The sequence below is a fragment of the Mesorhizobium sp. RSR380A genome (assembly GCF_054719385.1).
The window spans coordinates 4,632,660-4,742,266 of record NZ_JBTTIB010000001.1; the positions used below are offsets into that span (position 1 = coordinate 4,632,660).

General features: G+C 63.5%; 116 protein-coding genes and 4 pseudogenes (2 of these 120 cut by a window edge). 72 read left to right on the forward strand and 48 right to left on the reverse strand.

Features of this window, described 5'->3' with window-relative positions:
• Window positions 1-38: the 3' portion of an Lrp/AsnC family transcriptional regulator gene (locus ACYG9Z_RS22205; protein ID WP_023753080.1), read on the forward strand. The gene continues 451 nt to the left of window position 1, outside the view; only the last 38 of its 489 coding nucleotides appear in the window; its start codon lies off the left edge, out of view; it ends in the stop codon at window positions 36-38.
• Window positions 39-75: 37 nt separating this feature from the next.
• On the opposite strand, the pseudogene ACYG9Z_RS22210 reads toward ACYG9Z_RS22205, so the two are convergent.
• Window positions 76-231: pseudogene (locus ACYG9Z_RS22210) on the reverse strand (winged helix-turn-helix transcriptional regulator); the annotation flags it as partial.
• Between the two features lie 8 nt (window positions 232-239).
• On the opposite strand from ACYG9Z_RS22210, the pseudogene ACYG9Z_RS22215 reads away from it, so the two are divergent.
• Window positions 240-703: pseudogene (locus ACYG9Z_RS22215) on the forward strand (zinc-binding dehydrogenase); the annotation flags it as partial.
• Window positions 704-713: 10 nt separating this feature from the next.
• Here ACYG9Z_RS22215 and ACYG9Z_RS22220 read toward each other — a convergent pair.
• Together ACYG9Z_RS22220 and ACYG9Z_RS22225 are read right to left on the reverse strand one after the other, a co-directional pair.
• Window positions 714-1,379, reverse strand: coding sequence for a uracil-DNA glycosylase (locus tag ACYG9Z_RS22220; RefSeq protein WP_023705399.1), 666 nt, complete (start codon window positions 1,377-1,379; stop codon window positions 714-716).
• Window positions 1,376-1,957, reverse strand: a complete 582-nt coding sequence (locus ACYG9Z_RS22225; protein WP_023670234.1) for a LabA-like NYN domain-containing protein — start codon at window positions 1,955-1,957, stop codon at window positions 1,376-1,378. Before ACYG9Z_RS22225 ends, ACYG9Z_RS22220 begins: the two co-directional genes overlap by 4 nt.
• 330 nt (window positions 1,958-2,287) lie before the next feature.
• On the opposite strand from ACYG9Z_RS22225, the gene rpoZ reads away from it, so the two are divergent.
• The 11 genes from rpoZ (at window position 2,288) to recO (ending at window position 11,712) form a co-directional block, all read left to right on the forward strand.
• Window positions 2,288-2,689 carry a DNA-directed RNA polymerase subunit omega gene (rpoZ, locus tag ACYG9Z_RS22230; RefSeq protein ID WP_023670235.1) on the forward strand — a complete coding sequence of 134 codons (402 nt, stop codon included), beginning with the start codon at window positions 2,288-2,290 and terminating at the stop codon, window positions 2,687-2,689.
• A 127-nt stretch (window positions 2,690-2,816) separates the two neighbouring features.
• A complete protein-coding gene (locus ACYG9Z_RS22235) occupies window positions 2,817-5,048 on the forward strand; it encodes a RelA/SpoT family protein (protein ID WP_023670236.1) in 2,232 nt (743 codons plus the stop codon).
• 124 nt (window positions 5,049-5,172) lie between these two features.
• Window positions 5,173-5,751, forward strand: a complete 579-nt coding sequence (pyrE, locus tag ACYG9Z_RS22240; RefSeq protein WP_023753082.1) for an orotate phosphoribosyltransferase — start codon at window positions 5,173-5,175, stop codon at window positions 5,749-5,751.
• A gap of 11 nt (window positions 5,752-5,762) precedes the next feature.
• On the forward strand, window positions 5,763-6,143 hold the full coding sequence (locus ACYG9Z_RS22245; protein WP_023753083.1) for a VOC family protein: 381 nt from the start codon (window positions 5,763-5,765) through the stop codon (window positions 6,141-6,143).
• A gap of 262 nt (window positions 6,144-6,405) precedes the next feature.
• The gene (locus ACYG9Z_RS22250) at window positions 6,406-6,990 is read left to right on the forward strand and encodes a DUF2062 domain-containing protein (RefSeq protein ID WP_023670239.1); all 585 of its coding nucleotides are present in this window, start codon (window positions 6,406-6,408) and stop codon (window positions 6,988-6,990) included.
• Window positions 6,987-7,400 (forward strand): holo-ACP synthase, encoded by a 414-nt coding sequence (gene acpS, locus ACYG9Z_RS22255; protein WP_023670240.1) that lies wholly within the window; start codon window positions 6,987-6,989, stop codon window positions 7,398-7,400. The genes ACYG9Z_RS22250 and acpS overlap by 4 nt, the downstream gene beginning before the upstream one ends.
• 90 nt (window positions 7,401-7,490) lie before the next feature.
• Window positions 7,491-8,240, forward strand: coding sequence for a signal peptidase I (gene lepB / locus ACYG9Z_RS22260; protein ID WP_023670241.1), 750 nt, complete (start codon window positions 7,491-7,493; stop codon window positions 8,238-8,240).
• Complete coding sequence (gene rnc, locus ACYG9Z_RS22265) at window positions 8,240-8,956, forward strand: ribonuclease III (protein WP_023692856.1); 717 nt, start codon at window positions 8,240-8,242, stop codon at window positions 8,954-8,956. The genes lepB and rnc overlap by 1 nt, the downstream gene beginning before the upstream one ends.
• Window positions 8,953-9,879 carry a GTPase Era gene (era, locus tag ACYG9Z_RS22270; protein WP_023670243.1) on the forward strand — a complete coding sequence of 309 codons (927 nt, stop codon included), beginning with the start codon at window positions 8,953-8,955 and terminating at the stop codon, window positions 9,877-9,879. Before rnc ends, era begins: the two co-directional genes overlap by 4 nt.
• 45 nt (window positions 9,880-9,924) lie before the next feature.
• Window positions 9,925-10,818, forward strand: coding sequence for an aminoglycoside phosphotransferase family protein (locus ACYG9Z_RS22275; protein ID WP_023753085.1), 894 nt, complete (start codon window positions 9,925-9,927; stop codon window positions 10,816-10,818).
• Window positions 10,819-10,920: 102 nt separating this feature from the next.
• The gene (gene recO, locus ACYG9Z_RS22280) at window positions 10,921-11,712 is read left to right on the forward strand and encodes a DNA repair protein RecO (RefSeq protein WP_023670245.1); all 792 of its coding nucleotides are present in this window, start codon (window positions 10,921-10,923) and stop codon (window positions 11,710-11,712) included.
• A 101-nt stretch (window positions 11,713-11,813) separates the two neighbouring features.
• On the opposite strand, the gene ACYG9Z_RS22285 is transcribed toward recO, so the two are convergent.
• Window positions 11,814-12,278, reverse strand: a complete 465-nt coding sequence (locus tag ACYG9Z_RS22285) for an NUDIX domain-containing protein (RefSeq protein WP_023670246.1) — start codon at window positions 12,276-12,278, stop codon at window positions 11,814-11,816.
• Between the two features lie 247 nt (window positions 12,279-12,525).
• Between ACYG9Z_RS22285 and ACYG9Z_RS22290 the strand changes: the two genes are divergently transcribed.
• The 8 genes from ACYG9Z_RS22290 to ACYG9Z_RS22325 all read left to right on the forward strand — a co-directional run bounded on the left by ACYG9Z_RS22290 (window position 12,526) and on the right by ACYG9Z_RS22325 (window position 20,559).
• Window positions 12,526-15,300: a DUF2339 domain-containing protein gene (locus ACYG9Z_RS22290; RefSeq protein WP_023753086.1), complete on the forward strand. Its 2,775-nt coding sequence runs from the start codon at window positions 12,526-12,528 to the stop codon at window positions 15,298-15,300.
• A 47-nt stretch (window positions 15,301-15,347) separates the two neighbouring features.
• A complete protein-coding gene (locus ACYG9Z_RS22295; protein ID WP_023735512.1) occupies window positions 15,348-15,590 on the forward strand; it encodes a type II toxin-antitoxin system VapB family antitoxin in 243 nt (80 codons plus the stop codon).
• Window positions 15,590-16,006: a type II toxin-antitoxin system VapC family toxin gene (locus ACYG9Z_RS22300; protein ID WP_023692861.1), complete on the forward strand. Its 417-nt coding sequence runs from the start codon at window positions 15,590-15,592 to the stop codon at window positions 16,004-16,006. Before ACYG9Z_RS22295 ends, ACYG9Z_RS22300 begins: the two co-directional genes overlap by 1 nt.
• Before the next feature lie 162 nt (window positions 16,007-16,168).
• Complete coding sequence (locus ACYG9Z_RS22305) at window positions 16,169-16,687, forward strand: RNA polymerase sigma factor (protein ID WP_023702686.1); 519 nt, start codon at window positions 16,169-16,171, stop codon at window positions 16,685-16,687.
• Window positions 16,684-17,475: an anti-sigma factor family protein gene (locus tag ACYG9Z_RS22310; RefSeq protein WP_023702687.1), complete on the forward strand. Its 792-nt coding sequence runs from the start codon at window positions 16,684-16,686 to the stop codon at window positions 17,473-17,475. The genes ACYG9Z_RS22305 and ACYG9Z_RS22310 overlap by 4 nt, the downstream gene beginning before the upstream one ends.
• A gap of 206 nt (window positions 17,476-17,681) precedes the next feature.
• Complete coding sequence (locus ACYG9Z_RS22315; RefSeq protein WP_023753087.1) at window positions 17,682-18,779, forward strand: peptidase C39 family protein; 1,098 nt, start codon at window positions 17,682-17,684, stop codon at window positions 18,777-18,779.
• 5 nt (window positions 18,780-18,784) lie between these two features.
• Window positions 18,785-20,248, forward strand: coding sequence for a RimK family protein (locus ACYG9Z_RS22320; protein ID WP_023753088.1), 1,464 nt, complete (start codon window positions 18,785-18,787; stop codon window positions 20,246-20,248).
• Between the two features lie 38 nt (window positions 20,249-20,286).
• Window positions 20,287-20,559: a DUF3303 domain-containing protein gene (locus tag ACYG9Z_RS22325; protein WP_023687293.1), complete on the forward strand. Its 273-nt coding sequence runs from the start codon at window positions 20,287-20,289 to the stop codon at window positions 20,557-20,559.
• Window positions 20,560-20,571: 12 nt separating this feature from the next.
• Here ACYG9Z_RS22325 and ACYG9Z_RS22330 read toward each other — a convergent pair whose 3' ends face one another.
• Window positions 20,572-21,471 carry a LysR substrate-binding domain-containing protein gene (locus ACYG9Z_RS22330; RefSeq protein ID WP_023753089.1) on the reverse strand — a complete coding sequence of 300 codons (900 nt, stop codon included), beginning with the start codon at window positions 21,469-21,471 and terminating at the stop codon, window positions 20,572-20,574.
• Between the two features lie 87 nt (window positions 21,472-21,558).
• Here ACYG9Z_RS22330 and ACYG9Z_RS22335 point away from each other — a divergent pair, with 87 nt between their 5' ends.
• Window positions 21,559-22,476 carry a fatty acid desaturase family protein gene (locus tag ACYG9Z_RS22335; protein ID WP_023753090.1) on the forward strand — a complete coding sequence of 306 codons (918 nt, stop codon included), beginning with the start codon at window positions 21,559-21,561 and terminating at the stop codon, window positions 22,474-22,476.
• Window positions 22,477-22,488: 12 nt separating this feature from the next.
• On the opposite strand, the gene ACYG9Z_RS22340 is transcribed toward ACYG9Z_RS22335, so the two are convergent.
• The gene (locus ACYG9Z_RS22340; RefSeq protein ID WP_023753091.1) at window positions 22,489-23,655 is read right to left on the reverse strand and encodes an amidohydrolase; all 1,167 of its coding nucleotides are present in this window, start codon (window positions 23,653-23,655) and stop codon (window positions 22,489-22,491) included.
• 91 nt (window positions 23,656-23,746) lie between these two features.
• On the opposite strand from ACYG9Z_RS22340, the gene ACYG9Z_RS22345 reads away from it, so the two are divergent.
• Complete coding sequence (locus ACYG9Z_RS22345; RefSeq protein ID WP_027049985.1) at window positions 23,747-24,595, forward strand: AraC family transcriptional regulator; 849 nt, start codon at window positions 23,747-23,749, stop codon at window positions 24,593-24,595.
• Here the strand turns inward: ACYG9Z_RS22345 and ACYG9Z_RS22350 are convergent.
• The 3 genes from ACYG9Z_RS22350 to ygfZ all read right to left on the reverse strand — a co-directional run bounded on the left by ACYG9Z_RS22350 (window position 24,564) and on the right by ygfZ (window position 28,262).
• Window positions 24,564-26,696, reverse strand: coding sequence for a putative bifunctional diguanylate cyclase/phosphodiesterase (locus ACYG9Z_RS22350; protein WP_023753093.1), 2,133 nt, complete (start codon window positions 26,694-26,696; stop codon window positions 24,564-24,566). The genes ACYG9Z_RS22345 and ACYG9Z_RS22350 overlap by 32 nt on opposite strands.
• 67 nt (window positions 26,697-26,763) lie before the next feature.
• Window positions 26,764-27,402 carry an HD domain-containing protein gene (locus tag ACYG9Z_RS22355; protein ID WP_023670260.1) on the reverse strand — a complete coding sequence of 213 codons (639 nt, stop codon included), beginning with the start codon at window positions 27,400-27,402 and terminating at the stop codon, window positions 26,764-26,766.
• Entirely contained in the window at window positions 27,402-28,262 is an 861-nt protein-coding gene (gene ygfZ / locus ACYG9Z_RS22360) for a CAF17-like 4Fe-4S cluster assembly/insertion protein YgfZ (RefSeq protein ID WP_023753094.1), read from the reverse strand. The genes ACYG9Z_RS22355 and ygfZ overlap by 1 nt, the downstream gene beginning before the upstream one ends.
• Window positions 28,263-28,344: 82 nt before the next feature.
• On the opposite strand from ygfZ, the gene ACYG9Z_RS22365 reads away from it, so the two are divergent.
• The 3 genes from ACYG9Z_RS22365 to ACYG9Z_RS22375 all read left to right on the forward strand — a co-directional run bounded on the left by ACYG9Z_RS22365 (window position 28,345) and on the right by ACYG9Z_RS22375 (window position 30,749).
• Complete coding sequence (locus ACYG9Z_RS22365; RefSeq protein WP_023753095.1) at window positions 28,345-29,676, forward strand: dihydroorotase; 1,332 nt, start codon at window positions 28,345-28,347, stop codon at window positions 29,674-29,676.
• Between the two features lie 54 nt (window positions 29,677-29,730).
• Window positions 29,731-29,958, forward strand: coding sequence for a hypothetical protein (locus ACYG9Z_RS22370; protein ID WP_027049982.1), 228 nt, complete (start codon window positions 29,731-29,733; stop codon window positions 29,956-29,958).
• 62 nt (window positions 29,959-30,020) lie between these two features.
• Window positions 30,021-30,749, forward strand: a complete 729-nt coding sequence (locus ACYG9Z_RS22375; RefSeq protein WP_023684480.1) for a nucleotidyl transferase AbiEii/AbiGii toxin family protein — start codon at window positions 30,021-30,023, stop codon at window positions 30,747-30,749.
• Window positions 30,750-30,770: 21 nt separating this feature from the next.
• Here ACYG9Z_RS22375 and ACYG9Z_RS22380 read toward each other — a convergent pair whose 3' ends face one another.
• From ACYG9Z_RS22380 to ACYG9Z_RS22395, 4 genes are all read right to left on the reverse strand, one after another.
• The gene (locus ACYG9Z_RS22380; RefSeq protein WP_031244270.1) at window positions 30,771-31,574 is read right to left on the reverse strand and encodes a hypothetical protein; all 804 of its coding nucleotides are present in this window, start codon (window positions 31,572-31,574) and stop codon (window positions 30,771-30,773) included.
• Window positions 31,575-31,680: 106 nt separating this feature from the next.
• Window positions 31,681-31,938, reverse strand: coding sequence for a hypothetical protein (locus ACYG9Z_RS22385; protein ID WP_023673564.1), 258 nt, complete (start codon window positions 31,936-31,938; stop codon window positions 31,681-31,683).
• Window positions 31,939-32,266: 328 nt separating this feature from the next.
• A complete protein-coding gene (locus ACYG9Z_RS22390) occupies window positions 32,267-32,644 on the reverse strand; it encodes a TIGR02301 family protein (RefSeq protein ID WP_023705383.1) in 378 nt (125 codons plus the stop codon).
• Window positions 32,645-32,711: 67 nt separating this feature from the next.
• Complete coding sequence (locus ACYG9Z_RS22395; RefSeq protein WP_023753097.1) at window positions 32,712-33,119, reverse strand: NUDIX hydrolase; 408 nt, start codon at window positions 33,117-33,119, stop codon at window positions 32,712-32,714.
• Window positions 33,120-33,245: 126 nt separating this feature from the next.
• Here ACYG9Z_RS22395 and ACYG9Z_RS22400 point away from each other — a divergent pair, with 126 nt between their 5' ends.
• Window positions 33,246-34,004: an SOS response-associated peptidase gene (locus ACYG9Z_RS22400; protein WP_023716210.1), complete on the forward strand. Its 759-nt coding sequence runs from the start codon at window positions 33,246-33,248 to the stop codon at window positions 34,002-34,004.
• A gap of 134 nt (window positions 34,005-34,138) precedes the next feature.
• Here the strand turns inward: ACYG9Z_RS22400 and ACYG9Z_RS22405 are convergent, their stop codons facing one another.
• Window positions 34,139-34,294, reverse strand: a complete 156-nt coding sequence (locus tag ACYG9Z_RS22405) for a hypothetical protein (protein ID WP_023673568.1) — start codon at window positions 34,292-34,294, stop codon at window positions 34,139-34,141.
• A 390-nt stretch (window positions 34,295-34,684) separates the two neighbouring features.
• Here ACYG9Z_RS22405 and cysS point away from each other — a divergent pair, with 390 nt between their 5' ends.
• From cysS to ACYG9Z_RS22450, 9 genes and pseudogenes are all read left to right on the forward strand, one after another.
• Complete coding sequence (cysS, locus tag ACYG9Z_RS22410; RefSeq protein ID WP_023753098.1) at window positions 34,685-36,118, forward strand: cysteine--tRNA ligase; 1,434 nt, start codon at window positions 34,685-34,687, stop codon at window positions 36,116-36,118.
• A gap of 283 nt (window positions 36,119-36,401) precedes the next feature.
• Window positions 36,402-36,806, forward strand: a complete 405-nt coding sequence (locus ACYG9Z_RS22415; RefSeq protein ID WP_023684473.1) for an endonuclease domain-containing protein — start codon at window positions 36,402-36,404, stop codon at window positions 36,804-36,806.
• Window positions 36,803-37,189 (forward strand): VOC family protein, encoded by a 387-nt coding sequence (locus tag ACYG9Z_RS22420; protein ID WP_023684472.1) that lies wholly within the window; start codon window positions 36,803-36,805, stop codon window positions 37,187-37,189. The genes ACYG9Z_RS22415 and ACYG9Z_RS22420 overlap by 4 nt, the downstream gene beginning before the upstream one ends.
• Window positions 37,190-37,211: 22 nt before the next feature.
• On the forward strand, window positions 37,212-37,703 hold the full coding sequence (locus ACYG9Z_RS22425; RefSeq protein ID WP_023684471.1) for a GFA family protein: 492 nt from the start codon (window positions 37,212-37,214) through the stop codon (window positions 37,701-37,703).
• A pseudogene (locus ACYG9Z_RS22430) lies at window positions 37,700-38,011 on the forward strand (GFA family protein); the annotation flags it as partial. The gene ACYG9Z_RS22425 and the pseudogene ACYG9Z_RS22430, both read left to right, overlap by 4 nt.
• A 174-nt stretch (window positions 38,012-38,185) precedes the next feature.
• On the forward strand, window positions 38,186-39,142 hold the full coding sequence (pip, locus tag ACYG9Z_RS22435) for a prolyl aminopeptidase (protein ID WP_031244271.1): 957 nt from the start codon (window positions 38,186-38,188) through the stop codon (window positions 39,140-39,142).
• A 187-nt stretch (window positions 39,143-39,329) separates the two neighbouring features.
• Window positions 39,330-40,946, forward strand: coding sequence for a citramalate synthase (gene cimA, locus ACYG9Z_RS22440; protein ID WP_023753100.1), 1,617 nt, complete (start codon window positions 39,330-39,332; stop codon window positions 40,944-40,946).
• A gap of 139 nt (window positions 40,947-41,085) precedes the next feature.
• Entirely contained in the window at window positions 41,086-42,015 is a 930-nt protein-coding gene (rarD, locus tag ACYG9Z_RS22445; RefSeq protein ID WP_023673577.1) for an EamA family transporter RarD, read from the forward strand.
• Between the two features lie 11 nt (window positions 42,016-42,026).
• On the forward strand, window positions 42,027-42,713 hold the full coding sequence (locus ACYG9Z_RS22450) for a glutathione S-transferase family protein (RefSeq protein ID WP_023673578.1): 687 nt from the start codon (window positions 42,027-42,029) through the stop codon (window positions 42,711-42,713).
• Between the two features lie 66 nt (window positions 42,714-42,779).
• Here the strand turns inward: ACYG9Z_RS22450 and ACYG9Z_RS22455 are convergent, their stop codons facing one another.
• The 4 genes from ACYG9Z_RS22455 to ACYG9Z_RS22470 all read right to left on the reverse strand — a co-directional run bounded on the left by ACYG9Z_RS22455 (window position 42,780) and on the right by ACYG9Z_RS22470 (window position 46,167).
• Complete coding sequence (locus ACYG9Z_RS22455; protein ID WP_023684466.1) at window positions 42,780-43,772, reverse strand: transporter; 993 nt, start codon at window positions 43,770-43,772, stop codon at window positions 42,780-42,782.
• Between the two features lie 158 nt (window positions 43,773-43,930).
• Window positions 43,931-45,172, reverse strand: a complete 1,242-nt coding sequence (locus ACYG9Z_RS22460) for a sulfotransferase family protein (protein WP_023753101.1) — start codon at window positions 45,170-45,172, stop codon at window positions 43,931-43,933.
• A gap of 121 nt (window positions 45,173-45,293) precedes the next feature.
• Complete coding sequence (locus ACYG9Z_RS22465; RefSeq protein WP_156033733.1) at window positions 45,294-45,569, reverse strand: hypothetical protein; 276 nt, start codon at window positions 45,567-45,569, stop codon at window positions 45,294-45,296.
• Window positions 45,556-46,167: an LOG family protein gene (locus ACYG9Z_RS22470; RefSeq protein WP_023673582.1), complete on the reverse strand. Its 612-nt coding sequence runs from the start codon at window positions 46,165-46,167 to the stop codon at window positions 45,556-45,558. Before ACYG9Z_RS22470 ends, ACYG9Z_RS22465 begins: the two co-directional genes overlap by 14 nt.
• A gap of 125 nt (window positions 46,168-46,292) precedes the next feature.
• On the opposite strand from ACYG9Z_RS22470, the gene ACYG9Z_RS22475 reads away from it, so the two are divergent.
• The 4 genes from ACYG9Z_RS22475 to ACYG9Z_RS22490 all read left to right on the forward strand — a co-directional run bounded on the left by ACYG9Z_RS22475 (window position 46,293) and on the right by ACYG9Z_RS22490 (window position 51,079).
• Window positions 46,293-47,999: a LysM peptidoglycan-binding domain-containing protein gene (locus ACYG9Z_RS22475; RefSeq protein WP_460222849.1), complete on the forward strand. Its 1,707-nt coding sequence runs from the start codon at window positions 46,293-46,295 to the stop codon at window positions 47,997-47,999.
• 229 nt (window positions 48,000-48,228) lie between these two features.
• Window positions 48,229-48,564: an ArsR/SmtB family transcription factor gene (locus ACYG9Z_RS22480; RefSeq protein ID WP_023685665.1), complete on the forward strand. Its 336-nt coding sequence runs from the start codon at window positions 48,229-48,231 to the stop codon at window positions 48,562-48,564.
• A gap of 24 nt (window positions 48,565-48,588) precedes the next feature.
• Window positions 48,589-50,469, forward strand: a complete 1,881-nt coding sequence (locus tag ACYG9Z_RS22485; protein ID WP_023752514.1) for an ABCB family ABC transporter ATP-binding protein/permease — start codon at window positions 48,589-48,591, stop codon at window positions 50,467-50,469.
• Between the two features lie 262 nt (window positions 50,470-50,731).
• The gene (locus ACYG9Z_RS22490; protein WP_023752515.1) at window positions 50,732-51,079 is read left to right on the forward strand and encodes an antibiotic biosynthesis monooxygenase family protein; all 348 of its coding nucleotides are present in this window, start codon (window positions 50,732-50,734) and stop codon (window positions 51,077-51,079) included.
• Here ACYG9Z_RS22490 and ACYG9Z_RS22495 read toward each other — a convergent pair.
• Window positions 51,058-51,929: pseudogene (locus ACYG9Z_RS22495) on the reverse strand (SMP-30/gluconolactonase/LRE family protein). The gene ACYG9Z_RS22490 and the pseudogene ACYG9Z_RS22495 overlap by 22 nt on opposite strands.
• Before the next feature lie 97 nt (window positions 51,930-52,026).
• Window positions 52,027-52,704, reverse strand: a complete 678-nt coding sequence (locus ACYG9Z_RS22500) for a lysozyme inhibitor LprI family protein (protein WP_352518928.1) — start codon at window positions 52,702-52,704, stop codon at window positions 52,027-52,029.
• A gap of 181 nt (window positions 52,705-52,885) precedes the next feature.
• Between ACYG9Z_RS22500 and ACYG9Z_RS22505 the strand changes: the two genes are divergently transcribed.
• Window positions 52,886-53,668, forward strand: a complete 783-nt coding sequence (locus ACYG9Z_RS22505) for a phosphatidylserine decarboxylase (protein WP_280790543.1) — start codon at window positions 52,886-52,888, stop codon at window positions 53,666-53,668.
• Between the two features lie 3 nt (window positions 53,669-53,671).
• Window positions 53,672-54,487, forward strand: coding sequence for a CDP-diacylglycerol--serine O-phosphatidyltransferase (gene pssA, locus ACYG9Z_RS22510; protein ID WP_023672701.1), 816 nt, complete (start codon window positions 53,672-53,674; stop codon window positions 54,485-54,487).
• Between the two features lie 160 nt (window positions 54,488-54,647).
• Here the strand turns inward: pssA and ACYG9Z_RS22515 are convergent, their stop codons facing one another.
• Window positions 54,648-56,870 carry an AMP-binding protein gene (locus tag ACYG9Z_RS22515; protein ID WP_023752517.1) on the reverse strand — a complete coding sequence of 741 codons (2,223 nt, stop codon included), beginning with the start codon at window positions 56,868-56,870 and terminating at the stop codon, window positions 54,648-54,650.
• A gap of 199 nt (window positions 56,871-57,069) precedes the next feature.
• Here ACYG9Z_RS22515 and parS point away from each other — a divergent pair, with 199 nt between their 5' ends.
• Complete coding sequence (parS, locus tag ACYG9Z_RS22520; RefSeq protein ID WP_023752518.1) at window positions 57,070-57,558, forward strand: type II RES/Xre toxin-antitoxin system antitoxin; 489 nt, start codon at window positions 57,070-57,072, stop codon at window positions 57,556-57,558.
• On the forward strand, window positions 57,555-58,061 hold the full coding sequence (locus ACYG9Z_RS22525) for an RES family NAD+ phosphorylase (RefSeq protein WP_023685674.1): 507 nt from the start codon (window positions 57,555-57,557) through the stop codon (window positions 58,059-58,061). Before parS ends, ACYG9Z_RS22525 begins: the two co-directional genes overlap by 4 nt.
• Before the next feature lie 3 nt (window positions 58,062-58,064).
• On the opposite strand, the gene ACYG9Z_RS22530 is transcribed toward ACYG9Z_RS22525, so the two are convergent.
• Complete coding sequence (locus tag ACYG9Z_RS22530) at window positions 58,065-58,475, reverse strand: tautomerase family protein (RefSeq protein WP_023693979.1); 411 nt, start codon at window positions 58,473-58,475, stop codon at window positions 58,065-58,067.
• Between the two features lie 112 nt (window positions 58,476-58,587).
• On the opposite strand from ACYG9Z_RS22530, the gene ACYG9Z_RS22535 reads away from it, so the two are divergent.
• On the forward strand, window positions 58,588-59,451 hold the full coding sequence (locus ACYG9Z_RS22535) for a LysR substrate-binding domain-containing protein (protein ID WP_023727359.1): 864 nt from the start codon (window positions 58,588-58,590) through the stop codon (window positions 59,449-59,451).
• Between the two features lie 135 nt (window positions 59,452-59,586).
• On the opposite strand, the gene ACYG9Z_RS22540 is transcribed toward ACYG9Z_RS22535, so the two are convergent.
• From ACYG9Z_RS22540 to ACYG9Z_RS22550, 3 genes are all read right to left on the reverse strand, one after another.
• Window positions 59,587-60,495 (reverse strand): DMT family transporter, encoded by a 909-nt coding sequence (locus ACYG9Z_RS22540; RefSeq protein ID WP_023727358.1) that lies wholly within the window; start codon window positions 60,493-60,495, stop codon window positions 59,587-59,589.
• Between the two features lie 51 nt (window positions 60,496-60,546).
• Window positions 60,547-61,434 (reverse strand): DMT family transporter, encoded by an 888-nt coding sequence (locus ACYG9Z_RS22545; protein ID WP_023689123.1) that lies wholly within the window; start codon window positions 61,432-61,434, stop codon window positions 60,547-60,549.
• 149 nt (window positions 61,435-61,583) lie between these two features.
• Entirely contained in the window at window positions 61,584-63,089 is a 1,506-nt protein-coding gene (locus ACYG9Z_RS22550) for a S10 family peptidase (protein WP_023752519.1), read from the reverse strand.
• A 289-nt stretch (window positions 63,090-63,378) separates the two neighbouring features.
• Between ACYG9Z_RS22550 and ACYG9Z_RS22555 the strand changes: the two genes are divergently transcribed.
• Window positions 63,379-63,885, forward strand: coding sequence for an OsmC family protein (locus ACYG9Z_RS22555; protein WP_023672710.1), 507 nt, complete (start codon window positions 63,379-63,381; stop codon window positions 63,883-63,885).
• A 153-nt stretch (window positions 63,886-64,038) separates the two neighbouring features.
• Here the strand turns inward: ACYG9Z_RS22555 and ACYG9Z_RS22560 are convergent, their stop codons facing one another.
• From ACYG9Z_RS22560 to ACYG9Z_RS22620, 13 genes are all read right to left on the reverse strand, one after another.
• Window positions 64,039-64,260: a hypothetical protein gene (locus ACYG9Z_RS22560; protein WP_023689120.1), complete on the reverse strand. Its 222-nt coding sequence runs from the start codon at window positions 64,258-64,260 to the stop codon at window positions 64,039-64,041.
• 135 nt (window positions 64,261-64,395) lie between these two features.
• A complete protein-coding gene (locus ACYG9Z_RS22565) occupies window positions 64,396-65,025 on the reverse strand; it encodes a hypothetical protein (RefSeq protein ID WP_023752520.1) in 630 nt (209 codons plus the stop codon).
• Window positions 65,026-65,102: 77 nt separating this feature from the next.
• On the reverse strand, window positions 65,103-65,858 hold the full coding sequence (locus ACYG9Z_RS22570; RefSeq protein WP_023672713.1) for an SDR family NAD(P)-dependent oxidoreductase: 756 nt from the start codon (window positions 65,856-65,858) through the stop codon (window positions 65,103-65,105).
• A gap of 30 nt (window positions 65,859-65,888) precedes the next feature.
• Window positions 65,889-67,370: an amidophosphoribosyltransferase gene (purF, locus tag ACYG9Z_RS22575; RefSeq protein ID WP_023672714.1), complete on the reverse strand. Its 1,482-nt coding sequence runs from the start codon at window positions 67,368-67,370 to the stop codon at window positions 65,889-65,891.
• Window positions 67,371-67,478: 108 nt separating this feature from the next.
• A complete protein-coding gene (locus tag ACYG9Z_RS22580) occupies window positions 67,479-68,144 on the reverse strand; it encodes a CvpA family protein (protein ID WP_023672715.1) in 666 nt (221 codons plus the stop codon).
• Window positions 68,145-68,192: 48 nt separating this feature from the next.
• On the reverse strand, window positions 68,193-69,596 hold the full coding sequence (gene radA, locus ACYG9Z_RS22585) for a DNA repair protein RadA (RefSeq protein WP_023672716.1): 1,404 nt from the start codon (window positions 69,594-69,596) through the stop codon (window positions 68,193-68,195).
• A gap of 230 nt (window positions 69,597-69,826) precedes the next feature.
• On the reverse strand, window positions 69,827-71,320 hold the full coding sequence (locus tag ACYG9Z_RS22590) for a replicative DNA helicase (RefSeq protein WP_023672717.1): 1,494 nt from the start codon (window positions 71,318-71,320) through the stop codon (window positions 69,827-69,829).
• A gap of 220 nt (window positions 71,321-71,540) precedes the next feature.
• Window positions 71,541-72,518 (reverse strand): small ribosomal subunit Rsm22 family protein, encoded by a 978-nt coding sequence (locus tag ACYG9Z_RS22595; protein ID WP_023733856.1) that lies wholly within the window; start codon window positions 72,516-72,518, stop codon window positions 71,541-71,543.
• Window positions 72,519-72,675: 157 nt separating this feature from the next.
• Entirely contained in the window at window positions 72,676-74,025 is a 1,350-nt protein-coding gene (locus ACYG9Z_RS22600) for an SAM-dependent methyltransferase (protein WP_023672720.1), read from the reverse strand.
• Window positions 74,026-74,210: 185 nt separating this feature from the next.
• On the reverse strand, window positions 74,211-74,798 hold the full coding sequence (gene rplI, locus ACYG9Z_RS22605; protein WP_023672721.1) for a 50S ribosomal protein L9: 588 nt from the start codon (window positions 74,796-74,798) through the stop codon (window positions 74,211-74,213).
• Between the two features lie 266 nt (window positions 74,799-75,064).
• Window positions 75,065-75,313, reverse strand: a complete 249-nt coding sequence (gene rpsR, locus ACYG9Z_RS22610; protein WP_006203718.1) for a 30S ribosomal protein S18 — start codon at window positions 75,311-75,313, stop codon at window positions 75,065-75,067.
• The gene (gene rpsF, locus ACYG9Z_RS22615) at window positions 75,313-75,813 is read right to left on the reverse strand and encodes a 30S ribosomal protein S6 (RefSeq protein WP_023672722.1); all 501 of its coding nucleotides are present in this window, start codon (window positions 75,811-75,813) and stop codon (window positions 75,313-75,315) included. The genes rpsR and rpsF overlap by 1 nt, the downstream gene beginning before the upstream one ends.
• A 310-nt stretch (window positions 75,814-76,123) precedes the next feature.
• A complete protein-coding gene (locus ACYG9Z_RS22620) occupies window positions 76,124-78,052 on the reverse strand; it encodes an LTA synthase family protein (protein WP_023752521.1) in 1,929 nt (642 codons plus the stop codon).
• A gap of 277 nt (window positions 78,053-78,329) precedes the next feature.
• On the opposite strand from ACYG9Z_RS22620, the gene fabD reads away from it, so the two are divergent.
• The 7 genes from fabD to gmk all read left to right on the forward strand — a co-directional run bounded on the left by fabD (window position 78,330) and on the right by gmk (window position 85,123).
• On the forward strand, window positions 78,330-79,277 hold the full coding sequence (gene fabD / locus ACYG9Z_RS22625; protein ID WP_023752522.1) for an ACP S-malonyltransferase: 948 nt from the start codon (window positions 78,330-78,332) through the stop codon (window positions 79,275-79,277).
• 60 nt (window positions 79,278-79,337) lie between these two features.
• Entirely contained in the window at window positions 79,338-80,075 is a 738-nt protein-coding gene (gene fabG, locus ACYG9Z_RS22630) for a 3-oxoacyl-[acyl-carrier-protein] reductase (RefSeq protein ID WP_023752523.1), read from the forward strand.
• A 221-nt stretch (window positions 80,076-80,296) separates the two neighbouring features.
• Window positions 80,297-80,533 (forward strand): acyl carrier protein, encoded by a 237-nt coding sequence (locus ACYG9Z_RS22635; RefSeq protein ID WP_006203723.1) that lies wholly within the window; start codon window positions 80,297-80,299, stop codon window positions 80,531-80,533.
• 34 nt (window positions 80,534-80,567) lie between these two features.
• Window positions 80,568-81,830 carry a beta-ketoacyl-ACP synthase II gene (gene fabF / locus ACYG9Z_RS22640; protein WP_023685687.1) on the forward strand — a complete coding sequence of 421 codons (1,263 nt, stop codon included), beginning with the start codon at window positions 80,568-80,570 and terminating at the stop codon, window positions 81,828-81,830.
• A gap of 202 nt (window positions 81,831-82,032) precedes the next feature.
• Entirely contained in the window at window positions 82,033-83,289 is a 1,257-nt protein-coding gene (gene mltG, locus ACYG9Z_RS22645; RefSeq protein ID WP_023752524.1) for an endolytic transglycosylase MltG, read from the forward strand.
• A gap of 262 nt (window positions 83,290-83,551) precedes the next feature.
• Window positions 83,552-84,442: a YicC/YloC family endoribonuclease gene (locus tag ACYG9Z_RS22650; protein ID WP_023695597.1), complete on the forward strand. Its 891-nt coding sequence runs from the start codon at window positions 83,552-83,554 to the stop codon at window positions 84,440-84,442.
• A gap of 6 nt (window positions 84,443-84,448) precedes the next feature.
• The gene (gmk, locus tag ACYG9Z_RS22655) at window positions 84,449-85,123 is read left to right on the forward strand and encodes a guanylate kinase (protein ID WP_023672729.1); all 675 of its coding nucleotides are present in this window, start codon (window positions 84,449-84,451) and stop codon (window positions 85,121-85,123) included.
• Between the two features lie 33 nt (window positions 85,124-85,156).
• Here gmk and ACYG9Z_RS22660 read toward each other — a convergent pair whose 3' ends face one another.
• The 8 genes from ACYG9Z_RS22660 to lptF all read right to left on the reverse strand — a co-directional run bounded on the left by ACYG9Z_RS22660 (window position 85,157) and on the right by lptF (window position 93,494).
• Window positions 85,157-85,450: a type II toxin-antitoxin system RelE/ParE family toxin gene (locus ACYG9Z_RS22660; RefSeq protein WP_023672730.1), complete on the reverse strand. Its 294-nt coding sequence runs from the start codon at window positions 85,448-85,450 to the stop codon at window positions 85,157-85,159.
• Complete coding sequence (locus tag ACYG9Z_RS22665) at window positions 85,447-85,752, reverse strand: type II toxin-antitoxin system RelB/DinJ family antitoxin (RefSeq protein ID WP_023672731.1); 306 nt, start codon at window positions 85,750-85,752, stop codon at window positions 85,447-85,449. The genes ACYG9Z_RS22660 and ACYG9Z_RS22665 overlap by 4 nt, the downstream gene beginning before the upstream one ends.
• A 68-nt stretch (window positions 85,753-85,820) precedes the next feature.
• Window positions 85,821-86,660, reverse strand: a complete 840-nt coding sequence (gene rsmA, locus ACYG9Z_RS22670) for a 16S rRNA (adenine(1518)-N(6)/adenine(1519)-N(6))-dimethyltransferase RsmA (RefSeq protein ID WP_023752525.1) — start codon at window positions 86,658-86,660, stop codon at window positions 85,821-85,823.
• 38 nt (window positions 86,661-86,698) lie between these two features.
• On the reverse strand, window positions 86,699-87,727 hold the full coding sequence (pdxA, locus tag ACYG9Z_RS22675; protein WP_031244167.1) for a 4-hydroxythreonine-4-phosphate dehydrogenase PdxA: 1,029 nt from the start codon (window positions 87,725-87,727) through the stop codon (window positions 86,699-86,701).
• A gap of 12 nt (window positions 87,728-87,739) precedes the next feature.
• The gene (locus ACYG9Z_RS22680; protein WP_023752527.1) at window positions 87,740-88,669 is read right to left on the reverse strand and encodes a peptidylprolyl isomerase; all 930 of its coding nucleotides are present in this window, start codon (window positions 88,667-88,669) and stop codon (window positions 87,740-87,742) included.
• A 90-nt stretch (window positions 88,670-88,759) separates the two neighbouring features.
• Window positions 88,760-91,210, reverse strand: a complete 2,451-nt coding sequence (locus ACYG9Z_RS22685) for an LPS-assembly protein LptD (RefSeq protein WP_023685694.1) — start codon at window positions 91,208-91,210, stop codon at window positions 88,760-88,762.
• Window positions 91,210-92,292, reverse strand: a complete 1,083-nt coding sequence (gene lptG / locus ACYG9Z_RS22690; RefSeq protein WP_023702945.1) for an LPS export ABC transporter permease LptG — start codon at window positions 92,290-92,292, stop codon at window positions 91,210-91,212. The genes ACYG9Z_RS22685 and lptG overlap by 1 nt, the downstream gene beginning before the upstream one ends.
• Window positions 92,293-92,294: 2 nt before the next feature.
• Window positions 92,295-93,494, reverse strand: coding sequence for an LPS export ABC transporter permease LptF (lptF, locus tag ACYG9Z_RS22695; protein WP_023672737.1), 1,200 nt, complete (start codon window positions 93,492-93,494; stop codon window positions 92,295-92,297).
• Between the two features lie 32 nt (window positions 93,495-93,526).
• Here lptF and ACYG9Z_RS22700 point away from each other — a divergent pair, with 32 nt between their 5' ends.
• The 11 genes from ACYG9Z_RS22700 to ACYG9Z_RS22750 all read left to right on the forward strand — a co-directional run bounded on the left by ACYG9Z_RS22700 (window position 93,527) and on the right by ACYG9Z_RS22750 (window position 102,735).
• Window positions 93,527-93,820 carry a hypothetical protein gene (locus ACYG9Z_RS22700; RefSeq protein ID WP_155923279.1) on the forward strand — a complete coding sequence of 98 codons (294 nt, stop codon included), beginning with the start codon at window positions 93,527-93,529 and terminating at the stop codon, window positions 93,818-93,820.
• A gap of 49 nt (window positions 93,821-93,869) precedes the next feature.
• Window positions 93,870-95,360 carry a leucyl aminopeptidase gene (locus ACYG9Z_RS22705; RefSeq protein WP_023752528.1) on the forward strand — a complete coding sequence of 497 codons (1,491 nt, stop codon included), beginning with the start codon at window positions 93,870-93,872 and terminating at the stop codon, window positions 95,358-95,360.
• Window positions 95,361-95,368: 8 nt separating this feature from the next.
• A complete protein-coding gene (locus ACYG9Z_RS22710; protein ID WP_023752529.1) occupies window positions 95,369-95,818 on the forward strand; it encodes a DNA polymerase III subunit chi in 450 nt (149 codons plus the stop codon).
• A 143-nt stretch (window positions 95,819-95,961) separates the two neighbouring features.
• The gene (locus ACYG9Z_RS22715) at window positions 95,962-96,900 is read left to right on the forward strand and encodes a 3-oxoacyl-ACP synthase III family protein (protein WP_245259941.1); all 939 of its coding nucleotides are present in this window, start codon (window positions 95,962-95,964) and stop codon (window positions 96,898-96,900) included.
• The gene (locus ACYG9Z_RS22720) at window positions 96,897-97,901 is read left to right on the forward strand and encodes an NAD-dependent epimerase/dehydratase family protein (RefSeq protein WP_031197144.1); all 1,005 of its coding nucleotides are present in this window, start codon (window positions 96,897-96,899) and stop codon (window positions 97,899-97,901) included. The genes ACYG9Z_RS22715 and ACYG9Z_RS22720 overlap by 4 nt, the downstream gene beginning before the upstream one ends.
• Window positions 97,898-98,722, forward strand: a complete 825-nt coding sequence (locus ACYG9Z_RS22725) for an MBL fold metallo-hydrolase (protein WP_023752531.1) — start codon at window positions 97,898-97,900, stop codon at window positions 98,720-98,722. Before ACYG9Z_RS22720 ends, ACYG9Z_RS22725 begins: the two co-directional genes overlap by 4 nt.
• A complete protein-coding gene (locus ACYG9Z_RS22730) occupies window positions 98,719-99,975 on the forward strand; it encodes a F390 synthetase-related protein (protein ID WP_023733870.1) in 1,257 nt (418 codons plus the stop codon). The genes ACYG9Z_RS22725 and ACYG9Z_RS22730 overlap by 4 nt, the downstream gene beginning before the upstream one ends.
• Entirely contained in the window at window positions 99,972-101,105 is a 1,134-nt protein-coding gene (locus ACYG9Z_RS22735; RefSeq protein ID WP_023711925.1) for a GNAT family N-acetyltransferase, read from the forward strand. Before ACYG9Z_RS22730 ends, ACYG9Z_RS22735 begins: the two co-directional genes overlap by 4 nt.
• Window positions 101,102-102,106 (forward strand): Rieske (2Fe-2S) protein, encoded by a 1,005-nt coding sequence (locus tag ACYG9Z_RS22740; RefSeq protein WP_023672745.1) that lies wholly within the window; start codon window positions 101,102-101,104, stop codon window positions 102,104-102,106. The genes ACYG9Z_RS22735 and ACYG9Z_RS22740 overlap by 4 nt, the downstream gene beginning before the upstream one ends.
• A 52-nt stretch (window positions 102,107-102,158) precedes the next feature.
• The gene (locus ACYG9Z_RS22745) at window positions 102,159-102,440 is read left to right on the forward strand and encodes a type II toxin-antitoxin system RelE/ParE family toxin (protein ID WP_023733871.1); all 282 of its coding nucleotides are present in this window, start codon (window positions 102,159-102,161) and stop codon (window positions 102,438-102,440) included.
• Window position 102,441: 1 nt separating this feature from the next.
• On the forward strand, window positions 102,442-102,735 hold the full coding sequence (locus tag ACYG9Z_RS22750; RefSeq protein ID WP_023672747.1) for an addiction module antidote protein: 294 nt from the start codon (window positions 102,442-102,444) through the stop codon (window positions 102,733-102,735).
• A 57-nt stretch (window positions 102,736-102,792) separates the two neighbouring features.
• Here the strand turns inward: ACYG9Z_RS22750 and ACYG9Z_RS22755 are convergent, their stop codons facing one another.
• The gene (locus ACYG9Z_RS22755; RefSeq protein ID WP_031244168.1) at window positions 102,793-103,950 is read right to left on the reverse strand and encodes an ATP-grasp domain-containing protein; all 1,158 of its coding nucleotides are present in this window, start codon (window positions 103,948-103,950) and stop codon (window positions 102,793-102,795) included.
• Window positions 103,951-104,132: 182 nt separating this feature from the next.
• Between ACYG9Z_RS22755 and ACYG9Z_RS22760 the strand changes: the two genes are divergently transcribed.
• The 6 genes from ACYG9Z_RS22760 to ACYG9Z_RS22785 all read left to right on the forward strand — a co-directional run bounded on the left by ACYG9Z_RS22760 (window position 104,133) and on the right by ACYG9Z_RS22785 (window position 107,413).
• Window positions 104,133-104,747 carry a hypothetical protein gene (locus ACYG9Z_RS22760; RefSeq protein ID WP_023752532.1) on the forward strand — a complete coding sequence of 205 codons (615 nt, stop codon included), beginning with the start codon at window positions 104,133-104,135 and terminating at the stop codon, window positions 104,745-104,747.
• A gap of 7 nt (window positions 104,748-104,754) precedes the next feature.
• Entirely contained in the window at window positions 104,755-105,603 is an 849-nt protein-coding gene (locus ACYG9Z_RS22765) for a 23S rRNA (adenine(2030)-N(6))-methyltransferase RlmJ (protein WP_023684716.1), read from the forward strand.
• A gap of 192 nt (window positions 105,604-105,795) precedes the next feature.
• Window positions 105,796-105,972 (forward strand): hypothetical protein, encoded by a 177-nt coding sequence (locus ACYG9Z_RS22770; protein ID WP_023733874.1) that lies wholly within the window; start codon window positions 105,796-105,798, stop codon window positions 105,970-105,972.
• Window positions 105,924-106,271, forward strand: a complete 348-nt coding sequence (locus tag ACYG9Z_RS22775; RefSeq protein ID WP_084023740.1) for a MarR family transcriptional regulator — start codon at window positions 105,924-105,926, stop codon at window positions 106,269-106,271. Before ACYG9Z_RS22770 ends, ACYG9Z_RS22775 begins: the two co-directional genes overlap by 49 nt.
• A gap of 70 nt (window positions 106,272-106,341) precedes the next feature.
• The gene (locus ACYG9Z_RS22780) at window positions 106,342-106,764 is read left to right on the forward strand and encodes a VOC family protein (RefSeq protein ID WP_023747899.1); all 423 of its coding nucleotides are present in this window, start codon (window positions 106,342-106,344) and stop codon (window positions 106,762-106,764) included.
• Between the two features lie 202 nt (window positions 106,765-106,966).
• Window positions 106,967-107,413 (forward strand): hypothetical protein, encoded by a 447-nt coding sequence (locus tag ACYG9Z_RS22785; protein ID WP_023747898.1) that lies wholly within the window; start codon window positions 106,967-106,969, stop codon window positions 107,411-107,413.
• Window positions 107,414-107,510: 97 nt separating this feature from the next.
• On the opposite strand, the gene ACYG9Z_RS22790 is transcribed toward ACYG9Z_RS22785, so the two are convergent.
• The gene (locus ACYG9Z_RS22790) at window positions 107,511-108,134 is read right to left on the reverse strand and encodes a TetR family transcriptional regulator (protein ID WP_031244169.1); all 624 of its coding nucleotides are present in this window, start codon (window positions 108,132-108,134) and stop codon (window positions 107,511-107,513) included.
• A 62-nt stretch (window positions 108,135-108,196) separates the two neighbouring features.
• Between ACYG9Z_RS22790 and ACYG9Z_RS22795 the strand changes: the two genes are divergently transcribed.
• Window positions 108,197-108,724: a DinB family protein gene (locus ACYG9Z_RS22795; protein ID WP_023705340.1), complete on the forward strand. Its 528-nt coding sequence runs from the start codon at window positions 108,197-108,199 to the stop codon at window positions 108,722-108,724.
• Between the two features lie 581 nt (window positions 108,725-109,305).
• Window positions 109,306-109,607: the 5' portion of a hypothetical protein gene (locus ACYG9Z_RS22800; RefSeq protein WP_023742331.1), read on the forward strand. 88 nt of this gene lie beyond the right edge of the window; only the first 302 of its 390 coding nucleotides appear in the window; the start codon lies at window positions 109,306-109,308; its stop codon lies off the right edge, out of view.

Here is a 109,607-nt window from a genome sequence, read left to right on the forward strand (position 1 = left end):
TATCGGACGTGAAGCCGGACGCGCTGCTGCCGGTGTGAGGGCCGGACCAACGCAAGCGGTTGCCACGCCTCGGCTTCAAGCGGCCTGGGAAACCTCCGGCGCCAGCGTCACATTCGCATCGCCCCAGACCTTCAGCACGGTGATCACGGGCTCCAGGCTTCGGCCACGAGGCGTCGGGCTGTACTCGACCTTCGGCGGCATCTGCGCATAGACCTTGCGGGCGATGAGCCCAGTCTGGCTCGCTCGGCTATGCGCAGGCGGCAGCACTCCCGACGACGGCGATCACCGCCTTTGAGGCGCTGTTCGACCGCCTCGATGTGAAGAAGCTAGTCATCGGCGCCGCGAACACCATCCTGATCGTCGGCGGCGCCGGCGGCGTCGGGTCGATCGCGGTCCAGCTCGCGCGCCAGCTGACCGATCTGACGGTGATCGCCACCGCATCGCGGCCCGAAACCCGCGACTGGGTCGCAAGAGCGTTTCGGTCCACTGGGAGCCGATGTTCACCCGCTCGCTGTATGAAACGCCCGATATGGCCGCGCAGGGCGAACATCTCAACGAACTGGCGCGCCTTGTCGACGCCGGCACCATCCCCACCAGGCTGGGCGAGACGTTCGGCCCAATCAATGCCGCCAATCTGAAGCGCGCCCATGCGCTGATCGAGACCGGCAAGGCCAAGGGCAAGATCGTGCTCGAGGGATTTTGAGAGGCAGCGTCTAGTTCCGCAGGAACGACGCGATCTCGCTGAATACCTTGACGAACATCGCTTCGGTCAGCACCCCAGTGTTGGTGTTGTAGCGCGAGCAATGATAGCTGGAAAACAGCGTGACGCCGCCGGCCGGCAACCGACCGCCGTGCTTGAACGGATAGGCAGCGACGCGCTGACCGAGCGCCCTGACGGTCGACTGGTGGGCGATCGAGCCCAGCGCCAGCACGGCGCGCAATTTTGGAAAGCGCGCGATCGTCGGCACCAGAAAGCTGCGGCAAGTGGAGATCTCGGCGCCGACCGGCTTGTTCTCCGGCGGCACGCAGCGCACCGCATTGGTGATCGCGGTGCCGATCAGTTCGAGCCCGTCATCCGGCCGCGCCTTGAACTCGCCGCGGGCAAGACCGTGAGCGATCATCGTTGAGTAGAGCAGGTCGCCGGCATAGTCGCCGGTGAACGGTCGCCCGGTGCGGTTGGCGCCGCGCAGGCCGGGCGCCAGCCCGACGATCAGCAGCTCGACGGCGTCCTCGCCATCAGGCGGCAGGAAGGTCGGCACCGGCGCGTTGAACCACGACGGCTCGCGCCGTCGCCAGTCTGAGATGAAATCATGCAGGCGTGGGCAGAGGGGGCAGTCGCGGTCGGGTTCGGGAGCGGCCTCCAAGGCCGCCGCCGTCAATAGTCTTCCTCTTCGACTTCGGCCGGCTCGGGCCTGCGCACCGGCCGTTCGGAGGGATCGCGGCCGACCTCGTTCTTCAGCGAGGTCAAATCGATGAAATGGTCGGCCTGGCGGCGCAGATCGTCCGAGATCATCGGCGGTTGCGAGGCCATGGTCGAGACGATCGAGACCTTGCGGCCGCGCCGCTGCAGCGCTTCGACCAGTGTGCGGAAATCGCCGTCGCCGGAGAAGATGACATAGTGGTCGACGACATCGGCAAGTTCGAGCGCATCGACGGTCAGTTCGATGTCCATATTGCCCTTGATCTTGCGGCGGCCGGTCGAGTCGGTGAACTCCTTGGCCGGCTTGGTCACCACCTTGAAGCCATTGTAGTCGAGCCAGTCGATCAAGGGACGGATCGAAGAGTATTCCTGATCCTCGACCAGAGCGGTGTAGTAATAGGCCCGCAGCAGATAGCCGCGCTTCTGGAAGCTGGACAGCAGTTTGCGGTAGTCTATGTCGAAGCCGAGTGCGCGCGAGGTGGCGTAGAGATTGGCGCCGTCTATGAATAGAGCGATTTTTTCACGGGGGTCGAACATGGCAATATTCCTTTTTCGAAATAGGTGGCGGACTAATCGAAATGGGTCGTTATATCGCTCGGCTCGTAAATAAACCGGCTGACCTATCGTCAACCGAGATAGCGCCAGTATTGCGGCAATCCAAGGGTGCCGGGGCGCACTGCAAGCAATTGTGATCGGAGCCGTGTCGTCGCCGGTAGGCGGGCTTTGCCGGCAAGGCATTCACCGGCGCCAGAGACTGGCATTCGCCAGCCCATGGGGCCACGGCGCCATAATGCTTGTATTTTGGCGGCGTTCGGGTTATGGACCGCGCCTGTTTTCCATCAAATCCAGGCATGAAAGGGGCAATCAATGGCCCGCGTAACCGTTGAAGACTGCATCGACAAGGTCGACAACCGCTTCGAGCTCGTGCTGCTCGCCGGCCACCGTGCCCGCCAGATCAGCCAGGGCGCGCCGATCACCGTGCCCCGCGACAACGACAAGAACCCGGTCGTAGCGCTGCGCGAGATCGCCGACGAGACGCTGTCGCCCGACGACCTCAAGGAAGATCTGATCCACTCGCTGCAGAAGCATGTCGAGGTCGACGAGCCCGAGGCCGACGGCGAGGCGATCGCCGACCAGACCGGCAACGCAGTTGCAGCTACCGATGCCGACGACGCCGAAGAAAACGTCACCTTCGATCGCATGACCGAGGAAGACCTTTTGGCCGGCATCGAGGGCCTGGTTCCCCCGGAAAAGAGCGACGACTACTAATCGCTGCCCTGGACCTGCCGGGAATATGGTTCCGGCACTTCCGTCCCGTGAGTTTCGTGGCTATCTATGAGATGCGCCGTACATCAGTGCGGCGCATCAATCATTTCAGCACCGTGAGAACCCGCCCATGATGCGTCAGTATGAGCTTGTCGAGCGCGTCGCGCGCTACAAGCCTGACGTCAACGAGGCGCTGCTCAACAAGGCCTATGTCTACGCCATGCAGAAGCATGGCCACCAGAAGCGCGCTTCCGGCGATCCCTATTTCTCGCATCCGCTCGAAGTCGCCGCCATCCTCACCGAAATGCACATGGACGAGGCGACGATCGCCGTCGCCTTGCTGCATGACACGATCGAGGACACCACCGCGACGCGGGCCGAGATCGACGATCTGTTCGGCCCCGAAATGGGCAAGCTGGTCGAAGGCCTGACCAAGCTGAAGAAGCTCGATCTCGTCTCCAAGAAGGCCGAGCAGGCGGAAAACCTGCGCAAGCTGTTGCTGGCCATCTCGGAGGATGTCCGCGTTCTGCTGGTCAAGCTCGCCGACCGTTTGCACAACATGCGCACCCTCGACCACATGCCCGAGGCCAAGCGCCTGCGCATCGCCGAGGAGACGATGGACATCTACGCGCCGCTGGCCGGGCGCATGGGCATGCAAGGCATGCGCGAGGAACTGGAAGAGATCGCCTTCCGCTTCATCAATCCGGAAGCCTACCGCGCCGTCACCGCGCGGCTTGCCGAGATATTCGAGCGCAACAAGGGTGTGCTGACCGACATCGAAAAGGCGCTGTCGGCGCTGTTCGAGAAGCATGCCATCAATGCCGGGGTGAAGAGCCGGCAGAAGAAGCCGTGGTCGGTGTTCCGCAAGATGGAGGCCAAGGCGCTGTCCTTCGAGCAGCTCTCGGACATTTTCGGCTTCCGCGTCGTCGTCGACAGCGTCGAAGACTGTTACCGCGCGCTCGGCGCCATCCACACCACATGGTCGATGGTGCCTGGCCGCTTCAAGGATTACATTTCTACGCCCAAGCAGAACGACTACCGTTCGATCCACACCACCATTGTCGGCCCGTCGCGCCAGCGCGTCGAACTGCAGATCCGCACCCGCGAGATGAACAAGATCGCCGAATATGGCGTCGCCGCCCATTCGATCTACAAGGACACCGGCGGCAAGACGAACGGCGCCGCCCATGCGATCTCGAAGGAGACCAACGCCTATGCCTGGCTGCGGCGCACCATCGAGCAACTGGCAGAAGGCGACAACCCGGAAGACTTCCTCGAAAATACCAAGCTGGAGCTGTTCCAGGACCAGGTATTCTGCTTCACGCCGAAAGGCATGCTGATTGCGCTGCCGCGCGGCGCCACGCCCATCGACTTCGCCTATGCCGTGCACACCGATGTCGGCGACACCTGCGTCGGTGCCAAGGTCAACGGCCGCATCATGCCGCTAATGACGGAACTGAAGAACGGCGACGAGGTCGAGATCATCCGCTCCAAGGCGCAAGTGCCGCCGGCGGCCTGGGAGTCGGTGGTGGTCACCGGCAAGGCGCGCTCAGCCATCCGCCGCGCCACCAAGAACGCCATTCGCAAGCAATATTCAGGTCTTGGTGCCCGCATTCTCGAGCGCGCCTTCGAACGCGCCGGCAAGACCTTCACCAAGGAAAGCCTGAAGCCGGTGCTGCACCGGCTGGCGCGCAAGGACATCGAGGATGTGCTGGCCTCGGTCGGGCGCGGCGAACTTGCCTCGACCGACGTCATGAAGGCGGTCTTCCCAGACTACAAGGACGAGCGCGTCACCGTCAGCGCCCCCAAGCAGCGCGAGGAGGGCTGGTCGAAGATCCGCAACGCCGCCGGCATGCTGTTCCAGATGCCCGGCACACGAGCCGCGCGCAAGGACAAGGACCAGCCGCGCGATGGCGCGGTGCCGATCCGCGGCGTGCGCGGCGACCTGCCGGTGCGTTTCGCGCCGGAAGGGGCCGTGCCAGGCGACCGCATCGTCGGCATTGTCCAGCCGGGCACCGGCATCACCATCTATCCCATCCAGTCGCCGGCGCTGCAGGCCTTCGACGACCAGCCGGAGCGCTGGATCGACGTGCGCTGGGACATTGACGAGCAGACCAAGGAGCGCTTTCCGGCGCGCGTCTCGGTCACCGCCATCAACGCGCCGGGCTCGCTCGCCGATATCGCCCAGGTCGTTGCCTCCAACGACGCCAACATTCATACGCTGTCGATGGTGCGCACCGCGCCCGACTTCACCGAAATGCTGATCGATCTCGAAGTCTGGGATCTGAAGCACCTCAACCGGCTGCTGTCGCAGCTCAAGGATAATTCGAGCGTCAGCGATGCGCGGCGTGTGAATGGGTGAATAGTGAATAGTGAATAGTGAATAGTGAATAGTGAATAGTGAAAGAAGGCGCTCTCACTACCATTCACCATTCACCATTCACCATTTCACCATTTCACCATTCACCATGGACATGGGGCGAGTTATGAATACCGACGAGGTGCTGGGCATTTTCCGCGAGGCGGGCGCTGTTCTGGAGGGACATTTCATCCTGACGTCGGGTCTGCGCAGCCCGGTCTTCCTGCAGAAGGCGCGCGTCTTCATGCATGCCGACAAGACCGAGCGGCTTTGCAAGGCGCTGGCCGAAAAGATCCGCAAGGCGGTGCCGAGCAAGATCGACTACGTCGTCGGCCCGGCGATCGGCGGCCTGATCCCGGCCTATGAGACGTCGCGCCATCTCGGTGTGCCTGCAATCTGGGTGGAGCGCGAAGGCGGCGAGTTCAGGCTGCGCCGCTTTGAGATCGCTGCCGGCTCGCGCGTCGTCATCGTCGAGGACATCGTCACCACTGGTCTTTCGATCCGCGAAACCATCGACTGCCTGCGCGCGATTGGCGCCGAGGTCGTGGCGGCGGCCTGCATCATCGACCGCTCGGCCGGCAAGACCAATGTCGGCGTGCCGCTGATCGCGCTTGCCGAATATGAGGTCCCGGCCTATCCCGCCGACCGCCTGCCGCCGGAACTTGCCGCCATTCCCGCCGTTAAGCCAGGAAGCCGCAACATCTAGGGGACATCACAATGATCGCCGGCATCGATCATTTCGTGCTGACGGTCCGCTCGGTGGAGGACAGCTGCGCCTTCTACCAGCGGGTGCTTGGCCTGAAGCGCCTCGACGAGCCGGAGCGGCCGACGGCGTTGCTGTTCGGATCGCAGAAGATCAATCTGCATCAGGTGGGCCGCACCTTTGAGCCCAAGGCCAAGGTGCCGATGCCTGGGTCCGGCGATTTCTGCCTGGTCGCCGCAAGGCCGCTTGCCGAGATTTGCGCCCGTCTGGAAGCCAATGGCGTTGCCATCGAAGTCGGTCCGGTCGAGCGCACCGGCGCCCGCGGTAAGATGATGTCGGTCTATTTCCGCGATCCGGACAGCAATTTGGTCGAAGTCAGCGAATATCGGGAATAATCTATCCGCCTCGGCGTCGTCTCGCGCGGGCCTTGCCGTCGTCGGGGAGCTTTCATCGATATTGTCCTCAGTTTCGCCCCAATGGCGCTCTTGTTACAGGCCTGCGGCAGACCATCGCGGCGGCGTTTCATTGTTACGCGGCAAGGCAGTCGCTATATCAAAGTCGTTGTTGCCTTTCTGCGCCCTCGAAGCGCAAGATGGAGCGACCGCGCCCGGCCAAGGATGGTTGCAATGGGCGTGATGAACCGGGAACTGGAACAGAGTGCTTTTTCGACGCCGAAAGCCTGATGGCATTCTGGAGCGGGTGCGTACCTATCTGTGGCCGCGCCGCTCGTTTTCGCGCTCGTTGCAATATTTCTCCAAGCGCATCCTGCGGCTGAAGGCGACACCGCATGCAGTGGCGGCCGGCGTCGCGGCCGGCGTTTTCGCCTCCTTCTTTCCGCTCGGCTTCCATTTCGCCGTCGCCGCCGTGCTCTGCTGGGTGGTCGCCGGCAATCTGGTGGCCGCCGCCCTCGGCGCGGTATTCTTCGGCAATCCGCTGACTTTCCCGCTGCTGTGGGGAGCGTCCTGGGAAGTCGGCAAGCTGATCCTGCATGAACGCCTGCCCAAGAACGGACCGCCTGCGCATCTTGGTGAGATGATGCACACGCTGTCGTTTGCAAAGCTGTGGCACCCGGTGCTCGAGCCGATGCTGATCGGCGCTGTGCCGCTCGGCCTGATCTTCGGGCTGATCTTCTACGGTATCACCCGCTGGGGGATGACAGCCTTTCGCGAGCAGCGCAGGAAGCGCATGGCAGAGCGGGCGCATAAGGCCGGGCACCGCGGACGGGAAGTTCCGGCGGAATGATCATCGGCATCGGCAGCGACCTGATCGACATCAGACGCATCGAAAAGTCGCTGGAACGGCATGGTCAGCGCTTCATCCAGCGCATCTACACCGAGGTCGAACAGGTCCGCTCGGAAGGCCGCAAGGGCCGCGCCGCCTCCTATGCCAAGCGCTTCGCCGCCAAGGAGGCCTGCGCCAAGGCGCTTGGCACCGGCCTGGCGCAGGGCGTGTTCTGGCGCGACATGGGGGTCGCCAACCTGCCCAGCGGCGCGCCGACGATGGCGCTGACCGGGGGAGCGGCGGCACGGCTGGCCAAAATCCTGCCACAGGGGCACAGAGCGGCGATCCACCTCACAATCACCGATGATTTCCCGCTTGCTCAAGCCTTTGTGATCATCGAGGCGTTGCCCGCCGAACAAGCGCCACATTGATTGCATCAGACGACCGCCATCTAACGCCGACTTGACGTTGCCCAGCGCGCGCCGAGACTCTATACCATCCAACGCACAATCGAGGACGACATGAGCGTGGCTGAAAAATCCGAGAAGAAATCCGGCGGGCTTGGCGAAATCGTCAGCGTCATCATCCAGGCTTTGCTGCTGGCCATGGTCATCCGCACGTTGCTGTTCCAGCCCTTCTCGATCCCGTCCGGCTCTATGCGGCCGACCTTGCTCGAAGGCGACTATCTGTTCGTCACCAAATGGTCCTACGGCTTCTCGCGCTATTCGCTGCCATTCGGCCCCGACATCTTTTCCGGCCGCATCTGGGGTTCCGATCCGAAGCGCGGCGACGTGGTGGTCTTCAAGTTCCCGCCGGATCCGTCGCTCGACTACATCAAGCGCGTCGTCGGCCTGCCGGGGGACAAGATCCAGATGAAGGACGGCCAATTGTTCATCAACGGCCAGGGCGTGCCTCGTGTGAAAACCGGCCAGATCCAAAATCCTGATATCACGGAAGTGCCTGAGCCGGTCGACGTCTATCGCGAGACCCTGCCCAACGGCGTCAGCTACGACACGCTCGACCTGACACCGAATTCGATCACCGACAACACCCGCGAGTTCGTCGTGCCCCCCGGCAACTATTTCATGATGGGCGACAACCGCGACAATTCCTCCGACAGCCGCCTCAGCGTCGGCTACGTGCCGGCGGAGAACCTTGTCGGCCGCGCCAACATCGTCTTCTTCTCGATCGCCGGGAAGGCGAGCCCCCTCGAAATCTGGAAATGGCCGTCGCTCGTGCGCCTGTCGCGCCTGTTCCATTTCGTGAATTGATGGCTTTGAAGCGCCCGACGGGTGAAACTCTGGCCGATTTGGTGACAGCCAAAACCGGCCATTCCTTCCGGGACGTCCGTTTGCTCGAGACCGCGCTGACCCATTCCAGTGCGGTCAAGGCGAGCAGCAACAACCAGCGCCTCGAATTCCTTGGCGACCGCGTGCTCGGCCTGATCGTTGCCGACCTGCTTTTCGAAAAGTTTCCTGAGGCGCCGGAAGGTGAAATCGCCCCGCGCTTCAATGCCCTGGTCGATGCGCGGACATGCTCCGAGATCGGCATTGAAATGCAGCTCGAAGATCTGGTTCGGGCCGACGCTGCCTTGAAGGCGCGCTCGCGCGGCTCGGGCGGAAACTATCTGGCGGATGCGGTCGAGGCGCTGATCGCGGCGGTCTATATCGACGGCGGCCTCGATGCCGCAAGGCAATTCGTCCTGCGCTACTGGGAGCCGCGCTCGCAAAAGGTGGTGGCCAAGCCGCCCAATCCGAAATCCGACCTGCAGGAATGGATCGCCAAGACCAGCGATGTCAGGCCCGAATACGCGATCGAGAAACGCGAGGGACCTGAACATCAACCGGTTTTCACGGTGTCCGTGAAGGTCGGCGGTTTTGCGCCGGCAAGCGGCACGGGCGGCTCTCGTCGCGCAGCCGAAGAAGCGGCGGCATCGGCGTTTCTTATGCGCGAGGGCATCTGGGCCAACCAAGGGAGTGCGGCATGACCGGCAGCGAAGATCTCCCTCCGGCCGCGGAGGCCACGCATTCCGGTTTCGTTGCCCTGATCGGGGCGCCCAATGCCGGCAAGTCGACGCTGGTCAACCAATTGGTCGGCGCCAAGGTGTCGATCGTCACTCACAAGGTGCAGACCACCCGCGCCATCGTGCGGGGCATCGCCACGCATGACAACGCGCAGATCGTCTTTGTCGATACGCCCGGCATCTTCAAGCCGAAGCGCCGGCTCGACACCGCGATGGTGACCACCGCCTGGGGTGGCGCCAAGGACGCCGATATCGTGCTGCTGCTGATCGATGCCGAGCGCGGCATCAGGGGCGACGCCGACGCCATCCTCGAGCGGCTGAAGGACGTCCGCCAGCCGATGGTGCTGATCCTCAACAAGGTCGACCGGGTCAAGCACGAGGCGCTGCTGGCCCTGGCCGCGGCAGCAAACGAAAAGGTGCCGTTCAAGCGCACCTTCATGGTCTCGGCGCTGACCGGCTCCGGCTGCAAGGATTTGCTCGACTATCTCGCGCAAGCGCTGCCGGTCGGCCCCTGGTACTATCCGGAAGACCAGATCTCGGACCTGCCGATGCGCCAACTGGCCGCCGAGATCACCCGCGAGAAACTGTATCTGCGGCTGCATCAGGAGTTGCCCTATTCCTCCCATATCGAGACCGAGAAATGGGAAGAGAAACCGGATGGCTCGGTACGCATCGACCAGACCATCTATGTCGAGCGCGACAGCCAGAAGAAGATCGTGCTCGGCCACAAGGGCGAGACGATCCGCGCCATCGGCCAGTCGGCGCGCATGGAAATAGCCGGCATTCTCGAGCAGAAAGTGCACCTGTTCTTGTTCGTCAAAGTGCGTGAAAACTGGGGCGACGACCCCGAACGCTACCGTGAGATGGGGCTTGAGTTTCCCCATTGAGCTTCATCGTCTAGAAATGCCGCCCCGGCAGTTTGAGACGATGACATGCCTGATCCAAAACCGACCATCGATACCGATCTCGTGCGCCGGCTGGTCAACGCGCAATTTCCGCAATGGCGGCATCTGCCGGTGAGCCCGGTGACGTTTGGCGGTTGGGACAACCGAACCTTCCACCTCGGCAATGATATGACTCTGCGGCTGCCGAGTGCCGCACCATATGCCTTGCAGGTCGAAAAAGAGCACCGCTGGGTGCCCACGCTGGCGCCGCTTCTGCCGCTGCCGATCCCGGTTCCACTGGCGATGGGCGAGCCTGGGGAGGACTACCCCTGGCAATGGTCCGTCTACCGCTGGATCGACGGCGAAACAGCCAAGACCGCCGAAATCGCCGATCGCCGACAGTTCGCGGTCGATCTGGCCAAGTTCCTCATTGCGCTCCGGCGGATCGATCCGGCGGGCGGGCCGCCCGCGGGCCAGCACAATTTCTTCCGCGGCGGATCGCTGAGCGTGTATGACAACCAGACAAGGGAAGCACTCCAGGCGCTGGAGGGGCAGATCGACACCCAGGCGGCCACCGCTGTCTGGGATGCGGCCCTTGCCGCCACCTGGCAAGGGTCGCCCGTCTGGTTTCACGGCGACGTCGCCTGGGGCAACCTTCTGGTCCAAAACGGCCGTTTGAGCGCCATCATCGACTTCGGCACCTCAGGCATCGGCGATCCCTCTTGCGACCTGGCGATCGCCTGGACATTCTTCCAGGGCGAGAGCCGGGAGGCATTCCGGGCTGCCATCGACGTCGATGAAGCGACCTGGGCGCGCGGCCGCGGCTGGACGCTGTGGAAAGCGCTGATCACCGTTGCCGGACACGACGCCAACCAGGCCGAGGCGGAACGATCGCGCCGCGTCATCGACGACGTCCTGGCCGATCACCGGGAATTCGCGTGATCAGAGCCTTTCGACGATGTGTGGGGATCCAATGTCAGCACAGATCGCACGCGGCGCGCCAAAACCTTGATTTAGCCACGCAACCGGTGACAAGCTCCTGCCATGGAATGGCGCGACGAGGGAATCATACTCGGCACCCGCAAGCATGGCGAAACCAGCGCCATTCTCGAGGTAATGACGCGTGCGCATGGCCGCCATCTCGGCCTGGTGCGCGGCGGGCGCTCGCGCAAGCAGCAGCCGGTGCTGCAGCCCGGCAACCGCGTCGACCTTTTGTGGCGGGCACGCCTCGACGAGCATCTCGGCACCTTCCAGGCCGAGGCGATCGAGATGAATGCCGCCCGGTTGATGGACAGCGCAGTCGCCGTCTACGGCCTGCAGACCATGGCCGCGCATCTCAGGCTCCTGCCGGAGCGCGACGCCCATGGCGGCCTGTATGAGACGCTTGCCGTGATGATCGCCCATCTGGACGATTCGGATGCCGCCGGCGAACTGGTGGCGCGCTTCGAACTGCTCATCCTCGACGAACTCGGCTTCGGCCTCGATCTCAGCCAGTGCGCGGCGACCGGCGCCAGGCAGGATCTGGCCTATGTCTCGCCGAAATCCGGCCGCGCGGTTTCGCGCCAGGCCGGCGCGCCATGGCGCGACAAGATGCTGGCGCTGCCGGCCTTCCTGCGGCGCGGCTCCGGCTTGCGGGCGGACCACGCGGCACTCGAGGACGCCTTCCATCTGACCGGTTTCTTTTTCACCCGCCATGTCTACGAGCCGCGCGGCATCGAACAGCCCGATGCCCGTGCCGGCTTCCTCGCCGCCTTGCGCAAGCATCATTCGGGCGGCAAGGCCGCCCTTACGGCAGACGCTGCGCCAGAAGGGGGAGGGAGACTCGGTGGGTGCTGACCTCCGCAAACCGTCCAGGTTCACACCAAAAGCTGCATGCGGGAGCATTCCCTCCCCCTTGTGGGGAGGGTTAGGGTGGGGGTACTCGTAGGGCAAGAGCCTCAGCCGGCTTTGCGATGCTCCATGAAATCATCGAGGATGGCGCGCTGACCGCCGAGGATCTTGAGGCTGGCCTCGGCGAAGGAAAACCAGCCGGCCCTGTCGATTTCGGGAAATTCCCTCGTCACGCCTGACCTGGGCGGCCATTCCATCGTGAACATGTTGCTTTTAACGGCATCGGGATCGAAATCGGCTTCGACACTCCAGGCGATGACGATCTTGCCGCCGGCTTGCCGATAGCTGCCGACAGGTTCGAAATCGCCATCGATGCTGACTCCGAGTTCTTCCCCAGCCTCGCGCCGGGCGGCGGCCAACTCATCTTCATTGTCCTCGACGAGGCCCTTGGGGATCGACCAAGCGCCTTCATCCTTCCTTGCCCAGAACGGGCCGCCGGGATGGACGAGCAGAAATTCGAGAATGCCGGCCCTTGTCCGGTGGATCAGCAGCCCTGCACTTCGTTTCGGCATTCGATTTCCTCGTAGTTCATCCGAGGATAGCATGGCTCCTGGGCAAGTGGCGGCGGCATGCCATTCCTGGCTATCTCAGATGATGGGTGAGGAGAAAGACCGTAGGCCGCTGGAATTTGCCGACGAAACATGCTCGATAACTTCTTTTCGGCCACCATTGCGGTGGCGTGACTTGAATAGCCGTCTGGGGTGGCCGTGTGGCCGCCGCAATTGTCAGTGAAAACTGGCCTGGTTTGGGGGAACCGCCATGTTTGAAAGCCTGATTGGCGCCGTCGTCGTTATCGTGCTTTTTGTCCTCGTCTTGCGCCAGCAGGGCCGCGTCAGTCTGATCGAGCGCGAGCTCGGAGCGCTGCGCAGCCTGGTTCTGTCCGGAGTGCATGCGACACCGCCCGTTGCCAAACCGGCCGAGCAGGCTGCAAGCGCACCGGCGGATGCCGCTCACGCTAGCGCACCAGTTGCCGACATAGCTTCGCCAACAACAGCAGACGCGGCACATGCCCAGGCACCGGCCGCCGAAGCCGATGCGGCCACCAGCGAGGCCGTGCCAGAACTGTCGGCCGCGGCCAAGGCGGCATTCACCGGATCCGCGCCTGCCGCCACGTCGAAGGCAGCCCGCCAGTCAGAGGTCGAAACGGCGCTCGGCACCCGTTGGGCGGTCTGGGTCGGCGGCGTCGCGCTGGCCCTGGGCGGCCTGTTCCTGATCCGCTACACCATCGAGGCCGGCATTTTCGGCCCTGAAGTGCGGCTGTCCCTGGCGGCGCTGCTCGGCCTGGTGCTGATCGGCGGCGGCGAGTTCATCCGCCGCACCGGCTTCAAGGTGCCGGTGCAAGGGGCTGCAGGCGCCTATATTCCGGCGATCCTGACGGCTGCCGGCGCCTTCATCCTGTTCGGTACGGTCTATGCCGCGCATGCCATTTACGGTTTCGTCGGGCCGGCCTTCGCCTTCACCGTGCTCGGCGCCATCGGCGTGGCGACCATTGTCGCCGCCCTCGTCCACGGCCAGGCCCTGGCCGGCATCGGTCTCGTCGGCTCGATGGCGACGCCGGCGCTTGTGTCCTCGCAGGCGCCCAACCCATGGGCGCTGTTCGTCTACCTGGCGATCGTGCTTGCCGCTACAGCCGTGATCGCCCGCATTCGCGACTGGAAATTCCTGATTGCGGCGGCCTTCTTCGGCACCGGCGCCTGGACCATCGTCTACATGATGAGCACGCTAGTCGCCGACCTTGCCGTCATCCTGTTCATCGACGCGGTGACGCTGGCGGTGCTTGCCTTTGTCTGGCTGGGCACACGTGACAGCGAAGCGGAGACGGCGAAGACCGGCTTCGACTGGCCCTCGATCGTGCCAGGCGTTTTCGTTGCGTTTTCAGCGCTAGGCCTGTCCGTCGACACGACGCTGGTCGCCGCCGGTGGCGCCTTGCCGGGCGCCTTCGTCCTCGTCGCCCTTGTCGCCACCGCACTCTACCGGCCGCGCGCGCTGCCGCTGCTGCATGCCGCCGGCGTGGTGAGCGTGATGATCCATCTCGGCATCATTCCGCCCACCACCATCGGCTCCGACATAACCCAGGGGAATATCGGCTTTGACGGCATGCCGGTGGCGGCCGGAAATCCGTTGACGCTGCGCATCGGCATTGGCCTCGGCCTGGTCTTCATCGGCGCCGGCTTCTGGGCCGCACGCCGCTTCGCCGCCTCAGCACGGGTCCGCGCGGCATGCTGGGCGGCATGGGGCGTCGCTGCGCCGCTGCTTATTCTGCTGACGCTGTGGCTTGCCTACGGCAATCTCGACCGCGACCTTGTCTACGCGGCGATAGCTGCCCTTCTGGTCGTCGTCTTCGCCGCCGGCGGCGAATGGATTGCGCGCGCCGAACAGCCGCCGCTCAAGGGCGACGTCGCCGTCTCCTTCGCGCTTTGCGGCTCGGCTCTGGCCGGGCTCCTGATGCTGCACATGGCCTTCGGTTCCGGCTGGACCACGTTGCTTGCCGGCGTTGCCGCCATCGTGCCGGCGCTGGCGACGCGTTGGCGTTCTTATCCCGTGCTCGGCTGGATTTCGGTCGGCGCGGTCGTCGCCGTGCTCGGCCGCGTCGCCTTCGATCCGACCATCGTCGGCGCCGAGTTCCTGACGACGACGCCGGTGTTCAACTGGCTGCTGCCGGGATACGGCGTACCGGCGCTGGCCTTCGGCTTTGCCGCCTGGCAACTCGCGCGTACCACCCCCGCACTACCAACAACTGGCAATGGCCGGCCGCGCCTTGCGATGGAGGCGGGTGCAGCCCTGTTTGCGCTGCTCACCGTCGCCATGCTGGTGCGCCACGCCATGCATGGCGGCGTCATCGACACCGGCCCGGTGACGCTCGCCGAACAGGCGATCTATACGCTGATCGCCATCGGCGCCGGCGCGATACTGGTGGCCATCGACATGCGCTCGCCAAGCTCTGTGCTGCGCTATGGCTCGATGGCTGCCGGCGTGCTCTCGGTCGCCTTCATCGTCCTCCAGCATTTCCTGGTGCTCAATCCGCTGTTCACCGACGAATCGACCGGCCAGATCCCGGTGTTCAACCTCTTGTTCCTGGCTTATCTCCTGCCGGCCATCGCTGCCGGCGGGCTGGCGCTCTATGCCAGGGACAAGCGGCCGCCATGGTATGCGCAGATGCTGGCGGTGGTGGCGGCATTGCTTGTCTTCGCCTACGCCACACTGTCGGTCAGGCGCGTGTTCAAGGGCGAGTTCATCGGCCTGTGGAGCGGCCTCGGCCAGCTCGAGACCTACACCTATTCGGCGCTCTGGCTGATCATCGGCGTCGTGCTGCTGACCGCCGGCGTCTGGCTGAAGTCGCAGGTGCTGCGCATTGCCTCGGCGGCGCTGATCGCGATTGCCGTGGTAAAAGTCTTCCTGTTCGACATGTCGGAACTGGAAGGCGTGCTCAGGGCGCTGTCGTTCATCGGTCTTGGCGCCGTGCTGATCGGCATCGGCCTGTTCTACCAGCGGCTGCTGACGCGGGCGGCGAGGGAGGCCAACGCTGCAACTTGAAGTGATATACGAGGTGGAATAAATGAATATCCAACGGAGGATATTCAATGCCGCTCTATATCCGCGACGACGAAGTGGATGCGCTGGCCAGCAGATTGCAACGCGAGACGAACGCTCCGAGCAAAACGGAGGCGGTGAGGGTCGCGCTCGTGCACGAACTTGAGCGCAATCGAGCGAAGGTGCTGCTGCGCGATCGGATCGCCAGTCTTCAGGACAGGGCCAGGAAGCTTGGCCTGCCCAATCCCGACTTCGATATGAAGAAGTTCACCGACGAGCTGTGGGAAGACTGATGTTTGTCGACGCGTCGGTGATCGTCGCCATTCTCAACCAGGAACCTGGGTGGGAGGAATTGCTGAAGCAGCTATCCGGTTTTTCCGGGCAGGTCTGGGTTTCTCCGTTGGTTCACTTCGAAGCAACACAGGCATTGGCAAGGGCCGGCGCCGGCCCGCGCAGACCCAGCGCTGAAGCCCTTCTCCATGCCCGCGATCTGATCGATGAGTTCATTGTTGAGATCATGGGAGAGAGTCTGGCCATTGACGACAACATCGGCTCTCGGGCCATTGACGCGAGCGCCCGTTACGGCAAAGCCGTTGGCCACAAGGCGGATCTGAATCTCGGGGACTGTTTTGCTTACGCCTGCGCGAAAAGCCGCGATCTTCCACTGCTGTACAAAGGCCATGATTTCGCACTGACCGATTTAGGATAATTCGGCCCTTTTGTTGATTGCGGGGAATAATTTAGCCGATCAACTCGTTATCTCACTGCTTGGGTGACCGGGGCGGCAGACCGCTTCGCGCTGGCCGCTTGCGCCGCGCCGGGAAGGCGCGTTCAATCGGGTTAAACAAGGGCGACCTCAGAACCAGCGGTCATGGACGAAAAGAAGGCAGCAATCCTTGGCGAAATACCGCGCCTGCGCCGCTACGCACGCTCGCTTCTGCGCGACCGCGAATCCGCTGACGATCTCGTCCAGGATTGCCTCGAACGAGCGCTCTTGCGGCTTGAAAGCTGGCAGACGGGAGAAAGCCCCCGGAGGTGGCTGTTTACGATCATGCATCATTTGTTCATCGATCAGATGCGCAAGGTGAACCGGCGCGGTGAGGCGACGATCCTACCGCTTGACGCAAACGAGGCGCAGGCAGTCCCCGCCGAGCAGGCGGAGAACGCCGCGTCGCGCGAGATCATCGACGCATTGCAGGCGATCAGCCCCGACCGCCGCGCCGCCCTCGTCATGGTCGCCATCGAAGGGTTTTCCTATGCCGAAGCCGCCAACATTCTCGGCGTGCCCGCCGGCACGCTGATGTCGCGCATAGCGCGCGGACGCGAGGAGCTGCGCAGCCTGCTCGATGACACGGCGCGCCGCCGCTCGATAAGGATCGTCGAGAAATGACCCGCCGCGATTTTTCCGAACGTGATATCCACATGGCTCTCGACGGCGAGCTGCCGGGCGACGAGCGCGCCGCCTACGACGCCTGGATCGACGCCAATCCCGAAATGAAGGCCAAAAGCGCCCGCTACACCGCCGACCGCACCGCGTTGCGCGCCGCCTTTGCCGGTGTGCTCGACGAGCCCGTGCCGGTGCTGTTCAAGCAGATCGTTAGCGGTGAAGGCGCGACCAAGGCGGCGGCGCGGCAGTCGCGCTGGTGGCTTGCGGCCGCGGCGGCCGCAGTGCTCGTCATCGGCGGTCTTGGCGGCTATTTTGCCGGCATCGACGGCATCGGCAGGGAAGATGGCGCCGATGACCAACTGGCCGAAGAGGCTATCGCCGCCCATGTCATCTATGCCGCCGAACAGCGCCATGCGGTGGAAGTGCCGGCAAGCGACAAGGATCACCTGCAGACCTGGCTGTCCAACCGCGTCGGCCTGAAACTGGTGGCGCCGGATCTGGTTGCGGATGGCTTCCAGCTGGTTGGCGGCCGGCTGCTGCCCGCCGGCCAGGGCAAGGCAGCGATGCTGCTTTACGAGGACGCCAAGGGTCAGCGCATCTCCTTGTTCGTTACCGCTGATTCCTCAGCCAAGTCCAAGGGCACCTACATGGCCGAGGCCGACGGCCCCGAGGCGGTCTACTGGCTGGACAAGGGCTATGCCTGCGCCGTCGTCGGCTCCCTGCCGCGAGAGCAACTGGCCGCGGTCGCCAAGCGCGCCTACGGTCAGCTTCTGGCCGGTATCGCCAGTTGAGCACATTCCGTTTTGGCGTCATGCGCCGAGGCGGCGCCGCACCTGGCGGTGCCGCCGTCACCGCCCGCCACTCGCGGTGGAACTGTCACAATTCGGCCCTATTCAAGGTGCGATAGCGCTTGGCTGATATCGGCGTTTCGGCTGATGTTTGCGACGTTTTTGACTGCGGTCTTTTCCTCCACCCAATCGAGGTTTTCCAAACCCGCATGCCTGCCGAGATTCGCAAGGCCCGCGCGTCCGACGTCGATGACCTCGCCGCCATCGAGAAGGCGGTCTTTTCCAGTGACCGCATTTCCCGGCGCTCCTTCCGCTTGTTGATCGAACGCGAGACAGCCGAGATGCTGGTCGCCGAAAGCGATGGTCGTGTCGCCGGCTACGCCATCGTGCTGTTTCGCAAGGGCAGCGGCGTCGCCCGGCTCTATTCGCTTGCCACCAGCCCGTTTTTCAGCGGCCGCGGCATTGGCCGCATGCTGCTTGCAGCGGCCGAAGAAGCTGCCTTCGAGCACGACCGCATGATGTTGCGTCTCGAAGTGCGCGAGGACAATCTTCGCGCCATTGGCATCTATGAGCAGAGCGGCTACCGCAAGATCGGTCGCGAGCCTCTCTATTACGAGGATGGCGCCACCGCGCTGCGCTACGAAAAGACCTTGCGCGGCGATGTTCCGGTCGCCACCAAAGTCCCATTCTACCAGCAGACCTGCGAGTTCACCTGCGGTCCATGCTGCCTGATGATGGCGATGGCCAATTTCGATTCGGGCTTCGTGCCCGATCCGGTCATGGAAATCCGCCTATGGCGCGAGGCAACGACCGTGTTCATGATGTCCGGCCCCGGGGGCTGCGAGCCCTTCGGCCTTGCGGTTTCCGGCTACGAAAGCGGGCTTGCGGCGGAAATCTTCGTGTCCTTCTATGGCGCGCTGTTCTTGCAATCGGTGCGCAGCGACGACAAGCGCCGGGTGATGGAACTTGCCCAGGTGGACTTTCGCCGCCGCGCGGAACTATACGGCATCCCGGTGAATTACCGTCCATTCACCATCGACGACATACGCGGCGCCCTGGCTCAGGGAAAACTGGTGCTGGTGCTGATCAGCGGCTTCCTGATGTTCGGCAAGAAGGTGCCGCATTGGGTGCTGGCTATCGGCGACGATGGCGACCACATCCTGATCCACGATCCCTGGGTCGAGGACGAAAGACAGGAGACCATCCTCGATGCCGCCAACATTCCCGTGCCGCACGGCATCTTCATGAACATGGCGCAATTTGGCCGCGACGGACTGCGTGCTGCCATCACTCTTGGGAAACGCTGATAACAATGACCTGGGTCATCCTCACCGGCCGTCAGAACGATCTCGACCCGGCGGCGACGCCGCACAAGATCATCACCAACCGTGACTATCTTGCGCATCCGGCGCTGTTTCGCGGCCAGCAGCCGAAGGTCATCAACCTGTCGAACAATTACGCCTACCAGAGCCGCGGCTATTATGCCTCTCTGCTCGCCGGTTCGCGCGGCCACAAGGTCATCCCGACCGTCGAGACGATGATCGACCTTTCCGAGCGCAAGCTCTACGAGCACGCGCTGCCGGAACTGGAGCTGGCGCTCAACAAATGCCGCAAGGATCTCGGAGGTGTTTTCCCGCAAAAAATCTGCATCTTCTTCGGCATCGGACCGTCGAAGGTCTGGGACCGCTTCGCCAAGCTGTTGTTCGACTGGTTCCGCGCTCCGGCGCTTGAGGTTCACATCAAGGACAGCGCCGAATGGGCTTCGATCCGCAAGATCGGATTCCTGCCGCTGGCCAGGATGGCCGAGGAGGAAGAAGTCTTATTCGTGCAGGCACTCGAGACGTACACCAACCGCGAGTGGCGCGACACCAAGGGCCGCACCCCGGCACGGTACACCTTCGCCACGCTGGTCGATCCGCATGAGGAACTGCCGCCGTCGGAGATTTCCTCGCTGCGTTACTGGGCCAAGATCGCCGAAAAGATGGGCGTCGAAATCGAGCCGATCACCAGGAAGGACTTGGCCAAGCTCGCCAACTACGACGCGCTGTTCATCCGCGAGACCACCTCGATCTCAAACCACACCTACCGCTTCGCGCGCCGCGCCCAGCAGGAAGGCATGCCGGTGATCGACGACCCGCTGTCGATGATCCGCTGCACCAACAAGGTCTATCTCAACGAACTGATGGCCTACAACAAGGTGCCGGTGCCGCCGACGGTGATGATAGCCGGCACCTCGGACCTCGAACTGGCGGCGCAGACGCTGGGCTTTCCGCTGGTGCTGAAGATCCCGGATTCATCGTTCTCGCGCGGCGTCAAGAAATGCGGCAACTTCGAAGAACTGAAGACGCTCGCCACCGAGTGGCTGGAGGATTCCGATCTTCTGATCGCGCAGAAATTCATCCCGACCGAATATGACTGGCGCGTCGGCGTGCTCGGCGGGCAGCCGCTGTTTGCCGTGCATTATTTGATGGCGAAAAAACACTGGCAGATCGTCAACCACAAGGCCAGCGGCAAGCCCGACCAGGGCGGCATCAAGACCTTCACGCTGAAAGAGACGCCGCCGCATGTCGTCGACACCGCGGTGAAGGCGGCGCGCTGCATCGGCGACGGGCTTTACGGCGTCGATCTCAAGGAAACCAAGGATGGCGTCTTCGTCATCGAGGTCAACGACAACCCGAACCTCGACCATGGCTGGGAGGATTCCGGCGAAAAGGACGAAGTCTGGGTGCGGCTGACGCAATGGTTCCTGGAGCGGCTGGACCGTCCCGGGCGTTAGTTTGCCGCCCCGGGCGGTAATTCAACCGAGGGGGAAAAATGCAGTTCATCGTCATCGAGGATTTCGCCGGCTGCGACCGCAAGGAGATCTACCGCCGTTTCGGCGAGCGCGGCAGATTGAAGCCGGACGCGCTTGTCGTGTACCACTCCTGGATCGCGGCTGATATGAGCCGCTGCTTCCTTTTGGTCGAGGCCGATGACGTCACGCTGCTGCAGCGCTGGGTCATCGAATGGTCTGACCTGGTGGAGTTCGAGATCATTCCCGTGGCGACGAACAAGGACATGACAGCGGCGCTGGCTGCGCATCTCTGACGCTGCTGACCATCATAGGAGCACCGGCGAACCCACCGACCGCCGGCATTCCTCAATCAGCCAATTGCGAAACGCCGCCACCAGGTCGCGCCTTGCACTGCGTTCCGGGATCGTCAGGCAATATGGCTGACGCAGCGCGATCGATAGGGCATTAGCCCGGACCAAACGGCCCTCTTCCAGCGCCCCGGCGCAATAAATGCCTTGCGCCAGCGCCACGCCCAGCCCCGAAATGGCAAGGTCGAGCGCTGCCCGCGACGAGTTCGCCGACAGGCCGCGCTGCACTGTGCGGCCGGGCTCTATGCCCGCCGCCTCGAACCATGTGCGCCAAGACGGAAACGACGCGCCGGTCGGTCCCCAGTCGGTGTGAATCAGTGGCAGGCCGGCGAGGCTGTCGGTTTTGGCGGTGAGTTCTGGCGCGCAGACGGGGTAGACGGCGTCCCTGACGATCTCCTCGCTCGGGTGTTCACGATAGTGCGGGCCGAAGGACAGCCGGATGTCGATCAGTTCGCGGTCGAACGGCACCGGATCGTCATCGCCGCGCAGGGATATGTCGACGGCGCCGTGGCTGGCGACAAAGCCGGCGAGGCGTTCGGAAAGCCAGCCCATCGCCATGGACGGCGGCACCGATACGACAAGCCGCGGGCGGAAGGCATCGCTGCCACGCGCGATGCTGCCGATCTCCCGAAAAGCCAGGGTCAGCCGGGGCAGCATCTCGACGCCGGCTTCCGTCAGCACCACGCGGCGGTTGACGCGATGGAACAGTTTTCGACCCATCTGCTCCTCGACGGTGCGAATGAGCTGGCTGACCGCAGCCGCCGAGATCGAGAGCTCATCCGCCGCTGCGGCGAAACTCCCCGAGCGCGCCGCCGCCTCGAAGGCTTGAAGTCCTCTCAGGGAAGGAAGCGCGGTCATTGGGTGATCCGATAGGTAAGGTCAGCTTATCTGTGTCGCAGAAATCCTCGTCTTTCGAAAGCTTTCTTATTCGAGTAGCTTGGCGCCATGACCGTATCGGCCCAGTTTGAACCCAGAGACCATCTCGACGTCATCGCGTTCCTGACCAATGAGCAGCGCAGCCGCCTGACCGGCAAGTCGGACGGGCCGGGTCTGGTCCAACTCGCCTTCCATCTCGGCGCGATTGTGGCTATCGGCGGGCTGATTGCGGCCAAGGTGTCGTACTGGCCGCTGTTGATGTTGCCGCAAGGCATTCTTATCGTCTTCCTGTTCACGCTGCTGCATGAGACGGTGCACAGGACGGCGTTCGAGACGCAGTGGCTCAACGATGCCGCCGCAAGGGTCTGCAGCCTGGCGATCGCGCTGCCCGCCGACTGGTTTCGCTATTTCCACTTCGCCCATCACCGTTTCACCCAGGATCCAGAGACCGATCCGGAACTCGCCTTCCCGAAACCGGAGACGATGCGGCAATACATCGTCCACGTCTCGGGCCTGCCGGTGTGGTGGGGGCATTTGCAGACACTCTACACCAACGCGTTTGGCGGCTGCCACGACAGCTACGTGCCGCCGAAAGGCCTGCCCAAGGTGCGCACTGAAGCCCGCGCCATGATCGCTTTCTATGTCGTGGTCGCCGCGCTAGCCCTGTGGTTCGAGGCAAGTGTACTGCTCTATGTCTGGATCGTGCCGGCGCTGCTCGGCCAGCCCTTCCTCAGGCTCTATCTGCTGGCCGAGCATGGCCGCTGCCCGCTTGTCGCCAACATGCTGGAAAACACCCGCACCACGCTGACCAACTGGCTGGTGCGCAAAGTCGCCTGGAACATGCCGTATCACGCCGAGCACCACGCCAATCCCGGCGTGCCCTTCCATCAGCTGCCGGCCTTCCACCAGCTGATCGAGCGCCATCTCAAAGTCGTCGAACCCGGCTATGTCAGCTTCCACGAGAAATACGTCGAGACTTTGCGCTGAGGCGCTCGGCCGTCAGCGTAGCGTCTGCTCAACGAGCGTGACGAAATAGCGGAGCACGGTGGGGACGATGGCGTCGTTGAAGACATAGCGATCGCCGTGCAGCCCTTCGCCCAGTCTGACCGCTCCTGCGCCGACCCAGGCATAGCAGCCGCCGGCTTTGCGGACCATGTAGGCAAAATCCTCGCAGCCGAGGCTCGGGTTGAATGCGGTCTCGACCTGCTCGCGGCCGACAACCGCGGTTGCCGCCTGGACGGCCCGGTCAGTGGCAGCCGACGTGTTGACCAGCGGCGGGTAGCCTTTCTTGTAGGCGAGCTTGGCGGTGAGTGCATGCGCCGAGGCAATGCCTTGCGCGATGTCGCCGATCAGCCTTTCGCAATGGTCCGACAAAGTGGGCTCGAAGAAGCGGCAGGTTCCCTGCAGCCAGACCTTGCCCGGCACGATGTTGCCGACATTGCCGCCATGGATCTGGGTGATCGAAACGACCAGCGCCATTTGCGGGTCGACCGAACGGCTGACGATGCGCTGCACGGCTTGAACGAAGGCGCCGGCCGCGAGCACGGGATCGTCGCCTAGCTGCGGCATGGCGGCATGCGCGCCGGTCCCCTCAAAGTTCAGTTCGAAAGTGTCGACGGCCGCCATCATCGACCCGGCACGGGCCGCGATCTTTCCGAGCGGCAGCCCCGGCCAGTTGTGGACGGCGTAGACGGCTTCCACGGGGAAGCGCTCGAACAGTCCGTCCTCGATCATCCGCATGGCGCCGCCTTCATTTTCTTCCGCCGGCTGGAAGATGAAACAGACGGTGCCGTCGAAGGCTCTGTTGTCGGCGAGCAGCTTGGCGGCGCCGAGCAGCATCGCGATGTGCCCGTCGTGGCCGCAGGCATGCATCACGCCGTCTTTCTTCGACGCATATGGCAATCCTGTCTTCTCCAGCACGGGCAAGGCATCGAGTTCGGCGCGAAGCCCGATGGCGCGCACGCCTGGTCGTCCTCTGAGGACGCCAACCACGCCGGTGCCGCCTTTGCCTTCATGAACCTCGTCGAGCCCGAAGGTGCGCAGCTTGTCGGCGACGAAGCGCGCGGTCTCATACTCTTGGAAACCGAGTTCGGGGTTGGCGTGGATGTGATGCCGCCATTCCACCACCTGCGGGGTGAGGGCGGCGATGGGGTCGTTGTGCAGCATTGCGCTCTCCTTGCCGGCTATCGTAAATTCGGCCTTGTCGATGCCAGCACGTAAAGGATTTGCGCCGGCAGCGTCTTGAACAGGATTGACCGTGTCTGGAATTCAACAGCCTCAGGAGACGACGCAGTTCTGGCGTCATCCGCGCTTTCGCGATCTTGGCATGCTCAAGGCGCGCTTCACGCGGCATCGCTACCAGCTGCACACGCACCCGACCTATGTCGTCGCCCTGATCACGCAAGGGTGCGAGCGGGTCCGCATCGGCAACGAGACTGTCCTCGCGCCGTCGGGCACGGTTCTGCTCGTCAATCCGGAGATATGGCATGACGGCGAGGCGGGTGCCGACCAGGGTTGGGCTTACCGCACCTTCTATCCGTCGGCCTCGCTCATGGGTGCGATCGCGGACGAACTCGGGCAGGATCGCCCGCCGTTGTTTTCGCAAGCGATCGTCGATGATGCCGATCTCGTCCAGGCAGTAGGCGTCGCGCACTTGGCTTCGACATCGGGTGATGCCACGAGCGCCGAAACATCCATGCTGATCGCCTTGCGCAAGCTCATCCTGCGCCATGGCGATTGGGGCGGCCGGCGGCGCGAGGCGGTCGAAAGCTTCGGATCGAAAAGCCGGCTCCGGGTCTATGAACAGGTCATCGAAGACCATCTGAACTCGGACCTCGATTTGCAGCGGCTCGCTGAAGCCGCAGGCGTGACGCGCTTTCAAGTTATCCGCGATTTCAGGAAAGTGCTGGGTCTCACCCCTGCTGCCTTCATCCGTGACCGCAGGCTGCGCCGTGCCGATCTGCTGATCCGGCAAGGTTCAGATCTCGCCGGTGCCGCCTTTGCGGCCGGCTTCTCCGACCAAAGCCATCTCTCGCGCACCTTCCGCGCCGCGCATGGAATGACGCCGGGGATGTTCAGGCGCGCCGGGACGCTGCCCTCGTCTTGAGAAGTCGAGCCATGTCGGCGGCCTTTGACGGCATGCCGATCAGAAAGCCCTGCGCCTCGACGCAGCCAGCCTTGCGCAATATGTCGAGCTGCGCTTCGGTCTCGACGCCTTCGGCGGTGACGGTGATGCCAAGTTCGGCACCAAGCCCGATGATCGTGCGCACGATCGCCGCCGTGTCCTTGTTGTCGATATCGTGGATGAAGGAGCGGTCGATCTTGATCTTGTCGACGGGAAAACGCCTGAGATAGCCGAGCGACGAATAGCCGGTGCCGAAATCGTCGAGCGCGATGCGGATACCGAGTTCGCGCAGCTGCCTCAGCGTCTTCAGCACCGTCTCGCTCTCATCCATCAGCACGGTCTCGGTGATCTCCAGTTCGAGCCGGCTGGCCGGCACACCGGAAACGGCCAGCGCCGAAATCACGCTGCGGGCAAAGTCGGCGCTTCTGATCTGCACTGCCGAGACATTGACGGCGATGCGCATTCCAGGCGGCCAGCCGGCGGCCACGCTGCAGGCCTGTTTCAGCGCCCATTCGCCCAGCGGAACGATCAGCCCGCTGTCTTCGGCGGCTGCGATGAAATCGTCGGGCGCCACCAGGCCGCGCGTCGGTGAATTCCACCGCATCAACGCTTCGGCGCCGACGATCTTGCCCGACGCGATGTTGGTGATCGGCTGGAACTCCAGCACGAACTCCCGCCGTTTCAGTGCCGTCTCGAGATCGGTTTCGAGCGCCAGGCGCGCCCGCACCAAGGCATCCATGCCGGGCTCGAAAAAGCGGTAGACGTTGCGGCCTTCGCTCTTGCCGCTGTAAAGCGCCATGTCGGCGTTCTTCAAAAGCGTGTCGGCGTCCTTGCCGTCACCGGGATACAGCGCGATGCCAAGGCTGATGCCGACATGCATCTCGCGGCCCTTGTCGCGAAACGGCTGGCTGACGACAGCGACGATGCGTTTTGCCAGTTGTTCCGCATCGGTGGAGCCTTTGGGATTGAACTGCAGGATGGCGAACTCGTCGCCACCGAGGCGGGCGACCATATCGGTGTCGCTGCGCAGGCTGTGCCGCAACCGCTCAGCCACGCATTTCAGCAGCCAGTCGCCGGCAGGGTGTCCCCAGGTGTCGTTGACGGCCTTGAAACGATCGAGGTCGAGCGAGAAGATCGCCAGCGGTGTATCGCCGGCCATCGCCTGGTCGAGCCGTTCGCGAAACATCGAGCGGTTGGGCAGGTCGGTCAGCGTGTCGTAATGGGCAAGGTGGCTCATGCGCTCTTCGGCGCGCCGGCGCTCGGTGATGTCTTCGAAGGTCGCCACCCAGCCGCCACCGGTAAGCGGCCGGCGCGCAACCAGCAGCGTTCGGCCATCGGCAAGGCTGCGGTCGGTCGAACGCTCCTCGCCGGCCTGCAGGCTGGCTCTGGTGTTGGCGATCTCGCCGTCAATGTCCATCGACGGATAGATGCGCAGTCGCACCATCTGTTCGAGCAGGGCGCGCTGGCTCATGCCGAGCGGGAAGTCGTCAGGCGTGACCTTGTAGAGGTCGAGGAAGCGCTGGTTGCGCACGATCAGCGTGCCTTCGGCGTCGTACATCAACAGGCCTTGCGACATGTTGGCTAGCGCCGCATCGAAGCGGCGGTGCTGCTCCTTCAGTTCCTGCTCGGCCCGCCTTTGCTCCGTAATGTCCTCATAGATCGACACCCAGCCGCCTGAGGCCAGCGGCCGGTGCGTGATGGAAACGATACGTCCGTCCGACAGTATTTCCTCGTAGGTCGAGGCTTGCGCGCGCTCGATATAGGGCTTGCGGATGGCATACAGGTCTTCGGCGCTCTGTGAGGCGACACCGATGTCGACGCTGTGCTTTAGAATGTCCAGGAACGCGATGCCGGGCCGCACGATCTTCGCGTCGAGGGAGAAGATGCTGATATAGTTGCCGTTGCAGATGATCATCCGCTCGTCGGCGTCGAACATGCACAGCCCATGCGACATATTCTCGACGGCCGCGGAAAAGCGCTCGTTCTGGTGGCGCAGTTCGTCGGCGATCTGCCGTGGCGCGGCGACGCCTCCGGCTCCCCGTCTGCGGACGGGCGAACTACCCTTGACGTGCGCAACGGACATGAGGCGTGCCTGCTGACCGTGATCGAAACCCGGTACTGTGGTTACCGCTGGTTAATTTAGCGTATGTTCACTGCGCCGAATGCACGGCAACCGTTGCCTGGCGTTGCTTTTCAAGCGTTGCGTAGCGTTTGAGGAAGGCAGCTTGCGCCGAGGTCACCGAGTGCGGCTTAAAGTCGAAGCGGTCGGCATTGAACCCGCGCGGCCGGCCGAAGAACTCGGTTGCTTCCGCGGTCGAGAAACCGGCAAGCAGCGTCGCCTCGTAATAGGCGGCGATCTGGTCGGCGCGCTTGATCTCCTTGCGCAAGCCGACGCCGAGTTCGGGCGGCAGCGAAAAGCGCTGATGGATGGCGCGCTGGAGACGCAGCTCACACTCCTTGTAGGAGCCGCCCATTACCGATTTGAACGGCGAGATCATGTCGCCGATGACATATTCCGGCGCGTCATGCAGCAGTGCTGCCAACTGAGCATTGGCCGAGGCGTCCGGCTGCAACTCGCTGAACAGCGCCTCGACCAGCAGCGAATGCTGGGCGACCGAAAAGGCGTGATCGCCGCGGGTCTGCCCGTTCCAGCGGGCGACGCGGGCAAGCCCGTGGGCGATGTCGGAGATTTCGATGTCGAGCGGCGAGGGATCTAGCAGGTCGAGCCGCCGTCCCGACAGCATGCGCTGCCACGCGCGCGGTGGCGCTCCGACGCGATCGGCAGCCATCAGGCGTCCTCCGCGCCGATGGCTTCCCTGGGAAAGCTGAACTGCGCCCAGGCCGGGATGGCGAGCGAGACGGTGACATCACCGGCCAGTACCGGCTGGCCAGCGTCGAGCGCCGCCTTGACCCGGTCGATGCGGGCAATGGCGAGTCCGGCCGTGCCCGCGGTCGAGCCGAGCGTGCCGACCGGCCGCCCCGCAACCGTCAGCTCCGTGCCGGGCGCGGGTAAGGCGCGGTCGGCCGAAACGATCAGCACGCGGCGCCTGGCGGTGCCGCGATGCTGCATGCGCGAGACCACTTCCTGGCCGACATAGCAGCCTTTCTTGAAGCCGACGCCGCCGGTCTCGTCGAGCAGCACGTCGTGAGGGAAGGCATCGCCGAGCTGATAATCGGAACCGCTTTCGGCAATGCCGTTGGCGATGCGGAGCGCCTGCCACGCAGCCGGGTCGCCACCTACGGATGCGCCGCCATAGGAGCGGCTCACAGCCACCTCGCGGAAGCGGGCATCGGCAAGTACCGTTGAATCAGACTGTGAAGCGCTTGAATCATCGCCCCACGCAACCGTCACAAGCACTTGATCCTGCCTGGCAATCTCGGCCTTGGCGCGCAGCTTGTAAAGCATCAGCCGGCGCAGGAAATCGTCTGCGATGTCGGCACGGCAATCCAGCCGGAATGCGTTCTCGCCGCTACGCGAGATCAGGAAATCGAACAGGATCTTGCCTTGCGGCGAAAGCAGCGCACCTGGCTTTGCCGCGTCGACGGCCAGCGTGTCGAGGTCGGTGGTGAGGATATTCTGCAAAAAATGCTCGGCATCCGGGCCTGACACGGAAATGAGGGCGCGGTCTTTGAACAGGGCAAAAGGCATGGGCGGCAAAGAACCTGATCTTGCAAAACAGTCGGCCTTTACGTAAGCCGACGATACTCCCCCCGCAAGAGACCGAACGCCCATGGCCACCACCTACGACCTCATCCTGACAGGCGGCACTGTGGTCAACCATGATGGCGAAGCCGCGCGCGATGTCGGCGTCAAGGGTGGTCGCATCGTCGCAATAGGCGATCTTCGCCAAGCTTCGGCCGGCGAAGCGATCGACTGTCGCGGGCTGCACGTCCTGCCAGGCGTCGTCGACAGTCAGGTGCATTTTCGCGAGCCGGGGCTGGAGCACAAGGAAGATCTGGAGACGGGCTCGCGCGCGGCTGTGCTGGGCGGGGTCACCGCCGTCTTCGAAATGCCCAACACCAATCCGCTGACCACCAGCGAGGCGGCGCTTGCCGACAAGGTGCGCCGCGCCACCAGCCGGATGCATTGCGACTTCGCCTTCTGGGTTGGCGGCACGCGCGAGAATGCCGATGATGTCGGTGAGCTCGAGCGGCTGCCGGGTGCTGCCGGGATAAAGGTGTTCATGGGCTCGTCCACCGGCGACCTGCTGGTCGAGGACGACGAGGGTGTCGCATCGATCCTGCGCAACACCCGCCGCCGTGCCGCCTTTCACTCGGAGGACGAGTTCCGGCTGCGCGAGCGCCTCGGCTTGCGCGTCGAGGGCGACCCGTCCTCACACCCCGTCTGGCGCGACGAGATCGCGGCCTTGCGCTGCACCGAGCGGCTGGTGCGCATCGCGCGCAGCACCCGCGCCCGCATCCATGTCCTGCACATCTCCACTGCCGAAGAGATCGTGTTCCTCGAACAGCACAAGGATGTCGCCACCTGCGAGGCGACGCCGCACCATTTGACGCTCACCGCCGACGACTATGCGCGGCTGGGCACGCTGATCCAGATGAATCCGCCGGTTCGCGCGGCCCGCCATCGCGACGGCGTCTGGCACGGCATTGCGCAAGGCATTGTCGATGTGCTCGGCTCCGACCACGCCCCCCACACGCTGGCCGAAAAGGCAAAGCCCTATCCGGCCTCACCGTCTGGCATGACCGGGGTGCAGACGCTGGTGCCGATCATGCTCGACCACGTCAATTCAGGCCTGCTGACCCTGCAGCGCTTCGTCGACCTCTCCAGCCACGGCCCGCAGCGCATCTTCGGCATGGCCCGGAAAGGCCGTATCGCCGCAGGCTATGATGCCGATTTCACCGTTGTCGACATGAAGTGCCGCGAGACCATCACCAATGCGCAGGCCGGCTCCAAGGCCGGCTGGACGCCCTATGACGGCAAGGAAGTCACCGGCTGGCCGATCGGCACCATCGTGCGCGGCCGTCGCGTGATGTGGGAAGGCGAGATCGTCACGCCCGGGCAGGGCAGGCCGGTAGAGTTTTCCGAGGCGCTGCCGGCTTAGCGGTTTCTTGCTGCGTTGGATTTTTTAAGCGCTATCCACTACGTTAAGGGCATTATGAACGCAGATATCGCGCCCATGATCGTCCCTGCGGAGTTTCCGGAGCTCCAGGCGCTCGCCTGGAACCGCGATGCGGCACGCCCGATTCCGGCCGAAGAGGCATTTGCGCTGTATGAGCGTAATTGGCGGTTTGTCGATCAAAAGCGTCTTACTGTGCGTGAGAAGATGCTTATCCAAAGTTTGGCAGACAAATTCGGTCACGGCGTGCTCTTGACCGCCGGCTGATTTCCCTCACCTGATCGTTCCTCGCAGCCGGAATATCAACAGGACACACCGCGAGCGTCATGATGGAATTCAAGAGGCCCGAGCACCAGATCATTGCCGAAGCGCTCGGGTTGATGGATCGCCATTTCCTGACCGCAAACCAGTGCTGGTTCGGCGGTGGCACTGCGATCGTTATGAAATTCGGGGAATATCGCCGCTCACTGGATGTGGACTTCCTGTGTGCCGACAGTGATGGCTATCGCGAATTGCGGACCTCCGCAGCCGAACGTGGCGTCAGAGCATTCTTTCCTGAGCCGGTCGAGGCTGTTCGGGACTTCCAGATCGATCAATATGGCTTGCGGACGATCGTGCGGTTGAAAGGCCAAACGATCAAGTTTGAAGTCATCCGCGAAGGCCGCATAAAACTGCGAGGCCATTTCGACGACGATCTGAATGTATCCGCCCTGGTCCCGGCGGATATGTTTGCCGAGAAGTTGCTGGCGAACGCGGATCGATGTCAGGACCGTGCAATTGCATATCGCGATGCCATCGATCTTGGAGTGCTGGTTGGCATCTATAAGGAAATCCCGAGCGACGCTGTTGGCAAGGCGAAGGCGGCCTATGGCGTGGATATCGAGCGCAAGGTGGCTTGGGTGGTAAACAGGCTGCGGGACAAGGAAGAATTGCGGCATGCCGCCGAGGTGCTGCAAATGGATCCCAACGCGGCGGTCGAAGCGATTTCGGCCCTTCGAAATGAAGGTATCCGCATATGGCCTGACACAGGCCTCGAGCTTTCTAGCCCTAGCCAGTAGCCATCCCAGGGGAATCGCCGTTCAATCCCCGGCGACGAAAAACGTCCACTGCCCGGTGGGCGTAATGCCGACGCGGTAGAAGATGTAGGCTCCGAACTGCTTCATGTCGTCATAGTCGCCGGCGGTGACGATCTTGAACAGTTCGACCCGCTGCCTGGCGTTGAGCTTGTCCAGCGGCAGGGCGAAGAAATATGGCCAGACATAGAGTTCCTGCGGTGTGCCGACGTCTACATGGACATAGCCGGCATTGAGCACCTCTTCCAGGATAGCGAGGATTTCCTGACCTTCCTTGTCGCCCGATAGCCCTTTCAGGAACGCGATCGGGTCGCCCTCGATTTCGCCCAGCGACAATCGGGTCATGGTGTCGCCCTTGCCGATCAGCGGCCGCAGCTTCTCGATGTCGCCGCTGACGCAGGCCTCGACCATCAGATCGCGCATGCGCCTGACGGGCTCCGGCAATTTGGAAAGGTCGTAGACGACTTCGGGCACCGGCGCTTCTGGATCGGCACGCGGGTTGGCCACGCCGCCATCGTTGGCGGGGGCCTCCGGTTGGCTTTGTCCGGGCTCCGTGGGCGATTTCGGCTGGCTGGCCGCCGGTGGCGCCGTGCCGGGCAGATCGGGCATTGGCACTGAATTTTCAGACGGCGCCGTCTCACCATTGGCTGGTGGCCCGGCAGGAACTGGAAGCTCCTCGCGCTTGATCTCGCTCAACGCGTAGGCAGGGTTGCTGGTCAGGACAAACGCCAGCGGACCCGCGGCGCAGGAAGCGGCAAGCCAGATGCTGAGGGCCACGCCGCGAGGCCGGCCTGACATCGAAAAATTCACCGCTTGCCTCTCCTCGGGCCTAGGCTCTTCAGGCATGATGCCCAAACGGCGCGCCGTCGTCAAAGAACCGGTAAGCTGGCGATGCACCCTCTGAGACGCGCGCCGCCTAGTGCCGAAACCGCTCCGGCTCGAAGGCGCCGGCGATCACCTTTTCACGCATGCGGTCGAGCAGGGCAAGGGCCGAGGTCTCGCCATTGGCTCGCAGCATCTCGCCGAACGCGGTTTCAAGCGCTGCCTCGGCGATGATTTCAGGTTCTATGCCGGCCGACAGACCTTCCGCCCAGGCCTCGCTATGGCTTTCCACCGCGGTCAGGCGCTTTTCTTCCCTGACAAGCGCGTCGATGTCGTTGACGCCATGTTCCATTTGCGATGTCCACCTTTTCAAGCGGCGGTCCGACGGGTCGGATCCGGCTTGGGCTGCCCCTATCTCACGCGGGCTAAGTAAGTATCTGTAAATACGACATTTTTTTGATCGTCTTTACAAACTTCGTCGCCTGCGTTCGGTCCGATTCAAACTTAGCCGATTAGACCGGTGAGCGGGATGAAAACCTTCAGTTTGAGTTAATTCCGCATTCGCGCGCTAACGTCTCGTTAATACTGTTGCGCAAGTGCAACACCAAGATTGCATCAACGTGCCGTGGATACAAGGCGGGTGCTCGAAAAGGCGTTGGCTAAACGCCGTCTGGCGCTCGTCAGTTGCCGTAACGCGAGGCGATGTCGCGCGACAGCGTCTCGCCTTCCTTCATGTAGCGGCTGATGGCTTCGGTCGCTGACGGCGTGCATTGGGTATAGGTGCCGCCGAAGGAACGGTAACCGCGGTTGAAGCTGGCGATGAAGCGGGCACGCCGCTCCGGATCGGGATTTTCCGAATCGATCAGCTTTTCCATCTCGGTGCGCCACTGGTCGCCCTTTTCGCCGCACAGATTGCGCAGGAAATGCAGCGACCCCAGCACCTCGGCCAGTCGCATCAGCCCGGGCTCGAACGGCGACTCGGCGGCCAGCGCCGGCTGCACGGCAAAAGCCGTGGCGGCGGCGATGCATGCGGCAAGGAACAGCGAGGTGCGGGTCATAAGTCTATCTGACGAAACATTTTGTCGCTTGCAAGGCGATTCTCGGAGCGGCAGATATCGGCCTGCTTCAGGCCAAAAGCTCTTCAGCCACCTCCATGACGTCACCCGCGAGCGGCAGCGTCGCCATTTCATCAAGACTATAGAAGGCGGCGGTCTCGGCATCGTCGCTGGCCGTCGCTTCGCCGCCGGCATAAACGGCGCCGAACACGGTCAGCAGATAGTCGACCGGGTGGTTCTCGCCGCTGCCGTCGATGTGGATGTCGCGAAGCGGACGATAGTCCTGCGCCCGCAGCCCGGTTTCCTCCAGCAATTCGCGCGACGCTGCTTCTTGCAGCGTCTCGCCGGGCTCGACCTTGCCGCCGGGAAAGGCATAAAGCCCCTGCGACGGCGGCCGCGCCCGTTTGACCAGCAGCACCGTCCTGCCGCGCACGACGGCGACCGAGACTGCGGGAAGTGTCTTGCGCTGCTCGTTCATCGATCTCGTTTTCGCCTATTTGAGGCCAGACCCTTGTGGACCGGCCGGCGGCATTGAGCTTTAGCGGTTGCGCAACGCCGGTTCCATCGCCACTTTCGCGATCGGATCATTTCATCGAGCTTGCCAATGTGCGGACGCTTTGCCCTGACGGCCAAGCCGGACCAGACCGCCGCCTTGCTCGGCCTGGCGGAGCTGGAGGATTTTCCGGCCCGCTACAACATCGCGCCGACGCAGCCGGTGCTAATGGCGCTGTCGGGACCGCCGCGCATGCCGGGCTCGAATTTCCCGGATCGCCAGGCGATGCTGGTGCGCTGGGGGCTGATCCCCACCTGGGTCAAGGACACCAGGGAATTTCCGCTGCTCATCAACGCGCGTTCGGAAGGCGCTATTGAAAAAGCCTCGTTCAAAGCCGCCATGCGCCATCGCCGTGCCTTGGTGCCGGCCTCCGGCTTCTATGAGTGGCAGCAATCCGGCAGCGGCAAGAAGGGCCAGCCCTACTGGATACGGCCGAGGCGTGGCGGGTTGATCGCCTTTGCCGGGCTGATTGAAACCTATTCCGAGCCGGGCGGTTCGGAAATGGACACCGGCGCCATTCTTACCGTCAACGCCAATGCCAGCATCGCCCATATCCATGACCGGATGCCGGTGGTGATCGCGCCTGAAGATTTTGACCGCTGGCTGGACTGCCGCACGCTCGAACCGCGCGATGTGGCCGACCTGCTCAAACCCGCGCTGCCCGATTTCTTCGAGGCAATTCCGGTCTCCGACCTCGTCAACAAGGTCGCCAACACCGGGCCGGAGATACAGGACATGGGCATCGTCGAGCCCGGCAAGGTCAGGCGCCAGAAGCCCGGCGCGGACGGCAGTCAGATGACGCTGTTTTAGAGCGCGTTCCCAAGAAGCCAGTCCGGCCTTCGGGAAGAACCTGCTCAATAGGAAGAGCTGTTGTTTCAGGCGCGCTATGGGGCCTCAGCCTTCCGTTCCGGCGCACGCCTTGTCGGCGGCGGCACGATGCCTGTTCAGGCAGCGCGGGGCGAAGTGATTTTCGGCGCCGGCTTTTTATTCTTCGCGGTATGGAGAAGGGCGGCGACGATCGCGGCCGGGCCGATCGCACGGTAGTGGTTGGCGAGCGCCGGTTGCTTGGCGCGGCTCGATTCCTGCTTGGTTCGTGACATCGATCTCTTCCCTGGTAACATTTCCGTGTCTGCGTTTGCCGGCCGAATCTGACCGAATCGTGACCTATGGTGGACTAGCCGGCGAATGTTTCATGACTGTGCCGACATGTTTAATAAAATGTTTCAGCGGCTCCTGACCTATGATCCAGCGACGCTTTTGCCGGAAGTTGCGACTTGACGGCAACACCGGCCAAGGCGATAAAGCCGCCGATGAAAACGTTTTCCGCCATTTGTGGCATTTGCATTATTGGCTAGCTTCGCGCTGGTCCGGACGTTTTCGCCTCATCTTTCCCCAGAGTGGACAAACGCCCCGGCCAGCAGGCTGGAGCCGATTTGTGCCTTGGCACAGGTTAGACTCCATCCAGAACTTAACGGGCCGGAAGGGCACGCATGTCTGACGCATCGAAGGGTCTCAGCCTCTACAACACGCTAACGCGGACGAAGGACGTGTTCCTCCCGATCGACCCGTCGAATGTGCGCATGTATGTCTGCGGCCCGACCGTCTACGACTTTGCCCACATCGGCAATGCGCGTCCGGCGATCGTCTTCGACGTGCTGTTCCGTTTGCTGCGTCACCTCTATGGCGAGGCTGGTGTCACGTATGTGCGCAACATCACGGATGTCGACGACAAGATAAACGCCCGCGCGCTGCGCGATTTCGGCGCCGAGATCGCGTCGGGAAGCCTGACGCTCAACGAGGCGATCCGCCGCGTCACCGAAAAAACCGCCGATCAGTACCACAAGGATGTCGCCGCACTCGGCTGCTTGCCGCCGACGGTTGAGCCACGCGCCACCGAGTTCGTCGCGCGCCGCGCCGACGGCAAGGTTGACATGATCACCCTCATCGAACGTTTGATCGAACGCGGCCACGCCTATGTCGCCGCCGGCGAAGTGCTGTTCGACACCGCCTCGATGCCGGATTATGGCGAGCTGTCGAAGCGCAATCTCGACGAACAGCAGGCCGGTGCGCGAATTGCCGTCGACGCTCACAAGAAGAACCCGGGCGATTTCGTGCTGTGGAAATTGTCGTCACCGGAAGAGCCCGGCTGGGACAGCCCATGGGGCAGGGGCCGTCCGGGCTGGCACATCGAATGCTCGGCCATGTCGGCCGCCTATCTCGGCGATGTCTTCGACATCCATGGCGGCGGCCTCGATTTGATCTTCCCGCACCATGAGAACGAGATCGCCCAGTCGCGTTGCGCCCACGGCACCGACGTCATGGCCAATGTCTGGATGCACAACGGCTTCCTGCAGGTCGAGGGCCAGAAAATGTCGAAGAGCGTCGGCAATTTCTACGCGATCGCCGAACTGCTGGAGACCGAGACCTTCGGCGGCCGCAAATGGCCGGGCGAGGTGCTGCGTCTGGCGATGCTGATGACGCATTACCGCGAGCCGATCGATTTCTCCGTGCGCAAGCTGGAGGAAGCCGAGAACACGCTGCGCAAATGGAAACGCGCGGCTGACCTGGCGCCGTCGGCAGGGCAAGTCCCGGCGGAGATTGTGGCGGCACTGTCGGACGACCTCGCCACCTACGCCGCCTTCCAGCAACTCACGCAGCTTGCCGGTGAGGCCGCGGAGGGCAACGAAGCGGCCGCATCGCTGAAGGCATCGCTGTTGTTCCTCGGCTTCGATATCGGCGCGGCCAAGGTCGACGAGGTTGCGGTCGCCAAGGCGGTCGCCAAGCGCTTGGAACTGATCGCAGCGAAAAACTGGGCCGAAGCCGATCGCATCCGCGATGAGCTTCTGGCGCAGGGCGTGCAGCTGAAAGACGGCAAGGATCCTATCACTGGCGAACGCGTGACGACGTGGGAGGTAAAGCGGTGAGGGTGGCGCGAGACACCGTTGTAAGATTGGCGAAGGCCGGAGCGACAGCCAATCTCCCCCCTTGCGGGGGAGATGTCCGGCAGGACAGAGGGGGGTGTGAAGGAACGCCAGCGTTCCTTCTTGCCCACTTTCATTTCGGTCACTTTCTGAGAACGCAATGGCTGCCGGTTGAGACGCTGGCGGGACAGCACTCCCCTCTGTCCTGCCGGACATCTCCCCCGCAAGGGGGGAGATCAGCCCTCGCCTCGGTTTTCGCTAATCGCCAGCGCGGAGTGGCCTGAGCATGGGTCACGACCTCGTTCCATCGCGTCAGCGCAAGAATGCAAAGTCCATGCGTCGCGTCATGACCGATGCCGAGCTGAAACTGTGGAATGAGTTGCGGGCTCACCGGCTGATGGGGATGAGCTTTCGCCGACAGGTACCGATTAGGCCCTACATTGTCGACTTCGCCTGTTCGGCCCACCACCTCGTAGTCGAGGTTGATGGCAGTCAGCATGCCGACGTAGAAGATGCAGAACGCGACAAGGCACGCAGCGCTCAATTGAGTGCCAGTGGCTGGACCATCCTGCGCTTCTGGAACGACGACGTCATCCGCGATATCGACAATGTCTGCCAGCACATCGTGATCGAGGCCGGCTTGGCCGGCGCCGACGTGCCGGCGCCAGCAAGGGAGGAGCTTGTTTCATGATCGACCATCTCGGCATCAATGTCGCCGATTTCGGCGCGTCGAAAGCCTTTTATGACCAGGCGATGGCGCCGCTTGGCGCCTCGCTGATTTACATGGTGCCACTGGAATATACCGGCGGCGCCAAGGTCGGCGGTTATGGCCGCGACCGGCCGGTGTTCTGGCTGCAGGCCAGCGATGACAAGCCGAGGACCCATCAGCACGTCGCCTTCACCGCGCGCAGCCGCGCCGAGGTCGACGCCTTCCATGCCGCGGCGCTCGCCGCCGGCGGCAAGGACAATGGCGGGCCGGGGCTGCGCCCGCATTATCACCCGGACTATTACGGCGCCTTCGTCTTGGATCCCGACGGCAACAATGTCGAGGCCGTCTGCCATGCGCCCGAATGACTATGAAACGGAGTGAAACGCCATGAGCCTCGACAACCGGCCGATCTACACCGGCGGCTGCCAGTGCGGCGCGGTGCGCTTTCGCGTCGAGGGTGCGCTAGGTGACGCCTCGATCTGCCATTGCCGCATGTGCCAGAAGGCGTTCGGCTCATTTTACGCGCCCCTGGTCTCGGTGCGTGGCGCCAAACTCGACTGGACGCGCGGCGAACCGAAATATTTCGCCTCGTCCAGCCACGTCGATCGTGGCTTTTGCGGCAATTGCGGCACGCCGCTGACCTTTACCGCGCCCGACGGCATCGGCCTCGCCATCGGCGCCTTCGACAATCCGGCTGATATCGTGCCGCTGATCCAGTGGGGCACGGAGGCAAAACTTCCCTATGTCGACACCCTTCCGCAATTGCCGGGCGAGGACACGATGGCCGACATGTCGTCGGCGCCTTATCTTGCCGAGCTTGTCTCCTACCAGCATCCCGATCATGACACCGAACAATGGCCGCCAGAGGAAAAGTTATGACCGATGAAGTTCGAACCGGCGGCTGCCAGTGCGGCGCCGTCCGTTTCCGCATCAAGGGCAAGCTTGGCCGGGCGTCCATCTGCCATTGCCGCATGTGCCAGAAACAGTTCGGGTCGTTTTTCGGCGCCCTGGTGACAGTGCCCAAGGATGGCGTCGAATGGGTGCGCGAGGAGCCGACCTACTTCCAGTCGTCGGTCAACATCGATCGCGGCTTCTGTGCCCGCTGCGGTACACCGCTGACCTATCGCCAACCTGGCGCACTGGAGATCGCCATCGGCGCCTTCGACGACCGCTCCGATCTGGCGCCGCAGATCCAGGTCAACTACGCGGTCCGATTGCCTTGGGTGGAAACGATCTTTGACCAGCCCGTGCATCAGGATCCGGATTTCTACTCCCGCCAGGAGCAGATCATCTCCTTCCAGCATCCCGACCACGAAACCACGGACTGGCCCGCGCACGGCCTGAAAGATATGAGCAATGAAATGAACAGTGAACTTCGTACTCTTTATCCAGAGATCGAGGCGTTCGAGTCCGGCATGCTCGATGTCGGCGACGGCCATCATATCTACTGGGAGCGCTCCGGAACCAGGGGCGCCAAGCCGGCCGTTTTCCTGCATGGCGGTCCCGGCGGCGGCTTCTCGCCAAAACATCGGCAATTGTTCGACTCGAAGCTTTACGACGTCATCCTGTTCGACCAGCGCGGCTGCGGGAAATCGACACCCAACGCCTCGCTCGAGGCCAACACCACCTGGCACCTGGTTGCCGACATCGAGCGGCTGCGTGAGATGTGCGGCTTCGAAAAATGGCTGGTGTTCGGCGGCTCGTGGGGCTCGACGCTGGCGCTGGCCTATGCCGAGACGCATCCTAATCGCGTCAGCGAGCTTGTCGTGCGCGGCATCTACACGCTGACCCGCGCCGAACTCGAATGGTACTATCAGTTCGGCGTCTCCGAGATGTTCCCCGACAAATGGGAGCGTTTCCTGGCGCCAATTCCTGAAGCCGAGCGCGGCGACATGATGGCCGCTTACCGCAGGCGGTTGGTCGGCGCCGATGGCAAGGCGCAGCTGGAAGCCGCCCTTGCCTGGAGCCTGTGGGAAGGTGAGACGATCACGCTGCTACCGGAGCCGGAGACCAGCGACAAGTTCGGCGAGGACCACTTCGCCATCGCCTTTGCCCGCATCGAGAACCACTATTTCGTCCACGCCGGCTGGCTGGAGGAGGGGCAGCTTCTGCGCGATGCCCATAAGCTCGCGGATATTCCCGGCACAATCGTCCACGGCCGCTACGACATGCCGTGCCCGGCGCGCTATGCCTGGGCCCTGCACAAGGCCTGGCCGAAGGCGGATTTCCACCTCATCGAAGGCGCCGGCCATTCCTATTCGGAGCCGGGGATTCTGGATCGGCTGATACGCGCGACGGATGGGTTTGCGGGGAAATGACAGCGCGTGGCACCCCCCTCTGTCCTGCCGGACATCTCCCCCTCAAGGGGGGAGATTGGCTGTCATCGGCGCTTTCGCAAATCTTCATCGCTGCAGGAAACGATCCGACGCTAAAGCTGCCGATCTTCCCCCTTGAGGGGGAGATGGCCGGCAGGCCAGAGGGGGGTGCTCGCGCGCCAACAGAACAATGACCAAACAACGCCTCTATCTCTTCGACACAACCCTCCGCGATGGCCAGCAGACGCCGGGCATCGACTTTTCCGTCGAGGACAAGATCGCGATTGCCAAGCTGCTCGATGAGTTCGGCATGGACTATGTCGAAGGCGGCTATCCCGGCGCCAATCCGACCGACACCGGCTTCTTCCAGCAGAAGCGCACGGCGAAGGCAAAGTTCGTCGCCTTCGGCATGACCAAGCGGGCAGGCGTGTCGGCGTCCAACGACCCGGGCCTGGCAGCGCTCGTGCAGTCCAAGTCCGACGCCATCTGCTTCGTCGCCAAGAGCTGGGACTATCATGTCCGCGTCGCGCTCGGCTGCACCAATGAGGAAAACCTCGACTCGATCAACGCGTCGGTCGAAGCAGCTGTTGCCGCCGGCAAGGAAGCGATGGTCGATTGCGAGCATTTCTTCGACGGCTTCAAGGCCAATCCCGACTATGCGCTGGCCTGCGCCAGGACCGCCTATGATGCCGGCGCGCGCTGGGTGGTGTTGTGCGACACCAATGGCGGCACGCAGCCCTCGGAAGTGCGCGCCATCGTCGACAAGGTCATTGTTTCAGGCATTCCGGGCGGCCATCTCGGCATCCATGCCCATGACGACACCGGCCAGGCGGTGGCCAATTCGCTCGCCGCCGTCGAGGCCGGCGTGCGCCAGATCCAAGGCACGCTGAACGGTATCGGCGAGCGCTGCGGCAACGCCAATCTGGTCTCGATCGTGCCGACGCTGGCGCTGAAGCCGGCTTTCGCCGATCGCTTCGAAACTGGCATCTCGGTTGAAGCGTTGACCGGTATTTCACGGCTTTCCCGCGCCTTTGACGAATTGCTGAACCGCGCTCCGGAAGCGCAGGCGCCCTATGTCGGCGCCTCAGCCTTCGCCACCAAGGCCGGCATCCACGCCTCCGCACTGGCCAAGGAGCCGGCGACCTATGAACATGTGCCGCCCGAGGCGGTAGGCAACCGCCGCCGCGTTATGGTTTCGGACCAGGGCGGCAAGGCCAATTTCCTCGCCGAGCTGAAGCGGCGCGGCATCGATGTGCCCAGAGACGACCATCGTCTCGATGCGCTGATCTCGGTGGTCAAGGAGCGCGAGGCCGAGGGCTACGCCTATGAGGGCGCCGATGCCTCCTTCGAGCTGTTGGCGCGCAAAATGCTGCACGGCCTGCCGGAGTTCTTCAACGTCACTTCGTTCCGCTGCATGGTCGAGCGCCGCTTCGATGCCAACGGCCAGTTGAAGACGGTCTCCGAAGCCATCGTCAAGGTGATGGTCGAGGGCGAGGAGAAGATGTCGGTGGCCGAAGGCCACGGCCCGGTCAACGCGCTCGACATCGCGTTGCGCAAGGACCTCGGCAAATTCCAGAGCGAGATCGCCGACATGGAGCTCGCCGATTTCAAGGTGCGTATCCTCAATGGCGGCACCGAGGCGATCACTCGCGTCCTGATCGAATCGCATGACGGCACCGGCGCACGCTGGTGGACGGTCGGCGTGTCGGAAAACATAATCGACGCCTCCTTCCAGGCGCTGATGGATTCGATCGTCTACAAGCTGATGAAGAACCGCGACATGGCGGGATTGGTGGCGGCGGAGTAGGGTTGCAAGACGTGGGTTTCCTCGCCCCCCGAAGTGGGGCGAGGAACTGGCGCCGCCCCTTGAGCCATCAGCGGAAGTCCATTGATCCATCATAATTTTGCGATGGTTTTGGATGGCCCACTGGGCCATAGCGTTTGCCATGGCCAGCGACACGATCCAGCCCGACGCCGACTCCAAAGCCCGCAGCGGCTTTCTCCTCGCGCTCGGCGCTTATCTGCTATGGGGCCTGTTGCCCTTCTACATGAAGGCGGTTGCGCATCTGCCGCTGATCGAGGTGATCGCCCACCGCATCGTCTGGTCGGTGCCGATTGCTGCTGCAGTGCTGGTCTGGGCCGGCCGCACAGCCGATTTCAAGGCGGCGATCCGCTCGCCGCGCAGCATCGCCATGGCGGCGCTGACGGCGACCCTGATCTCCGTCAACTGGGCCATCTATGTCTGGGCGATCTCGGTCGACCGCACCGTCGAGACCGCGCTCGGATACTACATCAACCCATTAGTTAGCATCGTCGTCGGCGCGTTGTTGCTCGGCGAGAAGCTCGACCGGCTGCAGATCGCGGCCGTGTTGCTGGCGGCGGTCGCAGTTGCCGTTCTGACCGTCGATGCCGGCAAATTGCCTTGGGTGTCGTTGGCGCTGGCGTTTTCCTTCGCTGCCTATGGGTTCTTCCGCAAGACGCTGCCGATCGGCCCGAGCCAGGGCTTTCTGCTCGAAGTGCTTTTGCTGTCGGTGCCGGCGCTTGCCTACATCGTCTTCCTGGTCGTCAACGGCCAGGACCATTTCATCTCCAGCAACGGCACCGATATGGCTTTGCTCATCGGCTGCGGCCCAGTCACCTCGGTGCCGCTGCTTCTGTTCGCCTTCGGCGCCAAGCTTCTGCGCCTCTCCACCATCGGCATCATGCAGTACATCGCACCGACCATGGTGTTCCTGATAGCCGTGCTGATTTTCGACGAGCCGTTCGGCACCACGCAAGCAATTGCCTTCGCGCTAATCTGGGCGGCATTGGCGATGTATTCCTGGTCGATGTTTCGTGGCCGTGAAATCCGCCCGGTGGCGTTGGCCCCGAAGTAGGGAGCCTTTCGATGTACGTGCTGCATATCGCCAACAAGAACTATTCGTCATGGTCGCTGCGGCCATGGGTGCTGATGCGCACCCTCGACATTCCGTTCGAGGAGCAATTGACGCCGTTTCCGACCGGGCCCAGTTTCGATCTCTACCGGGCGTTCTCGCCCAGCGGGCGCGTGCCTTGCCTGGTGGATGACGGCTGGGCTGTCTGGGATTCGCTGGCTATTGCCGAGTATCTCGCCGAGCGCCACCATGGTGTGTGGCCTGCCGAGGCCAAGGCGCGAGCCTGGGCGCGCTCGGCCGCCGCCGAAATGCATTCTGGTTTCACGGCCTTGCGCGGCGCATGCCCGATGAATTGCGGCTTGCGGGTGAAACCGTTGCCGATGTCGGACGCGCTGAAGCAGGATCTGTTCCGTTTGGGCGATCTCTGGAACGATGGCCTTGCCCTGTTCGGCGGGCCGTTCCTTGCCGGCGGCCATTTTACCGCCGTCGACGCCTTCTTTGCTCCGGTGGCGTTCCGTGTGCTATCCTATGGGCTGTCTTTCGAAGGGGCAGCTGCAGCCTATCCCCCGCAATTGCTTGGCCTGCCGGCCATGCAGGAATGGTATGCGGCGGGTCTCGCCGAGACCTGGCGGGAGCCGGACCATGAGGCGGAGGTCGCTGCCGCCGGCACCATCGTCGAGGATCTTCGCGCAACGGCGTGATGGGCATTCCAGGAAAAGCGCGTCGCGTTCCCTTGGGAATTGCGTGAAAACAAAGGGATCGGGGCGTTACGTCCGCCCGAGCCGCCTTACGAACATGTAGGTCGCCGCGGCGATCACGATCGAAACCGCCGAGACCACCCAGAAGCCCATCGGCGTATTGACCATGGGCAGGCCACCGACATTCATGCCGAACAGGCCTGATATGATGGTCATCGGCAACAGCACCGCCGTCATCACCGACAGCACATAGAGCAGCTGGTTGGACTGCATTGTCAGCTTGGCCATCAACTCGTCCTGCAGCAACCTTGCGCGTGCCTGCAACTGCTCGCCGTCGTGATAGAGCGTGTGTGCCCGGTGCGAGAGCCTTGTCGCCATGTCATTGATCCGATCGGGCAGCTCATTGCGATGCGAATGGTCGAGATGGCGAAAAAGGTTTGTGAGCGTCGCCATCTGCCGGTGGATGACCACCAGTTGACGGCGCGCCTCGACCAGCGACTGCCGCTCGCCGTGCCAGGCATCGCGCACGATACGGTCCTCGATGCCGTCCAGCGTATCGCCAAGACCGTGGAGCTCGGCCGCCATGCCGTCGAGCGACTGGCCCATGACCGCTTCGACCAGGTCGGCGGGGGAGCGGAATTTGCGCGAGCCGCTCTCCACCGCCTTGCGGATGAGATCGACCGATTCCAGTGGCTGCTTGCGCGCGCCGATCAGCGTCTTGTCGTTGAGCGCAAAACGGAAATGGCCGAGCCCGCGCGCTTCCGCCGAATAGTCGTGGCGCAGATCCGGCAGGTCGCCATAAAGCCAGGCATCCTCGAGATCGATGTGGCAACCCTGGCTGGCGCCGAGGAAAGCTTCGCGCACCGGCCCGGGCAGAGCCTGCTCGGCGGCGATCTCATGACGGGCGCGCAGGTCGGACAGCTGGTAGCTGCGCCATGTCCATGCAACCTCGGCCGCGTCCTTGGTGCGCAGGCCCTCGGCGGTGAAATGGTAGATGAAGAACAGCCCGTGCTCGTCGGGCAGGTAAGGCGACAGGCCTTCCGCGTTGAGAGCAATGTTCACGGCTCGCCTCGCCAAGAAATTTCGACCAGGTTCAGATTTCGACTATGCCGACGCGCGGATGCCGACCCGTCCTTCGTAACACGAGGGAGGCGGGTTCCGTGTGACGGTTTCTTGACAGGCGATCACAGTTTGTCGAGCAGCGTTTAGAGTGTTTGCTGCTATCGCCGACGAATGGAGCTCACCCATCGCAACGGTCCGGTCAATCGCCATCTGCGTGACGCAAGCGCCGCATCGCGCTCCGCCACCAGGTCGTCTCGGATCCTGGCCAGCGCGCTACGCTCGGCTACGAGGCCGTCTTGGCCCAGGGCGAGCGCGTCACGCTCCGCCATGAAGCTGTCTCGGGCTTGGATGAGGTCCTGCTGGGCGTGAGCGAGCGCGTCACGCTCCGCCATGAAGCTGTCTCGGTCTCGGATGAGGGCCTGTTGGGCGTCAGCGAGGGCGTCACGCTCGACGATGCCCTTTCCCAGTTCGCCGTGTAGCCGTTTAGCGGCCAGGTTCCCTGCGGCAACGGCCTTGCCAACCACATCGCAGCTCTCATCGAACGTCGCCCGCACCCTGTCGAGCTGGTCGCGCAAGTCCTGGCTGTCGCCTTCAGACGCCATACTGCGCAAAATGGCATAGGCACTGCGGACTAACGGCGTGGCATCCGGATGGTTTTGCAGATCAGCGACCGAGGCCCGCTGATGATGCAGATCCTTGTCCAGGAACTCGGCGATTGCGGCGTCGGCGTGATCGGACGTGACAGGCCAGACGATTCCGGTCTCCCTGGCCGCGCGGTCCATCTGATGTCGCCAGTCGCTCAACAGGTCTTCGTGGCGCAGGATACAGCGCGGCATGTGTCGCGAATGATGCTCCGCTTCGAGCACGTGCCTGAGCCACAGCATGAACGCTGTCGGCAGTGCCATTTGATCCCGTTCCTGCAGCGAACAGGCGACTTCGAGCGGGTTGCGAACAGGCAGAAATGCGATCGGGTCAATCCTGAGATCGGCCAGGATCGAGGCTATGAAGGGAAGGAACCGGCAGATCCGCGGATCCTTGACGAAAAACAGGGGGGCATCGCCGAACTCGCTGGCAATGATCGCCGTCATCATGGGCCGAAATCGCTCGGCTGCCGGCGACTGCAGCCACTGCCGATCTAGCGGCAGCCAATCTTGCCAGGAGGAGGCGGCCGCCGTGAGCAGGTGGTCGTCGGCGATGGTGAGTGGGGTACTTTCCCAATGTCCCTTGGGATTGTGGAGGCTCCCGGGCAGCAGATGTTTCGGCGGCGTGGCTCCATGCGCGGCGACGAGGGCGCCGAGCGCCGAGGTGCCGCTGCGGTGCATTCCGAGGGCCAGGATCGCCGTCCTTGGTTCCGACGCGATCTCGCCCTTCGCGGCCGTCAATCGCTCGCGCGGATTCATCTCCCCTCTGTCTCGCTCTCCAAATTTCCGTTCCCGCCCAATGTTCTCCGATAACCAACTGCGAAGCGGGCTGCAAATGGAAATCGTCGCCAACGTGCTTACATTGCGCACAAGACGGAGCTCAAGAAAAGCTGGACAGATCGAAGTCAGCTGCCCCAACGCTACAGATCCTTGCCAAGCAGATGCAGTCGATCAGTGGCTTCGCATTGGACTTCTGCTTCTGGGCCAGGCTGGCCTTGTTGCTGTCGCCGATCCAGGTGTTGCCCAGTGTTTCGTAGCCGGCAGCCTTGAGCGCCAGCACGACGCGGCGCAGTTGGTGCGCCAGGCCGACGACACCAACCGGGCTCAATTCCTGGCCGCCTGAGCCAAGGCCGGCTTCGTCCTCACATCTTGTCAATTACAGACTGCACGCCTTCCGTCGGCGCATCGACCGACGACCCCGCCACCATGATGGCGGCGACGATGGCCTCGGGGTCTTCGACCACCAGCGGCTTGACCCGTTGCGCGGTGTGGATGAAGCCTTCGCTGGCCATATGGTCGAGCAGCGCCAGCATCGGATCCCAGAATCCTTGAACGTTGGCGAAGACGATCGGCTTGCGGTGATGGCCGAGCTGGCCCCAGGTCATGATCTCGACGATTTCCTCGACCGTGCCGATGCCGCCGGGCAGCGCCACAAAGGCGTCGGATTTCTCGAACATCTTGTGCTTGCGCTCGTGCATGTTGTCGGTGATCAGCAACTCGTCGAGCCGGTCAAGCGCGGTTTCGGTCGCCTCCTTGTTGATGAGGAAGCGCGGAATGATGCCCGTTACCTTGCCGCCGGCCTTGAGCGCGCCTTCGGCGACTGCGCCCATAATGCCTTTGGTGCCGCCGCCATAGACCAGCCGCAGGCCGGCTTTGGCGAGCGAGCGGCCAAGCAGGTGCCCGGCCTTGGCATAGATTTCATCGCGGCCCGGAGACGAGCCGCAATAGACGCAGACGGATCGAATCGTGTTCATTCGTGATTGGTGATTGGGTCTGAATGCGGGGTCAAGCCCCAAGGGCTGACAAGCCCGGGCTTTTTCTTGTCGGTGCCGGCAAAACACGCTAGACCGGCTTCAGGTGGCTAAGGGGTAGGGGAAATATGGCTGTTAATCCATTGAAGGCGTTTCTGTTCGCGGCGGGTGGGACCGTCGCGGTCGTCGGAACCGCCTATGTATCGGGCGCACTCGACCCGTATCTGAATCCCACGCCGCCTGCGGCGATTGCATCGCTGACGCCGCCGGCTGAAAAGCCGGCCGATCCGGGGACCGAGGGAAGGCTGCCGCCGGCGCCCGCCGCGCCCACCGATGCCAAGGCTCCCGCAGCACCCGCGCCTGCCGACGCAACGGCTCCCGCGACCGAAGCTGCGGCTCCGGCGGCACCTGCCGCGCCCGTTGCTGCCCCAGCAACCCCAGCACCGGCCGCGGCCGGCCCGGTTGCGCCGAGCTTCGACCTCGTCCGCGTCGAAAGCAACGGCTCGATCGTCGTTGCCGGCAATGCTGCGCCCAATTCGAAGATCGAGATCCTCAACGGCTCCTCGGTGCTTGGCTCGACTGTCGCCGGTCCGGACGGCGCCTTCGTCATCGTTCTCGACGATCCGCTGAAGCCCGGCGACTATACGATTGCGTTGCGCGCGACGGCCGACGATGTGGTTACCCCTTCCGTGCAGACCGCCGTCGTTTCGGTTCCCAAGGACGCCGCCGGCCAGGTGCTGGCGATGGTCGAGGAACCCGGCAAGCCGGCCGAGCTGCTTAGCGTCCCGGCGCCTGAGACCAAGCCCGCGGCACCGGCCGCCGGCGATCAGGCCGCTGCCCCAGCCGCTGAGGCGCCTGCTACGGCTGCGCCTGCCGTGGTCGCGGCAGCGCCTGCCGCTCCCGCTGAAACAGCACCTGCTGCTCCGGCTGTGGAAGCCGCAACTGCCCCTGCAGCGCCAGCAGTACCTGCAGCGCCGCCGGCGGCAGGCGTGGCTGCACCCAAGATCGTCGTCGAAGCGGTCGAGATCGACGGCAACAAGATCTTCGTCGCCGGTCTGGCTGACGCCGGCCGCAAGGTGCGCGCCTATGCCAACGATATCCTGCTTGGTGATGCGGTGACCTCGCCCGACGGTCATTTCCTGGTCGAGGCGACGCGCGACATCCCGGTCGGCAGCTACACCATCCATGTCGACGGTCTCGACGCCGACGGCGTGAAGGTCGTGGCCCGCGCCGCCGTGCCGTTCGAGCGCGAACCCGGCGAAGCGATCGCCGCCGTGGCGCCCGCGGAGGCCAAGCCCACCGAGACCAAGCCCGCCGAAGCAAAGCCTGCTGAGCCGGCCGCACCGGCTGCTGCCGAAGCACCGGCCGCTCCGAAGCCTGCGGCGCCAGCCACTATCGCGGCTGCCCCTGCGAAGCCCGCACCAGCTGCTGCCGCATCCGCACCAGCCGCACCGGCGGCTGAAGCGCCGGCTCCGGCTGACCCGGCGGTTGCCGGGGCACCTGCGGCACCGGCAGCGCCTGCCGCTGAGGTTCCAGCCGTCGTCGCGGCGGCAACGCCCGATGTGCCAGAGACGGTGGCGCCAAAGCTTGAACATGCCGACGGCGCGGTGATCATCCGCAGGCACGACACGCTGTGGCGGATCTCACGGCGCGTCTACGGTCACGGCGTGCGCTTCTCGACCATCTATCTCGCCAACCAGGACCAGATCAGCGATCCCGACCGCATCTGGCCGGGGCAGGTGTTCAAGGTTCCGGAAAAGTCCAAGGAAGGCGAAGCCGCCGACCTCAAGGCGATGGGCGAGCAGGTGACAACGGCGCCGGTGAAGACGCAGTAGCGGCCGAGCGCTTGATCTCCCCCCTTGAGGGGGAGATGGCCGGCAGGCCAGAGGGGGTCGCCGCGCATAGAACGCCGACCTTCTCTTTGCTGCAAACGACGTTGCGTCAGGACGTACCGACCCCCTCTGTCGCCTTCGGCGACATCTCCCCTCGAGGGGGGAGATTAGGTCGCTCTACCCATCGGGATAGCTTGCCACGCACCCGTTCATCGTCTATCGCCGATGAACGATGGCAGACTCGCTCGCTGAACCAGACCACGCAAACTGCGCACCGCCCCAAAGCCGCGCCGTTGCCGCGAGCTTCGCCGCACTCTCGCACCCGGCGCGCATCGAGATCCTTAGACATCTGTCGGCCAGCCGCTCCTGCTGCTGCCGTGAGGTTGTCGACCATCTCGACCTCGCGCAGTCGACGGTCTCCCAGCATCTGAAAATCCTGGTCGAAGCAGGCTTGGTCCGCTTCGAGCCCGACCGCCAGCGCTCGCGCTATCAACTCGACCGCGCCGCGCTCGCCGACGTTTCCGCATCGCTGACCGCACTCGTCAATTCCTGCTGCTCCGGCCGCTGATTTCTCACCCAAAAGGCAAGACAAGTGGCAGAAAAAACCGTTTCCGATAGCTCGACCTTCAGCACCTTGCGCAATCTGTGGCCCTATATGTGGCCGGCCGACCGCGCCGATCTCAGGGCACGCGTCACTTGGGCAACGCTGCTTCTGGTCGTTGCCAAGTTGACACTGGTTGCCGGGCCGTACTTCTTCAAATGGGCGACCGATTCTCTGGCCGGTGACGCCAAATCGCCGCCGCCGCTGCCATCCTTCCTGCTGGCGCCGGTGATGCTGGTCGTCGCCTACAATGTCGTGCGGCTGGTGCAACTCGGCTTCAACCAGCTGCGCGATGCGCTGTTTGCCCGCGTTGGCCAATATGCGGTGCGCCAGCTCGCGTTCCGCACCTTCGTTCACATGCACCAGCTGTCGCTGCGCTTTCACCTCGAGCGCCGCACCGGCGGCCTGTCGCGCATCATCGAGCGCGGCACCAAGGGCATCGAGACGATCGTGCGCTTCATCATGCTGAACACGGCGCCGACCATCCTCGAATTCGCGCTGACCACCGGTATCTTCGCCTACACTTATGGCTGGAAATATGTGGTCGTGGTGGCGGCCACGGTGTGGCTCTACGTCTGGTTCACGGTGCGCGCCAGCGACTGGCGCATCTCGATCCGCCGCGACATGAACGATAGCGACACCGACGCCAACACCAAGGCGATCGACTCGCTGCTCAACTACGAGACGGTCAAATACTTCAACAACGAGGGTATGGAGGCTGAGCGCTTCGACCGTTCGATGGCGCGCTATGAAATGGCGGCGACCAGAATATGGACCTCGCTCGGTTGGCTGAATTTCGGCCAGGGCATCATCTTCGGTCTCGGCACCGTCATCGTCATGTGCATGTCGGCGCTGGAGGTGCAGGCCGGCACGCAGACGGTCGGCGATTTCGTCTTCATCAACGCCATGCTGATGCAGCTTGCGGTGCCGCTCAATTTCATCGGCTTCATCTACCGCGAAATCCGCCAGGGGCTGACCGACATCGAGCAAATGTTCGACCTGCTCGATGTGCCGCAGGAAATCACCGACAAGCCCGATGCCAAGCCACTGGCCGTTACAGCCGGCAAGGTCGAGTTCCGCGACGTGCACTTCGCCTACGACCCCAGCCGCAAGATTCTGAAGGGCGTCTCCTTCGAGGTTCCGGCCGGCAAGACGGTGGCCATTGTCGGTCCGTCCGGCGCCGGCAAGTCGACGATTTCGCGGCTCTTGTTCCGCTTCTACGACGTCCAGGGCGGTCAGGTGCTGATCGACGGCCAGGATGTCCGTGATGTGACGCAGGCGAGCCTGCGCGGCGCCATCGGCATGGTGCCGCAGGACACCGTGCTGTTCAACGACACCATCGCCTACAACATCCGTTACGGCCGCATCGGCGCCAGCGAGGAAGACATGCAGAAAGCCGCCGAGCTTGCCCAGATCGGCCCGTTCATCGAACGACTGCCCGAAGGCTACCGCTCGATGGTTGGTGAGCGCGGGCTAAAACTGTCGGGCGGCGAAAAGCAGCGCGTCGCGATCGCCCGCACCATCCTGAAGGCGCCGCCGATCCTGATGCTCGACGAGGCGACCTCGGCGCTGGACAGCCACACCGAACAGGAGATCCAGGCTGCCCTCGACCTGGTCAGCAAGGGCCGCACCACCATCGTCATTGCCCATCGCCTATCGACGGTGATCACGGCCGACGAGATCATCGTACTCAAGGACGGCGAGATCGCCGAACGCGGCACCCATGCCGAGCTGATGCGCCAACACGGCCTCTACGCCTCGATGTGGGACCGCCAGCGCGAAGCGACGGAAGCCGAGGAGAGGCTGCGCATTGCCAGGGAGAGCGATGAGCTGGGTGTGGTTGTGCGCAGAAGGACCTCGGAGGTGAGCTAGCGTCGACGCCTTCCCCTTCTCCCCTTGTGGGAGAAGGTGTCGCCGAAGGCGACGGATGAGGGGTGTTCCAGGGAACGCCAACGCCTCACTCCGCTGGAACACCCCTCAACCGTCTCGGCGCTGTCGCGCCGATCCACCTTCTCCCACAAGGGGAGAAGGAAGAACGCTCGCGATTTTCCCTCTTGACCTCAACCTTGGTTGAGACCGCAAACCCGTTCCTGAGCCACAGAACCCAAGTCGTTCAGGAACGGAGACAATTGAAATGGATCAACTCAATCAACAGCTTACCAGTGAAGCCGTGTTCAGGGTCGACAAATTTGTCGTTCCTGCCGAGGCCCGCGAAGAAATCCTCAGCAAAGTTCGAGCGACTCATGAATTGCTGCGTCTGCAGCAGGGCTTCGTCCAGGATTTCGTGCTCGAGCAATTTTCGGGACCGGGCGAATTCAACCTCGTCACCATTGTCGAATGGGAAAACCAGGCGGCCGTCGACAATGTCGTGCCGATCGTCAAGGCGGCCCACGAGCGGGCGGGCTTCAACCCGCAGGAGACCATTGCCCGGCTGGGCGTGAAGGCCGATATCGCCAACTATCAGCGTCTGCCTGAACTATAGCCGGGCCAGCCCGTGCCAGGTGCTGGCGCCTCGACGCTCAGCACCTGGCCGGTGCGGGCATCGCTGATCATGTTCTCGAAACCACGCCATTCGGCGGCGACGATGAACAGTGTCGTGCCATCCGGCCCGCCCAGCATGCAGGCAAAGCAGCCGCGATCGGCATCGACTGTCTGCAACACCTCGCCACCTTCGCGCACCCGCACGCAGCGCTTGTTGGGAACATCCGCGTACCAGGCAGCCCCTTCGGCATCGAGGCAGATGCCGTCGGGAAAGCCATCGAGATCGGCCCAGACCCGGCGGTTGGAAAGCCCGCCATCCTCCGCGATATCAAGGCGGTCAGCCGGTTGGCATGCGACTCCGCCACGATCAGTGTCCTGTTGTCCGGCGTCACCGCCATGCCGTTGGCGAAAGCGATGTTCTCGGCCACTTGTCGAACCGAGCCGTCCGGCGTGATCAGCACGATGGTGCCGGGCCCGAAATGCTCGCCCGGTGCAGGCGCCGACCCGCCGCCATTGACATAGATGTTGCCGCGCCCGTCGACGACGATCTCGTTCCACGGGCTCTTTGACAGTTCTCTCAAATCGGCATGGGTGGCGAGCGTTCCGTCCGCCTCCTGCCGCAGCAGCAGCCCTTCACGCCCCGAGATGACCAGCAGCCGCCCGTCCGGCAGCCAGTCGATGGAATAGGGCAGGGTGGCTGGTATCTTGAGCAGGATCTCGCTGTCGCCGTCTGCATCGACGGCGACGATCTCGCCGGTGCCCCAATTGCAGAGCCACAGCCGTCCGTCATGCCAGCGCGGCGACTCCCCGAACGCGAGGCCGGCGGCAACGAGACGCGTTTGGTTCAGCATTTTGGGGTAACTCCTTGTTGGGTGCGCAATCATGGCAAGGAACCATGATCGCCGTCTCACCAAGGACTGGTGAGGGGTGGTTTTGCCGACAGCAGGTTTACTGTTTTTCGCTCAGGAAGAACGTGCCATCGGCATGGCCGTTGGCACCGCATGACAGGGGCTCCGATCTGCCATCCTTGCCGGCGCCGCTCTGCTCGACGACAAGCGCATCGCCGTCGCGTCGGAAGGTAAAGACAAAACCGGTTGGGTTGTCGTTGTCGTCGGTGTCCTCAAGTCGAAGCGTATTGCGCTCCTCGACCGTGCCGTCGATCTCGCATGACCCACTTCCCGAGACTGGATTGGAAACGACATCTTCCGAGATTTCGACCTTGCCTCCGCCAACAGCCTTGATGTCGACGCTGCCGCGCACGCTGCTCCATGTGCCGATCAAACCTGCATCGGGGGGCTTGCGTATGCCGGACAGGAAGGTTGCGCGGTCGCGCAGGAATTCGCCGAGATCGAAAGTCTGTTGGTTCTTGGGCGAACTTTCGTTGAAACCGGCGATCTGATCGCGATAGGCGATGAAATCGCTTTGGTCGTCCCGCAGCGCCTTCCCGGCATGAGCATCGAGCCTCTTCAGCAGCGCGGTATAATTCTTCGCGACGTCGGCATCGGCTTGCGCCAGGACCGGATCGGCGCAAATGGCCTTTTCCGCCAAGCTGGCGGCCTTGGCGCAGTCGAAGGATGGCTTGCCTTGCGCAACTGCGTGGTCGCTCGCTGCCACAAGTACGGTCAAAACGGCACCCACGGCTGCCGATCGTATGGCAACAAGATACGTTTTGCCTGAATTTGGCGCCATGGCAGTCGGCCTTTTCGCCGCGCGTTCAGCCGGCGTTGGCCCGAATTCTGGCGGCAAAGCCGGCGGCAGGCAAGCACGTCACCGTTCCTGCCGGCTGCGGACGATGCAGCCTTGCCCAATGTTGCGTTGCGGCAGCGGAGCCTTTCCGGTATTGAGGCCGGACCTGAAACAGGGACCGCCCCCATCCCATGAGCCCCATCCGATGAGCCTCGTCGATTCGATCAAGAATGCCTTCGTTCCGATCCATCGCGAGGGCTATCCGTTCATTGCCGCCTTTGGTGCGGGCACGCTGTTCCTCGGCTATTTCTCCTCGGTGCTGTTCTGGATCGGCCTGATCCTGACCGCCTGGTGCGTCTATTTCTTCCGTGACCCCGAGCGTGTCACCCCGGTCGATGACAGGCTGGTGGTCAGTCCCGCCGACGGCGTCATCTCGGCGGTCGGCCCGGCCGTGCCGCCGCGCGAGCTTGGCCTCGGCAACACCGAGATGACCCGCATCTCGGTGTTCATGAACGTCTTTTCCTGCCATGTGAACCGCGCTCCGGTGCGCGGCCGCATCACCAAAATCGAGCACCGGCCGGGCAAGTTCCTGAATGCCGAACTCGACAAGGCAAGCTCGGAGAACGAGCGCAACGGGCTGGTCATAGACAGTCCCAACGGCATCGTTGTCGCCGTGCAGATTGCCGGCCTGGTGGCGCGCCGCATCGTCTGCTGGGCCGAGACCGGCGGCTCCATTGCCGTCGGCGAACGCTTTGGCCTGATCCGCTTCGGCTCGCGCGTCGATGTCTTCCTGCCGTCGACGGCGGTGCCGCGCGTCGCCGTCGGCCAGACGGCGGTCGGCGGCGAAACCGTGCTCGCCGAATTCGGCGGCGTCGCCGCAACCCCGCTCGTCAGGATTTCGTAAGCGGTGGGCGCGCCGTTCAAAAAGTTCGAGGCCCATGGCAGCGGCGGCCCGCGCATCCGCGAAATTCCGATGCGCATGGTGCTGCCTAATCTGGTCACCGTGCTTGCCATCTGCGCCGGCCTGTCCGGCATCCGCTTCGGCTTCGAGGGCCGTTTCGAGCCGGCCGTGGTGATGGTGCTGCTCGCCGCCTTCCTGGACGGCATAGACGGGCGCCTGGCGCGCATGTTGAAGGCGACATCCAAATTCGGCGCGCAGATGGATTCGCTGGCCGACATCGTCAATTTCGGCGTCGCGCCGGCACTGGTGCTCTACGCCTTCCTGCTCGACCGCGCCGGCTCCTTCGGCTGGATCGCAGCTCTTCTGTTCACCATCGCCTGTGGCCTGCGGCTGGCGCGCTTCAACGTGCTCGACGAAGACCATGACCGGCCGATCTGGCAGAGCGAATACTTCGTCGGCGTGCCGGCACCGGCCGGCGCCGTGCTGGTTATGCTGCCGCTCTATCTGTCCTTCCTGCGGCTCGGTCTCGAGCCGGACCGCCTGACGGCATTCGTCGCCACCGGCTTCACTGTGCTGGTCGCTTTCCTGCTGGTCAGCCGGCTGCCGGTCTATTCCGGCAAAAGCCTGAAAGTGCCGGGCGACAAGGTGCTGCCGATCATCCTGGCGGTCGTTCTCTACGTCCTGCTGTTGATGACCTATCCCTGGTACACGCTGACCGCCTCTGTCGCAGGCTATCTCATCTTCCTGCCTTTCAGCGTGCGGGCGTATTCGAAGCGCGCCAAGCGCGAGGGCGAAAAAGTGCCGCCGTCGGATATTGGGTAGTTGTTATCTCCCCCCTTGAGGGGGAGATGTCGCCGAAGGCGACAGAGGGGGTCGGTACGCCCCGGACGCGACCTCGTTTGAGCGAAGAGGACGTCGGCGCTTCACGCGAGGCGACCCCCTCTGGCCTGCCGGCCATCTCCCCCTCAAGGAGGGAGATACGCTAAGCCGCCAGGCCCAGCCCCAGCTTCTCGATCGCCAGGTTCCGCGTCGAGACATAATCCGTCTTGCCGGAACCCAGCACCGGGATCTCCCCGACCTTGACTATGTCGTTGGGCACCATCAGTTCGGCCGCACCTGCCTTCTTGCCGAAGGCGCGCAGTTCTTCCGGATCGGCGTCGTCGGCGGTGGTGACCAGCACGATGCGCTCGCCGCGCCTCTTGTCCGGCACCGCCACCGCGGCGTGGCGCTCTTCCGGCCACAGCGACTGCACCAGCATCTCGACGGCGCCCAACGACACCATCTCGCCAGCGATCTTGGCGAAGCGTTTTGCCCGGCCGCGAATGGTGATGAAGCCTTCGCGGTCGACCGAGACGATGTCGCCGGTGTCGTGCCAGCCGTCCAGCGGCTGCAATTCGCCGGGCCGGTCAGCGGTCATGTAGCCCATCATCAAATTCGGCCCGTCGAGCCACAGGCGGCCGGCACCCTCGATACCCTCGACCGGTTCGAGCTTCATGCGCATCGCCGGCAACAGCCGTCCGACCGTGCCGTCGCGACCATGGATGGCGGTGTTGACGGCGACGACGGGAGCGGCCTCCGTCAGCCCGAACCCCTCGATGATCGAGGCATCGAAGCGCTCGCGGTAGACGCGCCGCGTCTCCGGCTTCACCGCTTCCGCGCCGGCGACGACGAAGCGCAGGCTGGAGAAATCGCCATCCTTGGCGGTGCGGGCATAGTTGGCGAGGAAAGTGTCGGTGCCGAACATGATGGTAGGCTTCACCTTGCGGGCGATCTCCGGGATGATCTTGTAGTGCAGCGGTGACGGGTAGAGGAACAGTTTCACCCCGGTCACCAGCGGCAGGATGGTACCGCCGGTCAGGCCGAAAGAGTGAAAAACCGGCAGCACGTTGAGCAGGATGTCCGACGGCGAAATGGTAATGCGCGCCTCGGCCTGCATGGCGTTGGCGTGGAGATTGCGGTGCGACAGCACCACGGCCTTGGGCGTGCCTTCCGAGCCTGAGGTGAACAGGATTGCGGCGGGGTTGGCCGCATCCTGCCGCTGCAGCGGGAACCGCCAGAGCACCGCTGCTGCGAGCTTTTCCAGGGTCGTGACGCTTGCGCGCACATCCTCGAGCCACAGCATCTTGGCGCCGCCGGCCTCGATCGCGGCGATGATGTCGGCAAGCGCCGCCTTCTCGACGAACGCGCGCGAGGAAACCACCGTTCGGATGACTGCGGTGCGCACCGCGGCGGTGACGCTGGCCGGCCCCGCGGTATAGTTGATCATCGCCGCCACACGGGCTGCCGAGAGCAGGCCGACGAAGGACAGCACCACGCCATTGGCGTTGGGCAGCAACACCCCGACCGCTTCGCCGGGTGACGTTATAGCCTCGAAACGGCGGCCGAGAACGCGCGCGCCGATGAACATTTTTCGGTAGCTGAGCGAGCCGCTGATCACGTCCTCGATGATCGGATGCGAGGCGCCGGTGCGATCGGCTGCACCGCGCATGGCCAGGAACAGGCCGCGATCGAGGTTGCTGCCGTAAAGCCTGGCCTCGGCGATGCGGTCGAACAGCGCATTGGTGTTGGAAGCTTGGTCGGGATTGCGCGCCACCAGTTCGGCAATCGTCATCGGCTCCAGCACGCTGATCGACAGTTTTGGGAACCAGTGGCGGGGCGCCCGATCCTTTGGCGTCAGAGAAACCGGCAGGTCGCGCGCGCCGGCGACGAAGATCGGCACGATGCGGGCGTCAGCCTGCATGGCGATGCGGGTGACGGCGCGGAACAGGCGAAACGCCTTCACATCGGGCTCGACGTCATCGGGCAGATAGACGGCAAGCCGGCCTTTACCCTTCAGCACCCTGACCAGCCGCCGGCTGACGAAGAGATGCTCGGCGTTGAAGGCGATGGTGCGGCCAAGCTCGCGCCATGGCTCCAGCCAGGGCGAGCGCGCCGAGGCCTCGTCGAGAATGTGCAGCGTGTCGTCGGGCAGCAGCGACAGCATCATCGCCGGCTCGAAGCGCGACTGGTGCGAGACCACATATATCACTGGCGTCGGCGCGTTGCGGGCAATGCGGATGCGCCGGTCCTCGATCCGGTAGGCAAGCTTGAACGGCACATAGAGCAGCGCCTGGGTAAAGCGCAGGTCGAGACGAAAGGTCTCGATCGCGCCAATCAGCAGCCAGGCCAGAACGAGGCCTGCAAGCAGCGCCAGTGCCAGGATCATGCCGCGTCTCTCCCAACGGTCCGGTATGCGGCTCTTCGTCCGCTTGGAGAGCAGAGGGTAGCGCAATGGGGGGCAAGGTCAATGCGCGGGTGCGAGGGAGCGGTGTTCCACCTGACCTCACCAGGCAATGATCCAAACGCAGACCTTGAAATATTGCGACACGTGTCGTAAATAAAGCGACACGTGACGGAGAGGTAATATGGCCAGTTCCCCGGTGGGTTTTGCCGAGGCACCGCATATGGAGCCGGAGTTCGAACGGATGGTCGACCTGTTTGGTGGACGGAAGGTTCTTGGATTCTCGGTAGCCAGTCCTCTTGAGGCACATGAAATGATCCTGCATGGAATTCCGGGCCAGGCGCTCGAAAGCCTCGTCAGGCATCTGATGGTCATTGATCCCGCCGATGCGTTTGAGACCGCATTCGGCATGAGCGAGCGGACATTTCAGCGGCACAAATCGGATCACTCCAAGACCCTCAGTCGGGAGCAAGGTTCCAGAACCTGGAACTTCGCCAAGCTCCTGACAAAGGCCACGTCCGTGCTCGGGACTCAGGAAGACGCGGAAAAATGGATGATCGAGTCTGCCATGGGTTTGGACAATCGCCGGCCGATCGATCTGCTGGCCACGGCGGCGGGCACTGCGCTTGTGCAGGAGTTTCTTGAGCGGCTCGACTATGGTATCTACGCGTGACGCCTTTGCCGGGCTCCCTCGGAACAGGGCAGTTGTTGGGCTGGAGGCTTGATCACAGACGCTTCAAGGCGAGCTGGGACAGTGGCGAAGGAGCCTTCAAGCTTGGGGGAAGGTGGAACAGCAAAGGGATCAGAGCCGTATATGCGTCCATCGACCCATCGACCGCCATCTTGGAGGTGGCGGTCCACAAGGGGTTTCGCACGCTGGATACTGTCCCTCACGTGCTGACGGCATTCGACATCGTCGATCCATCAGAGATTTATGTGGTCCAAACCGACGATATTCCGAACGCGAACTGGCTGCGTCCCGGCATCCCGGGCGCGGGACAGCAGCAGTTCGGCGATGGTCTGCTGGCAAAGCATCCGTTCTTTCTGATCCCCAGCGCGGTATCCCAGCACAGCTGGAACCTGGTGTTCGATCCCAACCGGGCGGCAGGCCTTTATAGCTTGCATCTCCGGGAGGATTTCGTGCTTGATACAAGGCTTCATCCTCCCGCTGGGTAGCAATCAGGCCGTGGCCTTCAGCCGCCCACTGATGAACCGGAACTCCTGCGACTTGCCGCCATAACCGTAAGCAGCGGCCGGGACTTCATGCACGAAGGCATAGCTTTCCTCGTGCACACCACCCAGCAACTTACCAAAGGCCTCAAAGATCGCCTTCAGATAAGCCTCCAGTTCCAGCTTGGTGTTGGTGCCGTCGACCACCTTGATGTCGAGCCAGAAGGTGTTGGCGCCATGCTCCGCCAGCGATTTGCCGCCGGCGAACCAGTGCTGCGGGTCGATATAGGTGACAGCGACGGCGGTGATCGTCGGGTCCTTGCGCAGATGGGTTGCGGTCAGGCCGGTGATTTCCTTGGCGATTGTGGCGGACAGCTTGGCGTCGGGCTTACCGGTGACGCTGATGTTGATGATGGGCATTTTTCTCTCCCTCGTTTGAGCGGCGTCTGTTTGCCGTTGGAGAGACAATGCCATCATCTTGGAATCAAAAAAATCGAATTGTTTAGAACAAAAGGTTCTGTATTATCGAATTATGCAGGCGCTCGATCCCGATCTGCTCAAAACCTTCCTTGCCTTTGTCGATGGCGGCTCGCTGGCTCAGGCTGCGTCTGCTGTCGGCCGCTCGCCCTCGGCGGTGACCGCGCAGATGCAGCGTCTGGAGGAGATCGTCGGCGAACCGCTGCTGGTGGCGCAGGGGCGCGGGCGCGGGCTGACGCCGGCCGGCGAGGATCTTGTCGGTCATGCCCGCCGCATTCTTGCCGTGCACAGCGAGGCCTGGCTGGCGCTCAAGGGCGCGCGTGCCGCTGGTCGCGTCGCCATCGGCACGACACAGGATTTCGCCGATAGCGGCCTGCCGGAGCTGCTGCGCGCCTTCGCGACCAGCCATCCGCGCGTCAGGGTCGAACTCCGCGTTGGCCGTTCGGCCGAGCTTGGCGAGGCGCTGCAGGCCGGGCAGCTCGATCTGGCCATTGTCATGCGCAAGACGCCGGCCAATGACGAAGTCGGGCTGTTCAGTGAGCCGATGCTGTGGCTGTGCTCGCAAAAAGGGCTTGCCGTGCGGGAAGAGGAATTGCCGCTGGCGCTGCTCGACCCCTATTGCGGCTTTCGCGAAGCAGCACTCGCGGCCCTCGATGCTGCCGGCCGCCGCTACCGCATTGCCGCCGGCAGCGCCAGCCTTGCCGGCTTGCGCACGGCGGTCAATGCCGGCATCGCGCTGACCTTGCGCACCGCCCGCTTTGCCCATTCAGGCATTGCCGAAGCACCGCGCGAATTCGCCCTGCCGCCGGTGCCGACAGCGCAATTCGCGATAAAACTCGGCCAGGGCGCCGAGCGGCCGGCGCGCGATCTTGCCATCCTGCTCAGCGACAACCTCGCCTTGCCCGGCTTTGCCGGCTGATGTCCAAAGAAAAAGCCGACCTTTACGGTCGGCTTTGAGGAGGACGGGTCGAGGGGTTTGGGGGGACTTGGGGGGTGACCCGTCGCACCATAAAACTGCCTGATCCGCATGATGGTTCCATGACTTGGAAAATAATTATTGGGTTGCCGCACTTTTTCTCGCGGCCAGCCAGTCGCGCCCCGCATGGGCGAAAACCGCGCACAGTACTATGGCGCCGCCGATCAGGCTGGCGGCCGGCGCGATCTCGCCGAGGAACAGGAAGGCGAACAGGATCGCAAACGGCACTTCGGCGGCACCGAGAAGGCCGGACTCGGGCGCAGGGATCAGCCGCGAGCCTTCCGTCCACAGGATCGACGCCGCCGCAAACGATCCTCCGAAGGCGACGAGCAGCACGGCGTCGCGAGCAGAAATCGCCAGGGGGTCGGTGACGAACCAGCCGAGCACGAACAGCAGAAGCGCCGAGACTGCGCCCGCCCACACCACCGGCGTGTCGCGGAAGGCGCGCACCATGATCATGTAGAGCGCGCTGCCGGCGGTCATCAGCAGCGCGAGCCCATCGCCAAACAGATGACCGCTGCCGAAGCCGGAGCCGACCATCATCGCCACGCCGCACAGCGAAACGGCGGCGGCGGCAAGCGTCTGCGCCCGGAACGGCTCGCGCACCAGCACGAAGGCGAGCAGCGCGGTGATGAAGGGCGCGGTGGCGTAGATGACCGCGACATTGGCGACATAGGTGAATTTGAACGCCGAGATGAAGGCGATGCTGGCCGCGGCGCCCTCGAGGGCCAGCAACCAGCCGCGCCAGCCAAGCCGCAAGCTTTCCCGCCCGCCGGAGCGGCGCCGGCGCCACAGCACATAGAAGGTGATCAGGATCGCGCCGACAAAGCCGCGCCAGCAAGTGATGGTCAGCGGGTCGGCGTGGATCGATTTGGTCAGCACGCCGGTCAGGGCGAAGAAAGCCGCCGAGGCCGCCACCAGCATGATGCCGAGCGTACGATCGGCAGCGGTATCTGTGGTGCCTGGGCCGTCGAGCGCTTCCGTCATCTCAGCAGCCTATCCGTCTTCTCCTGCCACCATGCTGTCAGCACGGGGTACTCATAGCCGCTTGCGGAAATGCTCGTTGCCGATGATCAGCAGGCCGGCGCCGACGATCAACGCCGCCCCCAGAAACACCTCGCGACGCGGCACGTCGCCCCAGATCGCAAAGCCGAGCCCGAAGGCCCAGACCAATGAGGTGTATTCGAACGGCGCCACGATCGACACCGGCGCCCGCTTCATGCCTTCGAACAGCATAAATTGCGCCACGCCGCCGAGCGCGCCGACGCTGATCAAAAGCAGCAACTGGCGCCAGTCCGGCATCTGCCAGACCAACAGCGCCGGCACCGTGGAAAACACCAGGAAGTAGAAATTGTTGAGCACAAGCTGGATCAGCGTGCGCTCGGCCAGCGCCGTCTTGCGCAACAGCACCACGGCAATGCCCCACAGCACTGCCGCAGCCAGTACCAAGAGCATCGGCACGGACAAGCCGAGACGAGTGGGATCACAGGCGATGAAGACGCCGACGAAGCCGATGAACACCGCCAGCCAGCGCAACAGCGGCACCTTTTCGCCAAGCATCACCACCGACAGCACGGTGACGATGATCGGGGCGGCGTAATAGATGGTGGTGAGTTCGGCCAGCTGCAGGGAGCGGGCCGCGTTGTAGTAGCAGAGCCAGGCGCCGAGCGTGAAGGCGCTGCGCACCAGCATCGGCCGCACGATGGGCGAGCGCATTGTGTCGGCAAAGATGGGCGGTCCGCCGATTGCAGCACAGCCGATAAGCACAGCGATCGAGCGGAAGAACATGATCTGCCAGACGCTGATGCCGACGACCAGAAGCTTGATCGCGGCGTCCTGCGTCGAAAACAGGAAATAGGCGCAGCCGGTGAACAGGATGCCGGCAAGCACCCTTTCGCGGGTTTCCAGAATGGCAATATCGGCCATGCGGCGTGTCCGGCGCTGTCAAGAGGACGAAGAAGAAGCCTGCCCCAATCAGGCTCCCATTGCAGGCTACACGGGCGAAAGCCTGCGGGGCGCTACGCCAGTGGCAAGCTTGCGTTGGCGCAGCCTGGCTGACAGCGTGGGCACGCCGTTCACTGTGTTGCCTGGTAGAGCTCCGAAGCGGCCTCCTTCAGGGCGCGCCGGCCGCCCGGCCTGAGATACATCATGTGGCCGCCCTCGATGACGTCGAGACGGATGGGTTTTGCCCCGCCGAGCGTCGGGATTTGGCTCACCAGATAGCGTGAGGCCAGATAGGGAGTGACCAGATCGGTGTCGCCGTTGACGATCACCACGCCGAGCCCCGGGTTGAGCGAGCGCGCCCGCTGCAGATCGTCCATCACCCCGGCATAGCCTTGCCGCGAGCCGCCATAGTCCCAGGCGTGGGTCACATCGCCATTGAGCAACCTGTAGCTGACATCGGTGCGAAAATTCAGCTCGTCGCGCGCATAACCGACAAAGGCCGAGGTCAGCGCCGGCACGCTGCGGTCGAGCACCGGATCTGGGCCGGCGCTGCGGGCGCTCTCCGGGGCGATGTCGCTGGTGGCGATGGTGCCGTCATACGGGCTGAGCACTTTGCCACTGGGGCGCTGGAATTCGCGCGCGAACAGGGCGGTCGGGATGCGGGCGAAATTGCGTTGCACGAGGTCGAGCGGCAGGCCGGTGATCTCGGCCACGCGCTGGCTGGCCAGCCGCCCACCCTGTTCCAGCCCGCCGGCCAGAGCGGTGAGGTAGTCACCCATAGCATAGTGTTCGACCTCGGCGAGCTTTTCGCGCAGCGCCTCGCCGCTGAGGCCTTCGCTGCGCAGGCGCACCGCCGCCAGCGAGGGCAGTTCCAGCGCCCAATGCAGTGGCTGGAATTCGTCGGGCAGCACCAGCGTGAACTCCAGTGCAGGCGAGATCAGCACGATGCCGTTGGGGCTCAGGCCGACATCTTCCTGCAGGGTCCTGGCGAGAAGTGCCGCGCGGAACCCGCCATAGCTTTCGCCGGCAAGGAAGAGCGGCGATCCGGTGCGGCCGTTCTGGGCGAGATAGAGCCGGATGAAAGCGCCGATCGAACTGGCGTCCTGGCTGACGCCCCAAAAATCTTTTGTGTCCTGGCCGGGGGCCTCGCGGCTGTAGCCGGTGCCGACCGGATCGACGAAGACGAGGTCGGTCATGTCGAGCCAGCTGTCGGGATTGTCGATCAGCTTTTGCGGCGGCGGCAGGAATTGGCCATCGGCGCCGGTCGCGACGACACGCGGGCCGAGTGCGCCGAGATGCAGATAGGCGGATGCCGCGCCCGGGCCGCCATTGAAGACGAAGGTGATGGGGCGAGCCTTCTCCGCGCCCGCCAGTGGCGGCAGCGTATAGGCGACATAGAAGATTTCCGCGGTGACCTCGCCCTTGCCGGATAGCAGTGACAGCGTGCCGGCCTTAGCCTGATAGTCCAGCTTGCGCCCGGCAATGGTGATTGAATGGCTGGTCGTCTGCGGTGCCGGCAGCAGCGACAGCACGCCGCCTGCCGGTGCGGGGCGCTCGGGCGTTTCGGCGACGACTGGCTGCGCGAAGGCTGCAAGCACCAACAGGGTAAGCGAGATCAGTTTCAGCTTGAACGGCATGATGCCTCCGCGGGAATGACTCTGCTTAGGTATGGCTCGGGCGGTCGAAGTCAAAGTAACTCTTCGCGAGCTAGCGTTCCTTCACGCCCCCTCTGTCCTGCCGGACATCCCCCACAGGGATGGAGATTGGATGTCGCGACCGCCTTCGCTAATCGCCGGCGTAGAAAGCGCCATCGGCGAAGCTGCAGATCTCCCCCCTGTGGGGAGGTGGCCGGCAGGCAGAGGGGGGCGCTGTCTCGCCGGCATATCAGTGCTATCAAAGCGCGACGGACTCGAAAAGGAATGCAACATGGACGCCACCGCACTCAAGGCCATGCAGGCACCGATCAAGGAGGCTTATCGCGACGATTCCTCGCGAGCGCTGATCACGCTTCGCGCCAAAGGCTCCATCGACGACCAGTCGATTGCCTGCAAGGTCGAGACGGGCAGGGCGCTGGCGGTCGCCGGCCTGCATCCGGCGACCGGCGGTTCCGGGCTCGAATTGTGTTCGGGCGATATGCTTTTGGAGGCGCTGGTGGCGTGCGCCGGCGTGACGCTGAAGGCAGTGGCGACGGCGCTGGAATTCAGGCTTGGCGCAGCCACCGTCGAGGCCGAAGGCGATCTCGACTTTCGCGGCACGCTGGGCGTGGCCAAGGACGCCCCCGTGGGCTTTCGCGCCATCCGGCTGAATTTCAACCTCGACACGGATGAGCCGCAGGCGCGCATCGATTCGCTCATCAAGCTGACCGAACGCTATTGCGTGGTGTTCCAGACCATCAACAGCAAGCCGGAGCTGACGGTGAGTGCGCGCGCCTGATCTCCCCCCTTGAGGGGGAGATGTCGCCGAAGGCGACAGAGGGGGTCGGGCCGACTGGACGCGACGCCCTTTGTGCGGAAGGAGGTTGGCACTCTACGCGAGGCGACCCCCTCTGGCCTGCCGGCCATCTCCCCCTCGAGGGGGGAGATTGCGCTACTGCGCAGCAGGCTCTTCCGCATCGCCCTCATCGGTAAACGGCGAGGCGCTCGGCACGCAGTTGACCGCCCAGCCGGCCGGCGTCGGCTGCTTCTGATATTCGGTAATCGCGTTTGTGCACTGTTCGCGGGTGTCGAAGGTGCTGGGCAGCACCACCATGCCGCCTTGCGGGCCGGCGATCACCAGGTACCAGACCAATGCTACGCTGGGAGCAGCCATGGGAATTCCTCGCTTTGCTGAGTGTCGGAGTCGGGTCGACCCTAGCAACTCCCGGCTGATGGCGAAAGCAGGGCGAGCGGGGAGGGACCTGCCGGATCATCACAGACCCGTGAACGAACCGCTCCCAGACGTCTCTCAGTTCGTCGCAAAGCAGTAGAACAGGCCGTCGCCGCCGGTGCCTTTCAGCGCCTCCTGGCTGCAGCCGCCGCGCGAGGCATGCGAGGAGTTCCAGGATTTCGCCGCCGCCGACTCATCAAGGCCGGTGCGGTCGTGATGGCCCATCATCGCCGCGCCCTCCGCGCCGCTCAAGGTCCAGTCGCCGCAGGTCTGGTCGGCGAGCTTGGTGCCGTCAGGCTTCGAGCCGGTCAATATGTCGTGCCGGTTCGGCTTGTCGCCGCGGCCATTGACCACTTGGCCCTTCTCGGTCAGCGCCGTCTGCTTGTTGATGGCGTTGGCGTTGCTGTGCAGCGAGGCGACGTCATCGGCAATCTTCTCGCCCTTGGCGTTGACCCAGGGACCCTTGCCGATACGGTCGCGCGCATCGACATTGGCGCTCGAGAGATAGGCGTGCCATTCCTTGCCGGTAACCCCAGCCGCTTCCGCCAGCGAGGCGCAATGCGCGTCGGCACCCTTGAGACCGCCGAGATCGGCGCCCTTGCCGGAACCGACGCTGGTGACGAAGAAACTCATCTTGGCGTCTTGCGCCAGCGCCACCCCGGCTGTGGCGGCAATCGCGGCGGCGGCAACGAGAAGAAGTCTACGCATGTCGGTCCTCCGGTTTCGAATGTCCTACATTCGAAGAAACGTAACTGGAGGCCTGTTTAATCCCGCTACAACCCGGTTTATTCCGGCTGCCGGTAGGCGACGAAGCGGTTGTTCTTGACCTGGAAGATCAGCCCCGTCTCTTTCATCTCGGGGCTCGCCAGCGGCACGATGCGTTTTGCCACCTCTGACGGGTGCGGCAGCGTTTCCGGATCCTCGCCGGGCGCGGCCTGCGCACGCATGGCGGTGCGGGTGGCGCCGGGGTCGACCGCATTGATGCGGAGCGGCAGGCTCTGCGTCTCATGCGCCCAGGAACGCGTCATGGCTTCCACAGCCGCCTTCGACGCCGCATAGGGCGCCCAGAAGGCGCGCGCCGAATGCGCGGCCCCGGACGACATGAGAATGGCGCGGCCGGCGTCGGACAGCCTGAGCAGCGGGTCGACCGAGCGGATCAGCCGCCAGGTCGAGGTGACATTGATGGTCATAACCTTCTCGAAGGTTTTGGCCTCGACATGGCCGATCGGCGAGATGACGCCGAGCACACCGGCATTGGCCACCAGAATGTCGAGCTTGCCCCAGCGCTCGTGAATGGCGCCGCCCAGCCGGTCGATGCCGGCCATGTCTGAGAGGTCGAGAGGCACCAACGTCGCTTCGCCCTTGCCGGTTTTCGCGCGCTCGGCCTTGATCTGGTCGTCGAGTTCTTCCAGCCCGCCGACGGTCCGGGCTACCGCAATGACATGGGCCCCAGCGGCGGCAAGTTCCTTGGCGATGAAGTAGCCGATGCCGCGCGAGGCGCCGGTAACGACCGCGACGCGGCCGGAGAGGTCGAGGGTCATGCGAGCGCTTTCAAGGATAGCAGTTGGGCTTTACGCCCCGTTGTTCGCCAGCAGCGACAGCGTGCGCACATTGTCGTGACCTTCGAAGTCGAGCAGGCGGGTCGGGTACTGGCCGGTGAAACAGGCGTCGCAGAATTGCGGCTGCTCATTGTCGCGGCTGGCTTCGCCGACGGCGCGGTAGAGCCCGTCAATGGTGAGGAAGCCGAGCGAATCGACACGGATGAACTCGGCCATTTCCTCGATCGACATGCGCGATGCCAAAAGCTTCGACTTCTCCGGCGTGTCGACGCCGTAGAAGCACGACGCGCTGGTCGGCGGCGAGGCGATGCGCATATGCACTTCCTTGGCGCCGGCGTCGCGCACCATCTGCACGATTTTCTGGCTGGTGGTGCCGCGCACGATCGAATCGTCGACCAACACCACGCGCTTGCCCTCGATCATCCGGCGGTTGGCGTTGTGCTTGAGCTTGACGCCCATATGGCGGATCGAATCGCCGGGCTGGATGAAGGTTCGGCCGACATAGTGGTTGCGGATGATACCGAGTTCGAAGGGGATGCCTGCCGCCTGGGAGAAGCCGATTGCCGCCGGCGTGCCGGAATCCGGCACCGGCACGACGATATCGGCCTCGACCGGGCTTTCCTGCGCCAATTCGGCGCCGATACGCTTGCGCACTTCGTAGACATTGCGGCCTTCGACCGAGGAGTCCGGGCGGGCGAAATAGACATATTCGAAGATGCAGAAGCGGGTCTTCTGCGGCTCGAAGGGGAACAGGCTCTCGATGCCCTTCGAGGTCACCACGACCATTTCGCCGGGCTTCAGGTCGCGCACGAAGCGGGCGCCGATAATGTCGAGCGCGCAGGTTTCGGAGGCCAGGATCCAGGCGCCGTCCAGGTCGCCGAGCACCAGCGGGCGGATGCCGAGCGGATCGCGGCAGCCGATCATCTTCTTGGAGGTCATCGCGACCAGCGAGAAAGCGCCTTCGACCTGACGCACGGCGTCGATGAAGCGCGAATTCAAATCGCGTTCCTTACTGGTGGCAACGAGATGCAGCAGCGTCTCGGTGTCGGAGGTCGACGAGAAGATCGCGCCCTGCTTCTGCAGCGCGCGCTGCACGGTCATGGCGTTGGTGAGATTGCCGTTATGGGCGACGGCAAAGCCGCCATCGGCGAGTTCGGCGAAGAAGGGCTGGATGTTGCGCATGCCGGCGCCGCCGGTCGTGGCATAGCGCGTGTGGCCGATGGCACGGTTGCCTTGCAGGCTGTCGATGACGTGCTGCTTGGTGAAGGTGTCGCCGATCAGGCCGACATGGCGTTCGACATGGAACTGCGTGCCGTCATAGGAGACGATGCCGGCCGCTTCCTGGCCGCGATGCTGCAGCGCATGCAGGCCTAGCGTTACGATGGCCGCAGCGTCCTGCCGGCCGAAAATGCCGAACACCCCGCATTCGTCGTGGAAATGATCGTCTGCTTCGGCGGAAAGCACGTCGTCCGCGTCTGCCTTCGAAACTGCCATGGGGCTCAAGCTCCGCTAAAATGGCCATATAGTGCGATAGCGCCGCGAAAGCAACGTAGTCAGGCCGGAACTGCCGGGATGGCGCCTGTCCGGCACCATCCGTCCGTATCAGTTTGCCGGCGCGGCCGGAGCCGGAGCAGCGGGCGCGGGTGCGTTATCGGCCGGAGCGTCGGTCTCGTCGTCGGGCGCCGGCGTATCGTCACCGGTTGCCGGAGCATCCGCCGCCGGTGCATCGGCCGCCGGAGGCGTCTCGGCTGCCGGCTGATTCGGATTGAGCTTCTTCAGAATGGCGTTTTCCGGATCTTCGGGCAGCAGGCTTTCCAGCTTGGCGCCGATGGTCTCGAGCAGCGGCTTCGACTTGGCGTTGGCGATCCAGGCAGGGGCCTTGGCGCCGGCCAGCCAGTTGAAGAACAGTAGCGCCACGGCGACTACGAGGACGCCGCGCGCGGCGCCATAGAGGAAGCCCAGCGTACGGTCGAGCGCGCCGATCCTGGAATCGATGATCCAGTCGGCAAGCTTCATGGTGATGACGGAAACGACGATCAGCGCGATGAGGAAGACGATGCCGGCGGATGCCGCCATGGCGATCTTGTCGCTTTCGACATAGGGCTGAACGTAAGGCAGCACCGGCTTGTAGAAGAAGAATGCCGCCGCGGCGGCAGCCGCCCAGGACACGACGGACAGGATTTCGCGTGACAGGCCGCGAACCATGGCGAGCATCGCCGAGACCAGGGTGAAGCCGACGAGAATTCCGTCCAGCAGCGTAATCGGCATGTCTTTCGCCCCACTCAGATTGTCTTTTCACGGCTCGGGCGAGCCGCGTCAATCTTCCACGTCGACACGGCTGCGCCGTGAGCCGGCTATGCGTGCGACGAGATCGGCAAGTTCGGTCGGCTGGAAAGCGCCGGCCCCGATCCCCCCGACAACCTCCTCGCTGCCCAAGGGCAGAACCGCACTTCCAAAACCCAGCTTTTCGGCCTCTTTAAGGCGCTGCTGCGCATGCGCAACCGGCCTCACTGCGCCCGACAGGCTGATTTCGCCGAAATAGACGCAATCGGCGGGAAGGGCAAGACCGGTGAGCGACGAAACCAGTGCAGCGGCAACCGCCAGATCGGCCGCCGGCTCGGAAATCCGGTAGCCGCCGGCGACGTTGAGGTAGACATCGTGGGTGCCGAAGCGCACGCCGCAATGGGCTTCGAGTACGGCAAGGATCATCGACAGCCGTGCGCCGTCCCAGCCGACGACGGCACGGCGCGGCGTGCCCAATGTGGACGGCGCCACCAGTGCCTGGATCTCGACCAGCACCGGACGTGTCCCTTCCATGCCGGCAAATACCGCGGCACCCGGCGATTTTGCGTGGCGTTCGCCGAGGAACAGCTCCGACGGATTGGCGACCTCGCGCAAGCCCTTGTCCGACATCTCGAAGACGCCGATCTCGTCGGTCGGCCCAAAACGGTTCTTCACCGTGCGCAGGATGCGGTAGTGATGGCCGCCTTCGCCTTCGAAATAGAGAACGGCGTCGACCATGTGCTCGACGACGCGCGGACCGGCGATCTGGCCTTCCTTGGTGACATGGCCGACCAGCACGATGGCAGCACCGGTGGATTTGGCGTAGCGGATCATCGCTTGCGCCGAGGCGCGCACCTGGGTGACGGTGCCGGGCGCCGAGTCGGCCATGTCGGTCCACAGCGTCTGGATGGAATCGAGGATGACGAGGTCCGGCCTTCTGCCGTCGGCTATTGTTGCCAGGATATCCTCGACATTGGTCTCCGCGGCAAGTTCGACCGGCGTGTCGGCGACGCCAAGCCGCTGCGCCCGCAGCCGGATCTGCGCGACAGCCTCTTCGCCCGAGACATAGACGATGCGGTGGCCTTTTGACGCCAATGCTGCTGCGGCCTGGGTAAGCAGCGTCGACTTGCCGATGCCGGGATCGCCGCCGACCAGCAGCGCCGAGCCGCGCACGAAACCGCCGCCGGTGGCGCGGTCGAGTTCGCCAATGCCGGAGATGATCCGCGGCGCATCCTCGATGTCACCGGACAGGCTGGTCAGCACCACGGCGCGGCCCTTGCGCGCATTGCGCGTGTTGGCCGGTCCCGAGCCGATGCCGCCGGACGTGCCTTCCTCGACGAGTGTGTTCCACTCGCCGCAGGCATCGCATTTGCCGGCCCAGCGCTGATGCACCGACCCGCAATTCTGGCAGATGAACTGGACGCGCGATTTAGCCATGGAGTGATGCTGCCTGCAAATGACCGAAGGAGGGTGATCTTGCACACCCCCCTCTGTCCTGCCGGACATCTCCCCCGCAAGGGGGGAGATTGGCTATCGTCGCTGCTTTCGCCAATCCCCAACGTCGCAAGATGAGCGCCATTCGCAAAGCTGCTGATCTCCCCCCTTGCGGGGGAGATGGCCGGCAGGCCAGAGGGGGGTGTGACGGAGCGCTGCGGTAGGCCAAAAAGCTACTCGAACCTCTCCGCAATATGATGCTCTTCGGCGAGGTCGGAAAACCGTGTGAACTCGCCATGGAAGGCGAGGCTCACCGAACCTGTCGGGCCGTGGCGCTGCTTGGCGACGATGACTTCGGCCTTGCCGCGCATCTCGTTCATCTCGTGTTCCCACTTGATGTATTCGTCGGTGCCGGGCTTCGGTTCGCGGTTCTTCAGATAATATTCCTCGCGGTAGACGAACATCACCACGTCGGCGTCCTGCTCGATCGAGCCGGATTCGCGAAGATCGGACAGCTGCGGGCGTTTGTCTTCGCGGCTTTCGACCTGACGCGACAGCTGCGACAGCGCGATGATCGGAACGGAGAGTTCCTTGGCCAGCGCCTTGAGGCCGGTGGTGATCTCGGTGATTTCCTGCACCCGGTTCTGTGACGATTTCGCGCTCGACCCCTGCATCAGCTGGATATAGTCGATGACGATGAGGTCGAGGCCGCGCTGACGCTTCAGCCGCCGCGCCCGCGCCGACAGCTGCGCGATCGAGATACCGCCGGTCTGGTCGATGAACAGCGGGATCTTCTGCATGGTCTGCGAGCAGGCGACCAGCTTTTCGAAATCCATCTCCGAAATCTCGCCGCGGCGGATTTTTGACGACGAAATTTCCGTCTGTTCGGAAATGATGCGGGTGGCGAGCTGCTCGGACGACATTTCCAGCGAGAAGAAGCCGACGACGCCGCCATTGGCTGCCTTGAACGAGCCGTCGGCCTGCTGCGCCGGCTCATACATCTCGGCAATGTTGAAGGCGATGTTGGTGGCGAGCGACGTCTTGCCCATGCCCGGACGGCCGGCAATGATGATCAGATCCGACGCCTGCAGGCCACCCATGCGGCGGTCGAGATCGCGCATGCCGGTGGCGAGGCCCGACAAATGGCCGTCGCGCATATAGGCGGCGTTGGCCATGTCGACGGCGGTCTTGACCGCGTCGGTGAAGCTCTCGAAGCCGCCATCATAGCGGCCGGTTTCGGCCAGTTCGAACAGCCGCCGCTCGGCATCCTCGATCTGTTCGGACGGCGCCATGTCGACCGGCGCGTCATAGGCGATGTTGACCATGTCCTCGCCGACGGTAATCAGTGCCCGGCGCGTGGCCAGATCGTAGATGGCGCGGCCATAATCGGTGGCATTGACGACGGTGACGGCTTCGACCGCCAGACGAACCACATATTGCGCCACCGTCATGTCGCCGACCTTCTCGTCGGCCGGCAGGAAGGTTTTCAGCGTGATCGGCGTCGCCACCTTGCCCATGCGGATGAGCTCGGCCGCGACCTCGAAGATTTTCCGGTGCAGCGGCTCGTAGAAATGGCCGGCCTTGAGGAAGTCGGAGACGCGGTAGAAGGCATCGTTGTTGACGAGGATGGCGCCGAGCAGCGCCTGCTCTGCCTCGATGTTGTTCGGCGCTTCACGATAAAGCGGTTGCTGCTCCGCCACGCCGAATTTTCGCGCTGCCTCTGCCATGATGTCCCCGATTTTGATCCCGGCTTCTCGATATCAGAACGAGATAAATCGGTGCTGACCTTTCTGCATCACCGCACGACCAATCAACCTCGATGCCCGTTGTTCACAGGGGCCGCAAACCGTCCACAGAAGAGTGTTTCCGCGCCCCGATTCCGGTTGACTCAGAAAGGCGCTGACTTTTATCCGAGTCGTTGGAACAGAGCAAGAACAATCTCGGTGATTATCCGCTTCTTCCGTCCAGTGTATCGCCCCAGTCCAGCCGCCGCGCTGCCTTGAACAGCTCGCCCTCGCGCTTGGTGAAAAGTGTCTCGCCGGCGCCGCCATCCGGCTGGCACAGTTTGAGCAGCACCTTGCCGGAGCCCGATTTCGGCGGCGCAATCACGCGGGGCGGATGTACAGGCGCGGGTTGCCGCGACGCCGCGACGTAGATGAATTTCTCGTCCTCCCACGGCACGTCCGCGTCTTTGGCCAGGCGATGAAGGCGCGAGCGGGCGACGCGGCGCGAAAAATGGCACCAGTCGGGCGGCTCAAGCGGGCAGGGCGCCTCATGCGGACAAGGCGCCAGCACATGCGCCCCGGCCTCCAGCAATTGCCTGCGCACTGCCAGGATGCGCTGCCAGCCTGCCGGTGTGCCGGGCTCGACGATCAGCAGTGTGTCGCCGGTCAAATGCCAGAGCCGGCCGACAAGCTTCGGCAGCGATGCTGGCGCGATCTCGTCCAGCACATAGGCGCAGGTGACGAGGTCGGCAGGCTTGAGATCGGCAAGGTCGATGGTCACGTCGCCAGCGCGCCAGTCCATCCTCGTGGCGATGGTATCAAGGGCGAGCGACTGGCCAACCTTGCGCACCGCGGCGCTTGCTTCAACCAGAACCGCCTCTTCGAGGTCGGGCCACAGGTCTGTAGTGGCCCAAAGCACCGTGCCAGGACCGGCGCCGACATCGAGCAAGCTCGTTGGCTGGAAATCGGGCCGCGCATAGGCGAGTTCGTCGAGACCGGCCCGTACCGCCGCGTAGGTCGCCGGCAGCCGCGTCGCCAGATAGGCTTTTACCGCCATCTCTTCGGCCATGTGCAGGCGGCCGTCGCGCAATTCGGCGCGGTAGCGGTCAGACAGCGTCTTCGCCGCCTGGCGCAGCACCGCCAGCGGTATCGTTTCGAGCAGGCGCTCGACGCCTTGTCGCAGCGAGGCGGGGAGTTCCACGCTCAGGCTCCGCGTGCCGCGAGCACCGAGGCGCCGGCGAACTCGACAAGGGTGGTGGCGATGGTGGGCAGGCAGGTCATTAAAAAAGGTCTCGCGAGAACGAGACCTTTTTCAGTGTCAGAGCCGTCAATGGCAAGCGGCAATCGCAATCGAGGCGTTATTCGCGATCCGCCACCTTGCGACGGCGCGCTGGCTTGGCCGCAACGGACCTGACAGCAACGGACCTGGCAGGCACAGACCTGGCGACAGCAGGCTCGGCGGCCGCCGCCTCCTGACGATGCCCCATTTCGCGCATTTCGAGCGCCTTTTCACATTTGGCCATGTAGTCGCGCGTCATCGGCAGCGTGTCGTTCTTCTTGGCGATCTGGATCTGGAAGATCACCAGATCCTGCCAGCGGAAGGCGGCTTCCGAAGCCGCCAGATAGAACTCCCACATCCTGCAGAAGCGCTCGTCGTAGATGGCTTTGGCCTTGTCGCGGTTGGCGGCAAAGCGCTGGCCCCAATGCTTCAGCGTATCGGCATAGTGCAGCCGCAGAATCTCGATGTCGGTGACCACAAGCCCCGACTTCTCGATCGCCGGCATCACCTCCGACAGCGAGGGAATGTAGCCGCCCGGAAAAATGTACTTGCGGATAAAGGCGCTGGTCGCCCACGGCACGCCGGAGCGGCCGATCGTGTGCAAGAGCATGACGCCGTCGGGCTTCAACAGCGTCGCCGACTTGTCGAAGAAGGTGCGGAAGTGGTTGACGCCGACATGCTCGAACATGCCGACCGAGACGATGCGGTCGAAGCGTTCGTTGAGTTCGCGGTAGTCCTTGAGATCGAAATGCACGCGGTCCTGCAAGCCTTGCGCATGCGCCCGGTCGGTGGCGACGCCGTGCTGCTCGGTCGACAGCGTCACGCCTTGCACGTCGACATCGAAAGCCTTGGCGAGATAGAGGCCGAGCCCACCCCAGCCGGAGCCGATATCGAGCACGGTCTGGCCGGCCTTCAGCCTGAGCTTGGCGGCGATATGGCGTTTCTTGGCCATCTGCGCCTCGTCGAGCGTCATGTCCGGCTGTTCGAAGTAGGCGCAGGAATACTGCATGTCGTCGTCGAGGAAGAGCCGGTAGAGGTCACCCGACAAATCATAGTGGCGCTGCACGTTGCGGCGCGCCCGTGATGCGGTGTTGATCTGCTGCAGGCGGCGAAAGGCGTGGCGCAGACCCTCGATGGCCTTCGACCAGGTGGCGTCGATACCGCCACTGCCCATGTTCTGGAAGGCGATGCGCATCATACCCAGTACGCCGCCCTCGATGATGTCGAGTTCGCCGTCCATATAGGCTTCCGGCACGGCCAGCATCGGATCGAAGGTAATGGCGCGCTCGGCATGCGCGGTCTTGATGTGCATATGCACCGGCTCGCCGCTGCCGTCGCCGAAAACCACTGTCGAGCCCTTCGGGCCGGTGACTTTCAGATTGCCCGTACGCACCAGGCGGTCGAGAACGCGTTTCAACAGAATATTCATCACCAAATGTCCCCTCACGGTCAGACTGGCGGACCAATTCTGCAACAATATATAGGGGTTCGAAAAGTTCCATTTGGCACAAAAATGCCCGGGCGAGAGGCCCGGGCATTGGTCCAGAAAGGCTGGATGACGAGGAAGTGATTGGAGCGCTGCTCCCTCGCTTCCCGATCAGGCCCAGTGCGGGATCAGGCGTTGTCTTCTTCGCCGCCTTCGAACTCGGTGTTCGGGTCGAAGAAGTTCTCCGGCCGTGCGTTGTCGTTGATGTCATCGCCATAGATGGCTTCGGCGGTGGTCAGCGTCTCGCCCTTGGCCTGGCGCTCGGCTTCGTCAGCCGTGCGGGCGATGTTGAGGCTGATGGTGACCTCGACTTCCGGATGCAGCGCAATCGCCACATTGGTGACGCCGATGGTCTTGATCGGCTGGTTGAGCTGGATCTGGTTGCGGTTGACCGAGAACCCTTCGGCGGTCAGCAGGTCGGCGATGTCGCGGGTCGACACCGAACCGTAGAGCTGGCCGGTCTCGCCGGCCGAACGTACGGCGATGAAGCTCTTCCCGTCGAGCTTTTCGGCAACCTGGCTGGCTTCCGACTTGCGCTCGAGGTTGCGGGCTTCGAGCTGCGCGCGCTGTCCTTCGAACTTCTTCTTGTTGGCTTCGTTGGCGCGCAGCGCCTTGCCCTGCGGCAAGAGGAAGTTGCGGGCAAAGCCGTCCTTGACCTTGACGGTATCGCCCATCTGGCCGAGGCGGGAAACGCGTTCGAGAAGAATCACTTGCATGTCTTGTTCCTTCGTCTGGGCACCGACCGCGGGATCGGCGCCGAATTGAATGGAACAGGTCAGGAAGCTCTGAGCGCCTTGGCGCCGGTGTCGCTGTCCTGCCTGTCGCGGCAGTTAGAGGCTTTTCACCTCAACTCGGGATTTCAATGCATGTCGCCAAGAGTGGTCCCGGTTTTGGGACAACGACATGCATCATCAAATTACCCCTGCGGCGCCCGTCGCCGTGGGAGAAGGAAGCAGGCGGCGAACCGCCTGCTTCGGAGATCTTAGCGAACCACGTAGGGCAGCAGGCCGAGGAAGCGGGCGCGCTTGATCGCCTTGGCGAGTTCGCGCTGCTTCTTCTGGCTGACGGCGGTGATGCGCGACGGCACGATCTTGCCGCGCTCGGAAATGTAGCGCTGCAGAAGACGCACGTCCTTGTAGTCGATCTTGGGCGCATTGGCGCCGGAGAACGGGCAGGTCTTGCGGCGGCGATGGAACGGGCGCCGGGTCGGGATCTGATTGATGTCGACCATTATTCTGCACCTCCTTCAACGCCTTCGCGCGGACGGCGCGGACCACGATCGCCACCGGCATCGCCAAATGAGCGCGGCGGACGATCGCCACGGTCGCCGCGATCACGGTCGCCGAACGAGCGCGGACCACGATCGCCACGGTCGCGGTCGCCGAAGCCGCCGCGTTCCGAGCGCTCTTCGCGCTTCTGCATCATGGCCGACGGGCCTTCCTCATGCGCCTCGACCTTGACGGTCAGGAAACGCAGCACGTCCTCGGACAGGCCCATCTGGCGCTCCATCTCGTTGAGCGCTGCCGGCGGGCAGTTGAGGTCCATAAGCGTGTAGTAAGCCTTCCGGTTCTTGTTGACCCGGTAGGTGAGGGACTTCAGTCCCCAGTTCTCGACCCGGCCGACGGACCCGCCATTTGCGGAGATGACGCCCTTGTACTGTTCGACAAGCGCATCGACCTGCTGCTGCGAGAGGTCCTGCCGGGCAAGGAACACATGTTCGTATAGAGCCATAGTGGTTCAGTGCCTTTCTTCGTTTCTCTCCCGGATCCTCGCGGCAAAAGCCTCTGCAACTTCTCTGACCCGCTGATCCCGAAGGGGCGGGGAAGAAAGGAGCATTTCGAGACGGTCGAGAGCGGAGACACGGGAGGCGGAAGCGCTTCTGGCTTCACACGAAGGTTTTGGGTAAAACCTCCGGCCCTCCGTTCAGCCCCCAGCAAGGACCGGCAGATTGCGGGCGTCTATATAGCAATTTGGCTGGAAGGCAAGGGTAACGCATGCTCCGGACAGCGTCCTGGCGTCGCAGGGTTGGATAAAGAAGGCATCAACTCGTATGCGGGGTACGACCGTTGATCGTTTCGGGGAAGAAGTCCGGGGCCGCCTTACGCTTGCCGAACATCATGTCGTATTGCAGCAGGCGGAAATCGTTGATCGCCGGATCAACATCCTTCTGCCGCGCCCAGTCCGGCGTGGCCTCACCTGACGGTGTCAGAAGCAGATTGCGGTCGACGACGCGATAGCGTTCGCGCAGCGCGCCCAGGAAGCCGGTGTAGTAGGGGTGCGTGATCCCGGCCGTCGTAAGGATATGGTAGGGCAGGAAGGCTGGGCTCACGGCGCCCATATCCTGCGCCGGACCGGTGCGGTTAGACCAGATGACCAGCGGCGTCTGATGATGCTCCAGTGCCGCCTCGGGCGTCGGTTCCTTGCGCGGCGCGACATTGTCCTTCAGGTAACCGGTTTCGACATAGACGGGGCCGAGCGGCGGCAGATGGTCGCCGAAGAAGGCGATGACCGTCGGCCGCTCGCGCTTCTTCGCCCATTCGATCAATCGCTCGAGGCCACGGTCGGCATCGGCCGATCCCTCGGCGTAGCTGAGCAGCGATTCCCGCGCCCACGTGCTGATCGGTGCCACGACCTTGTGGGTCGGATTGTAATAGCGGTATGGCTCGTAGGGACCGTGGTTCTGCAGGCTGACGGCGAAGAAGAACACCGGCCGCTCGCTGGCGTCGGCCTCTGCGATGATCTCGTCGGTCATCGACGCATCGGAAGCCAGCGGCCCGCGCTTTTCCAGTGGCGGCAGCGTCTCTTCCGAGCGGAAATCGTTGAAACCGAAATCGGCATAGACGGCGCCCCTGTTCCAGAACCAGTTGGTGCCCGGATGGATGGCGCGCGCCCGGTAGCCCTCGCTTTTCAGGAAGGTCGCCAGCGACGGCGTCGGCGTGCGCACATATTGCTGGTAGGGGATCGAGCCCGCCGGCAGGAAGGCATTGGAAAAGCCGGTCAGCGCCTCGAATTCGATGTTGGCGGTCATGCCGCCGAATTCCGGCGAGAACATATAGCCGGAACGCAGCGCCCGCACATTGGGGATCGGGTCAGGCGTGATTGTGACGCCGGGCAGCTTGGTCGGATCCCAGAAAGATTCGCTCATCACCACGATGATGTCGGGTTTCTCATCCGGTACCGAGGCCGCCACATCAGGCCTGTCGATCGCGTCGATCGCCTTGTCGGAATAGCCCGCCGGCGCCGAGACATGCGCCATCGGCACGTTTAGCGCGAAGGCCAGCGCAAACCCGTTGGAGGCGTAGTTCTCCTTCTGGTCCCACATAATCGGGATGATCTGCAGCCGGTCGCGGGTCCACGAGAAGGTGGCGTAGTCCATGATCGAGACGAAGAAGGCGAGCAGCGGCACTGCCAGCGTCAGCCGCGCCAGCCGCCCTTTGCGGCTGAGGATCGGAACCTTGCGGCGCCACAACCGCCAGCCATAGATCAGCAGCGACAGGCCGGCGACGATGCCGACCGCCATGGCGAGCGCCGTCCAAGGCCGTTCGCGCACCAGGAGCGGCATCAGTGCCATGATCTGGCGCGAATAAAGAAAATCGGTTGGGTAGAGCGGATCGCCGAGATAATGCGACTTCTGATGCCCGACAAAGGCCAGCGCCAGCGTCAGCGGCGCCACGATCATCAGACTCTGGTGACTGCGGCCAAGCACGGCGTCCAGTCCCATCAGCACCAATGCAAAGACAATGATGGTGGTCCAGCCCGGCTTGAATGGCTGCAGGAAGAAGTCGACCGTGCCGAAGAAGTCGCCGCGCACGATCCATTCGATGGCGAACACCAGGATGGCGGAGGCAAGCAGCGTGACCAGACCGTAGCGGATGACCGGCCATCTGCGCCCCGGCAGGTAGCCGGTGGACGGATCGTCTTCCAAGAACTGTGGCGCGGGTACGGCCGCGCCCTTCCTGATCCTAGCCACGTCTCTTCCCCCGGCCCAAGCAACGCGTATTTCCACTCGCGCCACCGTTCTGTCATAGAACTGTCATGCAAAAGCTAGCGCCTGTGGCGAAAATAAGAAGAGCCAGCAAACGATTCGTGAGCGGTTTTCATCAGGTGTGATCGGCAAAAAGCCTTTGGGAACAGGGACTCGAGGTCAGCTCCGGTTCAAGCGAGAGCCGAAATGCCGCCTCCGGGCTTGACTTGACGGTCCGCCTTGCGTCACAGGCAGGAAAAATCAGCCGCTGGAGAGCGCCCAAATGGCCGTCGCATTCACCTTTCCGGGACAGGGCAGTCAGGCTGTCGGCATGGGCAAGGACCTCGCCGACGCCTTCCCCGAGGCACGCAGGGTGTTCGAGGAAGTCGATGATGCGTTGGGCGAAAAGCTGTCGAAACTGATCTGGGAAGGCCCGGAAGAGGCGCTGACCCTGACTGCCAATGCCCAGCCGGCGCTGATGGCGGTCTCGCTGGCGGGAATCCGCTCGCTGGAAGCGCGCGGCTTTTCGCTGAAGGACAAGGTTGCCTACGTTGCCGGTCATTCGCTCGGCGAATATTCCGCCCTTGCCGCGGCCGGTTTCGTTTCGGTCGCCGATGCTGCCCGGCTGCTGCGCATCCGCGGCAACGCCATGCAGGCGGCGGTGCCGGCCGGCGAGGGCGCCATGGCGGCGATCATCGGACTGGAACAGCCCGACGTCGAAGCCGCTTGCACCGAGGCCGCAACGGGATCCGGCAAGGTCTGCCAGATCGCCAACGACAATGGCGGCGGCCAGCTGGTGATCTCCGGCGCCAGGGCGGCGGTGGAACTCGCCGCGAAACTGTGCACCGAAAAGGGCGCCAAGCGGGCGCTGATGCTGCAGGTCTCCGCACCCTTCCATTCGGCGCTGATGGCGCCGGCGGCCGATGTCATGCGCGAGGCGCTGGCCGGCGTGACCAAGAATGCACCGGTCGTGCCCGTCGTCTCCAACGTCACTGTAGCCCCGACCAGCGACCCCGACGAGATCGCGCGCCGCCTGGTCGAGCAGATCACCGGCCGCGTGCGCTGGCGCGAAACGGTGGAGTGGTTCGGCGCCAATGGCGTCGCCACGCTGTTTGAGATCGGCGCCGGCAAGGTGCTTTCCGGCCTGGCGCGGCGGATCAACCGCGACATCGCCACATCGGCCGTCGGCACGCCGGCCGAAGTCGAGGCGGCGCTGGCCGCGCTTGCATAATCCACTGGCGATTCAACCCCTCCCGTGGGAAGGGTGTTCTCTTAAGATCAGGAGACGAAAATGTTCGAACTGACCGGCCGCAAGGCGCTCGTCACCGGCGCATCGGGCGGCATTGGCGAGGCGATTGCCCGGGTGCTGCATGCGCAAGGCGCCATTGTCGGCCTGCACGGCACCCGCATCGAGAAACTGGAGACCCTGGCCGGCGAACTCGGCGACCGGGTAAAGCTGTTCCCGGCCAATCTTGCCGACCGTGACGTGGTCAAGGCGCTTGGCCAGAAGGCCGAAGCCGAACTCGAAGGCGTCGACATACTGGTCAACAATGCCGGCATCACCAAGGACGGCCTGTTCGTACGCATGGCGGATGCGGATTGGGACAGCGTGCTGGAGGTGAACCTCACCGCCGTGTTCCGGCTGACCCGCGAGCTGACCCATCCGATGATGCGCCGCCGCCATGGCCGCATCATCAACATCACCTCGGTGGTCGGCGTCACCGGCAATCCTGGCCAGACCAATTATTGCGCCTCCAAGGCCGGCATGATCGGCTTTTCCAAGTCGCTGGCGCAGGAGATCGCCACCCGCAACATCACCGTCAACTGCGTCGCCCCGGGCTTTATCGAATCGGCCATGACCGACAAGCTCAACGACAAGCAGAAAGACGCGATAATGGCCGCGATCCCGACGCGCCGCATGGGCACGAGTGTTGAAGTGGCGTCGGCCGTCGCCTATCTCGCCTCCAACGAGGCAGCCTACGTCACCGGCCAGACCATCCATGTCAACGGTGGCATGGCCATGATCTGACAGGATATTGCCGGGTGATAAGAAGACATGGCCGGCTTGTGAAAAGAGACCATTTCGCCTTGGACCTCGGCCATTTTTCGTGTAATGCGGCCCGCAACCCGGCGGTTCGGGCAAAAACCGGTCCGGCATCGTTGCGTTTCCGGCAGGACCATCTTTCAGCTTGATTAGCGGCATTCTGCCCGCTAACGAAGACAGACAAACAAAAGACGAGGATGCCCCAAATGAGTGACACCGCAGAGCGCGTCAAGAAGATCGTCATCGAACATCTTGGCGTCGATGCCGACAAGGTGACGGAGCAGGCGAGCTTCATCGATGATCTGGGCGCGGACAGCCTCGACACGGTCGAACTCGTCATGGCGTTCGAAGAAGAGTTCGGCGTCGAGATTCCGGACGATGCGGCCGAGACCATCCTGACCGTCGGCGATGCCGTGAAGTACATCGACAAGGCTTCGGCCTGACACTATCCGCAGTCATCACCGGGGAGGACCTGCGATGAGGCGAGTCGTCGTCACGGGCCTTGGCCTGGTTTCGCCGTTCGGCATGGGCTTCGAGCACAGCTGGAAGGAACTTCTGACCGGCCGCAGCGCCGCCAAGCGCGTCACCGAGTTCGAAGTGGAAGATCTTGCCTGCAAGATCGCCCACGTCATTCCGCGCGGTGACGGCACCAACGGCACGCTCAATCCCGAAGCCGTGCTCGAGCCCAAGGAACTGCGCAAGATCGGCGACTTCATCCTTTACGGGATTGCGGCCGCCGACGAAGCGCTGAAGGATTCCGGCTGGGAGCCCAGCACCGAAGCCGAGCGCTGCGCCACCGGCGTCATGATCGGCTCCGGCATTGGCGGCCTCGAGGGCATCGCCGAGAACGCTATCATCCTGAAAGAGCGCGGACCGCGCCGTATCAGTCCATTCTTCATTCCCGGCAACATTATCAACCTGGTATCTGGCCAGGTATCGATCCGGCATGGGCTGAAAGGCCCCAACCACGCCGTCGTCACCGCCTGCTCGACCGGCGCGCACGCCATTGGCGATGCCGCCCGGCTGATCATCTTCGGCGATGCCGACGTGATGCTGGCCGGCGGCGCGGAATCGCCGGTGACCAGACTATCGCTTGCCGGCTTCGCTGCTTGCCGGGCACTGTCCACCGACCGCAACGACACGCCTGAGAAGGCCTCGCGTCCCTATGACCGCGACCGTGACGGCTTCGTCATGGGCGAGGGCGCCGGGGTCGTCGTGCTGGAAGAACTCGAACACGCCAAGGCGCGCGGCGCCAAGATCTATGCCGAGGTCACCGGCTACGGCCTGACCGGCGATGCCTATCACATCACTGCACCGGCCGAAGACGGCGACGGCGCCTTCCGCTGCATGACGGCGGCGCTGAACCGGGCCAAGCTGACGCCCGCCGACGTCGACTACATCAACGCGCACGGCACCTCGACCATGGCCGACACGATCGAACTCGGCGCCGTCGAGCGGCTGGTCGGCAACGCCGCCTCGAAAATCTCGATGTCATCGACCAAGTCGTCGATCGGCCATCTCCTGGGTGCCGCGGGCGCCGCCGAGGCGATCTTTTCGATCCTCGCTATCAGAGACAACATCGCGCCAGCCACCATCAATCTTGACAACCCGGAACGGGAAACCGCGATCGATCTTGTTCCGAACACGCCACGGCATCGCCAGGTCGACGTGGCGCTGTCCAACTCCTTCGGCTTCGGCGGCACCAACGCTTCGCTGGTATTCCAGCGTTATACAGGCTGATTGCGGTATCGACCGGCGCGCCAGCGGTCTGTCGTCAATTTTGCCATATTCAAGCCTACTCTGCCGCTGGGGATTCGTCGCATCGGCCTGAAACCGAAGGCGCTTTTTTTAAAAGCACGATGCGTAGGCTTGAAATGTTAGGGCACGCTGTGCGTCCAATCGGGCGCATGGTCGCTCTAAGAGATCAGATGGTAGGGCGCTAATGAACACCAATCCGGGCGGCAGCGGACAATTCGGACAAAACCAGCAGACCGGCCCGATCGTGCCGAAGACCGCGGCCGAGGCTTTGCGCCCGGAAGCCGGCACACCACCACCAAAGCGCTCGCGCGCCTCGCGCAGCCAAGTCGTCGTGTTCATGAACTTCGTCATCTCCGCGGTGATGTTGATGATCCTCGCCGCCGGCGTTTCGCTCTATTTCGGCAAGCAGGCATTCAACGAACCGGGCCCGTCGGTGGCCGGCGACACCTTCCTGGTCAAGCCGAGCACCGGCGTCCAGGATATTGCCGACCAGCTCGAACGGCGTGGGCTGATCAGCGATGCCCGCATCTTCCGCATCGCCGTGCGGGTCTATGGCAATGATTCAGCGCTGAAGGCAGGCGAATACGAGATAAAGCCGCGCGCCTCCATGCGCGACATCATGGAGCTTCTGAAGAGCGGCAAGTCGGTGATGTATTCGCTGACCATTCCCGAGGGCCTGACGGTCGAGCAGGCGCTGCAGCGCATCGCCGAGCAGGATGCGCTGACCGGCGACATGCCGGCCGCCAAGCCGGCTGAGGGCAGCCTCGCCACCGACACGCTGCGCTTTACCCGCGGCGCCACGCGCCAACAGATGGTCGACAAGCTGCTCGCCGACCAGAAGAAGCTGGTCGACGAGGTCTGGCAGCGGCGCGCGCCCGACCTGCCTCTGGCCAATGTCGACGACTTCGTCACCTTGGCCTCCATTGTCGAAAAGGAAACCGGCCGGGGCGACGAGCGCTCGCGCGTTGCCGCCGTCTTCCTCAACCGTCTGGCCAAGGGCATGCGGCTGCAATCCGATCCGACCATCATCTACGGCCTGTTCGGCGGCAAGGGCAAACCCGCCGACCGGCCGATTTATCAGTCTGACATCCAGAAACAGACGCCTTACAACACCTATCTGATCAACGGCCTGCCGCCGACGCCGATCGCCAATCCCGGCCGCGCCGCGCTCGAAGCCGTCGCCAACCCGTCGAAGACCGATGATCTCTATTTCGTCGCCGACGGCACCGGCGGCCACGTCTTTGCCACCACGCTTGCCGAGCACAATGAGAACGTTGCCCGCTACCGGGCACTGCAGAAGAAGCAGGCTGAAGACGCCGCCAAGGGCGCCAAGACTCCGGGCCAGACCGATGCACCGGCGGATGGCAACGACAACGGTGACGCAAGTGGCGATGCCGCCGGTGACAGCGGTGATGCCGGCGATAGGGGTGCCGCCCAATAGCAGGCCGGCGCTTTCAGACGGATCGACCTTAAGCGATGCGGACAGAGGCGGACGCGCTGCTGCTTTGAACGAGTAGCGGGGTTCGAAGCGTTTTCGGTCTTGCTCGGGTGCCTCTGCTTCTCGATTTCAGCCCTGCGAGATCGAAACGACAGCGGAAATCAACATCTTGCTGGTGTTGCGATTCTGACATTCGCGCCGCCCGTGATATCGAACGCATGCGCGATTTGTAGAATCGGACCATCAGGGAGACACGAGCCGCATCATGAATTTGCAGAGCATGACCGGATTTGCACGCACTGTTGCCGAACATGACGGCGCCTCGATCGCCTGGGAGGTCAAGTCGGTCAACGGCAAGAGCGTCGAGGTCAGGTTGCGGTTGCCGCAAGGTTTCGAGCGGCTCGAACCGACTGTGCGGCAGACGCTGCAGAAGCGCTTTTCGCGTGGCAATTTCCAAGCGACGCTGACCGTCGGCCGCGCCGCCGGCCAGCAGGCGCAGCCGGTGGTCAACGAAGCCTTCCTCAGGGATCTGGCGGGCTTAGCCAAGCGGCTGCAGGACCAGTTCGGTGTTGGTCCGGCAACTGCCGACGGTCTGCTTTCTCTGCGCGGCGTGCTCGATATCCCTGAAACCAGCGAAACCGAGGAGGTGCGGGCAGCACTCGACGCGTCAATCCTGTCGGCGCTGGAAACGGCGCTTACAGGTCTCGAGCAGGCACGCCAGAGCGAGGGCGAAGCGCTGCGTTCGCTGCTTTCCGGCCATATCGACGCCATTGAGGCGCTGACGCTTCAAGCCGAGGCCGACCCGTCGCGCGAACCGGCGGCGATCCGCGAGCGGATCGCCGAACAGGTGCGGCTGCTGATGGATGCGTCGGCCAATCTCGATGCCGGCCGGCTGCACATGGAAGCGGCGTTCCTGGCCACCAAGGCCGATATCCGTGAAGAGATCGACCGGCTGAAGACGCATGTGGCGTCGGGCAGAGCGCTGCTGGCAAATGGCGGCGCCATCGGCCGCAAGCTCGATTTTCTGGCGCAGGAATTCAACCGCGAATCGAATACGCTGTGTTCCAAGTCGAACGCCGCCACTGTCACCGCCATCGGGCTGGAACTGAAGGCGGTGGTCGACCAGTTTCGCGAACAGGTCCAGAATCTGGAGTAAACCCGAATGGGTGGCAAGGAGCCGATGGTTGCCAGGGATCTCGGATCCCGCATTCGCCGCCGCGGGCTGATGCTGGTCCTGTCGTCGCCGTCGGGCGCCGGCAAGTCGACGATCGCGCGCAACCTGCTGGAAAGCGACGGCAGCCTGGAATTATCGGTCTCGGTCACCACCAGGCCACGCCGCGGCTCGGAGATCGAGGGCGTCCACTATCACTTCCGCACCACGCGCGAGTTCGAGCGGCTGCGCGATTCCGACGCGTTGCTCGAATGGGCCGAGGTGCACGGCAATTGCTACGCGACGCCGCGCGAGCCGGCCGAACTGGCGCTGGCGCAGGGCCGTGACATGCTCTTCGACATCGACTGGCAAGGCGCCCAGCAGCTCAAGGAGAAGATGCGCGCCGACATCGTCTCGATCTTCATCCTGCCGCCGTCGATGAAGGAATTGAAGTCGCGCCTCAAGCGCCGCGCCGAGGACCAGGAGCACGTGATCGAGACCAGGCTGAAGAACGCCCGCAACGAGATCGAGCACTGGAAGGAATATGACTTTGTCATCGTCAACGACGATCTCGACCGCGCCTTCGCCGAAGTGCGTGGCATCGTGACGGCGGAAAGGCTGCGGCGCGACCGCCGGCCCGGGCTGTTCGATTTCGTCTCGGGGTTGCTGGACGAGAAGACGGAATAGCTCGTCCACCGCTGGCAATCTAAATTAGCCGCATCAGCTGCCTGGCAGATCGTCCGGCCAACGCTGCGCTCCGTGAAGCACGCGCAGGATTCGAATCGTGCTGTTGGTCAGCTGATAGGCCGCGACATATGGCGTGCCGACGATGACGATCTCTCGTGTCCCTGCAAGCCTGCCGATCCGGCCGCTTTGGGGAAGGTCCCGAAGACGGTTGATTGCGGCGACGATCCGCTCATCGGTGGCGATCGCGGCCGCAGGATTGTCGGCCTCGATATGCGCGAAGATGCCGTCGCGATCTGAAAGCGCGAATGGCGACCAGACGATCTTCAAGATTTAGGTTCACCCGAACGCCGCGCCGCGGCGCGTCTCTCGGCAAAATGCGCCTCGACTTGATCATCAGGAATGTCTTGTCGGGTGTCGTCGAGCGCTTCGCGAACCTTGGCGCGAAACCATAAATCATACGCCTCGTTGTTTGTGACGAGATCGATGGGCAGCGCACCCTCGTTGGCGGTTCGGGTGAGCAATATCCGCACCGCATCCGAGACCGTCAGCCCCATGCTTTCGAGCACCGCCGAAGCTCGATCCCGGATGTCGGCGTCGATACGCGTCTGGACCAGTGCATTTGCTGGCATGGCAATCTCCTTCGACGTCAATGTAATGCGTTTGAATGACGATTGCTAGGCGGCGCTAGCGCCGCCGGTCAAACCGCGTTTGTCAGCCGCACGAATTCCTCGACGCTGAGCGTCTCCGCACGCCGGGTCGGATCGATGCCGGCGCGCGTCAGCAGTGCCTCGCCACCCAGGCTCTTCACGCTCTGCCGCAGCATTTTCCGGCGCTGGCCGAAAGCGGCTTCGGTGACGCGACCGAGTTTTTTCACGTCGGTTGACAAAGGGCTGGCGCGCGGCACCAGATGCACCACCGAGGACGTTACCTTGGGTGGCGGCGTGAACGCTTGCGGCGGCACGTCGAAGGCGATCCTCGCCTCGGTCCGCCAGCCCGCCAGCACGCCGAGCCGGCCATAAGCATCGCTGCCGGCACCGGCGACAATGCGCTCGGCCACCTCGCGCTGGAACATCAGCGTCATCGATTGATAGAAGGGTGGCCAGTCCGCCACCGTCAGCCAACGGATCAACAGCTCGGTGCCGATATTATAGGGCAGGTTGGCGGCAACCCTCACGGGGCCGCCGCCTTGTGACGCGGCCTTGGCAAGAGTGGCAAAATCCGTCTTCAGCGCGTCGCCGCTGATCACCTCGAGTCGGCCCGAATAGTGGTTGGAGACCTCGGCCAAGGCCGCCAGGCAGCGTTCGTCGCGCTCGATGGCGACAACGCGACGGGCACCGGCAGAGAGCAGCGCCCTGGTCAGCCCGCCGGGGCCGGGGCCGACCTCGATTACCGTACTGTCGCTAAGGTCCCCGGCGACGCGCGCGATCTTGCCGGTCAAATTGAGGTCGAGCAGGAAATTCTGGCCAAGCGCCTTCTTTGCCTGCAGTCCATGGCGCTCGATCACCTCGCGCAGCGGCGGCAGCCCGTCAATGCTCATGAATTTTGGGCTCATGATTTGGGCTCATGATTTTTGGCTCATGCAACTGCTGGCTTTGCGCCGGTATCGGCCAGCCGGCGGGCCAGCTTCAGCGCCGCGATCAGGCTGTCGGGACGTGCGATGCCCTTGCCGGCGATGTCGAAGGCTGTGCCGTGATCGGGCGAGGTGCGGATGAACGGCAGGCCAAGCGTGACGTTGACGGCCTCGTCGAAGGCCAGCGCCTTGGCCGGGATCAACGCCTGGTCGTGATACATGCAGACCGCCACGTCATAGCCGGCGCGAGCGCGCGCATGAAACATCGTATCGGCCGGCAGCGGTCCGAAGGCATCGATGCCTTGCGCCCGCAACATGTCGACCGCAGGACGAATGATGCGCTCGTCCTCTGTCCCCATGCCGCCGCTTTCGCCGGCATGCGGATTGAGGCCGGCAAGCGCGAGCCTCGGCCTGGCGATGCCGAAACGGCGTGCAAGATCGCCGGCGGTGATGCGCGCGATGGCAACGATCAGCTCCGTCGTCAGCGTCTTCGGCACCTCGGCCAGCGCGATGTGGATGGTGACCGGAACGGTGCGCAATTCGGGGCCGGCGAGCAGCATCACCGGCGTCACCGTGCCGCCGGTGTGGAGCGAGGCCAGATGCGCCAGATATTCGGTGTGACCGGGAAAGCCGAAGCCGGCATCGTAAAGCGGCTTCTTCGCGATCGGACAGGTGACGACCGCGGCCGCGTGACCGGCAAGGCAGTCGGCGACGGCGCGATCGATGGCCTCGATGATGCCGGCGGCATTGGCCGGGTCGGGCCGGCCGGGATCGTCGGTGAAGTGGGCCGCCAGCGGCACCACGGGCAAGGCGTGTTGAAAGACACCAGCTGCTTGGGCCGGCACCGTCTCGGCGATTGCCACCGCCGCGCCGAGCCGGCGCGCCCGCGCGGCAATCAGCGCCGGGTCGGCGAGAAGGTAGAAGGGCGCGGCACCGGAACCGCGGGCGCTCTGCCACGCGGCAATGGCGATTTCCGGACCGACGCCGGATGGATCGCCGACGCTCAGCGCCAGCGGAAGCTCTGTCTCACGCACGGCTGGGCCGGTTCAGCGCGTAACGATCTTGGCTTTCGCCTTCAGCTCTTCGACATATTTGGCCGAGAGCTCGTCGGCGTTCTTGTCGCCGCTGCCTTCGCTCTGGAACACCATCTGGGCCGCCTTGTCGTCGGAAACCTCTCGCGACGAGCAGATGCCGATGAATTCAATGCCGCGATCGGTCTCGCGCACGGCCGTGGCGCCGCCCAGCTTGGTGGCCTTGATCTGCTCGGCCCAGTCCGGCGGCAGTTGCGGCGCCAGCAATCGGGGGAGGTCGCGAACGGTGACGTCGATCAGGCCCTTGGCGAATTCACGCGTGGTGTTGCAGCCATTGAAGCGGGCGCGCATGGCTTCAGCCTCGCGCTTGCGTTTGGCGAGTGTGGCACTGCGCTCGGCCTTCGGCACCACGAAGATCACCTGCTGCAGCATGTACTCGGTGGCGCTTGGCTTGGCGCCGCCTTTTTCGAGCATGCGCTTGACCAGATCCTGTTCGCTCACCTCCCCGCCGCCGCCGCTGTAGCGTGCGCTCAGCGCCTGGTTCCACGCCATCTGGGAGCGGATGAATTCCTTGAAATGCTCCTTGGTCACGCCGGACTGCGCCATGACACCGTCGAGCTGCTTGAGCTGCATCTTGTTGCTCGAGGCAAAGCGCTGATAGGCAGCCTCTACCTGGGCGTCGGAGATGCGGATGCCGAGACGCCTGGCCTCCGCCATGCGCAGCGTCTGGTCGATCATTTCCTGACCCGCGTCACCCTTCTTGCGCTGCAGTTTCAGGAAGGCAGCCCGGTGCGCGATGTCGCCGGTGGTGATCGGCATGTTGTTGACGACATACTTGATTTCACTGGCGAAGGCCGGCGGTACCATCATGGTGGCAGAGACCGAGGTCGCCGCCAACAGGAGCGCGAATCCTGCCGAAAACAGGTATTTCCTCATCGAAAGCATCCCAATTCTACCCGGTTTTGGCCGATTCCAGCCCGATATTGGCGAAATCCGTGCCCGCTTTATGCGGCAAAACGATGTCGTCAGCCGGCTCTACTGGATGGAGTCGATCGAGCTTTGGGACGAGCCGAAATCGCCGAGCGTGCGGAACGACAGGTTGAAGCCGACATTCTGCGACACTTCCTTGGTGTTGATGTCGCGTGATTCCGAGTACGTCATCAGGTAGGTGAAGCAGGAATCATTGTAGGCAAAGCCGACGCCGTCCTTGACCAGCACGCTTTGTTGCAGGTCGTAGGTGCCGGTGCCGAAGACGCGCCAGTTTTCGGCCAGGTGCGTCGAGGCGCCGAGCGTGACTTCGTGGCGATCGGTGGTGAAACCATAGAGCGGCTGCGCCTGGATGAAGGCGTATTTGGCGCTCAGCGAAACCGGCAGCCCGGAATAGGCGGCCTTCACCTCGGCACGGCGAACTTCGAAGGTCTGCTCGTCGAAGCGGCCGCTGAGCGAACCGGAGAAGCCGCTCGGGCTGCTGAAGCCGACAAGGCCGACATAGTCGGAGGTCGAAGTCTCCAGGCCCGAATTAGCAGCCCCATCGACATTGGCGCCGACATTGACCAGATCCGGCGAATTGAAGGAGTTGCGGCCGCCCAGCTGGTAGGATTGGCCGAAGATGGCATTGGTGCCCCAGCCATTGTCATATGCGCCGGAATAGCGGAATCCGACATTGGCGCGGCTGCCGCCTTCGACGCGGTCGTAGCCGGAGAACTTGTCGCGCTCGAACAGCGTCGTGGCATCGAAGACGAAGCTCTGTGCGTCCTCGTTGGGAACGGCGAGCCCGCCGACATACTGCTCGTTCGGGCGCATGAAGACCTGCGCCATCGGCTCGACGATATGGCTGGAGCCGGCCATCGAAAACAGCACCGGCCAGCGCATCTCAAGGCCGGCGGTCGCCATGTAACGGGCGAAGGAAGACCGCATGTCGTCGGCGGCACCGACATTCGTTGCCATCTGGTTTACCGCAGTCAGCGAAGCCGAAGAAGCGTTGAGATAGTCGACGTCGCCCTGCAGAGCCAGAAGGGGCGTCAACTGCAATCCGCCGTCCGTGGTGAAGGTACGCTTCCATTCGGCTTCGGCGGTGAGGCGACCGGATTCGCCCTCGATGCCGCGCACGCGCTGGACGCCGGAGCCCGGCACGTAGGGCGTAAAATAGGCCTGATCGAGATCGTCGCGGCGAATGACTCGTGCATTGACGTTGAACGACAGCTGGCCGCCGGCCACCGACATGTCGGGGATGTAGGCATAGTCGAGCGACGGCAACACCCAGGGCTGCTTGTCGCTGCGCGATGCGACGTTGCCGTCCGGTGTGTTTTCCTGAACCTGGAAGCGCATGGCGCGCACATCGAAATAATTGCGGTCGTTTAGGCCGGTCAGGTAGACCGACGATTGATGCACGGCGTCGTTGTAGCCTTCGATCGTGTAGGTACGCGAAAAATTCTTGTCGGTCTGAAGCAGGATATCCCAGCCGAAGTCCCAGCGCGGATTGATGGCGAACTGGCCTTTGGTGCCCATCATCCCGCGGAATTTGTTCGGATCGCCTGCTGGCCCCGAATTGACATTGTAGCCGCCGGGGAAAGCCGCGAAATCACGGAAAGCGCCAGGGTCCTGCTGGTTGATTCCGGCAAGCTTCAGCGTGTATTGGCCATTGTTGAAGCGCTGGCGCCACTCGGCCTCGCCGAGGAAACCCTGCTTGGTGTAGCCGCTGCCCGTAACGGTGAGGTCATAGGTCGGCGACAGGGCAAAATAGTAGGGGACTTTGACGCCGACGCCGAGACGGTTGTTGTAGCCGATGCTGGGGATCAGGAAGCCGCTTTTGCGCTTGACCGTAGGGTCGGCGATCTCGAACGCCGGCAGATAAGCCAGCGGGAAGCCGAAGAATTCGAAATTCGCGTTCTCGAAGCGAACCGTCTTCTTTTCGCCGTTCCAAATGATCTTCCTGGCTTTGATCCGCCAGGTCGGCGCCTTGTCCGGCTTGTCTTCGCAAGGCTCGCAGGCCGTATAGACGCCGTTGTGGAACGTTGTCAGCACGCCGCCCATACGCTCGGCGCTTTCGGCGGCGAAATAGGCTTTTTCGGGCGTTTCGACGCGCAGCGCATTGACGAAACCGTCAGCGAAATCGTCGGTAATATCGATATGCTGCGAGTTGATCTTGGTGCCGTCGCTGTTGACGATCTCGACATTGCCGCTGGCAACCAGCCGCTTGGTGTTTCGGTCATAGACGACGCGTTGGGCGACGAGCTTGTTGCCGCCATAGTCGATCTGGACGCCGCCGATGGCGGTGACCGTCTGGTTGTCGTTGTTATAGACGAGCGTGTCTGCCGCCAGCAGCATCTGGGAGCCGGAAGGAACCTTCGTTGCCACGTCGGTGACGTCCTGCGCCAGCGCAGGAGCCGTCAGCACGCCGCAGGCGAGCAGGCATGCCAAGGCGCTCGCCGAATAGAGGCGCGCCAAACCGGCCTGCCTATGGCTGCGCAAAGCCGCCTCCCTCACTAGCCGTCTTCCTTGTATAGCAGGAATGTCACCCCAAAGAACATAGCCACGACAACCGGAACCCATGCAGCCACGGCTGTGGGCACGAATCCCGCCACGCCGAATGCCTTGACCAATACCGAAACGACATAAAGCAGAAAGCCGGCGAGGACGCCACCCAGAATCATCGTTGCCGACTGCCCCATCCTCGCAAATCGCATTGAAACTGTTGCCGCAATCAGCGTCATGGCCACAAGCAGGAACGGTAACGCCACCAGCGAATCGAACTGCATGGCGAAGGCATTTGCCTTGAGGCCGAAGGAGCGGGCAACCTCAATCTTGCCGGGAAGGTCGTAAAACGGGATGGTTTCGGGGCGCGCCAGCCGTTCCTGCACGAATTCCGGCTTGAGGTTGGTCGGCAACTGGTCGGTCGTTTCGGAACGGATGTTGCCGTCCTTGAACACCTTGACGTCCTGCAATTCCCAGTAGCCGTCGCGCAGAAAGGCCCGCGCGGCGTCCTTGCGCTCGACGATGTTGCCCTGCGGATCGAGGACGAAGAACACGGTGTCGGCCATTTCCAGGCCCTGGTTCAGGATGGCGCGGGCGCCGATGATGGTGTCGCCCGAGTTGGTTTTCTGGCGGATCCACGGCGTGGCATCGGCCGCCACCACGTTCGAATTGCCGGATCGCAGCTGGTTTTCCATCTGCTCCGACCATGAGAAGCCATGCGCGGCGATCGGATTGAGCACGCCGACCGATAGTATGCCGAATAACAGCGCACCTATGCAGCAGGGCAACAGAAACTGCCAGGCCGACACTCCGGCCGATCGCGCAATCACCAGCTCGTATTTGCGGTTGAGCGACACCAGCGTCGCCATCGCCGAGAACAGGCCGACGAACGGCACCGTCTGCAGCATGATCATTGGCATCCTCAGCGCCGAGATCGCGACCGCCGTGCCGTAGGTGAAGCCCGGCAGGCCGGTGATGCGGCCGGACAGCTCGGTGAAGTCGATCAGGAACACCAGCGCCAGAAGGCCGATGAAGAACCAGATCGTGATCGACACGTAGCGAAAGAAGAAGTAGCGGCCCAGGGTCCAGCCCATCGTCAGGCTCCCTGGCCGGATGTGTAGCGCCGATTGAGGCGCAGCTTGAGCGCCGTCCAGCCATCGCTGACGCGGCCGGCGAAATTAGTCATCCAGTCGGCCCAGCTGCCGGGCAGTTCCATGCTTCGCGAGGTGACGATGAACCAGATGGCGACCGCCGAGGCGATGACCGGCACGCCATAGACCATATAGGCGTATTGCGGGATCTTGTCGGCCTTGCCGGCGGCAAAGAAGCCCAGCCAGCGCACGAACAGCGCAATGGCGATGGCTGTGATCAGCGGGTGGATGCGCGCCTCGCGGTGTGAGCGCGCATCGCCTGCCACGGCCAGCGCGATCAGCGCGAACACCAGCGAATAGGACCATTCGGAAAAGCGCTGGTCGAGCTCGGCCTTGTAGGCGCCGGGCCTGCGCTGGAAGATCTTGTCGTTCGGATCCGGGTTGAGCAGGTATTGCGTCGTTCGGTCCTTGGGCAGGAGCATGATATCGTTCGCCGCCGACATGAAGGCGGAAAGGTCGAAGGCGTAGGACGTGAAGCGGATGACCGACAGGTCGCCGGTCAGCGTCTTGCGATGAATGACGCCGTCATTCATCATCAGCACCTTCTCGTCACCCTTTTCGACGACGCTGCCGCTCTTGGCATAATAGATCAGATTGGCGCCTTCCTCGCGCGAATCGGCCACGAAGATGCCGCCGAGCCGGTTGTCCGGCAGCCGCTCGCCTATCTGCAGGAACAGCCCGTCGTCGATCTTGCGGAACGTGCCTTCCTGGATGATCAGCGACAAGAGATCGGCGCGCGAGGACGCGATCAGTTGGCGGTTCTTCTGCCTGGCATAGGGTTCGACGCCATTGTCGACCGCGAAGGAAAAGACGCTGGCCGCCAGCGCAATCAGCAGGACCGGCCGCACAATCGTCCAGCGCGAGGCGCCGGCGGCGTTGATGACGGCCAATTCCGAATCGGAGTTCATGACGCTGAGCGTCTGGGCAACCGCCACCACCAGGGCGAACGGGACCACGATCGGGATGATGGTGGGGATGATGAGGCCCGCGACCTCGAAAAAAGTCAGCGCCGATTGGCCACTGTCGGTGACCAGGTCGATGCGGGCAAGCACCTGCGTCGTCCAGACAATGGCCAGCGTCCAGATCAGCGCAGCGAGAAACACCGCCAGTGCGCGACGCATGATGTAGCGTTCAACGACCTTCATGTAAGGCTTTTCTCGATTTGCCGAACGGCATCATGCCCGCGGACAAGGTAGTCGTCCGGCTGCGGCTGTACAACTGGGTGCGTTTGGCCATTTCTTTCAGGCGGTTCGATCCGATTCTCCGTCCCACATCGCCCGTCCCGCAGGCCGGAGTGTCGGCGGCAATGGATAAGAAAGGGAGAACATCAATGGTTAACAACAGGTTGCGGCAGGAAAGCGGGGCCGTGCCGCGACGAATCGTTATCGATTCCGCTGCGCATATGAGCCCTGATTCCGGCAAAGTCTTGCCAAATCAAGGAAAACGACCAAATGTCGCGCATCTTCCCTGAGAATGCATTTTTCCTGAAAATCTGAGCCGTTTCCCGAAAGCAGGACCTGATGACTTTGAGACCATTGATCGCCTTCGCCAAATTTGCCGCACCCAAAAAGGGCAGCATCTTCGTGCTGGCGGCCGACGATGGTGGTCTTGGCGAACCGGCAAAGGCCTGCGACCCGGCAGGAACGCTGGCGCGGGCGTTTCCGGTGGCGGAGTTTTCCGGCAAATTCGCCGGTGTCGTCGAAGTACTGGCGCCGCAGGGAACATCGCTCGACCGACTGGTGGCGGTCGGCGCCGGCAAGGTCGCCGGCCTCGATGACTTTGCCTGGCTGAAGCTTGGCGGCACCATCGCCGCGTCCCTGCGCAAGGCAGCGGAGGTGGCCGTCATCCTCGATGTGCCGGGCGCAAAGATTGGCGGCAGGCAAGCGGCGAACCTTGCCGCCGGCATCATTCTGCGCAGCTACTCCTTCGACAAATACAAGACCAGGAAAGACAAGGACGATGCCGAGCCGAAGAAACCGGTCAAGGTGACCATCCACACCGCCGATCCTGCCGCGGCGAAAAAGGCCTTCGCCGACGAGGTTGCGGTCATCGACGGCGTGCTTCTGGCGCGCGACCTTGTCAACGAACCGGCCAATACGCTCGGCCCGATCGAATTCGCCGCCCGCGCCAAGGAACTGGAAGCGCTCGGCGTCGAGGTCGAGATCCTCACCGAGAAGGAAATGAAGAAGCTCGGCATGGGCTCGCTCCTCGGTGTCGCGCAGGGTTCGCCGCGCGGCGCCCGGATGGCTGTCATGCAATGGAAGGGCGGCAAGGCCAAGGACGCACCGGTCGCCTTCGTCGGCAAGGGCGTCACCTTCGACACCGGCGGCAATTCTATGAAGCCGGCCTCCGGCATGGAAGACATGAAGGGCGACATGGGCGGTGCCGCGGCCGTCATCGGGCTCATCCAGGCGCTGGCCGCGCGAAAGGCCAAGGCCAATGTCGTCGGCATCGTCGGGCTGGTGGAAAATGCCGTCGACGGCCATGCCCAGCGCCCCGGCGACATCGTCACCTCGATGTCGGGTCAGACCATCGAGGTGCTCAACACCGACGCCGAAGGACGCCTCGTTCTGGCCGACGCGCTGTGGTATTGCAACGACCGCTTCCAGCCGAAATTCATGGTCAATCTGGCGACGCTGACCGGCGCCATCATGGTCGCGCTCGGCCAGCATTATGCCGGCCTGTTCTCCAACAATGACGAACTTTCGGACAGGTTGACGGCGGCCGGCCAGGCGACGCAGGAGCGGCTCTGGCGCATGCCGCTTGGGCCCGAATACGACAAGCTGATCGATTCCAAGAACGCCGACATGAAGAACATCGGCGGCCGCTATGGTGGCGCCATCATCGCCGCGCAGTTCCTGCAGCGGTTCGTCAAGGAAACGCCGTGGGCGCATCTCGACATCGCCGGCACCGCGATGGGCTCGCCGCCGAGCGAGATCAACCAGTCCTGGGGCTCGGGTTTCGGCGTCAGGCTGCTCGACCGGCTGGTGCGCGACAATTACGAGGGATAAGGCAGGGAATGGCCGATGTCCTGTTCTACCACCTGACCGAATCGACGCTGGAGGATGCGCTGCCGGGCCTGCTCGAGCGCAGCATCGATCGCGGCTGGCGAGCCGTGGTGCAGACCGGCACCGAAGAGCGGCGCGACGCGCTCGACCAGCATCTGTGGACGTTCAGGGACGATTCGTTCCTCGCGCACGCGACCGACCGTGAAGCCCATCCGGCCGAACAGCCAATCCTTCTCACCACAAGCGACGCCAACCCCAACCAGGCGCAGATACGCTTCCTCGTCGATGGCGCCGCACCCGCGGATCTCGCCGGCTACGAACGCGCCGTGTTCCTGTTCGACGGCCATGACGCGGCCCAGGTCGAAAGCGCGCGGACGCATTGGAAGGTATTGAAAGAAGCGGGCCACGCGGTCACCTACTGGCAGCAGACGCCCGACCGCCGCTGGGAGCGCAAGGCGTAAGCGCTTTTGCCGGCGCGTCTTGAAAACGACGCTGTTGTCGCCGAACGATCCGACTTAGGAATTGCGAAAAGCGCAACTCAAGCGGCGGGCTGAGAATGCGGATCAGGATCATCGGAACCGGGCGAGCCGTGCCGGCTCGATGCGTGACCTCGCGCGCCCTCGACGCGCGGCTGGGGTTTGGCGACGGACATTTCGAGGCCGCGACCGGCGTCATCGAACGCTATGTCTGCGACGCCGAGTCGCAGGTCGACCTTGCTTGTGCCGCAGCCCGTCTGGCGCTTGCCGATGCCGAACTTGAGGCAGGCAGTGTCGATCTGGTTATCGGCGGTTGCGGCGTGCCTTACCAGCCGTTGCCGTCGACGGCGCCGCTGGTCATGCAGCGCCTCGGCCTTGCCGATGGGTCGGCGGCCGCCTTCGACGTCAACAGCACCTGCCTCGGCTTCCTCACAGCCTTCGAGACCGCGTCGCGCCTGATCGAGGCCGGGCAATGCCGGACGGCGCTGGTGTTCTCGTCTGAAATCGCCTCGCGCGCCCTGCCGTGGCAGGACCAGCCGGAAATTGCTGCCCTCTTCGGCGATGGCGCGGCGGCCGCCGTGCTGCAACAGGCCCCAAGCGAGGGTCGGGTCGCGGCCAACCTGATGCGCACCTACCCTTCCGCCTATGAGGCCTGCAGCATCGGCTCCGGCGGCACCCGGTTTGACTTTCATCGTGAGCCCGAGGAATTCGCCCGCCACAGCCTGTTCCACATGGACGGCAAGGAACTGTTTCGCGTCACGTCACGCCATTTCAACGGCTTTGTAGCGGAGTTGCTCGATCGCGCCGGCTGGCGGCACGACGATGTCGACCTCGTCGTGCCGCATCAGGCGAGCCCTTTGGCGCTCGCCCACATGGCGCGCCAGACCGGCTTCGCCAGGGAAAAGCTGGTCGACATCGCGGCGCGCTACGGCAATCAGATCGCCGCTTCCATCCCCTTTGCGCTCGACGTCGCGCGCCGCGAACAACGCATTGTGCCGGGCGCCAAGGTGCTGTTCCTCGGCACCTCGGCCGGCGTGTCGTTCGGCGGCATGGCGCTGGAAGCATGACCGTGGGACGCGTCCTCGTCACCGGCGCCAGCGGCTTCCTCGGCGCGCATGTCATGGCGCGGCTGGCTGCACTGGGCACACCGGCGCTGGGTCTTGGCAGGGACGCCAAACGCTGCGCGGCGCTCGAAGCCGCTGGTCATCGGGTCGTTCGGCTCGATTTGTCTCAACCATTCGATGCAGCTGCCGCGCGCGCTCTCGACGGCGTCGATGCGATCATCCACTGCGCGGCACTTTCCGCGCCCTTCGGCAGGTTGGCGGATTTCCAGACGGCAAATGTCACAGCTACCCGCAACCTCAGCGATTTCGCGCGCGGGCAAGGCGTGCGCCGCTTCGTCCATATCTCCAGCCCGACGGTCTGTTTCGCCTATCGCGACCAGCTCGGAGTTCCCGAGAATGCGGCCTTGCCCCCTCCGGTCAATCACTATGCCCGCACCAAGCGGCAGGCCGAGGAGATCGTGCTGGCGGCGCCTGAGATCAGCCCGGTGGTGCTGCGGCCGCGCGGCCTCTACGGTCCCGGCGATCGCACGCTGCTGCCGCGTCTGCTGCAGGTGGCACGGCAGCGCCCGCTGCCGCTGTTTCGCGACGGCAAGGCGCGCATCGATCTCACTTATATAGAGGATGTCGTCGATGCGGTGCTTGCCGCGCTGTCCGCCGGGAGCGCTGCCGAGGGACAGATATTCAACATCTCCGGCGGCGAAGTGGTGCCGGTCCGCCGCATTGCCGAGGCGGCCTGCGCCCGCGCCGGCGTGCAGCCGCGCTGGCGCAGAATGCCGCTCTGGCCCGCCATGCTGACGGCCGGGATAGCGGAGGCGGTAGCGAATATATTGCCCGGCCGCCCGGAACCGCCGGTGACGCGCTACGGTCTTGGCCTGTTCGCCTATGCGCAGAGCCTCGATCTTTCCAAGGCAGGCCGCATCCTCGGCTGGGCGCCGAAAGTGTCGTTCGAGGAAGGGCTCGATCGCACATTCGGCAAGGCGATGGAAAGCAGGAGGGCAGCGTGAAGATCGTCTTCGCCAACAGCGCCTCTGTCAGCGCAGCCGAGCGCCTGATCCTGCGCGGCGGCAGCTGGGCGAAGGTCAGGCTACGTGTCCGCTACGGCCTGATCATGCATCCACAGGCCGGCCCCGTACTGATCGATACCGGCTACACGCCGCATGTGACACAAGGCAGCGAGCGCAGCACGGCGCTGCGTCTTTACATTGCGATCCTCCGGCCCCAGCTCAACGAAGCCGAGCAGCCGCTCGCGGTACTGGCGCGCTTCGGCCTCTCGCCGCAGGACGTCCGCACCGTCATTGTCACGCATTTCCATGCCGACCACATGTCGGGCCTGTCGCTGTTTCCCAACGCTCGGCTTATCGCCAATGACACCGCCTGGGCGCGGGCGAAGGCCAAGACTTCCCTGCAGAATCTGCGCCATGGCGTCTTCAAGGAACTGTTCCCGTCTGACTTCGAGGCCCGACTCGACGGGCTGTCGTCGAAGCGGCGGATCGAACCTCGCGGCGGCGTGCCAGGCGGCGCCGATCTGTTCGGCGACGGCAGCGTCGTCGCAGTCGATCTGCCCGGCCATGCCGATGGCCAGTTCGGCCTTTTGTTCCCCAATCTGGAGCGGCCGCTGCTCTACGCCGTCGATGCGCAATGGCTGATCAGAGCATTGGTGGAAAACCGAACTCCCGGTCTGCCTGCAACCCTGCTGGCCGAGGATGCCGCCGCGATCGAGCCGACCAGCGTAATGTTGCGTCGGTTTCTGGCGACCGGCGGCGAGGTTGTTCTTTGTCATGATCCGGCGGTGACGGCCTACGATGTGGCCGGAGAGAGCGCGTGAACGGGCCGGCCGAAGCGATCCGCTCGTTTGCGCTGACGCAATGGGTTTCGCGCAAAAGCCGCGAGAGTTTCGAGCGCTGGCAGGCGCAAGCCTTGCGCCGCTTTCTCGACCGCGACCTGCCGCGCGCGCCGTTCTACGGCAAGGCGCCGCGTCTTCTCGGCGACCTGCCGGTGACCGACAAGGCGACGGTGATGGGCAATTTCGAGCGCTTCAACATTCATGGCGTCTCGGCCGCCGAGGCCTGGAAGGCGCAGGCCGGCGATAGCCGCATTGGCGAGCTGACTGTCGGCTCCAGCACCGGCACGTCGGGCAATCGTGGCCTGTTCGTCATTTCCGAGGCGGAAAAATACCGCTGGCTGGGCACCATCCTGGCCAAGGCCGTGCCCGATCTGCTCTGGCTCCGGCAGCGCGTTGCGGTGGTCCTGCCGCAAAACACCGGGCTCTACGATAGCGCGCGCAAATCGCGGCGTATCGACCTGCGCTTCTTCGATCTGACGCGCGGTCCGGAGAGCTGGCGCGGCGCTCTCGAAGATTTCGCGCCGACGGTGATCATCGCGCCACCGAAGATACTGCGGCACTTCGCGGCCGAGGGCTTTCGGCTCAAGCCGCAGCGTGTCTTCAGCGCCGCCGAAACGCTCGACCCGGTTGACCGGCCGGTCATCGAGGCATTCTTTGGTGGTCAGGTCGACCAGATCTACATGGCGACCGAAGGGCTGTTCGCCGTCACCTGCCGCCAGGGCGGGCTGCATCTGGCCGAGGATTCGGTGTTCTTCGAGTTCGAACCGGCCGGCGACGGCCTGGTCATGCCGCTGATCACCGCCTTTCGCCGCCGGACCCAGATCATGGCGCGCTACCGGATGAACGATCTGCTGCGGCTGTCGGAAAAGCCATGCCGCTGCGGCTCGCCGCTGCGCACGCTGGACGAGATCGTCGGCCGCATGGACGACGCTTTCCGGCTCGCCTCGCCGCACGGGCAGCTCCTCGTCACGCCCGACATACTACGCAATGCGGTGCTCAAGGCCGACCGGCGCATCGACGATTTCCGCCTGGTCCAGACCGCTGAAGATGCAATCGAACTCAGCCTGGCCCCCGGGCTTGCCGACGAAGCCGCCACCGCTGCCCATCAGGCCGTGCGCAATTTGCTGGCGGCGCGCCAGGCGACAGCTTCGGTCAGCCTTGTTCGCAGGGACCTGCCGTTGGAGACCGGCCGCAAACTGCGTCGGGTCGAATGCCACCTGGGAGCGGCATCATGAACCGGCTCGCTATGTTGCCACTCGATCAGACGAACCGGGTAGAAAACAGCCCGCGTGAGGTCGAAGCCTTCGTTCAGCTTTTCAACGAGGTGCCGGTGCGCGACCTCGTGCGCAATCTGACAGTGGCTGTCGAAACCTTCGAGATCGCCGGCCGCTCCTTTCCGCTGACGCTGAACGACAGAAGCGAAGCGCCGAACTGCTATATCTGCTGCCCGTCCAGCGCCTATATCGACTATGCCATCGACGAGACCCGCAATTTCGTCTCCTCGCCCTTGCTGCAAAAAACGATGCGGATGCTGATCGGCCTGTGCGCGCCGCTGGTCAGGATGAGCGGCCTTGACCATCAGGTTCAGGTCAACAACTGGCTCTATTCGACCAATCCGGTGCCGCTGCTCGATCGCAACGCGGTCGCGGCGATGCGCGACGATCTCACCGCGCGTTTTCCAGATCGCGCTGTTTTCATCCGCTCCCTGAACGAGATCGCCGATCCCTCGACAATCGCAGCGCTGAAGGCGGAGGGTTTTCGAATGCTGGCGGCGCGGCAGATCTACATCTTCGCAGGCGACGGTTCGGCCATGACCAACGACATGAAGCGCGACCGCAAGCGGCTGCCCACGACGCCTTTCGAGCAGGTCGGCAATGGCGACTTCACCGAGGCCGACTATGCGCGCGCCGAAGCGCTCTACCGGATGCTCTATCTCGACAAATACACGCCGCTCAACCCGCACTACACGGCCCGCTATATCGGCGAGACGCACCGTCGCGGCATCCTGCAACTGGCAGGCCTGCGTCGTCCCGGCGGTGAACTGGTCGCCGTCGCCGCTTTGTCTCAGAACGGCAGGACACTGACGCAGCCCATCGTCGGCTACGACACCGGCCTCCCGGTGAGCGAAGGCCTTTACCGCATGATGATGGCGCTGGCGCAGGATCATGCGATGGCGCACAGCCTGTTCTTCAACATGAGCGCCGGTGCCGCCGCCTTCAAACGCTTGCGCGGCGCCGTGGCGACGGTGGAATACAACGCCGTCTATGCTGCCCATCTGCCGCGCCGCCAACGCATGGCGGTGCGGATCATGGAATTTGTGCTCGCGAAGATCGGCATTCCCCTGCTCAGGAGATTTGAACTTTGAGCGACACCCGGCAGCAGAAAGACAAAGACTATTGGCAGGCGGTGATGCGGTCTGCCGACATCAAAGCCAAGCCGAAGCGCATCCTGTTCGACGGCGCGCCACTGGTGCTGTTCCGCTCGGCGAAAGGCATTGCCGCCCTCTTCGACCGCTGCGCTCACCGCCTGGTCGAACTCTCGACCGGCAAGGTCGTCGGTGGCGAGATCGAATGTCCCTATCATGGCTGGCGCTACAATGGGGAAGGGCGCTGCACCGCCATTCCCGGCCATGTCGGCGACGTCCCGCATTACCGTATCCGCCGCTACAGCGCGATCGAGCGCGACGGCGTCGTCTTCGTCTCGGCAGGCACGCCTGAGGGCGAGCCCTATCTCCATTGCATGCAAGGCAAGGATGTCGTCGTGAAGCGGGTGCGAAGCTCGGCGCGATCGACGGTGCTCGACGCCGCCGAGAACATTCTCGACGCCACTCACACCCACTTCACCCACAAGGGTGTCCTGCGCGGCCTGACCGCAAAGCGCCATCTCGTGCGCGTCGAGGTGACCGGCGGCAAGGGCTGGGTCGAAAGCTGCTACACCGGCGAGGACCGCCAACAGGGGCTGGTCAGCCGGCTGCTGGAAGGCGAGCGCGCCAAGACCATCGGCCGCTACCGCCATCCCGGCATCGTCGAACTCGAATATTGGGGCAAGGGCGGCTTGGCGCTGGCGACCACTTTCCATTTGCGTCAGGCGGACGAACGGACCGTCGAAGGCGTCGGCTGGCTGATCGGCCCGCGACAGGGCCTGTTCGGCGAACTCAAGGCGCTTGCTTTCCGGCCGCTCTTTGCCTTTGCCCTGCAGCAGGATCGCCGTGTGCTGAAATCGGCCAGCGACAACGCCCGTATATCGCCGCAGGTTCAGCCGGCGATCGGCCCGCTGGATTTCCTGCGCCGCGACATAGCGGCGATCATCGACGGCAAGATGCCACCGGCGGCGGCAGAGCCGCGGGTGCACCAAATCGAGTTGTAATCTAAAGTTCACGGCACTTGATTCCAGTTCTGCTGTAAATTATAGTTCACGGATGATCGAAGTTCGATCCACTGACGAATTCCGAAAATGGCTCAGAGGGCTCACGGACATTCGCGCCGTAAAGAAGATCACCCAACGGATTGTCCGCGTTCAGGCTGGGCTGTTGGGAGACGCCAAGTTCTTCGATGGCATAGGAGAATTGCGCGTAGATTACGGTCCGGGATACCACTTCGTCCGGCGCGGCAACACGGTCATTATCCTGCTCTGCGGCGGTGACAAAGGCTCGCAGGACAGGGACATCGGAAAAGCCAGGAAAATGGCAAAGGAAGTTTGATATGACCCTCAGAACCACACCATTCGACGCCGCCGAATATCTTGATGATGCTGAGTCTCAAGCCGAACTGCTCGCTGATGCGTTCGAGACCGGGGACGCGACTTATATTGCGCACGCCCTCGGCATTGTCGCGCGCGCCCGCGGCATGACAAGCATAGCGAAGGACGCCGGCGTGACCCGAGAGGCACTCTACAAGGCGCTGAGCGAAAAGGGCGATCCGCGCCTCAGTACATTGCTGGGCGTAACCAAGGCGCTTGGCCTGCAATTGTCCGCAAAGCCAGTTAATCCCGTTTAGGCAACCTTAGCAGGACTTACGCACTCAGCTGAAACGGGAAGTTCCGCTTCAACTCGACTAGTCCTGCTCCGGCCCATTCCACTCGATATCGCGCGTCGACGCAGCCTGAAGGCTGATGCGCTGGCGCAGTGCTGTGCCGGCGATCTCGGCCAGCGTGCGCCACTGCGCCCGCTTCGGCGCGGGGTCGCCCGGCCAGTCGAGCAGCTCATCGGCATCGTGCATCGCCTGGCGAAAGCTGCCGAGACCACCGGAGCGCAGTGCCGCCGGCATCCCGTAGATCCACATCGCAAGCCTCACCGTCTGCGGCGCCGTCACGTCGGGCTTCACCTCGGCGCCATCCTCCAGGACCGCGTCGGCGAAGCGCCGCGGATCGCGAAAGAAGTGCAGGCCGCTCACGGCGCGCGGATTGCACTCCAGTGGCAGCACCGTGCCGTTATTCTCGCGCATCAGGTCGAAGGAGATCTGGCCGGTCCAGCCGGCGCCGGCGACGAAGGTTTCGACGAAGCGCCGGGCAGCCGCATCCCCGACTGGCTCGAAACAGATGCCGGCGCCCATGCCGGCGCGATAGAGCGAACTGTAGAGCGCCAGCGCTTTGAGTTCACCCTCGACCGCCACCGCATAGGCGCTGATCTCTTCACCTGCGATGTAGCGCTGCGCCACCCAAGGAGCGGCGGGCGAGGGGCGGACGGCGTCGAGTTCGTCCGGCGATGGCCGCAGCAGTACGTCACGGGCAAAACGTGACCACACAGGTTTGAACACCAATTCGCGCGATTGGCCACGAACGCCGTCGAGATCGGCCTCGCTTTGCAGCAGCATCGTTTCCGGCACGTCGAGCCCAAGGCTCTGCGCCAGCCGGATGAAGGCATGCTTGTCGTGAACGCGGGCGAGCATCGCCATCTCGGGTGCGAAGAGGCGGGCCGGCATGGCGCGGTGCTGCCAGAGACGACCGAGATAAAAGACTTCCTCGCAGGTCGGGATAACGAGTTCGATGCCTTCCGCGCGGACAAGCGCTTCCACCGCCTTGGCATAGGCGTCGGCGGCAAAGCGCGGCGGCGGCAGGCGATGGTAGGCGGCGCAGGCCGTGCTCGCTGCGGCGATCGGCCGGGCCGGGCTGTCGGCCAGGATCACCCGGCGACCGGCGCCATGCAGCAGCCGCGCCAGGTGCAGCGCCACCGGCGCGCGGGCACCGGTGATCAGCACGGTGCTATTGGGCATGAGCCACCGGCATCGGTTGGAAAAGACGAGTCGATGCTTCTGCGGAAGGCTTCATTCGCCATAAGTGCCACATGGCTTGCGTGCCGCCAACGGACTCCACAAAGGTGGCTCCGCTGCGTCAGCCATCGCTTTTTGGCCTTCAGGGCGTTATTGGCAATCTGTCGAACACCCGGATCTCCTCAATGCGCTTTCTGTTTGTCCTGATACTGCTTGCCGGCGCCGCCATTGGCTTCGTCTATCCCTGGGCCATGAGCAATTTCTCCGGCCACGAGATCGGCGCCTGGCGCGTCTACGACCAGGGCCGGTTTAGGCCTGTGACGGTGACGCTGAAAGCTGGCGACGCGCCGGTCAGAGTGCTGGTCGACCTGACGGCAAAGGCCGAGCGCATTGTCTCGCAGCAGCGCACCGTGCTGACGCTGACTGCCGCCACAGCCGGGCGCACGGTGCTTGCCTCGACGCTGCAATTCAACCACGCCGACAATCCGCGGCAGGTCAGCCCGCAACTGCCCGACAAGATCTTTCGCGACGAGGCCGGCGTGATCGAAACCGTCAGTCCCGGCGCCTATCTCTTCACCGCCGGCCCGGGCGACGCCGACGATATCCCGATACGCGCAATGGATCTGATACTGCGCTCCGGCGCCGGTGAGATCGATCAACGCGCACGGCCGGTTGGCTATGGGCTGATGGCCGTCGGCCTGATCGGCTTCCTGCTTACTCTGGCTTTCGGCGGTCGCCGGCCGGAGAACCCGAACTCGAAGCCGCCACCGCCGCGTTGGGGCAGAGGCTCCTCGACATGAGCGCAGCATGAACTACCGTCACGCCTATCACGCCGGCAATTTCGCCGACGTCGTCAAGCATGTCGTGCTCAGCCTTCTGCTCGACTATCTGAAGCAGAAGGACAAGGCGTTCCGTGTCGTCGACACTCATGCCGGCATTGGCCGCTACGATCTTTCGTCGGCGGAAGCGCAAAAGACCGGCGAATGGCAAGGCGGCATCGGCCGCCTCATCCACGCCCCGATCGAAAAATCGGCGGCTGCGCTGCTTGCCCCCTATCTTGAAGCGGTGCGTTCGCTCAATCCCGATGGCGGGGTGAAGAAATATCCGGGCTCGCCATTGATCGCCAGGCACCTCATGCGAAAGCAGGACCGGTTGTCGGCGATCGAACTGCACGGCGCAGATGCCGCCAGGCTGAAGACGCTGTTTGCCGGCGATTTCCAGACAAGGGTGATCGAACTCGACGGCTGGCTGGCGCTTGGCGCGCATCTGCCGCCAAAGGAAAAGCGCGGCCTGGTGCTGATCGATCCGCCGTTCGAGGAAGCCGGCGAATTCGACCGCCTGGTCGACGGCATGCAGAAAGCGCACAGGCGCTGGCCGGGTGGCATCTACGCGCTGTGGTATCCGATCAAGGATCGCAAAGCGATCATCGCCTTCCGCAAGGCGCTCAAGCAATCCGGCGTCCCAAAGTTGCTCGACATCGAGTTCGAGATCCGGCCGGCATCGCGTGAACCAAGCCTCGACGGCAGCGGCATGGTGGTGGTCAACCCGCCCTTCACGCTGGAGCGCGAACTGCGCATCGTGCTGCCGGTCCTGCACAGATTGCTGGCGGTCGAAAAGCCGGCGCACTGGTCGCTGGAATGGCTGGCCGGGGAGTAGCGACGCTTCGCAGCGGGCGACGCCCGCGGCAAAGACACAAAGTCGCTAGAGGTTTTGACGGTGGCGCCATCCGCGAATGCTCAGCTGTGTTCAACGAACCGAAACCATGGAGATGCACATCTAATCGGCTCGGCGTTGACGCTAATCCCAGAATCAGATAGATAGATATCTAATTATTAGATTTCGAATCGAATGCCAAGATCGACAGAAGAGGAACTGGTCAACGCGATAGGCTTCGCGATATCGCGCTGGCAGGATGCCGTCGAAACGTTCGATGGGACCGTCGCCGAAATCTATGTGCTGAGCGCTGCCGAGCGCCGCTGTCTCGGTGCGATCAATCACGGCCGGCGGGGCCGGCAAACCTCGTAGCGAGGGAGACAAATCTCACGCCGGCGGCGGTCACGACGTTGATCGACCGGCTGGAAAAGCGCGGCTTCGTCAGCCGTCAGCCGGATCCCGATGACAGGCGCAAGGTCATGGTCGCGGCGGGCAAGAAGACCGAGGAACTCGTCCGGCGCTGCTACCATCCGATCCTCGAGGCGGGCGCCGCATTGCTGGAGAATATTCGGCGGCCGAGATGCAGTTTTTGCTCGGCTTATCAAGAGGTCGAAGCGATGCAGAAGGCGCAGACCGAGAGGGTGCGCGGCAAACCAAAACCGGTGCGTTGAGAGAAGGCATCGGAGGATGGTCCGGCGAAACGCCGGTCCGGTTTCAAGTGTGTACTGTCAAGGAGACCCTATGCCCCGCATGATCTTCGTCAACCTGCCCGTCGCCGATCTCGCTGCGTCGATGGCATTCTACAAAGCCCTCGGCTTCGACAACAACCCGCACTTCACCGACGACACCGCAGCCTGCATGGTGCTGAGCGAAATGATCAACGTCATGCTGCTCACCCATGCCAAATGGCGTCAGTTCACCGATCGCCCCATCCCACCGGCCACCTCGAGCGAGGTCATGCTTGCCGTGTCCTGCGACAGCCGCGCGGCGGTCGATGCGATGAACGAGGCGGCGGCGAAAAATGGCGGCGCCGCCGACATCAACGCCCAACAGGATTATGGCTTCATGTACAATCGCAGCCTGGCCGATCCTGACGGCCACGTCTGGGAAGCGATGTGGATGGACCCGGCCGCCATACCGCAGGGCGACGCCAAGCAAGGCTGAACCGGGTTTCGGCGGCCCGCCGGCCATGGGCAGGCCGCTTTTCCTAATGGGCAAGGCGAGCTTTTTCGAAGGTCAGGACGTGGTTTCGCAGCTTCGCACCGGCAAAACCGGTTGCGGAGCGGGAAACCATCGTCAGGGCGACCGCTTGACCGCGCGCCGCCGAATCCGCAAAGTGGGCGCAGTCGACCTTTGAGAGGCTGCCATGACTCGCTTTGCCAAATCCGCTCTTGCTGCCCTGATTTCGCTTTGCACGCCGCTGGCCGCATCCCTTGGCCAGCCAGCACAGGCCGCCGACCTTTCCGTCTATTCCGACGAGGACAGCGGCGTTTGCGGCGAGGCATGGGTGCTAAGCAAGATCTCCAGCCGCTTCTCCTACCAGGTGCATCACGTGCCGCATCTGCCGGATGTTTCGATCACCGATTTCCAACGCATCCACCAGCATCGCTATCTCCCGGCCAGCGAAGAATGGCCGATCGGCCGCCGCTATTGCGGCGCCACCGTCAGCCTTTCCGATGGCCGCGCCCGCACCATTTGGTACTTGATCGAGGAAGGCCAGGGTTTTGCCTCGATCGGCGACAATGTCGAATTCTGCGTCTCGGGCTTCGACCGCTGGATGGTCTACAACGGCCGCTGCCGCGTCCTGCGCTAAGGTCGGATAAGAACCGCCGTTGAACCTGCTATCTCCCCGCAAGGGGGAGATCTGATGTCGCTCCGGTTTCGCCAATCTCCGAACTGCTGCCGCTGCCTCACATCGCCTTCCCACCAGATACGTAAGCGCAGATCAGCTCGACCAACTGCTTCTGCAGTTCCGGCAAGTCGAGCATGTCTCGCCGCGCGGCATTGTGGATGACGCCCTCGACCGCTGAGGACAGCACCCGGGCCACGGTCTCATTGTCCTTTCTGCGCCTGCGATATTGCGCCACCGCCGCCGTGTAGTGATCAAGATAGCGCGACTGGAACGAGGCATGGGCGGCGCGTGAGCCGCGATCGCCCGGCGCCTCGTCGAGCAGCACCTGATGCAGCGTCGGATGGATGCTGTGCGCATCGATCATGCCGCGCACCAGCTCCTGCGCGAATCGCTTGAGCGGCTTGTCGCCTTCTGCTGATTCGGCGATCACCGACAGCACCTGATCGAAATGTCGCCGGCGAATTGCTTCGACCAGCGACAGCTTGTCGGGAAAATATTGATAGAGCGAGCCGATGCTGACGCCGGCCGCATCGGCCACCTTGTTGGTGGTGAAGCCGGCCCAGCCGAGCGCGCTCAGAACATGAGCACCGGCTTCGATGATCGCCTCGACCGTCGCTCTCGAACGCGCCTGGCGCGGCTGCTTGCGCATGCGTGAGCGCGGCTTTGCAATGCGAGTAGACATGTCTGCTCCAGCAGCCAAGAATATAGATAATATACTCACATTTTTTGCAAAGGATACAGACCATGGACGCGCTGGATTTGCTCCGCAGCCTCTTCGTTTATCAAGCCTGGGCGAATGGTGAATTGCTGCAGAAGCTTGCGGGCCTCGACCAGCAGGAGCATGTCGATCAGCGCCACACGGCGACCCGTCTCATCAACCACAACCTTGTCGTATCGAAGATATTCGCCGCGCATCTTTCCGGCACGCGTCATGGCTATGCGTCCGACAACACCGAGGACACACCGGCACTCGATGAATTGAGCGCTGATGTCGCTGCGGTGGATCGTTGGTATCTCGACTATATCGAAGCCGTCTCGCCAAAGCTCATGTCAGAGCCTGTGCCTTTCACCTTCACCGACGGCGACAGGGCGATGATGTCACGCCAGGAAATGCTGACACATGTCGTCACGCATGGCGGCTATCACCGCGGCGAGATCGGGCGGATCCTGATGCAGATCGGCATTGCGCCGCCGTGGGATACGTTTGCCGTCCACCTCCACCACGCCGAGCCTTCGCGCCGGCTGCAGGTGCGCGAACGGGTTGGCGCTTAGGGGCCCGCACCCGTTGGCTTCCAAGGGACCGCGGCTTCCCGGGAGGAGGATTCCCCGATCTTTCGTTTCCCATTTCCGTTGGGCATCTCTTGCGCCGAAGCTGGCGATCTCCCTTCTCGTCTGGGAAACGTCCAACACAACAGGCTGTCCCTTCAAGTACTGTCTTTCCTGGCTTCCATCCAACCACTTTCGATATACGAGTAAAAAGCTCGCGTTCAGTTTAGTGCTGTTCCTGCAACCGTGGGGATGAAGCAAGATCAGCCTCTGCGGTGCGATGATTGTTGCCATCCAATAGGCCGCCGATGACCGCGTGAGATCGACGGCGTTGCAAGAGAATGTGAGCTTGACGAGAAGAACGTGTGAGTCGCGATATCAGAGATTTCTCTCGCAACAGTTCGCTGCGAAGCGGGAAGATTTCTTGCCGATTTCTGTGCCGATCATTGCGATCATGCTCTCAGCGTAACCGAAACTTAATCTGCGAAATTCTATGTAATGCTTCGCTGGCTAGATACGCACGAGTCAGATATGCATTAGCTCGCCGGGTCACTCACGGCCATCGGCACAAACGCAAGGGGCATCGCATGGCAAAGACCACGACGAAGGCGCCGGCGGCGAAAGCGCCGGCAAAGAAAGCGGCACCGAAAGCTGCCGCGAAACCTGCAGCAGTAAAGAAGGCAGCACCGAAGGCAGCGGCAAAGCCGGCCGCCAAGGCAGCGGCAAAGCCGGCAGCTAAGGCAGTTGCAAAACCCGCCGCCAAGGCAGCAGCGAAACCCGCCGCCAAGAAGCCGGCCGCCAAGGCTGTGGCGAAGCCTGCTGCGAAGGCAGCAGCCAAGCCCGCCGCCAAGAAGCCGGCAGCCAAGACAGCGGCAAAACCCGCCGCCAA

What these genes read in the sequence shown, in the direction of transcription:
- ACYG9Z_RS22225 (WP_023670234.1), bottom strand. Translation starts at nt 1,957, where the DNA reads ATGTTCGACCCCCGTGAAAAAATCGCTCTATTCATAGACGGCGCCAAT.
- rpoZ (WP_023670235.1), top strand. Translation starts at nt 2,288, where the DNA reads ATGGCCCGCGTAACCGTTGAAGACTGCATCGACAAGGTCGACAACCGC.
- ACYG9Z_RS22235 (WP_023670236.1), top strand. Translation starts at nt 2,817, where the DNA reads ATGATGCGTCAGTATGAGCTTGTCGAGCGCGTCGCGCGCTACAAGCCT.
- pyrE (WP_023753082.1), top strand. Translation starts at nt 5,173, where the DNA reads ATGAATACCGACGAGGTGCTGGGCATTTTCCGCGAGGCGGGCGCTGTT.
- ACYG9Z_RS22245 (WP_023753083.1), top strand. Translation starts at nt 5,763, where the DNA reads ATGATCGCCGGCATCGATCATTTCGTGCTGACGGTCCGCTCGGTGGAG.
- acpS (WP_023670240.1), top strand. Translation starts at nt 6,987, where the DNA reads ATGATCATCGGCATCGGCAGCGACCTGATCGACATCAGACGCATCGAA.
- lepB (WP_023670241.1), top strand. Translation starts at nt 7,491, where the DNA reads ATGAGCGTGGCTGAAAAATCCGAGAAGAAATCCGGCGGGCTTGGCGAA.
- rnc (WP_023692856.1), top strand. Translation starts at nt 8,240, where the DNA reads ATGGCTTTGAAGCGCCCGACGGGTGAAACTCTGGCCGATTTGGTGACA.
- era (WP_023670243.1), top strand. Translation starts at nt 8,953, where the DNA reads ATGACCGGCAGCGAAGATCTCCCTCCGGCCGCGGAGGCCACGCATTCC.
- ACYG9Z_RS22275 (WP_023753085.1), top strand. Translation starts at nt 9,925, where the DNA reads ATGCCTGATCCAAAACCGACCATCGATACCGATCTCGTGCGCCGGCTG.
- recO (WP_023670245.1), top strand. Translation starts at nt 10,921, where the DNA reads ATGGAATGGCGCGACGAGGGAATCATACTCGGCACCCGCAAGCATGGC.
- ACYG9Z_RS22285 (WP_023670246.1), bottom strand. Translation starts at nt 12,278, where the DNA reads ATGCCGAAACGAAGTGCAGGGCTGCTGATCCACCGGACAAGGGCCGGC.
- ACYG9Z_RS22290 (WP_023753086.1), top strand. Translation starts at nt 12,526, where the DNA reads ATGTTTGAAAGCCTGATTGGCGCCGTCGTCGTTATCGTGCTTTTTGTC.
- ACYG9Z_RS22295 (WP_023735512.1), top strand. Translation starts at nt 15,348, where the DNA reads ATGCCGCTCTATATCCGCGACGACGAAGTGGATGCGCTGGCCAGCAGA.
- ACYG9Z_RS22300 (WP_023692861.1), top strand. Translation starts at nt 15,590, where the DNA reads ATGTTTGTCGACGCGTCGGTGATCGTCGCCATTCTCAACCAGGAACCT.
- ACYG9Z_RS22305 (WP_023702686.1), top strand. Translation starts at nt 16,169, where the DNA reads ATGGACGAAAAGAAGGCAGCAATCCTTGGCGAAATACCGCGCCTGCGC.
- ACYG9Z_RS22310 (WP_023702687.1), top strand. Translation starts at nt 16,684, where the DNA reads ATGACCCGCCGCGATTTTTCCGAACGTGATATCCACATGGCTCTCGAC.
- ACYG9Z_RS22315 (WP_023753087.1), top strand. Translation starts at nt 17,682, where the DNA reads ATGCCTGCCGAGATTCGCAAGGCCCGCGCGTCCGACGTCGATGACCTC.
- ACYG9Z_RS22320 (WP_023753088.1), top strand. Translation starts at nt 18,785, where the DNA reads ATGACCTGGGTCATCCTCACCGGCCGTCAGAACGATCTCGACCCGGCG.
- ACYG9Z_RS22325 (WP_023687293.1), top strand. Translation starts at nt 20,287, where the DNA reads ATGCAGTTCATCGTCATCGAGGATTTCGCCGGCTGCGACCGCAAGGAG.
- ACYG9Z_RS22330 (WP_023753089.1), bottom strand. Translation starts at nt 21,471, where the DNA reads ATGACCGCGCTTCCTTCCCTGAGAGGACTTCAAGCCTTCGAGGCGGCG.
- ACYG9Z_RS22335 (WP_023753090.1), top strand. Translation starts at nt 21,559, where the DNA reads ATGACCGTATCGGCCCAGTTTGAACCCAGAGACCATCTCGACGTCATC.
- ACYG9Z_RS22340 (WP_023753091.1), bottom strand. Translation starts at nt 23,655, where the DNA reads ATGCTGCACAACGACCCCATCGCCGCCCTCACCCCGCAGGTGGTGGAA.
- ACYG9Z_RS22350 (WP_023753093.1), bottom strand. Translation starts at nt 26,696, where the DNA reads ATGTCCGTTGCGCACGTCAAGGGTAGTTCGCCCGTCCGCAGACGGGGA.
- ACYG9Z_RS22355 (WP_023670260.1), bottom strand. Translation starts at nt 27,402, where the DNA reads ATGGCTGCCGATCGCGTCGGAGCGCCACCGCGCGCGTGGCAGCGCATG.
- ygfZ (WP_023753094.1), bottom strand. Translation starts at nt 28,262, where the DNA reads ATGCCTTTTGCCCTGTTCAAAGACCGCGCCCTCATTTCCGTGTCAGGC.
- ACYG9Z_RS22365 (WP_023753095.1), top strand. Translation starts at nt 28,345, where the DNA reads ATGGCCACCACCTACGACCTCATCCTGACAGGCGGCACTGTGGTCAAC.
- ACYG9Z_RS22370 (WP_027049982.1), top strand. Translation starts at nt 29,731, where the DNA reads ATGAACGCAGATATCGCGCCCATGATCGTCCCTGCGGAGTTTCCGGAG.
- ACYG9Z_RS22375 (WP_023684480.1), top strand. Translation starts at nt 30,021, where the DNA reads ATGGAATTCAAGAGGCCCGAGCACCAGATCATTGCCGAAGCGCTCGGG.
- ACYG9Z_RS22385 (WP_023673564.1), bottom strand. Translation starts at nt 31,938, where the DNA reads ATGGAACATGGCGTCAACGACATCGACGCGCTTGTCAGGGAAGAAAAG.
- ACYG9Z_RS22390 (WP_023705383.1), bottom strand. Translation starts at nt 32,644, where the DNA reads ATGACCCGCACCTCGCTGTTCCTTGCCGCATGCATCGCCGCCGCCACG.
- ACYG9Z_RS22395 (WP_023753097.1), bottom strand. Translation starts at nt 33,119, where the DNA reads ATGAACGAGCAGCGCAAGACACTTCCCGCAGTCTCGGTCGCCGTCGTG.
- ACYG9Z_RS22400 (WP_023716210.1), top strand. Translation starts at nt 33,246, where the DNA reads ATGTGCGGACGCTTTGCCCTGACGGCCAAGCCGGACCAGACCGCCGCC.
- ACYG9Z_RS22405 (WP_023673568.1), bottom strand. Translation starts at nt 34,294, where the DNA reads ATGTCACGAACCAAGCAGGAATCGAGCCGCGCCAAGCAACCGGCGCTC.
- cysS (WP_023753098.1), top strand. Translation starts at nt 34,685, where the DNA reads ATGTCTGACGCATCGAAGGGTCTCAGCCTCTACAACACGCTAACGCGG.
- ACYG9Z_RS22415 (WP_023684473.1), top strand. Translation starts at nt 36,402, where the DNA reads ATGGGTCACGACCTCGTTCCATCGCGTCAGCGCAAGAATGCAAAGTCC.
- ACYG9Z_RS22420 (WP_023684472.1), top strand. Translation starts at nt 36,803, where the DNA reads ATGATCGACCATCTCGGCATCAATGTCGCCGATTTCGGCGCGTCGAAA.
- ACYG9Z_RS22425 (WP_023684471.1), top strand. Translation starts at nt 37,212, where the DNA reads ATGAGCCTCGACAACCGGCCGATCTACACCGGCGGCTGCCAGTGCGGC.
- pip (WP_031244271.1), top strand. Translation starts at nt 38,186, where the DNA reads ATGAACAGTGAACTTCGTACTCTTTATCCAGAGATCGAGGCGTTCGAG.
- cimA (WP_023753100.1), top strand. Translation starts at nt 39,330, where the DNA reads ATGACCAAACAACGCCTCTATCTCTTCGACACAACCCTCCGCGATGGC.
- rarD (WP_023673577.1), top strand. Translation starts at nt 41,086, where the DNA reads ATGGCCAGCGACACGATCCAGCCCGACGCCGACTCCAAAGCCCGCAGC.
- ACYG9Z_RS22450 (WP_023673578.1), top strand. Translation starts at nt 42,027, where the DNA reads ATGTACGTGCTGCATATCGCCAACAAGAACTATTCGTCATGGTCGCTG.
- ACYG9Z_RS22460 (WP_023753101.1), bottom strand. Translation starts at nt 45,172, where the DNA reads ATGAATCCGCGCGAGCGATTGACGGCCGCGAAGGGCGAGATCGCGTCG.
- ACYG9Z_RS22470 (WP_023673582.1), bottom strand. Translation starts at nt 46,167, where the DNA reads ATGAACACGATTCGATCCGTCTGCGTCTATTGCGGCTCGTCTCCGGGC.
- ACYG9Z_RS22475 (WP_460222849.1), top strand. Translation starts at nt 46,293, where the DNA reads ATGGCTGTTAATCCATTGAAGGCGTTTCTGTTCGCGGCGGGTGGGACC.
- ACYG9Z_RS22480 (WP_023685665.1), top strand. Translation starts at nt 48,229, where the DNA reads ATGGCAGACTCGCTCGCTGAACCAGACCACGCAAACTGCGCACCGCCC.
- ACYG9Z_RS22490 (WP_023752515.1), top strand. Translation starts at nt 50,732, where the DNA reads ATGGATCAACTCAATCAACAGCTTACCAGTGAAGCCGTGTTCAGGGTC.
- ACYG9Z_RS22505 (WP_280790543.1), top strand. Translation starts at nt 52,886, where the DNA reads ATGTTGCGTTGCGGCAGCGGAGCCTTTCCGGTATTGAGGCCGGACCTG.
- ACYG9Z_RS22515 (WP_023752517.1), bottom strand. Translation starts at nt 56,870, where the DNA reads ATGATCCTGGCACTGGCGCTGCTTGCAGGCCTCGTTCTGGCCTGGCTG.
- parS (WP_023752518.1), top strand. Translation starts at nt 57,070, where the DNA reads ATGGCCAGTTCCCCGGTGGGTTTTGCCGAGGCACCGCATATGGAGCCG.
- ACYG9Z_RS22530 (WP_023693979.1), bottom strand. Translation starts at nt 58,475, where the DNA reads ATGCCCATCATCAACATCAGCGTCACCGGTAAGCCCGACGCCAAGCTG.
- ACYG9Z_RS22535 (WP_023727359.1), top strand. Translation starts at nt 58,588, where the DNA reads ATGCAGGCGCTCGATCCCGATCTGCTCAAAACCTTCCTTGCCTTTGTC.
- ACYG9Z_RS22540 (WP_023727358.1), bottom strand. Translation starts at nt 60,495, where the DNA reads ATGACGGAAGCGCTCGACGGCCCAGGCACCACAGATACCGCTGCCGAT.
- ACYG9Z_RS22545 (WP_023689123.1), bottom strand. Translation starts at nt 61,434, where the DNA reads ATGGCCGATATTGCCATTCTGGAAACCCGCGAAAGGGTGCTTGCCGGC.
- ACYG9Z_RS22550 (WP_023752519.1), bottom strand. Translation starts at nt 63,089, where the DNA reads ATGCCGTTCAAGCTGAAACTGATCTCGCTTACCCTGTTGGTGCTTGCA.
- ACYG9Z_RS22555 (WP_023672710.1), top strand. Translation starts at nt 63,379, where the DNA reads ATGGACGCCACCGCACTCAAGGCCATGCAGGCACCGATCAAGGAGGCT.
- ACYG9Z_RS22560 (WP_023689120.1), bottom strand. Translation starts at nt 64,260, where the DNA reads ATGGCTGCTCCCAGCGTAGCATTGGTCTGGTACCTGGTGATCGCCGGC.
- ACYG9Z_RS22565 (WP_023752520.1), bottom strand. Translation starts at nt 65,025, where the DNA reads ATGCGTAGACTTCTTCTCGTTGCCGCCGCCGCGATTGCCGCCACAGCC.
- ACYG9Z_RS22570 (WP_023672713.1), bottom strand. Translation starts at nt 65,858, where the DNA reads ATGACCCTCGACCTCTCCGGCCGCGTCGCGGTCGTTACCGGCGCCTCG.
- purF (WP_023672714.1), bottom strand. Translation starts at nt 67,370, where the DNA reads ATGGCAGTTTCGAAGGCAGACGCGGACGACGTGCTTTCCGCCGAAGCA.
- ACYG9Z_RS22580 (WP_023672715.1), bottom strand. Translation starts at nt 68,144, where the DNA reads ATGCCGATTACGCTGCTGGACGGAATTCTCGTCGGCTTCACCCTGGTC.
- radA (WP_023672716.1), bottom strand. Translation starts at nt 69,596, where the DNA reads ATGGCTAAATCGCGCGTCCAGTTCATCTGCCAGAATTGCGGGTCGGTG.
- ACYG9Z_RS22590 (WP_023672717.1), bottom strand. Translation starts at nt 71,320, where the DNA reads ATGGCAGAGGCAGCGCGAAAATTCGGCGTGGCGGAGCAGCAACCGCTT.
- ACYG9Z_RS22600 (WP_023672720.1), bottom strand. Translation starts at nt 74,025, where the DNA reads ATGAATATTCTGTTGAAACGCGTTCTCGACCGCCTGGTGCGTACGGGC.
- rplI (WP_023672721.1), bottom strand. Translation starts at nt 74,798, where the DNA reads ATGCAAGTGATTCTTCTCGAACGCGTTTCCCGCCTCGGCCAGATGGGC.
- rpsR (WP_006203718.1), bottom strand. Translation starts at nt 75,313, where the DNA reads ATGGTCGACATCAATCAGATCCCGACCCGGCGCCCGTTCCATCGCCGC.
- rpsF (WP_023672722.1), bottom strand. Translation starts at nt 75,813, where the DNA reads ATGGCTCTATACGAACATGTGTTCCTTGCCCGGCAGGACCTCTCGCAG.
- fabD (WP_023752522.1), top strand. Translation starts at nt 78,330, where the DNA reads ATGGCCGTCGCATTCACCTTTCCGGGACAGGGCAGTCAGGCTGTCGGC.
- fabG (WP_023752523.1), top strand. Translation starts at nt 79,338, where the DNA reads ATGTTCGAACTGACCGGCCGCAAGGCGCTCGTCACCGGCGCATCGGGC.
- ACYG9Z_RS22635 (WP_006203723.1), top strand. Translation starts at nt 80,297, where the DNA reads ATGAGTGACACCGCAGAGCGCGTCAAGAAGATCGTCATCGAACATCTT.
- fabF (WP_023685687.1), top strand. Translation starts at nt 80,568, where the DNA reads ATGAGGCGAGTCGTCGTCACGGGCCTTGGCCTGGTTTCGCCGTTCGGC.
- mltG (WP_023752524.1), top strand. Translation starts at nt 82,033, where the DNA reads ATGAACACCAATCCGGGCGGCAGCGGACAATTCGGACAAAACCAGCAG.
- ACYG9Z_RS22650 (WP_023695597.1), top strand. Translation starts at nt 83,552, where the DNA reads ATGAATTTGCAGAGCATGACCGGATTTGCACGCACTGTTGCCGAACAT.
- gmk (WP_023672729.1), top strand. Translation starts at nt 84,449, where the DNA reads ATGGGTGGCAAGGAGCCGATGGTTGCCAGGGATCTCGGATCCCGCATT.
- ACYG9Z_RS22665 (WP_023672731.1), bottom strand. Translation starts at nt 85,752, where the DNA reads ATGCCAGCAAATGCACTGGTCCAGACGCGTATCGACGCCGACATCCGG.
- rsmA (WP_023752525.1), bottom strand. Translation starts at nt 86,660, where the DNA reads ATGAGCATTGACGGGCTGCCGCCGCTGCGCGAGGTGATCGAGCGCCAT.
- ACYG9Z_RS22680 (WP_023752527.1), bottom strand. Translation starts at nt 88,669, where the DNA reads ATGCTTTCGATGAGGAAATACCTGTTTTCGGCAGGATTCGCGCTCCTG.
- lptG (WP_023702945.1), bottom strand. Translation starts at nt 92,292, where the DNA reads ATGGGCTGGACCCTGGGCCGCTACTTCTTCTTTCGCTACGTGTCGATC.
- lptF (WP_023672737.1), bottom strand. Translation starts at nt 93,494, where the DNA reads ATGAAGGTCGTTGAACGCTACATCATGCGTCGCGCACTGGCGGTGTTT.
- ACYG9Z_RS22700 (WP_155923279.1), top strand. Translation starts at nt 93,527, where the DNA reads ATGCCCGCGGACAAGGTAGTCGTCCGGCTGCGGCTGTACAACTGGGTG.
- ACYG9Z_RS22705 (WP_023752528.1), top strand. Translation starts at nt 93,870, where the DNA reads ATGACTTTGAGACCATTGATCGCCTTCGCCAAATTTGCCGCACCCAAA.
- ACYG9Z_RS22710 (WP_023752529.1), top strand. Translation starts at nt 95,369, where the DNA reads ATGGCCGATGTCCTGTTCTACCACCTGACCGAATCGACGCTGGAGGAT.
- ACYG9Z_RS22720 (WP_031197144.1), top strand. Translation starts at nt 96,897, where the DNA reads ATGACCGTGGGACGCGTCCTCGTCACCGGCGCCAGCGGCTTCCTCGGC.
- ACYG9Z_RS22735 (WP_023711925.1), top strand. Translation starts at nt 99,972, where the DNA reads ATGAACCGGCTCGCTATGTTGCCACTCGATCAGACGAACCGGGTAGAA.
- ACYG9Z_RS22745 (WP_023733871.1), top strand. Translation starts at nt 102,159, where the DNA reads ATGATCGAAGTTCGATCCACTGACGAATTCCGAAAATGGCTCAGAGGG.
- ACYG9Z_RS22750 (WP_023672747.1), top strand. Translation starts at nt 102,442, where the DNA reads ATGACCCTCAGAACCACACCATTCGACGCCGCCGAATATCTTGATGAT.
- ACYG9Z_RS22755 (WP_031244168.1), bottom strand. Translation starts at nt 103,950, where the DNA reads ATGCCCAATAGCACCGTGCTGATCACCGGTGCCCGCGCGCCGGTGGCG.
- ACYG9Z_RS22760 (WP_023752532.1), top strand. Translation starts at nt 104,133, where the DNA reads ATGCGCTTTCTGTTTGTCCTGATACTGCTTGCCGGCGCCGCCATTGGC.
- ACYG9Z_RS22765 (WP_023684716.1), top strand. Translation starts at nt 104,755, where the DNA reads ATGAACTACCGTCACGCCTATCACGCCGGCAATTTCGCCGACGTCGTC.
- ACYG9Z_RS22770 (WP_023733874.1), top strand. Translation starts at nt 105,796, where the DNA reads ATGCCAAGATCGACAGAAGAGGAACTGGTCAACGCGATAGGCTTCGCG.
- ACYG9Z_RS22780 (WP_023747899.1), top strand. Translation starts at nt 106,342, where the DNA reads ATGCCCCGCATGATCTTCGTCAACCTGCCCGTCGCCGATCTCGCTGCG.
- ACYG9Z_RS22785 (WP_023747898.1), top strand. Translation starts at nt 106,967, where the DNA reads ATGACTCGCTTTGCCAAATCCGCTCTTGCTGCCCTGATTTCGCTTTGC.
- ACYG9Z_RS22790 (WP_031244169.1), bottom strand. Translation starts at nt 108,134, where the DNA reads ATGTCTACTCGCATTGCAAAGCCGCGCTCACGCATGCGCAAGCAGCCG.
- ACYG9Z_RS22795 (WP_023705340.1), top strand. Translation starts at nt 108,197, where the DNA reads ATGGACGCGCTGGATTTGCTCCGCAGCCTCTTCGTTTATCAAGCCTGG.